Origin of the sequence: Pseudomonas sp. yb_9 (assembly GCF_043103635.1) — a bacterium.
Classification (GTDB): Bacteria; Pseudomonadota; Gammaproteobacteria; order Pseudomonadales; family Pseudomonadaceae; genus Aquipseudomonas; species Aquipseudomonas monteilii.
In genome coordinates, this window is the sequence record NZ_JBICKA010000084.1 from 55,778 (window position 1) to 151,825 (window position 96,048).

87 protein-coding genes and 2 pseudogenes (1 of these 89 running past the window's edge) are annotated in these 96,048 nt (G+C 62.5%); 43 read left to right on the forward strand and 46 right to left on the reverse strand.

Translation table 11 applies throughout. The features are described 5' to 3' along the window. The 3 genes from ACF8MI_RS22200 to ACF8MI_RS22210 form a co-directional block, all read right to left on the reverse strand. Positions 1-294, reverse strand: the 5' portion of a protein-coding gene (locus tag ACF8MI_RS22200) for an AlpA family transcriptional regulator (RefSeq protein ID WP_104835381.1). It extends 213 nt beyond the left edge of the window; the window shows 294 of its 507 coding nt (coding positions 1-294); the start codon lies at positions 292-294; the stop codon falls past the left edge of the window. A 138-nt stretch (positions 295-432) separates the two neighbouring features. Continuing rightward, the gene (locus ACF8MI_RS22205) at positions 433-1,647 is read right to left on the reverse strand and encodes an SAM-dependent methyltransferase (protein WP_104833349.1); all 1,215 of its coding nucleotides are present in this window, start codon (positions 1,645-1,647) and stop codon (positions 433-435) included. 56 nt (positions 1,648-1,703) lie between these two features. Continuing rightward, positions 1,704-2,321 carry a TPM domain-containing protein gene (locus ACF8MI_RS22210; protein ID WP_200929130.1) on the reverse strand — a complete coding sequence of 206 codons (618 nt, stop codon included), beginning with the start codon at positions 2,319-2,321 and terminating at the stop codon, positions 1,704-1,706. A 187-nt stretch (positions 2,322-2,508) separates the two neighbouring features. Between ACF8MI_RS22210 and bglX the strand changes: the two genes are divergently transcribed. The 4 genes from bglX to ACF8MI_RS22230 all read left to right on the forward strand — a co-directional run bounded on the left by bglX (position 2,509) and on the right by ACF8MI_RS22230 (position 9,544). Next, a complete protein-coding gene (gene bglX, locus ACF8MI_RS22215) occupies positions 2,509-4,800 on the forward strand; it encodes a beta-glucosidase BglX (RefSeq protein ID WP_060497952.1) in 2,292 nt (763 codons plus the stop codon). Between the two features lie 83 nt (positions 4,801-4,883). Further along, complete coding sequence (locus ACF8MI_RS22220) at positions 4,884-6,641, forward strand: ATP-binding protein (RefSeq protein ID WP_200929129.1); 1,758 nt, start codon at positions 4,884-4,886, stop codon at positions 6,639-6,641. Further along, positions 6,635-7,969: a sigma-54 dependent transcriptional regulator gene (locus tag ACF8MI_RS22225; protein ID WP_060497954.1), complete on the forward strand. Its 1,335-nt coding sequence runs from the start codon at positions 6,635-6,637 to the stop codon at positions 7,967-7,969. The genes ACF8MI_RS22220 and ACF8MI_RS22225 overlap by 7 nt, the downstream gene beginning before the upstream one ends. Positions 7,970-8,224: 255 nt before the next feature. Further along, positions 8,225-9,544, forward strand: coding sequence for an MFS transporter (locus ACF8MI_RS22230; protein WP_060498004.1), 1,320 nt, complete (start codon positions 8,225-8,227; stop codon positions 9,542-9,544). Positions 9,545-9,708: 164 nt separating this feature from the next. Here ACF8MI_RS22230 and ACF8MI_RS22235 read toward each other — a convergent pair whose 3' ends face one another. Then, positions 9,709-10,461 carry a hypothetical protein gene (locus tag ACF8MI_RS22235; protein WP_060497955.1) on the reverse strand — a complete coding sequence of 251 codons (753 nt, stop codon included), beginning with the start codon at positions 10,459-10,461 and terminating at the stop codon, positions 9,709-9,711. Positions 10,462-10,803: 342 nt separating this feature from the next. Between ACF8MI_RS22235 and ACF8MI_RS22240 the strand changes: the two genes are divergently transcribed. Continuing rightward, complete coding sequence (locus ACF8MI_RS22240; protein ID WP_060497956.1) at positions 10,804-11,169, forward strand: hypothetical protein; 366 nt, start codon at positions 10,804-10,806, stop codon at positions 11,167-11,169. A 117-nt stretch (positions 11,170-11,286) separates the two neighbouring features. After that, positions 11,287-11,892 carry a flavin reductase family protein gene (locus ACF8MI_RS22245; RefSeq protein WP_016713656.1) on the forward strand — a complete coding sequence of 202 codons (606 nt, stop codon included), beginning with the start codon at positions 11,287-11,289 and terminating at the stop codon, positions 11,890-11,892. Here ACF8MI_RS22245 and ACF8MI_RS22250 read toward each other — a convergent pair whose 3' ends face one another. After that, the gene (locus ACF8MI_RS22250) at positions 11,893-12,159 is read right to left on the reverse strand and encodes a hypothetical protein (protein ID WP_016713655.1); all 267 of its coding nucleotides are present in this window, start codon (positions 12,157-12,159) and stop codon (positions 11,893-11,895) included. Between the two features lie 16 nt (positions 12,160-12,175). Beyond that, complete coding sequence (locus tag ACF8MI_RS22255) at positions 12,176-12,469, reverse strand: putative quinol monooxygenase (RefSeq protein ID WP_016713654.1); 294 nt, start codon at positions 12,467-12,469, stop codon at positions 12,176-12,178. A gap of 202 nt (positions 12,470-12,671) precedes the next feature. Between ACF8MI_RS22255 and ACF8MI_RS22260 the strand changes: the two genes are divergently transcribed. Next, positions 12,672-13,592, forward strand: a complete 921-nt coding sequence (locus tag ACF8MI_RS22260) for an AraC family transcriptional regulator (protein WP_060497957.1) — start codon at positions 12,672-12,674, stop codon at positions 13,590-13,592. A gap of 73 nt (positions 13,593-13,665) precedes the next feature. On the opposite strand, the gene ACF8MI_RS22265 is transcribed toward ACF8MI_RS22260, so the two are convergent. Further along, positions 13,666-15,303: a 5-guanidino-2-oxopentanoate decarboxylase gene (locus tag ACF8MI_RS22265; RefSeq protein WP_060497958.1), complete on the reverse strand. Its 1,638-nt coding sequence runs from the start codon at positions 15,301-15,303 to the stop codon at positions 13,666-13,668. A 114-nt stretch (positions 15,304-15,417) separates the two neighbouring features. Between ACF8MI_RS22265 and ACF8MI_RS22270 the strand changes: the two genes are divergently transcribed. Next, positions 15,418-16,293, forward strand: a complete 876-nt coding sequence (locus ACF8MI_RS22270) for a LysR substrate-binding domain-containing protein (RefSeq protein ID WP_060497959.1) — start codon at positions 15,418-15,420, stop codon at positions 16,291-16,293. 35 nt (positions 16,294-16,328) lie between these two features. Here the strand turns inward: ACF8MI_RS22270 and ACF8MI_RS22275 are convergent, their stop codons facing one another. Then, the gene (locus tag ACF8MI_RS22275) at positions 16,329-16,943 is read right to left on the reverse strand and encodes an NAD(P)-dependent oxidoreductase (RefSeq protein ID WP_200929128.1); all 615 of its coding nucleotides are present in this window, start codon (positions 16,941-16,943) and stop codon (positions 16,329-16,331) included. Positions 16,944-16,971: 28 nt separating this feature from the next. Further along, positions 16,972-17,847 (reverse strand): MBL fold metallo-hydrolase, encoded by an 876-nt coding sequence (locus tag ACF8MI_RS22280; protein WP_200929127.1) that lies wholly within the window; start codon positions 17,845-17,847, stop codon positions 16,972-16,974. 102 nt (positions 17,848-17,949) lie between these two features. Between ACF8MI_RS22280 and ACF8MI_RS22285 the strand changes: the two genes are divergently transcribed. Next, entirely contained in the window at positions 17,950-18,855 is a 906-nt protein-coding gene (locus ACF8MI_RS22285; RefSeq protein ID WP_060497962.1) for a LysR family transcriptional regulator, read from the forward strand. A gap of 257 nt (positions 18,856-19,112) precedes the next feature. Here ACF8MI_RS22285 and ACF8MI_RS22290 read toward each other — a convergent pair whose 3' ends face one another. Then, positions 19,113-19,982, reverse strand: coding sequence for an oxaloacetate decarboxylase (locus tag ACF8MI_RS22290; protein ID WP_003259571.1), 870 nt, complete (start codon positions 19,980-19,982; stop codon positions 19,113-19,115). A 363-nt stretch (positions 19,983-20,345) separates the two neighbouring features. Here ACF8MI_RS22290 and ACF8MI_RS22295 point away from each other — a divergent pair, with 363 nt between their 5' ends. After that, entirely contained in the window at positions 20,346-21,797 is a 1,452-nt protein-coding gene (locus ACF8MI_RS22295; RefSeq protein WP_392517828.1) for an MDR family MFS transporter, read from the forward strand. Between the two features lie 83 nt (positions 21,798-21,880). On the opposite strand, the gene ttgR is transcribed toward ACF8MI_RS22295, so the two are convergent. Further along, on the reverse strand, positions 21,881-22,513 hold the full coding sequence (ttgR, locus tag ACF8MI_RS22300) for an efflux transport transcriptional regulator TtgR (protein WP_021785779.1): 633 nt from the start codon (positions 22,511-22,513) through the stop codon (positions 21,881-21,883). A gap of 257 nt (positions 22,514-22,770) precedes the next feature. Between ttgR and ttgA the strand changes: the two genes are divergently transcribed. From ttgA to ACF8MI_RS22330, 6 genes are all read left to right on the forward strand, one after another. Then, on the forward strand, positions 22,771-23,925 hold the full coding sequence (ttgA, locus tag ACF8MI_RS22305) for a toluene efflux RND transporter periplasmic adaptor subunit TtgA (RefSeq protein ID WP_060497964.1): 1,155 nt from the start codon (positions 22,771-22,773) through the stop codon (positions 23,923-23,925). 3 nt (positions 23,926-23,928) lie between these two features. After that, the gene (ttgB, locus tag ACF8MI_RS22310; protein ID WP_060497965.1) at positions 23,929-27,081 is read left to right on the forward strand and encodes a multidrug efflux RND transporter permease subunit TtgB; all 3,153 of its coding nucleotides are present in this window, start codon (positions 23,929-23,931) and stop codon (positions 27,079-27,081) included. After that, positions 27,078-28,532, forward strand: coding sequence for an AdeC/AdeK/OprM family multidrug efflux complex outer membrane factor (locus ACF8MI_RS22315; protein ID WP_016713642.1), 1,455 nt, complete (start codon positions 27,078-27,080; stop codon positions 28,530-28,532). Before ttgB ends, ACF8MI_RS22315 begins: the two co-directional genes overlap by 4 nt. Before the next feature lie 250 nt (positions 28,533-28,782). Then, positions 28,783-30,036, forward strand: coding sequence for an OprD family porin (locus ACF8MI_RS22320; RefSeq protein ID WP_104833355.1), 1,254 nt, complete (start codon positions 28,783-28,785; stop codon positions 30,034-30,036). 201 nt (positions 30,037-30,237) lie between these two features. Further along, positions 30,238-31,161, forward strand: a complete 924-nt coding sequence (locus tag ACF8MI_RS22325; protein WP_164524164.1) for a LysR family transcriptional regulator — start codon at positions 30,238-30,240, stop codon at positions 31,159-31,161. Between the two features lie 74 nt (positions 31,162-31,235). Continuing rightward, a complete protein-coding gene (locus tag ACF8MI_RS22330) occupies positions 31,236-31,745 on the forward strand; it encodes a DUF962 domain-containing protein (protein ID WP_060497969.1) in 510 nt (169 codons plus the stop codon). Positions 31,746-31,748: 3 nt separating this feature from the next. On the opposite strand, the gene pcaC is transcribed toward ACF8MI_RS22330, so the two are convergent. The 7 genes from pcaC to pcaR all read right to left on the reverse strand — a co-directional run bounded on the left by pcaC (position 31,749) and on the right by pcaR (position 39,773). Beyond that, positions 31,749-32,141, reverse strand: a complete 393-nt coding sequence (gene pcaC, locus ACF8MI_RS22335) for a 4-carboxymuconolactone decarboxylase (RefSeq protein WP_010952489.1) — start codon at positions 32,139-32,141, stop codon at positions 31,749-31,751. 10 nt (positions 32,142-32,151) lie between these two features. Beyond that, on the reverse strand, positions 32,152-32,943 hold the full coding sequence (gene pcaD, locus ACF8MI_RS22340; RefSeq protein WP_200929125.1) for a 3-oxoadipate enol-lactonase: 792 nt from the start codon (positions 32,941-32,943) through the stop codon (positions 32,152-32,154). An 11-nt stretch (positions 32,944-32,954) separates the two neighbouring features. Then, the gene (locus ACF8MI_RS22345; RefSeq protein WP_060497970.1) at positions 32,955-34,307 is read right to left on the reverse strand and encodes a 3-carboxy-cis,cis-muconate cycloisomerase; all 1,353 of its coding nucleotides are present in this window, start codon (positions 34,305-34,307) and stop codon (positions 32,955-32,957) included. 9 nt (positions 34,308-34,316) lie between these two features. Then, the gene (locus tag ACF8MI_RS22350; RefSeq protein WP_025753926.1) at positions 34,317-35,606 is read right to left on the reverse strand and encodes an MFS family transporter; all 1,290 of its coding nucleotides are present in this window, start codon (positions 35,604-35,606) and stop codon (positions 34,317-34,319) included. A gap of 201 nt (positions 35,607-35,807) precedes the next feature. Continuing rightward, a complete protein-coding gene (gene pcaF / locus ACF8MI_RS22355; RefSeq protein ID WP_016713635.1) occupies positions 35,808-37,010 on the reverse strand; it encodes a 3-oxoadipyl-CoA thiolase in 1,203 nt (400 codons plus the stop codon). A 219-nt stretch (positions 37,011-37,229) separates the two neighbouring features. Further along, positions 37,230-38,576 (reverse strand): MFS transporter, encoded by a 1,347-nt coding sequence (locus ACF8MI_RS22360; protein ID WP_060497971.1) that lies wholly within the window; start codon positions 38,574-38,576, stop codon positions 37,230-37,232. Positions 38,577-38,897: 321 nt separating this feature from the next. Beyond that, positions 38,898-39,773: a pca regulon transcriptional regulator PcaR gene (gene pcaR, locus ACF8MI_RS22365; RefSeq protein WP_016713633.1), complete on the reverse strand. Its 876-nt coding sequence runs from the start codon at positions 39,771-39,773 to the stop codon at positions 38,898-38,900. 477 nt (positions 39,774-40,250) lie between these two features. On the opposite strand from pcaR, the gene ACF8MI_RS22370 reads away from it, so the two are divergent. Both ACF8MI_RS22370 and ACF8MI_RS22375 read left to right on the forward strand, forming a co-directional pair. After that, positions 40,251-40,451 carry a hypothetical protein gene (locus ACF8MI_RS22370; RefSeq protein WP_003259583.1) on the forward strand — a complete coding sequence of 67 codons (201 nt, stop codon included), beginning with the start codon at positions 40,251-40,253 and terminating at the stop codon, positions 40,449-40,451. A 323-nt stretch (positions 40,452-40,774) separates the two neighbouring features. Continuing rightward, entirely contained in the window at positions 40,775-42,247 is a 1,473-nt protein-coding gene (locus tag ACF8MI_RS22375) for an inorganic phosphate transporter (protein ID WP_060497972.1), read from the forward strand. 109 nt (positions 42,248-42,356) lie between these two features. Here ACF8MI_RS22375 and ACF8MI_RS22380 read toward each other — a convergent pair whose 3' ends face one another. Further along, positions 42,357-42,692, reverse strand: coding sequence for a DUF2834 domain-containing protein (locus tag ACF8MI_RS22380; protein ID WP_060497973.1), 336 nt, complete (start codon positions 42,690-42,692; stop codon positions 42,357-42,359). Positions 42,693-42,807: 115 nt separating this feature from the next. Further along, positions 42,808-44,283: a helicase HerA-like domain-containing protein gene (locus ACF8MI_RS22385; RefSeq protein WP_060497974.1), complete on the reverse strand. Its 1,476-nt coding sequence runs from the start codon at positions 44,281-44,283 to the stop codon at positions 42,808-42,810. 225 nt (positions 44,284-44,508) lie between these two features. Between ACF8MI_RS22385 and ACF8MI_RS22390 the strand changes: the two are divergent. The 5 genes and pseudogenes from ACF8MI_RS22390 to ACF8MI_RS22410 form a co-directional block, all read left to right on the forward strand. After that, positions 44,509-45,468, forward strand: a pseudogene (locus tag ACF8MI_RS22390) (cache domain-containing protein); the annotation flags it as partial. 261 nt (positions 45,469-45,729) lie between these two features. Continuing rightward, positions 45,730-46,326, forward strand: a pseudogene (locus ACF8MI_RS22395) (methyl-accepting chemotaxis protein); the annotation flags it as partial. A 222-nt stretch (positions 46,327-46,548) separates the two neighbouring features. Beyond that, positions 46,549-47,670 (forward strand): glycosyltransferase family 1 protein, encoded by a 1,122-nt coding sequence (locus ACF8MI_RS22400; RefSeq protein ID WP_060497976.1) that lies wholly within the window; start codon positions 46,549-46,551, stop codon positions 47,668-47,670. Further along, positions 47,663-48,427 carry a DUF2334 domain-containing protein gene (locus ACF8MI_RS22405; protein ID WP_104833360.1) on the forward strand — a complete coding sequence of 255 codons (765 nt, stop codon included), beginning with the start codon at positions 47,663-47,665 and terminating at the stop codon, positions 48,425-48,427. Before ACF8MI_RS22400 ends, ACF8MI_RS22405 begins: the two co-directional genes overlap by 8 nt. Next, the gene (locus ACF8MI_RS22410; RefSeq protein ID WP_200929124.1) at positions 48,424-49,416 is read left to right on the forward strand and encodes a lysylphosphatidylglycerol synthase transmembrane domain-containing protein; all 993 of its coding nucleotides are present in this window, start codon (positions 48,424-48,426) and stop codon (positions 49,414-49,416) included. Before ACF8MI_RS22405 ends, ACF8MI_RS22410 begins: the two co-directional genes overlap by 4 nt. 205 nt (positions 49,417-49,621) lie before the next feature. Here the strand turns inward: ACF8MI_RS22410 and purU are convergent, their stop codons facing one another. Further along, on the reverse strand, positions 49,622-50,473 hold the full coding sequence (gene purU, locus ACF8MI_RS22415) for a formyltetrahydrofolate deformylase (RefSeq protein ID WP_016713625.1): 852 nt from the start codon (positions 50,471-50,473) through the stop codon (positions 49,622-49,624). Between the two features lie 285 nt (positions 50,474-50,758). On the opposite strand from purU, the gene mvaT reads away from it, so the two are divergent. Further along, positions 50,759-51,136: a histone-like nucleoid-structuring protein MvaT gene (gene mvaT / locus ACF8MI_RS22420; RefSeq protein ID WP_060497979.1), complete on the forward strand. Its 378-nt coding sequence runs from the start codon at positions 50,759-50,761 to the stop codon at positions 51,134-51,136. Between the two features lie 73 nt (positions 51,137-51,209). Here the strand turns inward: mvaT and sbcB are convergent, their stop codons facing one another. The 3 genes from sbcB to ACF8MI_RS22435 form a co-directional block, all read right to left on the reverse strand. Next, positions 51,210-52,643, reverse strand: coding sequence for an exodeoxyribonuclease I (sbcB, locus tag ACF8MI_RS22425; protein WP_200929123.1), 1,434 nt, complete (start codon positions 52,641-52,643; stop codon positions 51,210-51,212). A gap of 42 nt (positions 52,644-52,685) precedes the next feature. After that, complete coding sequence (locus ACF8MI_RS22430) at positions 52,686-53,045, reverse strand: PilZ domain-containing protein (protein WP_060497981.1); 360 nt, start codon at positions 53,043-53,045, stop codon at positions 52,686-52,688. A gap of 123 nt (positions 53,046-53,168) precedes the next feature. Beyond that, the gene (locus ACF8MI_RS22435; RefSeq protein WP_016713621.1) at positions 53,169-53,555 is read right to left on the reverse strand and encodes a hypothetical protein; all 387 of its coding nucleotides are present in this window, start codon (positions 53,553-53,555) and stop codon (positions 53,169-53,171) included. A 230-nt stretch (positions 53,556-53,785) separates the two neighbouring features. Between ACF8MI_RS22435 and pyk the strand changes: the two genes are divergently transcribed. Further along, a complete protein-coding gene (pyk, locus tag ACF8MI_RS22440; RefSeq protein ID WP_016713620.1) occupies positions 53,786-55,240 on the forward strand; it encodes a pyruvate kinase in 1,455 nt (484 codons plus the stop codon). Between the two features lie 119 nt (positions 55,241-55,359). Here pyk and ACF8MI_RS22445 read toward each other — a convergent pair whose 3' ends face one another. Next, positions 55,360-56,280 carry an iron-sulfur-binding ferredoxin reductase gene (locus tag ACF8MI_RS22445; protein ID WP_156867679.1) on the reverse strand — a complete coding sequence of 307 codons (921 nt, stop codon included), beginning with the start codon at positions 56,278-56,280 and terminating at the stop codon, positions 55,360-55,362. A 248-nt stretch (positions 56,281-56,528) separates the two neighbouring features. Here ACF8MI_RS22445 and ACF8MI_RS22450 point away from each other — a divergent pair, with 248 nt between their 5' ends. After that, positions 56,529-58,052, forward strand: a complete 1,524-nt coding sequence (locus tag ACF8MI_RS22450; RefSeq protein WP_051098439.1) for a fumarate hydratase — start codon at positions 56,529-56,531, stop codon at positions 58,050-58,052. Positions 58,053-58,180: 128 nt separating this feature from the next. Here the strand turns inward: ACF8MI_RS22450 and ACF8MI_RS22455 are convergent, their stop codons facing one another. Then, the gene (locus ACF8MI_RS22455; protein ID WP_060497983.1) at positions 58,181-58,771 is read right to left on the reverse strand and encodes a GNAT family N-acetyltransferase; all 591 of its coding nucleotides are present in this window, start codon (positions 58,769-58,771) and stop codon (positions 58,181-58,183) included. A gap of 115 nt (positions 58,772-58,886) precedes the next feature. Here ACF8MI_RS22455 and ACF8MI_RS22460 point away from each other — a divergent pair, with 115 nt between their 5' ends. Continuing rightward, positions 58,887-59,285 carry a nuclear transport factor 2 family protein gene (locus tag ACF8MI_RS22460; RefSeq protein ID WP_060497984.1) on the forward strand — a complete coding sequence of 133 codons (399 nt, stop codon included), beginning with the start codon at positions 58,887-58,889 and terminating at the stop codon, positions 59,283-59,285. A 44-nt stretch (positions 59,286-59,329) separates the two neighbouring features. Here the strand turns inward: ACF8MI_RS22460 and ACF8MI_RS22465 are convergent, their stop codons facing one another. The 6 genes from ACF8MI_RS22465 to ACF8MI_RS22490 form a co-directional block, all read right to left on the reverse strand. Continuing rightward, positions 59,330-59,908 carry a DJ-1/PfpI family protein gene (locus ACF8MI_RS22465; protein ID WP_060497985.1) on the reverse strand — a complete coding sequence of 193 codons (579 nt, stop codon included), beginning with the start codon at positions 59,906-59,908 and terminating at the stop codon, positions 59,330-59,332. A gap of 44 nt (positions 59,909-59,952) precedes the next feature. Further along, on the reverse strand, positions 59,953-61,110 hold the full coding sequence (locus ACF8MI_RS22470) for a phosphatidylserine/phosphatidylglycerophosphate/cardiolipin synthase family protein (protein ID WP_060497986.1): 1,158 nt from the start codon (positions 61,108-61,110) through the stop codon (positions 59,953-59,955). A 1-nt stretch (position 61,111) separates the two neighbouring features. Next, complete coding sequence (locus ACF8MI_RS22475; protein WP_104833364.1) at positions 61,112-61,693, reverse strand: YceI family protein; 582 nt, start codon at positions 61,691-61,693, stop codon at positions 61,112-61,114. Between the two features lie 44 nt (positions 61,694-61,737). Then, positions 61,738-62,034, reverse strand: coding sequence for a hypothetical protein (locus tag ACF8MI_RS22480; protein ID WP_060497987.1), 297 nt, complete (start codon positions 62,032-62,034; stop codon positions 61,738-61,740). Continuing rightward, positions 62,031-63,107 (reverse strand): serine hydrolase, encoded by a 1,077-nt coding sequence (locus ACF8MI_RS22485; RefSeq protein WP_200929122.1) that lies wholly within the window; start codon positions 63,105-63,107, stop codon positions 62,031-62,033. The genes ACF8MI_RS22480 and ACF8MI_RS22485 overlap by 4 nt, the downstream gene beginning before the upstream one ends. 68 nt (positions 63,108-63,175) lie before the next feature. After that, the gene (locus ACF8MI_RS22490; RefSeq protein ID WP_060497989.1) at positions 63,176-64,063 is read right to left on the reverse strand and encodes a hypothetical protein; all 888 of its coding nucleotides are present in this window, start codon (positions 64,061-64,063) and stop codon (positions 63,176-63,178) included. 159 nt (positions 64,064-64,222) lie between these two features. Here ACF8MI_RS22490 and olsB point away from each other — a divergent pair, with 159 nt between their 5' ends. Both olsB and ACF8MI_RS22500 read left to right on the forward strand, forming a co-directional pair. Continuing rightward, positions 64,223-64,978 carry an L-ornithine N(alpha)-acyltransferase gene (gene olsB / locus ACF8MI_RS22495; protein ID WP_060497990.1) on the forward strand — a complete coding sequence of 252 codons (756 nt, stop codon included), beginning with the start codon at positions 64,223-64,225 and terminating at the stop codon, positions 64,976-64,978. Then, positions 64,978-65,766 carry a lysophospholipid acyltransferase family protein gene (locus ACF8MI_RS22500; protein ID WP_200929121.1) on the forward strand — a complete coding sequence of 263 codons (789 nt, stop codon included), beginning with the start codon at positions 64,978-64,980 and terminating at the stop codon, positions 65,764-65,766. The genes olsB and ACF8MI_RS22500 overlap by 1 nt, the downstream gene beginning before the upstream one ends. Before the next feature lie 70 nt (positions 65,767-65,836). On the opposite strand, the gene ACF8MI_RS22505 is transcribed toward ACF8MI_RS22500, so the two are convergent. Beyond that, a complete protein-coding gene (locus tag ACF8MI_RS22505) occupies positions 65,837-66,421 on the reverse strand; it encodes an ACP phosphodiesterase (RefSeq protein ID WP_060497992.1) in 585 nt (194 codons plus the stop codon). Positions 66,422-66,571: 150 nt separating this feature from the next. Here ACF8MI_RS22505 and ACF8MI_RS22510 point away from each other — a divergent pair, with 150 nt between their 5' ends. After that, positions 66,572-66,874: a helix-turn-helix transcriptional regulator gene (locus ACF8MI_RS22510; protein ID WP_060497993.1), complete on the forward strand. Its 303-nt coding sequence runs from the start codon at positions 66,572-66,574 to the stop codon at positions 66,872-66,874. Positions 66,875-66,891: 17 nt separating this feature from the next. After that, positions 66,892-67,941 (forward strand): alkene reductase, encoded by a 1,050-nt coding sequence (locus ACF8MI_RS22515; RefSeq protein WP_060497994.1) that lies wholly within the window; start codon positions 66,892-66,894, stop codon positions 67,939-67,941. A gap of 67 nt (positions 67,942-68,008) precedes the next feature. Here ACF8MI_RS22515 and ACF8MI_RS22520 read toward each other — a convergent pair whose 3' ends face one another. From ACF8MI_RS22520 to ACF8MI_RS22530, 3 genes are all read right to left on the reverse strand, one after another. Then, on the reverse strand, positions 68,009-68,878 hold the full coding sequence (locus ACF8MI_RS22520; protein WP_060497995.1) for a hypothetical protein: 870 nt from the start codon (positions 68,876-68,878) through the stop codon (positions 68,009-68,011). Positions 68,879-68,965: 87 nt separating this feature from the next. Then, positions 68,966-69,961: an NAD(P)-dependent oxidoreductase gene (locus ACF8MI_RS22525; protein ID WP_060497996.1), complete on the reverse strand. Its 996-nt coding sequence runs from the start codon at positions 69,959-69,961 to the stop codon at positions 68,966-68,968. Positions 69,962-70,010: 49 nt separating this feature from the next. After that, positions 70,011-70,901, reverse strand: a complete 891-nt coding sequence (locus ACF8MI_RS22530) for a LysR family transcriptional regulator ArgP (protein ID WP_025753946.1) — start codon at positions 70,899-70,901, stop codon at positions 70,011-70,013. A gap of 100 nt (positions 70,902-71,001) precedes the next feature. Here ACF8MI_RS22530 and ACF8MI_RS22535 point away from each other — a divergent pair, with 100 nt between their 5' ends. The 9 genes from ACF8MI_RS22535 to ACF8MI_RS22575 all read left to right on the forward strand — a co-directional run bounded on the left by ACF8MI_RS22535 (position 71,002) and on the right by ACF8MI_RS22575 (position 84,510). Continuing rightward, a complete protein-coding gene (locus tag ACF8MI_RS22535) occupies positions 71,002-71,601 on the forward strand; it encodes a LysE/ArgO family amino acid transporter (RefSeq protein ID WP_019099626.1) in 600 nt (199 codons plus the stop codon). Positions 71,602-71,840: 239 nt separating this feature from the next. Continuing rightward, positions 71,841-72,437 carry a superoxide dismutase gene (locus ACF8MI_RS22540; RefSeq protein WP_012274023.1) on the forward strand — a complete coding sequence of 199 codons (597 nt, stop codon included), beginning with the start codon at positions 71,841-71,843 and terminating at the stop codon, positions 72,435-72,437. A 259-nt stretch (positions 72,438-72,696) separates the two neighbouring features. Further along, positions 72,697-74,751 (forward strand): bifunctional diguanylate cyclase/phosphodiesterase, encoded by a 2,055-nt coding sequence (locus tag ACF8MI_RS22545; protein WP_060497997.1) that lies wholly within the window; start codon positions 72,697-72,699, stop codon positions 74,749-74,751. A 157-nt stretch (positions 74,752-74,908) separates the two neighbouring features. Continuing rightward, positions 74,909-76,246: an imelysin family protein gene (locus tag ACF8MI_RS22550; RefSeq protein WP_104833371.1), complete on the forward strand. Its 1,338-nt coding sequence runs from the start codon at positions 74,909-74,911 to the stop codon at positions 76,244-76,246. 277 nt (positions 76,247-76,523) lie between these two features. Continuing rightward, positions 76,524-77,951, forward strand: a complete 1,428-nt coding sequence (locus ACF8MI_RS22555; protein ID WP_060497999.1) for a di-heme oxidoredictase family protein — start codon at positions 76,524-76,526, stop codon at positions 77,949-77,951. A 20-nt stretch (positions 77,952-77,971) separates the two neighbouring features. Further along, complete coding sequence (locus ACF8MI_RS22560) at positions 77,972-79,036, forward strand: imelysin family protein (RefSeq protein WP_060498000.1); 1,065 nt, start codon at positions 77,972-77,974, stop codon at positions 79,034-79,036. Between the two features lie 2 nt (positions 79,037-79,038). Continuing rightward, positions 79,039-80,136 (forward strand): DUF1513 domain-containing protein, encoded by a 1,098-nt coding sequence (locus ACF8MI_RS22565; protein WP_104833372.1) that lies wholly within the window; start codon positions 79,039-79,041, stop codon positions 80,134-80,136. 170 nt (positions 80,137-80,306) lie between these two features. Next, on the forward strand, positions 80,307-81,455 hold the full coding sequence (locus ACF8MI_RS22570) for an efflux RND transporter periplasmic adaptor subunit (RefSeq protein ID WP_060498002.1): 1,149 nt from the start codon (positions 80,307-80,309) through the stop codon (positions 81,453-81,455). Between the two features lie 10 nt (positions 81,456-81,465). Then, positions 81,466-84,510 (forward strand): multidrug efflux RND transporter permease subunit, encoded by a 3,045-nt coding sequence (locus ACF8MI_RS22575; protein ID WP_104833373.1) that lies wholly within the window; start codon positions 81,466-81,468, stop codon positions 84,508-84,510. Between the two features lie 107 nt (positions 84,511-84,617). On the opposite strand, the gene ACF8MI_RS22580 is transcribed toward ACF8MI_RS22575, so the two are convergent. From ACF8MI_RS22580 to colR, 5 genes are all read right to left on the reverse strand, one after another. Further along, a complete protein-coding gene (locus ACF8MI_RS22580) occupies positions 84,618-84,851 on the reverse strand; it encodes a hypothetical protein (protein WP_060498005.1) in 234 nt (77 codons plus the stop codon). After that, positions 84,851-85,549, reverse strand: coding sequence for a lipopolysaccharide kinase InaA family protein (locus tag ACF8MI_RS22585; RefSeq protein WP_016713590.1), 699 nt, complete (start codon positions 85,547-85,549; stop codon positions 84,851-84,853). Before ACF8MI_RS22585 ends, ACF8MI_RS22580 begins: the two co-directional genes overlap by 1 nt. 6 nt (positions 85,550-85,555) lie before the next feature. Then, a complete protein-coding gene (locus ACF8MI_RS22590; RefSeq protein ID WP_019098319.1) occupies positions 85,556-86,236 on the reverse strand; it encodes a class I SAM-dependent methyltransferase in 681 nt (226 codons plus the stop codon). Between the two features lie 108 nt (positions 86,237-86,344). Next, positions 86,345-87,655: a HAMP domain-containing sensor histidine kinase gene (locus ACF8MI_RS22595; protein WP_060498006.1), complete on the reverse strand. Its 1,311-nt coding sequence runs from the start codon at positions 87,653-87,655 to the stop codon at positions 86,345-86,347. Continuing rightward, positions 87,645-88,328 (reverse strand): two-component system response regulator ColR, encoded by a 684-nt coding sequence (gene colR, locus ACF8MI_RS22600; protein WP_003255215.1) that lies wholly within the window; start codon positions 88,326-88,328, stop codon positions 87,645-87,647. The genes ACF8MI_RS22595 and colR overlap by 11 nt, the downstream gene beginning before the upstream one ends. A gap of 183 nt (positions 88,329-88,511) precedes the next feature. Between colR and ACF8MI_RS22605 the strand changes: the two genes are divergently transcribed. Beyond that, a complete protein-coding gene (locus tag ACF8MI_RS22605; RefSeq protein WP_060498007.1) occupies positions 88,512-89,240 on the forward strand; it encodes a phosphatase PAP2 family protein in 729 nt (242 codons plus the stop codon). 102 nt (positions 89,241-89,342) lie between these two features. Here the strand turns inward: ACF8MI_RS22605 and groL are convergent, their stop codons facing one another. The 5 genes from groL to ACF8MI_RS22630 all read right to left on the reverse strand — a co-directional run bounded on the left by groL (position 89,343) and on the right by ACF8MI_RS22630 (position 93,940). Then, on the reverse strand, positions 89,343-90,983 hold the full coding sequence (groL, locus tag ACF8MI_RS22610) for a chaperonin GroEL (protein ID WP_060498008.1): 1,641 nt from the start codon (positions 90,981-90,983) through the stop codon (positions 89,343-89,345). 48 nt (positions 90,984-91,031) lie between these two features. Next, on the reverse strand, positions 91,032-91,325 hold the full coding sequence (locus tag ACF8MI_RS22615; protein WP_003260750.1) for a co-chaperone GroES: 294 nt from the start codon (positions 91,323-91,325) through the stop codon (positions 91,032-91,034). A gap of 243 nt (positions 91,326-91,568) precedes the next feature. Next, positions 91,569-92,030 (reverse strand): FxsA family protein, encoded by a 462-nt coding sequence (locus ACF8MI_RS22620; RefSeq protein WP_060498009.1) that lies wholly within the window; start codon positions 92,028-92,030, stop codon positions 91,569-91,571. A 67-nt stretch (positions 92,031-92,097) separates the two neighbouring features. Then, entirely contained in the window at positions 92,098-92,829 is a 732-nt protein-coding gene (locus ACF8MI_RS22625; RefSeq protein WP_060498010.1) for a HugZ family protein, read from the reverse strand. A gap of 100 nt (positions 92,830-92,929) precedes the next feature. After that, complete coding sequence (locus ACF8MI_RS22630) at positions 92,930-93,940, reverse strand: DUF481 domain-containing protein (RefSeq protein ID WP_060498011.1); 1,011 nt, start codon at positions 93,938-93,940, stop codon at positions 92,930-92,932. Between the two features lie 152 nt (positions 93,941-94,092). On the opposite strand from ACF8MI_RS22630, the gene ACF8MI_RS22635 reads away from it, so the two are divergent. Further along, positions 94,093-94,446 carry an MGMT family protein gene (locus tag ACF8MI_RS22635; protein WP_156868255.1) on the forward strand — a complete coding sequence of 118 codons (354 nt, stop codon included), beginning with the start codon at positions 94,093-94,095 and terminating at the stop codon, positions 94,444-94,446. Positions 94,447-94,489: 43 nt separating this feature from the next. After that, positions 94,490-96,037, forward strand: a complete 1,548-nt coding sequence (locus ACF8MI_RS22640) for an AmpG family muropeptide MFS transporter (protein WP_060498013.1) — start codon at positions 94,490-94,492, stop codon at positions 96,035-96,037. Positions 96,038-96,048 lie beyond the last annotated feature (11 nt).

Sequence of the window (96,048 nt, forward strand, 5' to 3'; positions counted from 1 at the left end):
GCGCATGTTTTGCCGAGATACGCCGATAATCTCCGCCACATCGGTAAGCCCTACCAGGTCAGGCGTCGCTTCAATGAGGCGGGCGCCTGGAACAACCCTGCCAACATCATTCAGTGCGCTCTCGATAGCCTGTTTTGCTGAGGCTGCCTCCCGGATGAATGCAAGTGCCAGTCGCCCCGGCTGGCCTACACCCACCAACGCATCATCACACCCACCTTCGGCCAGACGCTCCAGTAGCGCATCGGTATCTTCGTTTTCACTCAATTGGTACTTGAGGGTGAACTCGTATTCCACTGCCATTACTCCCAGCCAGCGATTGGCGCGCACGATGCCATGATGCTATGCACGAAGTTGTCAAATGACAACCATCAGGAAAGCATGCACGCCACACTACCGGGGCTTAAGCAGGTTCGACACTACAAACGGAGTGCATCAAAGCAACCCATCCGCCCGCAACAACGTCTCCAGGCAATGCTCCTGCACCCCATAAAACGCCTTGAGCTGGCCAATCTTCTCCAGCAACTCGCCGTTAGCCACCGGCTGCCGCCGCTTCACCGCAAGAATCATCTTGTTCTTGTTGGTGTGCTCCAGCGAGATGAACTCGAACACCTTGGTTTCGTAACCGCAGGCTTCCAGGTACAACGCGCGCAGGCTGTCGGTGAGCATTTCGGCCTGCTGGCCCAGGTGCAGGCCGTATTGCAGCATGGGTTGCAGCAACCCCGGGCTGTGCAGTTGCGGGCGGATCTGCTTGTGGCAGCACGGCGAGCACATGATGATCGCGGCGTTGCAGCGGATACCGGTGTGAATGGCGTAGTCGGTGGCGATATCGCACGCATGCAGGGCGATCATCACTTCGATGGCCTCGGGCACCACGCTACGTACATCACCGCACTGGAATTCCAGGCCTGGGTGCTCCAGGCGCGAAGCGGCGGCGTTGCACAAGTCGACCATGTCCTGGCGAAGCTCTACACCGGTGACCTGCGCCTCACGGCCCAGGCTGTTGCTCAGGTAGTCATGCATGGCAAAGGTCAGGTAACCCTTGCCCGAGCCGAAGTCGGCCACCCGCAGCGCCTGCTCCGCAGGTACCGGCGCACTGGCCAGGGCGTGGTCGAAGACCTCGATGAACTTGTTGATCTGCTTCCACTTGCGCGACATGGACGGGATCAATGCACCTTGTGCGTCGGTCACGCCGAGGTCACGCAGGAACGGCCTCGACAAATCCAGGTAGCGCTTCTTCTCGCGGTCATGGCCGCTGCTCGTCGTGGCCTCCCGTGGAGCCTGCGCGCCGTGACGTTGCAACATCGGCTTGCCCTTCTTGCTGAAGGTCAGTTGCACTTCGCCATCTGCGTCGAACAGGTGGGCATTGCGGAAGCTGTCCGGCAGCAGCTCAGCTACCAGCGCCTGCGCCTGTTCCAGCGACAGGTTGCGGGTAATGTCGCGGGTCTGATGGCGGTAGACCAGCGACAGGCATGGCTGGCCCTTGACCTGCAGCGGCTTGGCGATGATCCGTTGCAAGGTCTGGTCGGCACCGACATGGCGCGCCAGCACCAGTTTGACCAAGGTGTTGCCGTGCAAGGCTGCATTCAGAAGGCCGAGAAACCGGGCGCGTGCATCTGACGCAGAGGGGGCGGAAGAACTGGCGGACATGGAAAAACGGTGCCTCGAATAGCGGGAACCGCATTCTACACCCTGCAGGTTCCAAGTCAGTCCAGGATCACCAACCGGTTGGGCAACTCGTTGCGCGCATGAGTAGGCGGCACATGCTCGCTAAGCAACTCGCCGCACGCATCGATGCACTCGACAAACCCCTGCAAGGTCCGCCCCTGACGCACCTGCTCGGCAAAGCGGGCGACAATGGCCGCCCGCGCGTTGGCATCCAGATAATGCTCGATACCGCGGTCGACCAGGATCTCCACATGCCGTTCCGCCTCGCTGACGAAGATCAGCACGCCGGTGGCGCCTGCCGTGCGCTGCAAATTCTGCTCGCGAAACTGCTGCCGAGCCAGCCGTGAGGCGCGCCAACGACGCAAAGCACGAGGAATCAGCCAGCCGGCCAGAAGCGGGTTGCGCAGCAGCAGGCACAAACCGACGAACAGCAACACGTTGGCCACCAGCAAGCCACGCACGCTGGGCCAACCCAGCAGCCCATGCAACAGCCCAGGCACGGCCAGCGCCAGCACGGCGGCCCACAACAGCGGCCAATACGCGTAATCGTCAGCACGGCGGGCCAGTACCGTCACCAGTTCGGCATCGGTTCGCTTTTCAGCACGGGCAATGGCTTCGGCAATCTGCCGTTGATGGTATTCGTCGAAAAGGGTCATGCCGTCGGTCTCTTGAGCGTTCTTATAGTTGTTGTCCCGGCATTCGGGGCTTCGTCCCCAGGCGACATATTCAGGCATAATCCGCCGCTGGAAAATGAGCGTCTCAATCGTACAACAATAGCCGCCTGAAAACTTCGGCCGCGCACGTATCACCGCTGGATACGGCAGAGGCCCCACAACGGAACTGATGATGAAATTGTCTTTGCTGGGCCTGGCCATGGGCCTTGCCAGTCAGGCGGCCCTCGCCGCCCCCACCGCCCCGCCCCTGCAGGACAAGCAGGCGTTCATCGACCATCTGATCAGCCAGATGACCGAAGCCGAGAAAATCGGCCAGTTGCGCCTGATCAGCATCGGCCCGGAAATGCCTCGCGACAAGATTCGTGAGGAAATCGCCGCCGGCCGCATCGGCGGCACCTTCAACTCACGCACCGCGCCCGAAAACCGGCCGATGCAGGACGCGGCCATGCGCAGCCGCCTGAAGATCCCGATGTTCTTCGCCTACGACACCGTCCACGGCGAGCGCACCATCTTCCCGATTGGCCTGGGCATGGCCGCCACCTGGGACATGGACGCCGTGGCCAAGGTTGGCCGCACCGCCGCCATCGAAGCCTCGGCCGACGCCCTGGACATGACCTTCGCACCCATGGTCGATATTGCCCGCGACCCACGTTGGGGCCGCACCAGTGAAGGCTTTGGTGAAGACACCTACCTGACCTCGAAGATTGGCCAGGTGATGGTGCGCTCGTTCCAGGGCAGCAGCCCGGCCAACCCCGACAGCATCATGGCCATCGTCAAGCACTTCGCCCTGTACGGCGCCGTGGAGGGCGGGCGCGACTACAACACGGTCGATATGAGCCTGCCGAAGATGTACAACGACTACCTGCCGCCCTACCGCGCCGCCCTCGACGCCGGTGCTGGCGGGGTGATGGTGGCACTGAACTCGATCAACGGCGTGCCGGCCACCGCCAACACCTGGCTGATGAACGACTTGCTGCGCAAGGAGTGGGGCTTCAAGGGTGTGACCATCAGCGACCATGGCGCCATCCAGGAGCTGATCCGCCACGGTGTCGCCCGCGACGGTCGCGAAGCCGCCAAGCTGGCGATCAAGGCCGGCATCGACATGAGCATGAACGACACCCTGTACGGCGAAGAGCTGCCAGGCCTGCTGAAGTCCGGTGAAGTGACCCAGGTCGAGCTGGACCAGGCGGTGCGCGAAGTACTCGGAGCCAAGTACGACATGGGCCTGTTCAAGGACCCGTACGTGCGCATCGGCAAGGCCGAAACCGACCTGAAAGACTACTACGGCAACGACCGCCTGCACCGCGAAGCCGCGCGTGATGTGGCCCGCCGCAGCCTGGTACTGCTGGAAAACCACAACCAGACCCTGCCGCTGAAAAAAGCCGGCACCATCGCCCTGGTCGGCCCGCTGGCCGATGCACCGATCGACATGATGGGCAGCTGGGCTGCCGACGGCAAACCCGTGCACTCGGTGACAGTGCGTGAAGGCTTGCGTCGCGCCGTAGAAGGCAAAGCCAAGCTGGTCTACGCCAAAGGCTCCAACGTCACCGGCGACAAGGCGATATTCGATTACCTGAACTTCCTCAACTTCGACGCACCGGAAATCGTCGATGACCCGCGCCCGCCTGCGGTGCTGATCGACGAAGCCGTGAAGGCTGCCAGGCAGTCCGACGTGGTCGTAGCGGTTGTCGGCGAGTCGCGTGGCATGTCCCACGAGTCGTCCAGCCGCACCACCCTGGAAATTCCAGCCAGCCAGCGTGAGCTGATCAAGGCCTTGAAGGCGACCGGCAAGCCGCTGGTGTTGGTGCTGATGAACGGCCGGCCGCTGTCGATCGGCTGGGAACGCGAGCAGGCCGACGCCATCCTCGAAACCTGGTTTGCCGGTACCGAGGGCGGCAATGCCATCGCCGACGTGCTGTTTGGCGACTACAACCCATCCGGCAAGCTGGCCATCACCTTCCCGCGTTCGGTCGGGCAGATCCCGATGTATTACAACCACACGCGCATTGGCCGGCCGTTCACGCCGGGTAAGCCGGGTAACTACACGTCGCAGTACTTCGAAGAGCCTAACGGCCCGCTGTACCCGTTCGGCTATGGCCTGAGCTACAGCAGCTTCGAGCTGTCTGGCCTGAAGCTGTCGCACAAGGACCTCAAGCGCGGTGACAACCTGGAGGCCAAGGTGACGGTGAAGAATACCGGCAAGGTCTCCGGCGAGACCGTGGTGCAGCTGTACCTTCAAGATGTGTCGGCATCGATGAGCCGCCCGGTCAAGGAACTGAAAAACTTCCAGAAGCTGATGCTCAAGCCGGGTGAGTCGCGGACCTTGACCTTCCGCATCAACGAGGATGACCTGAAGTTCTACAATGGCCAGCTGCAGCGGGTTGCCGAACCAGGTGAGTTCAATGTCCAGGTAGGGCTGGACTCCCAGGCGGTGCAACAGCAGAGCTTTGAACTGCTGTAACTGAGGTCGCCTGCACCGGCCCATTCGCGGGTTCACCCGCGAAGAGGCCGGCCCTGATATCGCATATATCCGGATCCGCCCCAATGCCCTTTTCCTTTCGCGCCCTGCGTCTGGGGCTGATCACCTTGCTCATCCTGCTGGGCACCGCCCTCAGTGCCGGCTGGGCCATGCACCAGGCCAAGCGCCAGGCCATGGAAGACGACGCCCGGCGTGCCAGTCAGCAACTGGGGCTGTACGCCAATGCCCTGCACACCCTGATCGACCGCTACCGCGCCCTGCCCGCCGTACTGGCGCTGGACCCGGAACTGATCGCCGCCCTGCGCGGCCCGGTCAATGAACAGGTGCAGGACGCCCTGAACCGCAAGCTGGAGCGCATCAATGGCGCGGCCAATTCCTCTACCCTCGAGCTGCTCGACCGCACCGGCTTGGCCATTGCCGCCAGCAACTGGCGGCTGCCCAGTAGTTACGTCGGCTCCAACTACGGTTTCCGCCCCTATTTCAAGCAAACCCGCAGCCAAGGCAGTGGCCGCTTCTACGCCGTGGGCGTAACCAGTGGCGTACCGGGCTACTTCCTCGCCAGCGCGGTAAATGACGAGCATGGCCGCTTTCTCGGTGCTATGGTGGTCAAGCTGGAATTCCCCGAACTGGAACGCGAGTGGCGCCAGGGCAGCGATATCCTGCTGGTCAGCGACGCCCGTGGCATCACCTTCATCGCCAACCAGGATGGCTGGCGCTACCGCGAGCTCCAGCCGCTGAATGGTGCCGACCGTGCCGAGCTGGCTGAAACACGCCAGTACGACAAACAGCCGCTGGTGCCCCTGCAGCACCAGGTGCTGACCCGTTTTGCCGAATACAGCACCCTTAGCCGCGTGCAAGGCCCGCAGGGCAGTGCCGAGTACCTGTGGGAAAGCCTGCCGCTGGAAGATGACCACTGGACCTTGCACCTGTTGCGCAAGCCACAGGTGGCCGCCGATGGCCGCAATGCCGCCCTGGGCGCCGCAGCCGTGTGGCTGAGCCTGGTGTTCGCCGCCCTGTTCGTCAGCCAGCGCCTGCGCCTGGCACGCCTGCGCCAGCGCAGCCGGCAAGAGCTCAAACGCCAGGTCGAAGAACGCACCCGTGAGTTGCGCACCGCCCAGGAGGGCCTGGTACAGTCGGCCAAACTGGCCGCCCTCGGGCAGATGTCGGCCGCCATGGCCCACGAGATCAACCAGCCGCTGACCACCCAGCGCATGCAACTGGAAACCCTGCGGCTGCTGCTGGACCACGGCCGTTACGACGAAGCGCGCCAGGCCCTGGAACCGCTGGAGCAAATGCTCACACGCATGGCCGCACTGACCAGCCACCTGAAAACCTTTGCCCGCAACAGCCCGGTCGGCCTGCGCGAGCGCCTCGATCTGGCCACCGTGGTCGACCAGGCCTTGCACCTGCTGGATACCCGCATCCGTAGTGACGAGGTCGAGGTGGCCTTGTACCTGGCACGCCCGGCCTGGGTACGCGGCGATGCCATTCGCCTGGAGCAAGTGCTGATCAACCTGCTGCGCAATGCCCTCGACGCCATGGCCGACAAGCGCTACAAACGCCTGGAGGTGCGCATCGAGCCAGATGGCGAGCTGTGGCGCCTGAGCGTGCTGGATTCGGGTGGCGGCATCGCCGAGGCCGACCTGGCGAAGGTGTTCGACCCGTTCTTCACCACCAAGCCGGTGGGTGAAGGGCTGGGCCTGGGCCTGGCCATTTCCTACGGCATCGTCCACGAGGCCGGGGGCCAACTGCTGGCCGAAAACGTACCTGGTGGCGCACGCCTGAGCCTTACCCTGCCCCGTGACCTGGAGCCTGTATGTTGAATTCAGTGATCGTCGTCGATGATGAAGCCAGCATCCGTACTGCCGTCGAGCAATGGCTGAGCCTGTCCGGCTTCACTGTGCAGTTGTTCGCTCGCGCTGATGAATGCCTGGCACACCTGCCACGGCACTTTCCGGGGGTGATCATCAGCGATGTGCGCATGCCAGGCATGGACGGCCTGCAATTGCTCGAGCGCCTGCAGACGGACGACCCCGACCTGCCCGTGATCCTGCTGACCGGCCACGGTGATGTGCCCATGGCAGTAGAAGCCATGCGCAACGGGGCCTATGACTTCCTGGAAAAACCCTTCACCCCGCAGCACCTGCTGGGGAGCCTGCGCCGGGCACTGGAAAAGCGCCAGCTGGTCCTTGAAAACCGTCGGCTGCACGAACAGGCTGACCTCAAGTCACGCCTGGAAGGCACACTGCTGGGTATGTCCCAGGGCCTGCAGCAACTGCGCCGGCAGGTGCTGGACCTGGCCAGCCTGCCAGTCAACGTGCTGATTCGTGGTGAAACCGGCAGCGGCAAGGAGCGGGTCGCCCGCTGCCTGCACGATTTTGGCCCGCGCGCCGGCAAACCATTCGTTGCCCTCAACTGCGCGGCCATCCCCGAAGCACTGTTCGAAGCCGAACTGTTCGGCCATGAAAGCGGTGCCTTCACCGGCGCCCAAGGCAAGCGCATCGGCAAACTGGAGTACGCCAACGGTGGCACGGTGTTCCTCGACGAAATCGAGAGCATGCCACTGGCGCAACAGGCCAAGCTGCTAAGGGTGATCCAGGAGCAGAAACTGGAGCGTTTGGGGGCTAACCAGAGCATCAGCATCGACTTGCGAATCATTGCCGCGACCAAGCCCGACCTGCTCGACGAGGCCCGTGCCGGGCGTTTTCGCGAAGACCTGGCCTACCGCCTGAACGTGGCCGAACTGCGCCTGGCGCCGTTGCGTGAGCGGCGCGAGGACATTGCGCTGCTGTTCGAACACTTTGCCCGTGCAGCAGGCGAAAAGCTTGGACGCTGCGCACCGCCGCTGTCGGGGCCACAGCTGGCCCAACTGCTGTCGCATGACTGGCCAGGTAATGTTCGCGAGCTGGCCAATGCGGCGGAGCGGCACGCGTTGGGGCTGGGTTCGCCAAACATCGAGGTAGCGCCTGCCGGGCAATCGCTGGGCGAGCAGATGGAGGCGTTCGAGGCGCAATGCCTGCGCGCAGCGTTGCGACAGCATGGGGGCGAGATCAAGGCGGTAATGGAGACCTTGCAGCTGCCGCGGCGCACGCTTAATGAAAAGATGCAGCGGCACGGGTTGGTGCGCGAGGATTTTGTCGGGCGAGAATGAGCGGAAATCCGCTTATGACCAGGATTTAGTAGGCGAGATTCCGCTTATCAACTCAAGATTTTGGGGCTGCTTTGCAGCCCATCGCGACGCAAGGCCGCTCCTGCAAGGGCCTTGCAAGGCTTGCTATTACGGGGTTCGCGGAGCTCGCAACGCCCCCAAATGAATCACCCCGCACCCATTTGGCACACCTTCTGCAATTGCCTTGGCAAGCTGCGCCACGGCGCGCTCCACAAAAACAACGAGAAGGTATCCCTGATGGATAACGCCACCTCCCTGCCCGCCGGGGCGGCCACTGCGCCCGCCGCGGAAAAAACCACCGCCAGCCGCCTGAAGTCGATCTTCAGCGGGTCCATCGGCAACATGGTCGAATGGTACGACTGGTACGTCTACGCCGCATTCTCGCTGTACTTCGCCAAGGCCTTCTTCCCGGCCGGCGACTCCACCGCACAACTGCTCAACACCGCCGCGATCTTCGCCGTGGGCTTCCTGATGCGCCCGATCGGTGGCTGGTTGATGGGCCTGTACGCCGACCGCAAGGGCCGCAAGGCCGCGCTGATGGCTTCGGTACTGCTGATGTGCGCAGGCTCGCTGGTCATCGCCCTGACCCCGGGCTACGAAACCATCGGTGTCGCCGCACCGATCCTGCTGGTGATTGCGCGCCTGATGCAGGGCCTGTCGGTGGGTGGTGAATACGGCACCTCGGCCACCTACCTCAGCGAAATGGCCAGCAAGGACCGCCGTGGTTTCTTCTCCAGCTTCCAGTACGTGACCCTGATCTCCGGCCAGCTCATCGCCCTGGCAGTACTGATCATCCTGCAGCAGACCCTGACCACCGAGCAGCTGTACGCCTGGGGCTGGCGTGTGCCGTTCGTGATCGGTGCGCTGTGCGCCGTGGTGGCCCTGTACCTGCGTCGCGGCATGGAAGAAACCGCCTCGTTCACCAAGAAGGAAAAGGCCAAGGAAAGCCTGATGCGCACCCTGATGCGCCACCCCAAAGAGCTGATGACCGTGGTCGGCCTGACCATGGGCGGCACCTTAGCCTTCTACACCTACACCACCTACATGCAGAAGTACCTGGTCAACACCGTGGGCATGAGCATCAGCGACTCGACCACCATCTCGGCCGCCACACTGTTCCTGTTCATGTGTCTGCAGCCGGTGATTGGTGGGCTGTCCGACAAGATCGGCCGTCGCCCGATCCTGATCGCCTTCGGTGTGCTCGGCACCCTGTTCACCGTCCCGATCCTCAGCACCTTGCACACCATCCAGACCTGGTGGGGCGCGTTCTTCCTGATCATGGCCGCGCTGATCATCGTCAGCGGCTACACCTCGATCAACGCAGTGGTCAAGGCAGAGCTGTTCCCGACGGAAATTCGCGCCCTGGGCGTGGGCCTGCCGTACGCCCTGACCGTGTCCATCTTCGGCGGCACCGCCGAATACGTGGCCCTGTGGTTCAAGAGCGCTGGCATGGAGAGCGGCTTCTACTGGTACGTCACCGCCTGCATCGCCTGTTCGCTTCTGGTATATGCAACCATGAAGGACACCAAGCAGCACTCGCGGATTACAACTGAGTGAGTTTGAGCCTGCCGCAATGAAGAAGGGCGCACCGTTTCGGGCGCCCTTTTTTCATGCATTGTGAATGCATGATGTGATTCGATGAGCCAATGATTAATCCTATTCGGCTCATCATGTGAGCCGAATAGCTCAATTAATCGGCTCACCAGCTCCTGAAACCTGGCTCAAGACATCTCCAACGCCTGACGCGGCTCACGGCGCTGGTACCAGCTGGCCATCAGCACCAGCACCAGCAACACCCCGCCCAGCACAGCCGAAGAGCCGACCGTGCCAAAGTCCAGGCCACCCTTTTCATGGGGTTTGGTCAGGACATCGCCCAGCGTGGCGCCAAACGGGCGGGTAAGCACGAACGCCACCCAGAACAGCACGACGCCTGGAATACGCGTCCAGTAGCGGGCCACCACTACCAAGGCAATGGCACTGCCGATCAGCAACGCGCCGCCAGCAAAACCGAGCCCCGAATCATCGGCCAGGTAATCGCCCAGGGCGGTACCAAGCGTGTTGGAAAACAGGATCGCCACCCAGTAGAACAGCTCGCCCGTGCGGTTCTTGATTCGGGTGACATCCAGTGGGTTGCCGCTCAGGCGCCACAGCAGGAAGGTCAGCAGCAGGATGCCGATGAGCAAGGCCGACCCCGTGGCATAACCCAGGCCCAGGGTGCGGTCCATGAAGTCGGACATGGTGGTGCCGGCGGTACTGGTGGAGAGGATCACCAGCCAATACAGCATCGGGTGGTAGCGGCGCGAGTAGAGCTGGCCGAGCAAGGTCAGCAGGAACACGCTGATCAACAGCAGCGAGCTGACGGCATAGCCAACGTTCAGCGTCATCGACAGCAAGTCGCCCGCCGTTTCGCCAAGGGTGGTAGCGCAGATCTTCATGACCCAGAAGGCCAAGGTGATTTGCGGGAGTTTGTTCATTGTTGTGCCGCTCCAGTTTGAGGTGCGGCGATGGTGCTGATCGAGGCCTGAAAAATCGGTTGGTGATGCATGAAAAAAGTGTTGATAGATCTTTGAAACAAAATATTTCGTTCTTAACGTCCCATGAATTCCCACCCTTCAAGCTGAAATAGCTGACAGAACGACGACGCGCGGGCATGCGGCTCTTGGGTGATGCCACAGCGTGATTCACGCGAAGCGCTCCCATATAGATCGAATAATTAGATTTTTAATCGCTATTTTTTGCGCTTTTTAATCAAATTAATCGGCGTAGGATTAAACCCATAGAAACAAACAACCCTTGTAGCCCTTGGAGCAACGACCATGAAAAACAAACTGATCCTTACCCTGGCCCTCTCGGTTTTCGCAGCTGCCGCTTACGCCGAAGATGGCTTCGACCGTACCAACGCCCACACGTTTGCAGCGGTACAGAGCCAGTCCGCTACCTACGCTGAAGATGGTTTCGACCGCACTGGTGGCCAACGCTTTGCCGAAGATGGCTTCGACCGCACTGGTGGCCAACGCTTCGCCGAAGACGGCTTCGACCGCACCGGTGGCCAACGCTTCGCCGAAGACGGTTTCGACCGCACCGGTGGCCAACGCTTCGCCGAAGACGGTTTCGACCGCACTGGTGGCCAACGCTTCGCCGAAGACGGCTTCGACCGCACCAACGCCCACCGCATCAGTTGATCCCCGATGCGAGCACCCAGCCCGGCTTTGGCCGGGCTTGATCATTTGCAGACGGGCACAGGCTTGGCACACTAGGCACCTCGCAACCCAGGAGGTGGGCCAGCAAGCCCAGCACAGATGTATTACTACGAACCCGCCAAAGGCCACGGCCTGCCCCACGACCCGTTCAACGCCATCGTCGGCCCCCGCCCCATCGGCTGGATCTCCTCGCAAGACCGTGAAGGCCGCCTGAACCTGGCGCCCTACAGCTTTTTCAACGCGTTCAACTACATCCCGCCAATCATCGGTTTCTGCAGCGTCGGGCGCAAAGACAGCCTGAACAACATCGAACAGACCGGCGAATTTGTCTGGAACCTGGCCACCCGCCCGCTGGCTGAGCAGATGAACCAGAGCTGCGCACCGGTTGCGGCCGAAGTAAACGAATTTGAATTGAGCGGCCTCACTGCCACGCCGTCGAGCATCGTCAACGTACCGCGCGTGGGGGAAACCCCCGTGGCCTTCGAGTGCAAGGTCAGCCAGATCGTGCAGCTCAAGCGGGCAGACCAGGCGCTAGTGCCCAGCTGGCTGATCCTGGGTGAGGTGGTGGCGGTGCACATTGCCGAGCACCTGCTGAAAAACGGCATCTACGACACCGCTGCCGCCGAACCGATCCTGCGTGGCGGTGGCCCGGCGGACTACTTCGAGCTGGGCAACCTGTTCAAGATGGCCCGCCCGCCGGCCTGATCACCAGATCAGCTCGCCCTCTTCGCTGACGCCTTGCAGGCGTTGCAGCTCGGCCGTAGCCGCTTCGTCGGCGGCTACGGCCCCCTTGAACACCTGCCCGTCCAGTACCTTGTGAAAACGCGGCGCGCCGCCCATGCCCAAGGCCTTGACCGCAATGGCCGCGTTGTAGCCGCCCCCCTCGACCGGGACCATTGCCGAAACCGCTTCGAAATGCGGGAATTCCCTACGTGCCATGTTGCTATCCACCTGGTTGAACAAGGCGGTCATTTTACCCCATCACTGATCAATCGAAGGTATGCAGGTCCAAGCTGCTGACCACCTGTGCCTGCACCAACTCGCCAAACACCTCCAACGTTGGCGAGGCGAAGTAGCCACTCATCGCCTGCTGGTCCTGCCAGCTACCGCTGAGCAACCAAAGGTCGGCATCCGCCTGGGAGCGCTGTACCGTGAAACTCAGGCAGCCCGGCGCTCGCAGCGAGGGTTCGAGCAGGTCACGCAGTCGCGCCCCCAACTCGGCCGAGCGCCCGCTGCTGGCACGGATGAAAGCAAGGTGGGTGACCGGTTGTTTTGAGGTCATTGCACAATCTCCTTGAAGCAGGCGGACGGAAAAGCCAGGCTGCCAAGGTTAGGGGCTGCCTCGCGCGGCGCGTTAGGCCATTACTGCATGCCGATTGCCTGATCCTGCAGCGCGGCAGGATCAGGCAATCGACGTGCAGCTTTCGACTAGCGCCCGCCATTGCCCAAACCTATGCTGCGTCGGTCAGCAGAGGAAATCCACCATGACCACACCGACACCCATCGACCCACCCCTGGAATTGCAGCGCCAGGAGCTTGCGGAACTGATCCGCCGCCATGCCGGCGAGCCCCACGGCCCGGCCTCGGCCATCGATGGCTTGTTCCTGGTGCGCTACACCGAGAACGTGCGCTCGGTGCCGACCCTCGCTCAACCCGCGCTGTGCATCCTGGCCCAGGGCAGCAAAAGCCTGTTCCTCGGTGACGAACAATATGCCTACGACCCGCTGCACTACATGGTGGTTTCGGTAACCCTGCCACTGAGCGGCGTAAAGCTCGACGCCAGCCCCGAACACCCCAGCCTTGGATTGCGCATAGACCTGGACCCGGCAGAGATCAGCCAGCTGATTGCCGAGAGCGGGCCGATGCTGGTGCCCAACCGGCCTTCCGGTCGCGGTTTGTATGTGGACAGAACCGATGCGCCATTGCTGGATGCCCTGCTGAGGCTGATCCGACTGCTGGACACACCGCGCGATATCGCGATGTTGGCGCCGTTGTTCCGCCGTGAAATTCTCTACCGTTTGTTGCGCGGGCCGCAGGGTTATCGGCTGTACGAGATTGCCTTGGCCAACAGCCAGACGCACCGGGTTTGCCAGGCCATTACCTGGCTCAACAACAACTATCAACAGCCGCTGCGTATCGAGGACCTGGCCCGGGAGGTCAACCTCAGCACCTCGACCCTGCATCACCGCTTCAAGGCAGTGACGTCGATGAGCCCGTTGCAGTACCAGAAACAGCTGCGCCTGCAGGAGGCGCGGAGGTTGATGCTCAATGACGGGCTGGAGGCGGCGGTGGCGGCTTATCGGGTGGGGTATGAGAGCCCGTCGCAGTTCAGCCGGGAGTACAGCAGGCTGTATGGAGCGCCGCCGATTCGGGATGTGGCCAGATTGAGAGCCACTGCTGTCTAAAACTTTTTGGTGGCTGTACCGGCCTCTTCGCGGGCTCGCCCGCGAAAGGGTCGGTACAGGCAACAGCTTCAGTTCAACCCGAAACTGTCCCTTGCCACTGATTCTGGTCCACCTGAATCAAGGTCGGCCCCTTGCGTTCCACCGCCTGCCCCAGCGCCGCCTGCAACTGCGCCACATCCGCCACATTCTCCGCCGCCGCGCCCAACGCCCGCGCCACGCCGATGAAGTCCGGCGTATGAATATCCACACCAACAGGCTCGATCGCCCGGTTGACCATGTACTTCTTGATTTCCTCGTACCCCTGGTTATTCCACAGCAGCACGATCAGCGGCACCTGCGCCTCCACCGCGCTGGCCAGCTCCGGCAGGGTGAATTGCATACCACCATCGCCAATCAGGCACACCGCAGGCGCACGCTGTCCGGTTTGCTCCGCACTCCCGAGCCAGGCGCCCATGGCCGCAGGTAGCGCATAACCCAGGGTGCCGTAGCCGGTCGAGGCATTGAACCAGCGACGTGGCTGATCCATGTCCAGGGTCAGGTTGCCGGTGTACACCGGCTGGGTCGAATCGCCCACCAGGATGGCATTGGGCAGGCGCTCAAGAATGGCGCTCAGCAAACGCGTCTGGCTCAGTGTCGACTGGTCCCAGCCTGCCGCCAGAGCCTGGCGCAGATTGGCCACCCGGGCCACACCCCAGGTGCTTTCACGCACGGGTTGCAGCTGAGTCTGCAAAGCACCGAGCAGCGCTTCGGCGGCCAATTCGGCATCAGCCACCAGCGCCAGCTCCGGCAGGTAATTGCGCACGGTCTGGTCCGGGTCGATGTCGATGCGCAGCAGGCTTCCCGGGATCTCGAAGCCACCCTTGAACGTCACGTCATAATCGGTTTCAGCCAGTTCGGTACCGATCGCCAGCACCACGTCGGCCTCGGCGACGAGCGCCCGCGTGGCAGGCAACGACTGGGTCGAACCGATTTGCAGCGGGTGGCTGGCCGGCAGCAAACCCTTGGCATTGATGGTGAGCGCCACCGGTGCCTGAAGGTGTTCGGCCAGGCGTGCCAGGGCAGCACCGGCTGCCAACGCGCCCCCCCCAGCCAGAATCAACGGCCGCTTTGCACAGGCCAGGCGCTCAGCCATCTGTGTTACAGCTTGCGGGGCAGCCCCCGCACGGCTACCGCGCACGGGCCGGCCCGGCAGCAGGAAATCAGCCGGTTCGACCAGCACGTCGAGCGGGATTTCGATATGCACCGGGCGTGGTCGGGCACTGTCGAACACGGCAAATGCCCGGGCCAGCACCTGCGGCAGGTCTGCTGCACTCATCAAGGTGTGAGAAAACGCAGCCACACCCGACACCAGCGCCGCCTGGTTGGGCAGCTCGTGCAGCTTGCCACGGCCACCGCCCAACTGGTCACGGGACTGCACGCTGGAAATCACCAGCATCGGGATCGAATCGGCATAGGCCTGGCCCATCGCCGTGGTGATGTTGGTCATGCCCGGGCCAGTGATGATGAAGCACACTCCGGGTTTGCCACGGGTGCGCGCATAGCCGTCAGCCATGAACCCGGCACCCTGCTCGTGGCGCGGGGTGATGTGGCGAATGGACGAACCCGCCAGGCCGCGATAGAGCTCCACGGTATGTACACCGGGAATGCCGAAGACATGGTCCACGCCATAGCCTTCAAGGAGTTTGACCAGTACTTCGCCGCACGTTGCCATCAGGGTTCACCATGAATCTGGTTGGGTTATGTGCTTATTGGACCCAACCCATGACTACCACCACAATGCAAAAAAACACATACTAGCCATGTCCTGTAATCATGGCTTATCGCAATGAAACGCCTACCGCCCTTAGCCGCCCTGCACACCTTTCTGGTGACCGCCCAGCACTGCAATTTCACCCGTGCCGGGCAACAGCTACACATCACGCAAGGCGCCGTCAGCCGCCAGATCGCGGCCCTTGAGGAGCACCTGGGGTATGCGTTGTTCCAGCGCCAGGCCCGTGGGCTGAGCCTGACCCGTGAAGGCCAGGACTGGCTGCCACGGGTGCAGCAGGTGTTCGCACTGATCGAACAAGGCGTGAATGAGGTGGGCGGACGCAGCACGACTTTGCAGCTCAAGGCGCCCACCTGCGTGATGCGTTGGTTACTGCCACGCCTTATGGAGTGGCAAGCACTGCGCCCGGATGTGCCGGTGGAGCTGACGACCACGGTGCAGCACGGGGTGGACTTCCGCCGGGAGGGCTTTGATGCGGCGGTGGTGTATGGCGACACGCCGAACCACGGGTTACAGGTGCGCAAGTTGTTCGATGAACAGCTGACGCCGGTATGTGCGCCCTCGCTATGCGACGGGCCGATACCATTGCGCCAGGTGGAGGACCTGGCGCGGCACATGCTGCTGCATCCATCACGGGATGAACATGACTGGCGGTTGTGGTTGCAGGCGGCCGGGGTGACGTTGGCCGCTCATGGGCCCAAGCAGCATTTCGAGACGCTGGACATGGCGATGGCCATGGCCTCGCAGGGGACCGGGGTGGCAATTGGCGACTGGTCGCTGATTGGGGATGACCTGCGCGGGGGGCGGCTGTGCATGCCGTTTGCGCTGAAGGTGATGACCGGCAAGGGGTATTACCTGGTGAGCCAGGCCAGAAGCTTGCCGCCGGGGTTGGTGGAATTGCTGGACTGGCTGGAGAGCCAGGCCAGCCTATGAAGCCCCTTCGCGGGCATGCCCGCGAAGGGGGCGACTCAATACCCGACGGTAAAACGCTGCCGCGAATGCGCCGGCTTTTCCAGCTCATCGATCATGGCAATCGCATAATCGGCAAAGGTGATCCAACTCTTGCCATCCGCACCAATCAGCAGATGATCCTTGCCCAGCGTGTACCGCCCGCTGCGCTCACCTTCGACAAACTCCGCCGACGGCGACAGGAAGGTCCAGTCCAGGTTCGGCTCCCGTTGCAGCGCCTCCAGAAAACGCACCCCGGCAGTGGCCTCGGCCTTGTAGGCTTCCGGGAAGTCCGGGCTGTCGATCACCCGGTGCCCCGACGGCAACAGCAGGCTGCCCGCACCGCCCACCACCAGCAAGCGCTTGACCCCGGCCCGCTTGACCGACTCGATGATTGCGTGCGGCTCGATGGTCGAGAAATGCGCAGCGCTCAGCACGGCATCCACGCCCGTGACCGCGGCTTGCAGGGCCGCGCTGTCCTTGGCATCCAGCTCCTTGACGGTCACTCCCTCCCGGCCCTGCAGTTTCGAAGGGTCACGGGCGATGGCCAATACACTGTGGCCACGGCGCAGGGCCTCTTCCAGCAACTGGCTGCCAGCACGGCCAGTGGCACCGATGATTGCGATCTTGCTCATGGGATACTCTCCATCAAATTGAACGGAATTACCACTTCATCTCGCCCTTGGCGACCTTGGCACCCAGCTCCAGGGAGCTTTCATCGGCCAGGCCCGGGTAACGTTGCTTCATCGCCTCGATCAAGGCACCCGCGTCTTTTGCCTTGGCCGCTTGGGCATCGAAGTCACGAATGTAGTTCGCCGTGAAACGCACAGCCTCCAGCGAGCGGCTGCTGTTCCCCAGGTAATGGCCCGGGATGACCGTACGCGGCGCCAGCGATTCGATGTGCGCCAGGGTGCTGAGCCAGTCGGTATGCGACTGGGCCGTCTGGGTATCGGCCATCCACACATGAATGTGCTCGGACACCACCACGCCGCCGACCACCGCCTTGATCGACGGGATCCACACAAAGCTGCGGTCTGGTTGCGGACCGTCAAGGCCAACCACCTCAAGGGCCTGCCCTTCCAGCGTCAATCGGTTGCCTTCCAGTACCTGTGGCAGCACCAGCCGTGCCGGTTTGTCTGCCCCCATATGCGGGCCCCAGTACGCCAGCTTGGGGTCCATGGTCTGACGGATATGCGCGACAGTGGCGGCCGAGGCCAGCACCTTGGCGTCGGGGAAAGCATTTGTCAGGGTGTCCAGGCCGAAGTAGTAATCCGGGTCACCGTGGCTGATATAGATGGTAGTCAGGTGCTTGCCACCAGCTCGCAGGCGCTGCACCAGTTGCTGGGCCTGGGCCTTACCGAACTGGGCATCGACCAGCACGGCATCGTGCTCGCCACTGACAATCACCGAACTGACCGGGAAGATGGCCTCATGCCCAGGGTTGTAGACTTCCAGCTTCAAGGGTTCGGCGGCCAGCACCGGGCCGGCCAGGGTAACGCAGGCCAGCAGCAGGCCACGCAAGGGAGTGAACAGGGACATTGGCAACGCCTTCCAGATAACGATGGCCAACAGCTTAGTTGCCCGATCCATGACAAAAAATGCGATGCTCGAACATAGTTTGTTTCTGAAACCGGGCAAATCATGGACCGTCTCAACGCCATGCGCGTTTTCGTCACCGTCGTCGACCTGGGTAGCCAGTCGGCAGCGGCGGATCATTTGCAGCTATCGCGGCCGGTGGTGTCGCGCTATCTGGCAGCGCTGGAAGACTGGGTGGGCGCGCGCCTGATGCAGCGCACCACACGCAAGCTCAGCCTCACCGCCGCCGGCCAGGAAACCCTGCCACGCTGTCGGCAGTTGCTGGAGTTGGCCGGTGACCTGCAGGCTGCCGTGCAACAGCCGGATGACGCGCCCAAGGGCGCATTGCGCATCAGCGTCAGTACGTCCTTTGGCCAGGCGCAGCTGGTGGATGCGGTGGCGGCCTATGTGCGGCGCTATCCAGGTGTGAACGTGGAACTGCAGATGCTCGACCGTACCGTCAACCTGGTGGACGAGCGTATCGACCTGGCCATCCGCACCAGCAACGACCTGGACCCCAACCTGATCGCCCGGCGCCTGAGCATATGCCGCTCGGTGGTGTGTGCGTCCCCCGCCTACCTGCTTGAGCATGGCACCCCACAGCGGGTCGAAGAACTGAGCCGGCATAACTGCCTGACCCATGCCTATTTCGGCCATAGCCTGTGGCATTTCGACGTGGGCGGCCAACAGATCGCCGTGCCGGTGACGGGGAATATCAGTGCAAACGAAGCCATGACATTGCAAAAGGCCGCGCTGGCTGGCGCGGGTATCGCCATGCTGCCAACCTACCAGGCCGCCGACGCCCTGCGCCGGGGCGAACTGGTGCGCCTGCTGCCCGAGGCAAAGCCCCGCGAACTGAACCTGAATGCGGTGTACACGTCACGCAAGCACATGCCGGCAACCTTGCGCAGCATGCTGGATTTTCTGGTGCAGCGGTTCAAGAACGAACCCGAGTGGGACCGGGATCTCTGATGTAACGTGAGAAATGACCTACGCTTAACGGTATCACCTGTCGCTGTAACTGGAGGTGAGTACCATGGGCATCAAATCAAGAAGAGTCGCCCTTGTCATGGCCCTGACTGCTGTCGCAGGGCTGTACGGCTCAGCCTGTTGGCGCGCCGAGCTGTTACGCAGCCAGCCCAGTGCCGCCAACAGCTGCGAGCAGGCACATTGCGTGCCTCACACCGCAACCTTGAGCGCCGTCCGTTGAGTTGACGGCGCGCCGCCGGTCACTCTTCCACGCTCATGTATTCCTTGGCCCAGCGGATGTAGTCCTCGGGTTGGGTGTAGGTGTGCGAGAGTTCGGTCGCGCTGAGGTTTTCCGACTTGTTCTGCTGGCCGCGTTGCAGGCGCAGGCAGTCGTAGGTGGCCTTGATCGCAGCAAAGTAGGCCGCGTGGCCATCGACCACGATACGCACGCCCAGGCGCGCCAGGCGCTCGTCATCGCGCAGGTTCGGGTTGCCATAGGTGACCAGCATCAGCGGCACGGTCAGATGCTCGGCAATTTGCTCAAGCTGCTCGAAGTCCTTTACCCCCACCATGCAGATGCCATCGGCACCGGCTTTCTGGTAGCTCTGGGTGCGCACGATGATTTCTTCGGTGGTCAGCACGCCTGCGTTGGTGCGGGCAATGATCGACAACGACGAATCGACCCGTGCCTCCAGCGCCGCACGAATCTTGCCAACGCCCTCCTCGACCGGAATCAGGTCGGTAGACTTGCGCCCGAACTGGGCAGGCAGCAAGGTGTCCTCGATGGTCAACGCAGCCACGCCGGCGCGCTCCAGTTCGATCACCGTGCGCATCACGTTCAGCGCGTTGCCATAGCCATGGTCGGCGTCAGCCAGCACGGGCAGTTGCGCTACCCGGCCAATACGGGTGGCTTGCTCGACGAACTCGCTGAGGGTAATGAGGGCAAAGTCCGGCGCGGCCAATACCTGCAATGAAGCAACGGAACCACCGAGGATACCGACCTCGAAGCCGAGGTCTGCGGCAATGCGCGCCGACATCGGGTCGAACACCGATGCAGTGTGGTAACAGGAACCTGAAGCGAGCAGCTCGCGGAAGGCAAAACGCAGATCTTGATGGGAAGCCTTGGGCATGATCACTCCGCAATTTAAGTTGAAATTTGAACGGTAACTACCGACCCCTGTAATCGGGTCTACCTGACCTGTTCCAACCGTCGCCATCTGGGCGGTCATGCTCGACATGCAGGCAGAGGAATAAAAGGTGTGGGAGACAGCACACTGAAACACCTGCGGCATAATGTTGCACCAAGCTGGTGCAGGCCGCGAATTTCAGCCTCTGTGGCATACCAACGATATCACGCAGCCATGCAGCACTGGATGAATGCGCCAATGCCGATTCGGCATAGGGGATGCAGATAGTACATAGGAAGCTACCTAACTCAGGTTACAATCCGACGTGCCCACAAAGAGGCCGTAACAGACAGACAAGGTATTCCCGTGACCGCCGCCCTGCCCCCCACCACCCTGCGCAATGTGCTCACCGCTCTCATGCTGGCCATTTTCCTCGGCGCACTGGACCAGACCATCGTCGCCGTCTCGCTGCCGGCGATTTCCGCCCAGTTCAACGATGTCGGCCTGCTGGCCTGGGTGATCTCCGGTTACATGGTGGCGATGACCGTGGCCGTGCCGATCTACGGCAAACTGGGCGATCTGTACGGGCGGCGGCGGATGATCCTGACCGGTATCAGCCTGTTCACCCTGGCCTCCATCGCGTGCGCCATGGCCCAGGACATGCAACAGCTGGTGCTGGCCCGTGTACTGCAGGGCATTGGCGCGGGCGGCATGGTCTCTGTCAGCCAGGCGATCATCGGCGATTTCGTGCCACCGCGTGAGCGCGGCCGCTACCAGGGTTATTTCAGCAGCATGTACGCCGTAGCCAGCGTCGCCGGGCCAGTGCTGGGCGGCTGGCTGACCGAGTACTTGTCGTGGCGCTGGATATTCTGGATCAACCTGCCGCTGGGGCTGGTTGCCTTGTGGGCGATCCGCCGTGCCCTCGGTGGCATGCCGGCGCAGCGACGCGAGGCCCAGGTGGATTACCTCGGCGCCGTGCTGCTGATTCTCGGCCTGGGCAGCTTGTTGCTGGGCATCACCTTGGTCGGTCAGGGCCACGCCTGGATTGATCCTGCCGTACTGGCCCTGTTCGCCTGCGCTGTACTGGGCCTGGCGTTGTTCATCGCCCATGAGCGGCGCTGCCCGGAGCCGCTATTGCCCTTGGGCTTGTTCAGCAATCGGGTGGCGGTGCTGTGCTGGGGGGTGATCTTCTTCGCCAGCTTCCAGTCGATTTCCCTGACGATGCTCATGCCGTTGCGCTACCAGGGCATCACGGGTGCTGGCGCCGACAGCGCCGCGCTGCACCTGTTGCCACTGGCCATGGGCCTGCCCCTTGGCGCCTTCACCGGCGGTCGCATGACCAGCCGCACGGGGCGCTACAAGCCGCAGATTCTGGCCGGTGCGTTGTTGATGCCCGTGGCCATTTTCGCCATGGCGCTAACGCCGCCACAATCGGCTTTGCTCAGCGCGCTGTTCATGCTGCTGACCGGCATCGCCTGCGGGCTGCAGTTCCCGACATCGCTGGTGGGCACGCAAAGCGCGGTGGAAAGCAAAGACATTGGTGTGGCCACCAGCACCACCAACCTGTTCCGTTCGCTGGGCGGGGCCATGGGCGTGGCGTGCATGTCCAGCCTGTTGCTGGCGCTGCTGCATCAGGGCGGATTCGAAATGCTGGGTAACCCGTTGCTGGGGAGCCTGAAGGCCGGTGAAGTGGACCTGGTGACACAGGCGCGCCTGACTGAAACATTCCGTCATTTACTGATGGGGAGTGCCCTGATTGCGGTGCTCGGGCTAGTAGCCGCAGTGGCATTGCCCGACCGGCAACTGCGGGGGCGATGAAGCCCGGGGCCACCCGCCAGCCCCGCCTTTAATCCCCGCTTAATACAAAGGGGAAACACTCCCTCACAATCCTTAACAAAGTGTCATTTGCGCAGCGCCGGGCTCAAGCGCAGCATATCCAACCCGGTGTCGACCCATTTTTCGACATCACCCAACAGATCGACACTGTCAGGCAGCAACAGCCAGCGCCCGATCAGGCCATCGACATAGGCAAACATGGCCACCGCCGCGCGCTCGACATCCAGCTCGCCAGGCAACTGGCCCCGGCGCACGGCATTGGCTAGCGCCAGGGTGATGCCCTTGTGGCAATCCAGCACCGCGCCCTGGCGCTGCTGGCGAATTTCACACATGTCATCGGTGAACTCGCACTTGTGATGCAGGATTTCATTGATACGCCGGGTTCGGGCATCGAGCACCAGCTCGTTGAACACCTGCAACAACAGCTTGCGCATGCAGCCAAGCGGGTCGACTTCATCCTCGCTTTCGCTGGCCCGCGCCAAATGGTCATGGGTCTCGTGCAGGCTGTCGAGCAGCGCCTGCACCAGCTCGGCCTTGTTGTTGAAGTGCCAGTAGATCGCCCCGCGCGTCACACCCGCCAGTTCGGCGATGTCGGCCAGGGTGGTTCGCGCAACCCCGCGCTTGTAGAAGGCCTTTTCCGCCGCCTCGATGATCTGGGCGCGGGTTTCCTGGGCTTCCTCTTTGGTTCGACGGACCATGGCAGTACAACCTCATCTGGCCCGAACGCGCAGCGCGTACGGGAAACGCTCCGGGGGCACCTCTGCAGGGGGCCTCGCGGATGAGCTAATCAAGGGCTGTGGCGGTACCTAAGTACAACTCAGCGGTATTTACAAACAACCATGAATGTAAGTATATTCCTTAGCAAGCTATTTATCTACCGGATAGCATCTTTTCCAGATCAAGACACTTCCACTACTCTTGAGCGTCTCCCTGCTCCAGCGACCCGAGGATCCTCATGCAATTCAAGCCAGCCGTTACCGCTCTGGTTTCCGCCGTCGCCCTGGCAACCCTGCTCAGTGGCTGTAAGAAAGAAGAAGCAGCGCCAGCGGCGCAGGCTCCTCAGGTCGGCGTCGTGACCATCCAGCCCCAAGCCTTCACCCTGACCTCGGAATTGCCGGGGCGTACCAGTGCCTACCGCATCGCCGAAGTGCGCCCGCAGGTCAACGGCATTATCCTCAAGCGCCTGTTCAAGGAAGGCAGTGAGGTCAAGGAAGGCCAGCAGCTCTACCAGATCGACCCAGCCGTGTACGAAGCCACCCTGGCCAATGCCCAGGCCAACCTGCAGGCTACCCGCTCGCTGGCTGAGCGCTACAAGCAACTGATCGACGAGCAAGCCGTTTCCAAACAGGAATACGACGACGCCAATGCCAAACGATTGCAGGCCGAGGCTTCGCTGAAAAGCGCCCAGATCGACCTGCGCTACACCAAGGTGCTGGCACCGATCAGTGGCCGTATCGGCCGTTCTTCGGTCACCGAAGGTGCGCTGGTGAGCAATGGCCAGAGCAACGCCATGGCCACCATCCAGCAGCTCGACCCGATCTACGTCGACGTCACCCAGTCCACCGCCGAGCTGCTCAAGCTGCGCCGTGACCTGGAAAGCGGCCAGTTGCAGAAGGCCGGCGACAACACCGCCTCGGTACAGCTGGTGCTGGAAGACGGCAGCCTGTTCAAGCAGGAAGGTCGCCTGGAGTTCTCCGAAGTCGCGGTCGACGAGACCACCGGCTCGGTCACCCTGCGCGCCATCTTCCCCAACCCCGACCACACCCTGCTGCCTGGCATGTTCGTGCATGCGCGGCTGAAGGCCGGTGTCAACGCCAACGCCATCCTGGCACCGCAACAGGGCGTGACCCGCGACCTCAAAGGCGCGCCGACCGCGCTGGTGGTCAACCAGGAGAACAAGGTCGAGCTGCGCCAGCTCAAAGCCAACCGTACCCTGGGCAGCGACTGGCTGATCGAGGAAGGCCTCAACCCGGGTGACCGCCTGATCACCGAAGGGCTGCAGTACGTGCGCCCGGGCGTCGAAGTGAAGGTCAGCGAAGCCACCAACGTCAAGAAGCCGGCCAGCCCTGATCAGGCCAACGCGGCGAAAGCAGACGCCAAAGCGGAGTAAACCATGTCGAAGTTCTTTATCGATCGCCCGATCTTCGCCTGGGTGATCGCCTTGGTGATCATGCTGGTCGGTGCCTTGTCGATCCTGAAGTTGCCGATCAACCAGTACCCCAGCATCGCGCCGCCGGCCATCGCCATCGCCGTGACCTACCCGGGCGCCTCGGCGCAAACCGTGCAGGACACCGTGGTACAGGTGATCGAGCAGCAGCTCAACGGTATCGACAACCTGCGTTATGTGTCGTCGGAGAGTAACTCCGACGGCAGCATGACCATTACCGCTACCTTCGAGCAAGGCACCAACGCCGACACTGCGCAGGTGCAGGTACAGAACAAGCTGAACCTGGCCACCCCGCTGCTGCCGCAAGAAGTGCAGCAGCAAGGTATCCGCGTTACCAAGGCCGTTAAAAACTTCCTGCTGGTGATCGGCCTGGTGTCCGAAGACGGCAGCATGACCAAGGACGACCTGGCCAACTACATCGTCTCCAACATGCAGGACCCGATCTCGCGTACTGCGGGCGTGGGTGACTTCCAGGTGTTCGGTGCCCAGTACGCCATGCGTATCTGGCTCGATCCGGCCAAGCTGAACAAGTTCCAGCTGACCCCGGTCGACGTCAAGACCGCCGTGGCCGCGCAGAACGTGCAGGTGTCTTCCGGTCAGCTCGGCGGCCTGCCAGCGTTGCCGGGTACCCAGCTGAACGCCACCATCATCGGCAAGACCCGTCTGCAGACTGCCGAGCAGTTCGAAAAGATCCTGCTCAAGGTCAACAGCGACGGTTCGCAGGTACGTCTGGGTGATGTCGCCCAGGTAGGCCTGGGCGGTGAAAACTACGCGGTCAGTGCCCAGTTCAACGGCAAGCCGGCTTCCGGCCTGGCGGTAAAACTGGCAACCGGCGCCAACGCCCTGGACACCGCCAAGGCGCTGCGCCAGACCATCTCCGACCTGGAACCGTTCTTCCCGCCGGGGGTGAAAGCCGTATTCCCGTATGACACCACCCCGGTGGTCACCGAATCGATCAGCGGTGTGATCCACACCCTGATCGAAGCCGTGGTCCTGGTGTTCCTGGTGATGTACCTGTTCCTGCAGAACTTCCGCGCCACCATCATCACCACCATGACCGTTCCGGTGGTGTTGCTGGGTACCTTCGGCATCCTGGCCGCTGCGGGCTTCAGCATCAACACCCTGACCATGTTCGCCATGGTCCTGGCCATCGGCTTGCTGGTGGACGACGCCATCGTCGTGGTGGAGAACGTCGAGCGGGTAATGTCCGAAGAAGGCCTGCCGCCCAAGGAAGCGACCAAGCGCTCGATGGAGCAGATCCAGGGCGCCCTGGTGGGTATTGCCCTGGTGCTGTCGGCGGTACTGCTGCCCATGGCGTTCTTCGGGGGTTCCACGGGTGTGATCTACCGGCAGTTCTCCATCACCATCGTCTCGGCCATGGGCCTGTCGGTGCTGGTGGCGCTTATCTTCACCCCGGCCCTGTGCGCCACCATGCTCAAGCCGCTGAAGAAGGGCGAGCACCATGTGGCCAAGCGTGGCTTCTTTGGCTGGTTCAACCGCAACTTCGACCGCAGCGTAACCGGCTACGAACGCAGCGTTGGTACCATCCTGCGCAACAAGGTGCCGTTCCTGCTGGCCTATGCACTGATCGTCGTTGGCATGATCTGGCTGTTCGCCCGTATTCCTACCGCCTTCCTGCCTGAGGAAGACCAAGGCGTACTGTTCGCCCAGGTACAGACCCCGGCCGGTTCCAGTGCCGAGCGTACCCAGGTGGTGGTCGACCAGATGCGTGAGTATCTGCTGAAGGAAGAAGCCGACACCGTGGCATCCGTGTTCACCGTCAACGGCTTCAACTTCGCCGGTCGCGGCCAGAGCTCGGGTATGGCGTTCATCATGCTCAAGCCTTGGGATGAGCGCTCCAAGGAGAACAGCGTGTTCGCCCTGGCCCAGCGTGCCCAGCAGCACTTCTTCACCTTCCGCGATGCCATGGTGTTCGCCTTCGCCCCGCCAGCAGTGCTCGAACTGGGTAACGCCACCGGCTTCGACGTGTTCCTGCAGGACCGCGGCGGTGTCGGCCATGAGAAGCTGATGGAAGCGCGCAACCAGTTCCTGGCCAAGGCAGCACAAAGCAAGATCCTCAGTGCCGTGCGCCCCAACGGCCTGAACGACGAGCCGCAGTACCAGCTGACCATCGATGACGAACGTGCCAGCGCCCTGGGCGTGACCATCGCCGACATCAACAACACCCTGTCGATTGCCTTGGGTGCCAGCTACGTCAACGACTTCATCGACCGTGGCCGGGTCAAGAAGGTGTACATCCAGGGCGAACCAAACTCCCGGATGAGCCCGGAAGACCTGCAGAAGTGGTATGTGCGCAATGGCGCTGGCGAGATGGTGCCGTTCTCTTCCTTCGCCAAGGGCGAGTGGACCTACGGTTCGCCCAAGCTGTCGCGCTACAACGGTGTCGAGGCAATGGAAATTCTGGGTGCGCCAGCACCGGGCTACAGTACCGGTGAAGCCATGGCCGAGGTCGAGCGCATTGCTGGCGAACTGCCAAGCGGCATTGGCTTCTCCTGGACCGGCATGTCCTACGAGGAAAAACTCTCCGGCTCGCAAATGCCGGCGCTGTTCGCCCTCTCGGTACTGTTCGTGTTCCTGTGCCTGGCAGCCCTGTACGAAAGCTGGTCGATCCCGATCGCCGTGGTGCTGGTAGTACCGCTGGGTATCATCGGTGCCCTGATCGCCACCAGCCTGCGCGGTTTGTCCAACGACGTGTACTTCCTGGTCGGCCTGTTGACCACCATCGGCCTGGCGGCGAAGAACGCCATCCTGATCGTCGAGTTCGCCAAGGAGCTGCACGAGCAAGGCCGCAGCCTGTACGACGCGGCGATCGAAGCGTGCCGCATGCGTCTGCGCCCGATCATCATGACCTCGCTGGCGTTCATCCTCGGCGTGGTACCGTTGACCATCGCCAGTGGCGCCGGCGCCGGCAGCCAGCACGCCATTGGTACCGGCGTGATCGGCGGCATGATCAGTGCGACCGTGCTGGCTATCTTCTGGGTACCGCTATTCTTCGTCGCAGTGTCGTCGCTGTTCGGCAGCAAAGAGCCGGAAAAAGACGTCACCCCTGAAACTCCACGTTATGAGGCTGGGCAATGACCAAGTCTTTGTTGTCCCTGGCGGTAACCGCTTTCATTCTTGGCGGCTGCTCGCTGATTCCCGACTACCAGACCCCGGAATCGCCGGTGGCAGCGCAGTGGCCGCAAGGCCCTGCGTACTCGCCGACCCAGTCGGCAGACGTTGCCGCCGCCGAACAGGGCTGGCGCCAGTTCTTCCACGACCCGGCACTGCAGCAACTGATCCAGACCTCGCTGGTCAACAACCGCGACCTGCGCGTCGCCGCGTTGAACATCGACGCCTACCGCGCGCAATACCGCATCCAGCGTGCCGACCTGTTCCCGGCGGTTTCGGCCACCGGCAGTGGCAGCCGCCAGCGCGTGCCGGCAAACATGTCGCAAACCGGTGAATCGGGTATAACCAGCCAGTACTCGGCCACCCTGGGCGTCAGTGCCTATGAGCTGGACCTGTTTGGCCGTGTGCGCAGCCTGACCGAGCAGGCGTTGGAAACCTACCTGTCCAGCGAGCAGGCGCGCCGCTCCACGCAGATCGCCCTGGTGGCCAGCGTGGCCAACGCCTATTACACCTGGCAGGCCGATCAGGCGCTGTTCAAGCTGACCGAAGAAACGCTGAAGACCTACGAGGAAAGCTACAACCTCACCCGTCGCAGCAACGAAGTCGGCGTGGCTTCGGCACTGGATGTCAGCCAGGCGCGCACCGCCGTGGAAGGCGCCCGGGTCAAGTACTCGCAGTACCAGCGCCTGGTCGCCCAGGACGTCAACAGCCTGACCGTGTTGCTGGGCACCGGTATTCCGGCCGACCTGGCCAAGCCGCTGCAGCTCGATGCCGACCAACTGGCCGAAGTGCCAGCCGGCCTGCCGTCAGACATCCTCCAGCGTCGCCCGGACATCCAGGAAGCCGAACACCTGCTCAAGGCCGCCAACGCCAATATTGGCGCCGCCCGCGCAGCGTTCTTCCCGAGCATCAGCCTGACGGCCAACGCTGGCAGCCTGAGCCCCGACATGGGCCACCTGTTCTCGGGCGGCCAGGGCACCTGGCTGTTCCAGCCGCAGATCAACCTGCCGATCTTCAACGCCGGCAGCCTGAAGGCCAGCCTGGACTACTCGAAGATCCAGAAGGACATCAACGTTGCCAAGTACGAAAAAACCATCCAGACCGCCTTCCAGGAAGTCTCCGATGGCCTGGCGGCGCGGAAAACCTTCGAAGAGCAACTGCAGGCCCAGCGTGACCTGGTGCAGGCGAACCAGGACTACTACCGCCTGGCCGAACGCCGCTACCGCATCGGGATCGACAGCAACCTGACCTTCCTCGATGCCCAGCGCAACCTGTTTAGTGCCCAACAATCGCTGATCACCGATCGCCTGTCGCAGCTGACCAGCGAGGTCAACCTGTACAAAGCACTTGGTGGTGGCTGGTATGAGCAGACCGGGCAGGCCAACCAGCAGGCATCGGTAGATGTACCGAAAAGCTGACTCATGGTGTAACAGCATCAGGCCCACCCTTGCGGTGGGCCTTTTGTTTGCCGGAGGAAATTAATTAACCAACCGGAACATTCCGTTCGATTATCGCCCCATTCCGTTTGCGGCGAATTGCCTCACCCCCGCACAACCCCGCACCATCCCCTCACGCAACGTTGCCCAAGTTCATCCAAAAGACCCGCACCTGCAGGCTCGATCCAGCAGTGCACCGGCTCGCCCCATAAAAACAAGAGATCCACGACAGATGAGCACTTTGCAACCCGCACGCCAGCTGCTGCCCGGCCTGTTGGCCATGTCCTGCGCCTTCCCGCTGTTCGCCGCCGAAGGCGGTTTCATGGAGGACGCCAAGGCCACCCTCAACCTGCGCAACTTCTACATCAACCGCAACTTCGTCGACCCCGCCCACCCGCAGGCCAAGGCCGAAGAATGGACACAAAGCTTCATTCTCGACGCCCGCTCCGGCTTCACCCAGGGCACCGTCGGTTTCGGCGTGGACGTCCTAGGCATGTATTCGGTCAAGCTTGACGGCGGCAAAGGCACCACCAACACGCACCTGCTGCCCGTGCATGATGACGGCCGCCCAGCTGATGACTTCGGCCGACTGGGTGTGGCGCTGAAAGCCAAGCTGTCCGAAACCGAGCTGAAAGTCGGTGAGTGGATGCCGGTACTGCCCATCCTGCGCTCGGACGATGGGCGCTCGCTGCCACAGACCTTCCGCGGCGGCCAGCTGACCTCGAAGGAAATCGCCGGCCTGACCTTGTACGCCGGCCAGTTCCGCGGCAACAGTCCGCGTAACGACGCCAGCATGGAAGACATGTCGATGAACGGCAAAGGCGGGTTCACCTCCGACCGTTTCAACTTCGGCGGCGGTGAGTACACCTTCAACGATAAGCGCACCATGGTTGGCCTGTGGGATGCCCAGCTCAAGGACATCTACCGCCAGCAATACCTCAACCTGACGCACAGCCAACCGCTGGGCGACTGGACCCTGGGTGCCAACCTGGGCTACTTCATCGGCAAGGAAGACGGTGCCGAACGCGCCGGCAAACTGGACAACCGCACCGCCTCGGCCATGCTCTCGGCGCGCTACCAAGGCCACACCTTCTACGTCGGCCTGCAAAAGGTCAGCGGCGACAATGCCTGGATGCGGGTCAACGGCACCAGTGGCGGCACCTTGGCCAACGACAGCTACAACTCCAGCTTCGACAATGCCAAGGAACGCTCCTGGCAGGTTCGCCATGACTTCAACTTCGCCACCGTTGGCGTGCCTGGGTTGACGTTGATGAACCGCTACATCAAGGGTGACAACGTCACCGTGGGCAGCGTGGATGATGGCAAGGAGTGGGCACGGGAGACCGAACTGGCGTACGTGGTGCAGTCGGGCAGCTTCAAGGACCTGTCGGTGAAATGGCGCAACTCCACCATGCGCCGGGACTTCAGCACCAACGCGTTCGATGAGAACCGGTTGATTGTGAGTTACCCGCTGAATCTCCTTTAAGTTCTTCGCGGGCGCGCCCGCTCCCACAGGATCACCACAGCTTTTGAAACTGTGGTGATCCTGTGGGAGCGGGCGCGCCCGCGAAGAGGCCAGATGTTCAATTAAATAACTTTAAGCTATAAACAAATCTAAAAACCTTCTTTGACGACATAAGCTGTAACAGCTTGAATAGGCCCCTGCCCCCCGCCCCAGAGCCGTGACATGGACCTCCGCCAGCTGCGCTACTTCATCGCCCTTACCGAATACCGCAGTTTCGTCCGTGCCGCCGAGGCCATGGGCATCACCCAACCCGCCTTCAGCCGTGCCATCCAAGGTCTGGAACACACCTTCGGCTGCCCGCTGGTCGACCGCGCCAGCAAAGCCCTGCCCCCTACACCCGAAGGTCTGGTGGTACTGCAACATGCCCGTCGGTTGGTTCAAGGCGCCGCGCAGCTGAGCAACGAAGTGCTGCAAATGACCAAGCTCGACGCCGGCGAGTTGCACTTCGGCAGCGGCCCAGCCCTGGCCGTGCGCCTGGTGCCCGACGCTCTGCGCCACTTCATCGAGCGCCATCCCGGTATCCGCACTTCCCTGCTGGTAGACAACAGCGAACGCCTCGGTCAGGCCTTGCGCCGCGAGCAGATCGAGTTTTTCGTGGATGATATCCGCCCGTTCGAAGCCGACCCCAACTTCCACACCGAGCCCCTGTCACCACGCCCAGGGCTGTTCTTTTGCCGCCCGGGCCATCCGCTGCTGGCCAAGGACAGCCTGTCGACCAACGACCTGTTCAGCTACCCGCTGGCCAGCGCCCTGCTCGCCCCCGGTGTGCGCAAGCGCCTGGCCAACCTAAGCGGGCGCAGCGACTTCACCCCGCACTTGCAAACCGAGCACCTGGCGGTACTGCGCAGCGTTGTGCAGGCCAGCGATGCCATCGGTACCGCCAGCGAAGAGGCCGTGGCCGAAGACCTGGCCGCCGGCACACTGGTGCGCCTGCACTGGCGCAACCTGCCACCGGCGCTGGAGGTACTGAGCGTGCGCTGTGGAATAGTCAGTCGCAGTGGCTATCGGCTGTCGCCAGCGGCGCGGGCGATGATCGAGACACTGGTAGGGCTGGATATGCCAGTGCAGGCTGCCGCCATTCGCTGAGCTGATGATGCTGTTAGCTGCGGGCTATCCTGTTCACTATCAGGCAACACAAAGCTGAACAGGGAGGCACAACAATGAAAAACCTCGTCGACCACCTGAGCCAATACGCCAGCTACCACCGGGATCCACGCAACATCGCCACCCACTTCGTCGGCATCCCCATGATCGTGCTGGCCGTCACCATCTTGCTATCGCGCCCTGGCTGGGAGGTGGCCGGCATGTGGCTATCCCCTGCCCTGCTGGCCGCTGCGGCCTCGGTATGGTTCTACCTGCGTCTGGACCTGCGCTTCGGGCTGGTGATGGGCTTGTTGCTGGGGCTGTGCCTGTGGGTAGGCCAGGTGCTGGCAATGCAGACCACAATGCTGTGGCTAAGCGCCGGGCTGGGGGCATTCGTGCTGGGCTGGATCATCCAGTTCGTCGGCCATTACTACGAAGGCCGTAAACCGGCCTTTGTCGACGATGTCAGCGGCCTGATCATCGGGCCGCTGTTCGTGGTGGCAGAAGCTGCGTTCATGCTGGGCCTGTGCCCGGCCTTGAAGTCGGCCGTGGAAACCTCTGCAGGGCCGGTCAGGCTTCAGCAATAACGCTTACTGGCGCGATTCTACGCCCAGCTCGTCCCACACCGACTCCGCCAGGTGGAAGGTGGCGTTTGCCGCCGGGATGCCGCAGTAGATCGCGCTTTGCATCAGCACTTCCTTGATCTCGTCGCGGGTCACGCCGTTGTTGGCTGCCGCGCGCAAGTGCAGTTTCAGCTCGTCGTTGCGGTTCATGCCGATCAGCATGGCGATGGTGATCAGGCTGCGGGTATGGCGCGGCAGGCCCGGGCGGGTCCAGATATCACCCCAGGCATGGCGGGTGATCATCTCCTGGAATTCGCCGTTGAAGTCGTTGAGCTTCTCCAGGCTGCGGTCCACATGGGCATCGCCCAGCACCGCGCGGCGCACTTGCATGCCGGCGTCGTAACGTTGTTTCTCGTCCATGGCGTTGTCCTCAGTGAGCCAGCAGGAAGTCGAGCACGCGGCGGCTGAAGGCCTCACCGATTTCGACGTTCGACAGGTGTGCGGCGGGGAAGTCGACGTACTCGGCACCGTTGATACCGGCCTGCATGAAGCGGCCATGCTCAGGGGTGGTCACCACGTCTTCGGTACCGGCAACGATCAGCGCCGGCACCTGGATGCGGCCCAGTTGCTCACGGTAATCGGCATCACGCACCGCTGCACAGTTGCCGGCATAGCCTTGCGGGCTGGTTTGCGCCAGCATCTGGCAGATGCGCTGGGCCTGCGCGGGCTGGGCCTGGGCGAAGCCTGGGGTGAACCAACGGGCGATGGACGCATCGCGCAGGTCGACCATGGCCTGCTGGCCGCCTTTGAGCACGGTGTCGATACGGGTGTTCCACACCTCGTCGTTGGCAATCTTGGCGGCAGTGTTGCACAGGGTCAGGCTGTGCAGGCGATCACCGGCGTTGATGCCCAGCCACTGGCCGATCAAGCCGCCCATCGACAGGCCGACGAAGTGCGCTTTCTGAATGTCCAGGCCATCGAGCAGGGCCAGCACGTCCCGCCCCAGTTGCTCGATGCTGTAGGGGCCTTCAGTGACCAGCGAGGTACCGTGGCCACGGGTGTCGTAGCGCAGCACCCGGAAGTGCTGGCTCCACAGTGGAATCTGGGTGTCCCACATGCCCAGGTCAGTGCCCAGCGAGTTGGACAGGACGAGTACCGGGGCGTTTTCCGGGCCATCGATCTGGTAGTTCAAAACGCCATCGGCCAGTTGCAAGTGCGCCACAGCGGTCTCCTTCAGGCAGTGAAATGTTGATGTTCGGTCACGGCGCGCGCCACCCAGACGCGCGCCTGGCCCAGGTAATGGGCAGGGTCGAGCAGGCGATCAAGTTCTTCGGCAGACAGCTCGGCACTGACCTGCGGTTCGTCACCCAGCACGGCACGCAAGTGACGCTGTTCGGCCACGGCGCGCTGGCAGCATTGCTCCAGCAGGTGGTGGGCACGGTCGCGGCCCAGACGCTGGGCCAGCACGATGCTCACCGCTTCGGCCAGCACCAGGCCTTGGGTAAGATCGAGGTTACGGCGCATGCGCGCTGCATCCACCTCCATGCCCTCGGCAATGACCTGGGCCTGGCGCAGCGCGCCGGAAACCAGGCAGCAGATATCCGGCAGGGTTTCCCACTCGGCATGCCACAGGCCCAGGCTGCGCTCGTGTTCCTGGGGCATGGCGGCGAACAGCGTCGACACCAGGCCCGGCACACGGGTGGCGGCGCCGATCAGCACGGCAGCGCCCACCGGGTTGCGCTTGTGCGGCATGGTGGACGAACCGCCCTTGCCTGGCGCGGAAGGCTCGAACACCTCCCCCGCCTCGGTCTGCATCAGCAAGCTGACATCGCGGCCGAACTTGCCCAGGCTGCCGGCCACCAGGCCCAGCACCGAGGCAAACTCCACCAGGCGGTCGCGCTGGGTGTGCCAGGGTTGCTCCGGCAGCGTCAGCTTCAACTGTTCCGCCAGGGCCTCGGCCACCGGCATCGCCTTGCTGCCCAAGGCCGCCAGGCTGCCCGAAGCACCGCCGAACTGCAGCACCAGCAGGCGCGGGCGCAGTTCCTGCAGGCGCTGGCGGTGGCGGGTCAAGGCACCCAATACGCCAGCCAGTTTCATGCCCAGGGTCACCGGGGTGGCATGCTGCAACCAAGTGCGGCCTACCAGTGGGGTATCAGCATGCTTCAAGGCTTGCTGCGACAGGGTATCGGCCAGCTTGCCAAGGTCGGCTTCGATCAGGTCGAGGGCATTGCGCAGCTGCAAGATCAGCCCGGTGTCCATCGCATCCTGGCTGGTCGCGCCCAGGTGCACATAGCGCTCGGCCTCGGGCACGCCGCTGGCAATCACCCTGCCCAACGCCTTCACCAGCGGGATTGCCGAGTTACCCGCGGTGGCGATGGCATTGGCCAGCGCGCCAACATCATAGCGCTCGGCCTGGCAAGCGGCCTCGATGGCGGCCACGGCGCTATGCGGCACCAGACCGGCAGCGGCTTCGGCACGGGCCAGCGCAGCTTCGAAATCGAGCATGCCCTGCAAGCGGCCATGGTCGGAGAAGATCTCACGCATGGCCGGCGCGGTGAAATAGGCGTCGAACAGTTGGTTGGTCATGCCACGTCCTTAATCATCGTGGTGCAGGTACGCCGCCTGCTTCGGCAGGCGCAGGCTGAACAGGAAGGCAATCGCCATCATGGCCGTCACGTACCAGTAGAAAGTGTTTTCCATACCCAGGGTCTTCAGGCCCAGGGCGACGTACTCGGCAGAGCCGCCGAATGCCGCGTTGGCCACTGCATAGGCCAGGCCCACACCCAGCGCACGCACCTGCGGCGGGAACATCTCGGCCTTCACCAGGCCGCTGATCGAGGTGTAGAAACTGACGATACACAACGCCAGGCTGATCAGTACAAAGGCCATGAACGGGCTGGTCACCGTTTTCAGCGCCATCAGCAGCGGCACGGTGCACAGGGTACCGAGCGCCCCGAACAGCAGCATCGAATTACGCCGGCCGATGCGATCGGACAGCATGCCGAAGAACGGCTGCAGCACCATGAACAGGAACAACGCACCGGTCATCACGTAGCTGGCGTTTTTTGCCGTCATGCCGGCCGTGTTCACCAGGTATTTCTGCATGTAAGTGGTGAAGGTGTAGAAGATCAGTGAACCACCCGCGGTATAGCCAAGCACGGTCACAAAGGCCGCGGCGTGATTGCGGAACAGGCCCTTGATGGTGCCGGCGTCCTTGTCCTGACGGGTTTCGGCGCTGCTGGTTTCGTGCAGCGAGCGGCGCAGCATCAGCGAGATCAGCGCCGCAATGGCGCCAACCACGAACGGAATACGCCAGCCCCAGGCACGCAGCTCGTCTTCTGTGAGCAACTGTTGCAAGATCACCACCACCAGCACCGCCAGCAACTGGCCGCCGATCAGGGTGACGTACTGGAACGAAGCAAAAAAGCCGCGCTGACCGCGCAACGCCACTTCACTCATGTAGGTGGCAGTGGTGCCGTATTCGCCGCCCACCGACAGCCCCTGGATCAGGCGGGCCAGCAACAACAGCGCTGGCGCCCAGGTACCGATGCTGGCGTAAGTGGGCAGGCAGGCGATCATCAGGGAGCCGAAGCACATCATCAGCACCGAGATCATCAGGGAATTCTTGCGACCATGGCGGTCAGCGAGGCGGCCGAAGATCCAGCCACCGATGGGGCGCATCAAAAAGCCTGCGGCGAAAACACCTGCCGTGTTCAACAGCTGCACGGTAGGGTCGTCAGAAGGGAAGAAGGCCGGGGCAAAGTAGATCGCGCAGAACGCGTAGACGTAGAAGTCGAACCATTCCACCAGGTTGCCTGATGAGGCACCGACAATAGCGAAGATGCGCTTGCTGCGTTCTTCGCCGGTGTAATAGGTTGAGGTCATGACGGTTTTACTCCTAGAGGGTCCCAGGTAAGTCTAGACATACCTGGTAACACACTCGTTCCGCTCTCTGGCTGGCAATTGGCCTTGTGTCTAACAAGACCGGCCTCTTCGCGGGCAAGCCCGCTCCCACGGGTTTTCGTTGTGCAGTGGGCAACAATCATCCTGTGGGAGCGGGCTTGCCCGCGAAGAGGCCGGTACAGGTCAAACCCGCTCGATAGCCAAAGCCAGACCCTGGCCAACCCCTACACACATGGTTGCCAGGCCCTTGCGCCCACCACTCTTCTCCAGCTGGTGCAGTGCCGTCAGCACCAGGCGCGCACCGCTCATGCCCAGCGGGTGGCCCAGGGCGATTGCACCGCCATTAGGGTTCACCTGCGGCGCGTCATCGGCCACACCCAGCTCACGCAGCACCGCCAGGCCTTGGCTGGCAAAGGCTTCGTTCAGTTCGATCACATCGAAATCATTGACTGCCACACCCAGGCGTTCAGTCAGCTTGCGTACCGCCGGCACCGGGCCTATGCCCATTACCCGTGGGGCGACACCGCCACTGGCCATGCCCAGAACGCGGGCGCGTGGGGTCAGGCCGTGCTTCTTCACCGCTTCAGCCGACGCCAGGATCAGCGCCGCAGCACCATCGTTCACGCCCGAGGCATTGCCAGCGGTCACTGTCTTGTCCGGGCCGTTGACCGGCTTGAGCTTGGTCAGGGCTTCCAGTGTGGTGTCCGGGCGCAGGTGTTCGTCACGCTCGACGATGGTTTCGCCTTTCTTGTGCGCAATGCGCACCGGCACGATTTCTTCGGCGAAGAAACCGGCGGCCTGGGCGGCTGCCGCTTTCTGCTGGCTGCGCAGGGCGAACGCATCCTGGTCAGCACGCGAAACCTGATAATCGTCGGCCACGTTGTCGGCGGTTTCCGGCATGGAGTCCACGCCATACTGGCTCTTCATCAGCGGGTTGATGAAACGCCAGCCGATGGTGGTGTCTTCCAGCTTCATGTTGCGCGAATAGCCGCTTTCGGCCTTGCCCATGACGAACGGGGCACGCGACATCGACTCGACGCCACCGGCAATCGCCAGCTCCATTTCGCCGCTGGCGATGGCGCGGAAGGCAGTGCCGATGGCATCCATGCCCGACGCGCACAGGCGGTTCAGGGTAACACCCGGGATGCTATCGGGCAGGCCGGCCAGCAGCAGCGCCATGCGCGCCACGTTACGGTTGTCTTCACCGGCCTGGTTGGCGCAGCCGAAGAACACTTCGTCAACTTGATCCCACTGTACGCTCGGGTTGCGTTCGATCAGCGCCTTCAGCGGCACGGCAGCCAGGTCGTCGGCACGCACGCCGGCCAGGGCGCCGCCGAAGCGGCCGATCGGGGTGCGGATGGCGTCACAGATAAATACGTCGCGCATTAAGCTTCTCCTGCGGTACGGGCTTCGAGGTCACGCAGGGCGGACGGCTCGACTTCAGTGGTTCGGGGGTGGTCTGCTGGAGGCTACTGGTCAGGGTGCTTCAGTGAGCTCAGATTAAGGAGACTGACAGGTTGCTTACAATCCGATAATCGACTATTTGTGCGATTAGCGAACCATTTGTTGCAAACCTACCGATCCCCTTCTTGCCCTTTACCGGCCTCAGGTCGCGTCTGCGTGGCTCACCAGCCCTTTCACGATCACGCCCACGGTCGCCAGCGCCGCCGGCACCAGCAATGCCGTCAGCACCTGCTCGAAGTTCCAGCCCAGGCCCAGCAGCGTTGCGCCACTCCAGGCCCCGAGAATCGCGCCAAAGCGGCCAATGCCCAGCATCCACGATACACCCGTGGCCCGGCCTTGGGTCGGGTAGAAGCGTGCCGCCAGCGAAGGCATTGCCGACTGCGCGCCGTTCACGCACATACCCGCAATCAGTACCAGCGTGGCCAACACGGTAATGTTGCCCAGGCTCTGCCCCACGGCGTAAGCAAACACCCCGGCCAGCAGGTAGAAAATACCGATGACCTTGTGCGGGTTGAAACGGTCCATGGCCCAACCCACGCCGACCGCACTGAGCACACCACCAAACTGGAACAGCGCACCGATGAACGCGGCCTGCTCCATACTCGCACCGCTGTCTCGCATCAGGGTTGGCAGCCAGCTGGTCAGCAGGTAGACGATGACCAGGCCCATGAAGTACGTCAGCCACAGCAGCAGGGTGCCCAGGCCATAAGTGCCGGAGAAGATCACCGCAAACACGTTGCGTGCGGCCACGGCCTTTTGTTCCGGTACGGTGAAGCTGCCGGCCTCGGCCACCACCTGTGGCGCGATGGGCGACAGGGTCTTGCGCACCTTGTCGGTGCCTCGGTTGCGTACCACCAGGAACCGCGCCGACTCCGGCAGCCAGACCATCAGCACCAACGCCAGTAGCAGCGGCAGGACCCCACCGATAACCAGTAGGCTGTGCCAGCCGTAGGCCGGGATCATCTTGGCAGAAATGAAGCCACCACCCGCCATGCCCAGGTTGAAACCACAGAACATGCTGGTGACCAGCAACGACTTGAGGCGCTCAGGGGTGTATTCGGACAGCAGCGTGGTCGCGTTGGGCATACCGGCACCAAGGCCCAGGCCCGTCAGAAAGCGCAGTACCAGCAACTGGTCGACGTTGGTGGCATAGGCCGAAGCCAGGCTGAAACCGCCGAACACCAGCACCGCGCCCACCAGAACACCTTTACGGCCGAAACGGTCAGCCAGCGGCCCGGAACCCAGGGCGCCGAACACCATGCCGATCAATGCGGCACTCATGACCGGGCCAAGACTGGCACGGTCGATCCCCCACTCCTGCGACAGGGCCGGGGCGATGAAGCCCATGGCGGCAGTGTCCAGGCCATCGAGGAAGACGATCAGGAAGCACAACAGCACAACCCGCCACTGATAGCGGGACAGCGGCTGCTGATTGATGAACGACTGAACGTCGAGGCTTTTGCCGACGTTGTTTTGCGCTTGGTTCATTGTTGTTATCCAGAATGTAGGGCACAGCCAGACCACTGCACACGGGCAACCGGCACAGAGGGCGATGAGTGGGGAATATGGCCTGCGTCAGCCTGGATACAACGGTACTGCGCGCGGGTGCGGCCGCGGCAGCGAGGGGACAGTATTCATGTTATGTGCCTCTTATGTTTTTCTTGTTCGGTAGGCAGGGCCGACCGTTGCGAGAAACATTAATCAGCGGGCGCAGGTGAAGCAATTCACCCGTAACGACACTGTGCGTTTATCGCACAGGAAACGGTTTTGCCTGTTCTATTTTGGGGCCGCCTTGCGGCCCCGCCAATTTCAACCAAACAACTGATGGCAAAGGTCGCGGCTGGCAGCGAGCAAAATCGGCAAGAAGCGCTGCTCCAACTCACTGCGCGTTACACGCCCTACGTGGGTACTCACGTTCAACGCCGCCAACACCTGCCCCGAAGCGTCATACACCGGCACCGCAATCGATCGCAGCCCCTGCTCCAGCTCCTGGTCCACCACGCACCATCCCTGGGCGCGCACCTGCTGGATGCAGGCGAACAACGATTCAGGGTCATGCAGGGTACGGCTGGTGCGCGCTTTCAGGTCGGCACGCTCCAGGTACTCGCGCAGGCTGGTGTCGTCCAGGGCCGCCAGCAGAATGCGCCCCATCGACGTGCAGTAGGCCGGCAGGCGCCCTCCCACCGACAGGTCGACCGAAATCAGCCGCTCCACCGTGGCCGAACGGGCTATATAAAGGATGTCGTCACCTTCGAGCGTGGCCATGTTGGCCGCCTCGTGCAACTGGTCGCTGATGCGGTCCAGGTATGGCTGGGCAGAAATCGCCAGCGGTGTCGACGACAGGTAGGCATGCCCCAGGGTCAGCACTTTGGGCAGCAGCGAATAGGTACGCCCGTCGGTGGTGGCGTAACCCAGCTTGATCAACGTATGCAGGCAACGGCGCACCGCTGCACGAGGGATTTCCGTACGGTGGCTGATCTGGGCGATGGTCAGGTGGCGCTTGCGCTCCTGGAACGCCTGGATCACGGCCAGGCCACGTGCCAGGGAGGTCATGAAGTCCGGGTCGCCGGTAAAGGCCTGGATGCGCTTGGCCGGAGAAGCCACGATCGGGGGCGCCATGGCAGCCGAAGCAGGCCGTGCTACCTCCGGATTGCCCGAATCGTTGCCCAGGGTTTCGTCACTCATCGCACACCTCAAAAAAAACGCCGGTTCGTGCGATTATCGAACAAACGGCCGATAATCGCAATTGACCGCCGACACTTTTGCTTATACCTTTCTCATGCCACTTGTGGCTTCTTTGGAGAGACTGGTCAGGTACCCACCGTAGAAGTCCCCAGGCAACGGCCTCGCCTTCTGGCGAGGCCGTTTTTCATTCGGGCCTCATCCCGGCGTTGCAGCGAACTTTTATCCGCCTTGTCTTTCAAACTTGTACGAAAGGTCCAAACTGTTTCCAGGCACATCCCACTACTTACGTCAGATGATGCCAAGACCGGGTAAATAACGATGTTCGGCGAATTACCGGTTGCTATAATCGATTGCGCAGGCCCCGACACCAGCGTGGTCAAGGAACCTTCCGTTGTATCCAGCCGTTGCGGCCCGCATGGCCTGTGCATGCTGCACAGTGCATAACAACAGTCATTACTCTTAATTCAGGTACTGCATGTGACGAAAGATGAACTGCGCGCAGAACTCGAGCGCCAGGCTGAACGTTACAAGGATGTTTACGGCGGCGAAGTCACCACTTATGCCGCACAACCGGATCCGGAACGCAAACCTTGGCGCAAACGTGCCAGTGTGCGGGACCAGGCTTTCAGCCAGGAACTGGAACGCATGGAAAAGGAACTGCGCAGCGACACCCCCTGACCCCAGGACTACGCCAGCGCGTCGTCGCCCGGCCAGCCCGGGCGCGGTCAAAATTGATTCGATCTTTACCGCCTGACCGATGATGAAATGGAATTACACAAATTTCATACGATCGTTTGAATGGTGGCAAGCCAGCATTTTCTTGGCTTTTATGCCTGATTTCGCCAAACTTTACGCTTTTTAGCCGATATTTCCCTGCCTGAAGACCCCACCTTGCACGGCGCACCCACGCCATGAAGATAGCCATCGGTCTGTAGCAGGTGCATCGATTGCCAAGGTTTTCTGGCATAATCCCGCCCCCCTATGACCGCCAGACAACCTTCATGATCGATTTATTCAGCGGACTGGATGCCTGGGTGTTGGTGAGCCTGCTGCTCGCCTTGACCTTCGTACTCGCCTTCGAGTTCATCAATGGCTTTCATGACACCGCCAACGCGGTAGCTACCGTCATCTATACCAAAGCCATGCCGCCGCACCTCGCCGTGTTCTTCTCCGGCGTGTTCAACTTCCTTGGCGTTCTGCTCGGCGGTGTTGGGGTGGCCTATGCCATCGTGCACCTGCTGCCGGTAGAGCTGCTGATCAACGTGAACACCGGACACGGCCTGGCCATGGTCTTCTCGCTGCTGGCTGCGGCCATCACCTGGAACCTGGGCACCTGGTACTTTGGCATCCCCGCTTCCAGCTCGCACACGCTGATCGGCTCCATTCTCGGCGTCGGCCTGGCCAACGCCCTGATCAACGACATTCCGCTGGGTGACGGCGTCAACTGGCAGAAGGCGATCGACATCGCCATGTCGCTGGTGGTCTCGCCAATGGCCGGCTTCGCCGTTGCCGCCCTGGTGCTGATCGGCCTGAAGTGGTGGCGCCCGCTGTCGAAGATGCACAAAACCCCCGACCAGCGCCGCAAGCTCGACGACAAGAAACACCCGCCGTTCTGGAACCGCATGGTGCTGGTGGTTTCCGCCATGGGCGTCAGCTTCGTGCACGGCTCGAACGACGGCCAGAAAGGCATCGGCCTGATCATGCTGGTGCTCATCGGTATCGTCCCGGCCAAGTTCGTCCTCGACCTGAACAGCACCACCTACCAGATCGAGCGTACCCGCGACGCCACGCTGCACATGAGCCAGTTCTATCAGCGCAACGCCGCCACCCTGGGCGAGTTCCTGGCACTGGGCAAAGCCAAGTCCAGCGACCTGCCGGAGCAGTTCAGCTGCAACCCGCAGCAGACCGAGCCGACCATTGCCGCGCTGCAGGCCTCGCTGCAAGGCGTGACCGACTACCACAGCCTGAGTGCCGACAAGCGTGTCGAAGTGCGTCGCTACCTGCTGTGCCTGGATGACACGGCGAAGAAGGTTGGCAAGCTGCCAGGCCTGGAGGCCCGTGAAAAGGCCGACCTGGAAAAACTGCGCAAAGACCTCACTGCCACTACCGAATACGCCCCGTTCTGGGTAATCGTGGCCGTCGCCTTGGCCCTGGGCCTGGGCACCATGGTTGGCTGGAAACGCGTAGTACTGACCGTCGGCGAGAAGATCGGCAAGCAGGGCATGACCTATGCACAGGGTATGTCGGCACAGATCACCGCAGCCTGCGCCATCGGCATGGCCAACGTGTTCGCCCTGCCGGTATCGACCACCCACGTGCTGTCGTCCGGCGTGGCCGGCACCATGGTCGCCAACAAAAGCGGCCTGCAAGGCGGCACCGTGAAGACCATCCTGTTGGCCTGGGTCCTCACCCTGCCGGCCTCGATGGGCCTGGCGGCCGGCCTGTTCTGGCTGGCATCGAAAGCCATTGGCTGAGTGATAACGCTCTGAACGAAGGCGCCCATGGGCGCCTTTTTTTTCATTCCACAATGCGGCCTGGTCCGTCGCACGCTCTCCAGCAACCGCAGTGCAGGGTGATGAAGGGTTAATCCAGAACAGCTGCGTCAAGCCCGGTAGCCGCAAGATGACGCTCCCGGAAGAAAAGAAAAAGTGGCAACGCCAAGGAAGGACCAACAGCAAGGCTACACAGCGGCACCCACAGTCGGCGCATTCCCAGCCGACGACCTTCTACTATCACGAATACAACAACCACTATTCCTGAAATGAGTACATCAGCCCAAGCGAATGCAGCGATATTGTCGGAAGTTGCCTGTTGCACCAGTAGCGGTATGCTGAGGCCGTGAACAGCGAGCCACGGAATAAATTGCGAAAGTGGCAAAGCCGCGCCCGCAAAACACAGAATAATGTAGATGACCTGCATATTGACTCCTGTCGATCCAAACCTTATGTAGAACACGCCGACCGCTGGCCGTATCGGGTGCTTTCCGTATGAAAGAGCGCAAGCCTTTGCCGACTTCTTCGTGGGTACAGGCCAACTACCTTTTCTTACCCCCCAGCAACGACCCCATCAACCCGCGCACCAGTTGCCGCCCCAGCTGATTGGCCGCCTGCCGCACCGCCGATTTGATCGCCTGCCCCGCCGCACTCTGCAAGAAGTCCCCCGCCTTGTCGGCAAAGCTCTCCTCATCCGCCTTTGGCTGCGGCGCCGGTTCCACGGCCTCGCCCTTGCGCTGGGTCAGCATTTCATAAGCCGACTCACGGTCCACCGGCTTGTCATAGCGCCCCGCCAGCGGCGAAGCGGCAATCAGCGCACTGCGCTCAGCCGCAGACAATGGTCCGATGCGCGACTGCGGCGGTGCAACCAGCACCCGCTGCACCATGGCCGGCGTGCCCTTCTCTTCCAGCGTACCCACCAGCGCCTCGCCAATCCCCAGCTCGGTCAACACTGCCAGGGTGTCGAACGCCGGGTTGGGGCGAAAGCCATCGGCCACCGCTCGCAACGACTTCTGCTCCTTGGCGGTAAAGGCCCGCAAGCCATGCTGAATACGCAAACCCAGCTGGGCCAACACCGCATCCGGCAGGTCGCCGGGCGACTGGGTAACGAAGTACACCCCCACACCCTTGGATCGAATGAGCCGCACCACCTGCTCCAGCCGGTCCTGCAACGCCTTGGGCGTGCCGCTGAACAGCAAGTGCGCTTCATCGAAGAACAATGCCAGGACCGGTTTGTCGGCATCCCCACGTTCGGGCAACTGCTCGAACAACTCCGCCAGCAGCCACAGCAGAAAGGTGGCGTAAACCTTGGGCGCTTCGTGCACCAACCGGCTGGCATCGAGCAGGTGGATGCGCCCACGGCCATCCGGGTCCGGCCGTAGCAGGTCTTCAAGCTGTAATGCCGGCTCACCGAACAGTGCCTCGGCGCCCTGCTGCTCCAGGGTCGCCAGCCGCCGCAACAACGCCTGGGTTGAGGCAGTCGTCATCAGGGCGCTGTCTTCGCCCAGCAGTTGCGGGTTGTCCTTGAGGTGCGCGAGCAGCGCCTTGAGGTCTTTCAGGTCCAGCAGCAACAGGCCCTCGCGGTCGGCAACCTTGAAGGCGGCGTACAGCGCGGCTTGCTGGCTGTCGGTCAGCTCCAGCAGGTTGCCCAGCAGCAGCGGCCCCATCTCACTGAGCGTGGTGCGCAAGGGGTGGCCGGACTGCCCCGCTATATCCCACAAGCTCACGGGATAGGCCCGAGGCGTATGCCCCAGCCAGGGCATGCCGGCGATGCGCTCGGCAACCTTGCCCTGTGGCGCACCGGCAGTCCCCAGGCCACAGAGGTCACCTTTGACGTCGGCCGCGAACACGGCCACCCCTGCGTCACTGAACACTTCCGCCAGGTGCTGCAGAGTGACGGTCTTGCCCGTGCCCGTTGCACCTGCCACCAGACCGTGACGGTTGGCCAGCCGCATCGCTTGCCCGACTGGCTGGCCATCCGGGCCAGCGCCTACAACAATGGTCGAAGATTCCGACATCTCATTAATCCTCTGCTCAAGCTTTACCTTAATTCGGCCGATACCTTCGGGTGATATTCGCCTTAATAGAGAGGAACAACCGAAAAGGGAGATTTCGGGATGTTGCACTGCCTTGCGCTCCTCTGGAGCGGACGCCTGATATAACACCTTAGCGGAACCGATTACGCCATGAACAAAAGCCTTCGTTTCAGCCACAAGATTCTTTTGGCCGCATCACTGATCGTGATGCTCGCCTTCAGCCTTTTCACCCTCTACAACGATTACCTCCAGCGTAATGCGATCCGCGAGGACCTGGAAAACTATCTGGCTGAAATGGGCGCCTCCACGTCGACCAACATTCGTAACCTTTTCGAAGGCCGTATCAAACTGGTAGAGAACCTGGCGCAGAACATTGCCCAGGACCCGACCAAGGCCGAAACACTGATGGGCCAGAATGCCCTGATTTCCAGCTTTCTTACCGTTTACCTGGGCAAAACCGACGGCGGCTTCAGCGTACGCCCGGACGCCAAGATGCCCGATGGCTACGACCCGCGCACCCGCCCCTGGTACAAGGACGGCATGAATGCGGCAGGCGCGACCCTGACCGAGCCGTACATCGACATGACCACCAACAAGATGGTCATTGGCATCCTCAGCAAGGTGTCCAGCAGTGTCGGCGTGGTGGGTGGCGACCTGGCCCTGGACGGCCTGGTGCAGATCATCAACTCGCTGAACTTCGGCGGCATGGGCTACGCCTTCCTGGTCAACGATCAAGGCAAGGTCCTGGTGCACCCGGACAAAGACCTGGTGATGAAGTCGCTGTCGGACCTGTTCCCGCAGCACACGCCGAAACTGACCGGCGAACTGACCGAAGTGCAGAGCGATGGTCAGGCCCGCCTGCTGACCTTCACCCCGATTACCGGCCTGCCGTCGGCCAACTGGTACATCGGCCTGTCGGTGGACAAGGACAAGGCTTTCTCGATGCTCAGCACTTTCCGCACCTCGGCGGTGATCGCCACGGTGGTAGCGGTGGTGATCATCATCGGCCTGCTGGGCCTGCTGATCCGCGTGTTGATGCAGCCGCTGCACACCATGACGCGCGCCATGGAAGACATTGCCGAAGGTGAAGGCGACCTGACCAAACGCTTGCGCATTCACAACCACGACGAGTTCGGCATCCTCGGTAACGCCTTCAACCGGTTCGTCGAGCGCATTCACAGCAGCATCCGCGAAGTGTCCTCGGCCACCGAGCAGGTCAACGAAGTGGCCCTGCGTGTGATCAGTGCTTCGAATTCGTCGATGACCAACTCCGACGAGCAGTCCAACCGTACCAACAGCGTGGCAGCCGCCATCAACGAACTGGGTGCCGCCGCCCAGGAAATTGCCGGCAACGCTGCCCAGGCTTCACAGCATGCAAGCTCCGCGCGCCTGTTGGCCGAGGAAGGCCAGCAAGTGGTCGAGCGCAACATTGCCGCGATGAACCGCCTGTCCGACCTGATCGTCACGTCCAGCGAGCATATCGAAACGCTGAACAGCAAGACCGTGAATATTGGCCAGATCCTCGAAGTGATTACCAGCATTTCCCAGCAGACCAACCTGCTGGCGCTGAACGCCGCTATCGAGGCGGCCCGCGCCGGTGAAGCCGGGCGTGGCTTTGCCGTGGTCGCCGATGAAGTACGCAACCTGGCGCACCGCACCCAGGAATCGGCGCAACAAGTGCAGACCATGATCGAAGAGCTGCAGGTCGGCGCCCGTGAGTCGGTCGAGACCATGGACCAGAGCCAGCGTCACAGCCAGGACAGTGTGCAGATCGCCAACCAGGCCGGTGAGCGGCTGGACAGCGTGACGGTGCGCATTGGCGAGATCGACGGCATGAACCAGTCCGTGGCCACGGCTACCGAAGAGCAGACCGCCGTGGTCGAGGCCATCAACATGGACATCAACGAGATCAACATGCTCAACCAGGAAGGCGTGGAGAACCTCCAGGCCACCCTGCGCGCCTGTTCCGACCTAGAGCAGCAGGCTGGTCGCCTTAAACATCTGGTGGGCAGCTTCCGCATCTAAGCACGTACCGCGTCGCCTGCTTCGCGGGCAAGCCCCCACAGAGACAGCGCAGGCCTTGATACTTGCGCGGCCTCCTGTGTGCGGGTTTACCCGCGAAGAAGCCCACGCCGCTCCCCGCCCAACCCCGATCGAACAAACTATCCTTCTGAAAGGTCAACCTTTAGGCGTGTCATCGCCGGCCCGTTACCGCCGGATGACAGACCCGAAGACGATCCCGGAGGGATGCTGATCGTGCACATCGCCGACATCACCATGTTCTACGCCCCAGCCAGCGGTGGCGTACGTACCTATCTTGATGCCAAACACCACCGCCTCGACGCCATCCACGGCGTACGCCATAGCCTGTTGATTCCCGGGGCCAGCGCCCGGCATGCCGATGGCATCTTTCAGGTACCCGCCCCACCCCTGCCGTTTGGCAAGGGCTACCGGTTTCCAGTACGCCTGGCCCCTTGGTGCAAGACACTGCGTACGCTCAAACCCGACCTGATCGAAGTCGGCGACCCCTACCTGACCGCCTGGGCGGCACTGGAGGCAAGGCGCCAACTGGATGTGCCGGTGATCGGCTTCTACCATTCCGACCTGCCGTTGCTGGTCAGCAACCGCATGGGCAACTGGTTCACGCCCAATGTCGAGGCCTACGTGAGCAAGCTGTACGGCAATTTCGACCGGGTGCTGGCGCCCAGCCAGGTCATGGCCGACAAACTGCGCCGCCTGGGCATACGCGACGTGCATGTGCAACGCCTGGGCGTGGACCTGGCCACGTTCAACCCCGACCAGCGCGACCCGCACTTGCGTGCGCAGCTGGGCATTGCCGACACCAGCCGCCTGTTGATTTACGCCGGCCGCGGTTCGCGGGAAAAGAACCTGCCGGTGCTGCTCGACTGCATGCAGCAGCTCGGCGCCCCCTACCACCTGGTGTTGGTAGGTTCGAGCATGCCCGCCAACGTGCCACACAATGTCAGCGTCATCGACCACTTCTGCCCGGCTGCAGAGGTGGCCCGGCTGATGGCGAGCGCCGACCTGCTGGTGCACGCGGGCGACCAGGAAACGTTCGGCCTGGTCCTTCTCGAAGCCATGGCCAGCGCTACGCCGGTGGTGGCCGTGCGCGCGGGTGCCTTTGGTGAAATCATCAATGATCAGTGCGGCCTCCTGTGCCGCGCCAACGATGGCCGCGCCATGGCAACCGCTGTGCGCGAAGCGTTCGAGGCTGGCGTAGGCAAGCTGGGGGCGCAGGCCCGTCGGCATGTAGAACAGCATTACTCGTGGGATAACGTGGTCGCGGGCCTGCTCCAGCACTACCAGGCCGTGCTCGGCTATCAGCCACAGGTGCGTGCCCATGCCTGAGCCCTCCTCCAGCCACCGCAGCCTCATGCTGGTACTGCATGATGTAGCCCCGGAAACCTGGCCGGACTACGAGCCGTTCGTAGAGGCCGTCGATGCGCTGGGCAATGTGCCCATGACATGGCTAGTGGTTCCGGACTTCCATCGGCGCAATCCGCTGCACCTGGCACCCTCGTTCTGCCGTCTGTTGGACAAACGCCTGGCCAACGGGGACGAACTGGCGCTGCACGGCTACGCCCATGCTGACGAAGGGCCGCCACCGCGCCGCCCCATCGACTACTTCATGCGGCGCATTTATACCCATGAGGGCGAGTTCTACAGCCTCGATGAAGCCGAAGCACTTACCCGCCTGCAGGAGGGCCTGGCACTGTTCGAGGGCCAAGGTTGGCCTGTGGCAGGGTTTGTCGCACCGGCCTGGCTCATGAGCCAGGGCACTCGGCAAGCGTTGCGTCGCCTGCCGCTGAAGTACACCAGCACACCGCAGCATCTGTACCGTTTGCCTGACTTCATCCCCATCGATGCACCAGGCCTTGTCTGGAGCGCCCGCAGTGCATGGCGTCGCACGTTGTCCCGCGTGCTGTGCGACTGGCAATGCCGTCGTTGGAAAGGCGCGACCACATTACGCCTGGGGCTGCACCCGGTAGACATGCGCCATCGCTCGTCCCGCGACTATTGGCTGCGAACACTGGAACAACTGCTGAAGGATGGCCGCGAACCGCTGACCAAATCGGCCTGGCTGGAGCGCCAGGTGGCAGCATGAACCGCTGGGCCTTGCTGACGCTGGCATTGTTGGGCGCAGCGCTGGTGCCAGCGCTGTTGGGAGGTAGCCAGCTGCTTCCCAGACTAAGCCGGTTCGACCCGCAACTGCTGCTCATATTGTTTGGCATGATTCTGTCGTGCTGGGTCATCAACACGCTGCGCTTGCGCTTGTTGCTGGGTGAGCAGGCAAAACAGTTAAGCCACGCACGCAGCCTCGGCGTGGTCATGGCCACGGAGTTTGCCATCTGCACGACACCCGGTGGCAGTGGCGGGCCATTGACCCTGATGGCCCTGCTGGCGCGTCACCGCATCGGCCCGGCACGCAGCGGCGCCGTGTTCGCCATGGACCAGCTGAACGATCTGGCGTTCTTCTTCTGCGCAATGCTCGCGATAGCCGGCTACGCCTTGTTCAACAGCCTGGGCCGCAGCCAGGAAAGCATGCTGCTGGGCAGCGCACTGCTGCTCTGCACGGCACTGGCCGGGGTGATCGGGCTGTTGCGCTACCGGCGCATGGTAATGCGCATGAACGGCAGGCTGCTGCAGCACTTGGGCGTAGGCCGGCTGCGCCAGCGCCGCTGGGCGCGCAAACTGCTGCACTTCATCGATGCACTGGCGCAGACCTGGCGCCTGCCCAAACGCACCCTGAGCCTGGTATTCACCCTGACCTGCGCCCACTGGGGCCTGCGCTACAGCGTGCTGTACCTGGTATTGAGAGGGTTGGGTGTGGACCTGGCGTGGATACCCAGCTTTCTGGTGCAGATGCTATCGCTCAGTGCCGGCCAGTTCAGCCTGTTGCCTGGAGGGGCAGGGGCCGCCGAGTTGACGTCGGCCAGCCTGCTGACGCCCTTGGTGGGCAGTTCGACCGCAGCGGCGGCGGTCCTGATATGGCGGGCAGTTACTTACTACTTTTATCTGCTGGCGGGTGGGCCGGTGTTCGTGTGCCTGCTGGCGCGTCCGTTGCTGGAGCGCTGGCGGCGTCAGGCGGGTTGAGCTGCTGCCAGAGTTCGGCGGCGCCAGGGAAGTCGGTGCCGTCAGTGTCATCCAGGGCTTCGGGGTCGTAGCGGGCCAGGCAGCCTTCGCCGAGGGTGGGCGGGGGTGAAGCAGTGGGGGTGTTACGTTGCTTGGCCATGGAAGTTCCTTTCAAGATTCCCGGGGGCGCTTTGCGCCCCAGAGTCTCAGAGCCAACCGGCCAGTATCAGTCAAACACCACGGTCTTGTTGCCATGCACCAGCACCCGGTCTTCCAGGTGATAACGCAGGCCACGGGCCAGCACCATCTTTTCTACATCGCGGCCAAAGCGGACCATGTCTTCGATGCTGTCGGCATGGCTGACGCGTACCACGTCCTGCTCGATGATCGGGCCGGCGTCCAGCTCTTCGGTAACGTAGTGGCAGGTCGCACCGATCAGCTTCACGCCACGCAGAGCGGCCTGATGGTAAGGCTTGGCACCAACGAACGACGGCAGGAAGCTGTGGTGAATGTTGATCACCTTCTCGGCATAGTCCTGGCACAGTTGCGGCGGCAGGATTTGCATATAGCGGGCCAGCACTACCACGTCAGCAGCATGCTCATTGACCAGGCGCGACACTTCGGCAAAGGCCGGGGCCTTGTCCTTGGGATCGACCGGTACATGGAAGAACGGAATACCGTGCCACTCGACCATGCTGCGCAGGTCGTTGTGGTTGGAGATCACGCAGGGGATCTCGCAGTCCAGCTCGTCTGTATGCCAGCGATGCAGCAGGTCGGCCAGGCAGTGCGACTCGCGGCTGGCCATCAGCACCACGCGCTTTTTCTGCGCCGAGTCGGTAATGCGCCAGGTCATGGAGAACTCTTCGGCAATGGGCGCAAACGCCTCGCGGAAGGCTTCGATACCGAACGGCAGCGATTCGGCGCGGATTTCATGGCGCATGAAGAACCAGCCGCTGTGCTCATCAGAGTGGTGGCTGGCCTCGTTGATCCAGCCATTGTACAAGGCCAGGAAATTACTGACTTTCGCCACGATGCCTACGCGGTCGGGGCAGGCGATCACCAGACGATAGGTGCGCATGAATGAGACTCCAGAACTTCGCAAAGGCGCCTATTCTAGCGGCCCGACAGAAAAAACGCAGTATTGATCGCAGCCGCGTGGGTCAATGCTGGCCAGCAAACGCAGCAGCGCGCCTTGTCTGACAGACATGACGAAATAGCGGGCCTTTATGTAAATTTTTGTTCACCTGGAGAAATGTTGTCACAGCTTAATTAACAGTTAACTGCCCAATAGCATGTTTACTTGCGACTATCGCCTGTCTATTATTGCCCCACACATTTCTGAACACGCATTAAGGAACACTCCATGTCCCTGATCAACGAGTACCGCGCCACCGAAGAAGCCATCAAGGAACTTCAGGCCCGCCTGGCCAACCTGTCGCAGGATGACAAGCTGAAGAAAGAACTGGAGTTCGAAGGCAAACTGCGCACGCTGATGGGCGAGTACTCCAAGTCGCTGCGCGACGTGATTGCCCTGCTCGACCCAGAGTCGAAACTGAGCAAGGCACCTCGTGGTGCGGTCAAGGCTGTTGCCACCAAGCGTGCACGCAAGGTCAAGCAATACAAAAACCCGCACAACGGTGAAGTGATCGAAACCAAAGGCGGCAACCACAAAACCCTGAAAGAGTGGAAAGCCACTTGGGGTGGCGATGTGGTTGAAAGCTGGGCGACCCTGCTGGACTGATTGTCCATCTACGCCTTTTGCTTATCGCAACAAAAACGCCGGCACATCGCCGGCGTTTTTGTTTGTCTGGTGATCAGCCAACTGCAAATTGTGCCTGCAATTGCCGGGCATGCACTTGCCAAGCCTCCAGCACACGCCGGCCCGCTTCGTCAGCGCCCTCCCAGGCTTGCTGGCGTGCTTGCTCAAAGTCACCCAGCGTATTCGGTGCCCCCCATCGCGGGTCGCTCAGGCGCTGCTGGCAGAAGCCATGCCAGCGCTGGCGTTCTTCGCTATTCAAGGTATCGGGGAAGTTGCGCGCCCGATAGCGGAACAACAGTTCCGGTAAGCGCGGGTCATCGAACATCCACTGCCCATGGCTCAACTGCGCCGGTTCCAGCGCACGAACTTGTTCGCATAAGCGTCGGTCACGGTCACCAATAAAACCCTCGTACAATTGCTGTTCCGGGTCCTCGCTCGGGGCAAACTCATCCTTGCCATAGATGTGCTCCAGCTTGTCTTGCCATTGCGCCTGTTGATTGGCCAACGCTTCACCGCGCAATTGTAACAACGTCAAGTCCAGGCCCAATCGCTGTTGATCGACCGGGCGCAATACCGACAACGGCGCCAGTACCGGGCAGCGATTGATCTGCACCAGTTTGAGCGGTACCGGTAATTCACCCTCGGCCAATTCATCATGCCGGGTGTACAAACGCTGGCGCAAAACTTCAGCACTTTCCCGTAGTAACGGTAGGGTTTCCTGATACAGGTCGCACACAATCAGTGCATTGCGATTACGCGGGTGCCAGGCCAGTGGCAATACGACACCCAGGTAATTACGCGCCGCCGAAAAGCGCCCGGATATATGCACCAGCGGCTGTAACAAACGGATTTGCTCCATCACTTTATGCTTACTGCGTAACTGGAACAGCCAGTCATACAATTTGGGCTGCTTCTGCCGAATCAGGCGGGCCAGGGCAATGGTTGCCCGTACGTCGGAAAGCGCTTCGTGGGCATGCCCGTGATCAATGCCATTGGCCTTGCTCAGCAGCTCCAGGCGCAGGCTGGTGCGGCCGTCCTGCTGCGGCCATTCAATACCGTCCGGGCGCAGGGCATAGGCAGTACGCACGATATCGATCAGATCCCAGCGGCTGTTGCCGCCCTGCCACTCACGGGCATAAGGGTCGAAAAAGTTGCGGTACAGACTGTAGCGGGTCACTTCATCGTCAAAGCGCAGGGTGTTGTAGCCGGCACCACAGGTGCCCGGTTGAGCCAGCTGTGCATGCACCCGGGTCATGAACTCGGCTTCGCACAGCCCCTGCTCGGCCAGCAGCTGTGGCGTGATGCCGGTCACCAGGCAAGCGGCCGGATGCGGCAGGATATCGTCGGAGGGCCGGCAATAAAGGCTGATCGGCTCGTCAATCTCGTTGAGGTCAAAGTCTGTGCGCACACCGGCCACCTGCAGTGGGCGGTCGCAGCGCGGGTTGATGCCGGTGGTTTCGTAGTCGTGCCAGAAAATGCTGGAGGTCACGGGGTCGTCCTGTATCGAGGTCGACCCGATTCTAGCGCAGCCTCAGACAGAAGCGTTGGCGGGGTGAAAGCTGAAGTAGTCACGCAACGAATGCACGAACTCGTCGTATTCGCGCGGGGCCTGCAGCAGCATGAAGCCCGAATCATAGTGCCCGGGCGTCTGGTCTTCACGGCACCACAGGCAACTGGCGGTGAGGTTGACGAACTGATGCCCTCCGCCGACCAATGGCATGCGCAGTTGCAGCTCGTAATCCGGCCCGACCAGCACGGGCAGCTGGCTGATGACCATCAAGCCATCTTCGGAGGCATTGCCTAGCTGGCCGATTTCCTGATTGGTAAACCGGTTGAACACCTTGAGGACACAAGGCAGCTGATGGCGTTCGATATGGCGCTTGTTGAACATGATCGCGAGTGTATTCCGTACCTGATGCCAGGAATACAAGGAACTGGCGGTTGTTGTAACAGCTGAGTTACAGATTAGCGCAGCAGGCGCTGCAAATCTCGTGAAATAAACCACACCTTGGTGTTAACGCCAAGGTACGGTCGTCACCGGCTTGGCCACCGCCGTTTCACCGCCGCGCAAATGGCCCAGTTTCTCCAGCGTCTGCAGGCGGGCCTGGGCGCGATAGGCATACTCGTTGCCCGGGTACTGCTGGATCAGGTACTGATAGGTCTGCGCGGCATCCACATAAAGCGCCTGGCGCTCCAGGCACTGGCCGCGTAGCAGCGACACCTCGGGGTGGATAAATGGCCGCGCACGGCTGGTGCGGTCGACCTGCGACAGCTCCAGCATGACCCGGGCGCAATCGCCACGGTCGTAGGCACGGTAGGCATTGTTCAGGTGGTGGTCCATCGACCAGCGGGTACAGCCGACGACGCTGGCGGCCAGGGCTAAAACGATCAGGGCTCGCATGGGGATCTCCTTAGATGGGAAGTATATCGGCCGCTATCGGGTTTTCTTCAGCTGCGAGCTGCAAGCTGCAAGAAAAAGCAGCGCCTGCGCCACTCGCGCTTTTACTTGTAGCTTGCCGCTTGTAGCTTGCAGCTGCCCTACCCAGAAGGTCGCAGGTAGTGCAATGGAACAATGACTACAGCGAGATTCAGGAGTAGCCTTTCGCTGCGCTTCACTATAGGAGTCTGTGCATGAGCATCCGCCGTACCAAAATCGTCGCCACCCTTGGCCCCGCCAGCAACTCGCCGGAAGTGATCGAACAGCTGATCCTCGCTGGCCTGGACGTGGCACGTCTGAACTTCTCCCACGGCACTCCGGACGAGCACAAGGCCCGCGCGCGCCTGATCCGTGACATCGCCGCCAAGAACGGCCGCCATGTAGCGTTGCTGGGCGACCTGCAGGGTCCGAAGATCCGCATCGCCAAGTTCGCCAACAAGCGCATCGAATTGAAGATCGGTGACAAGTTCACCTTCTCTACCGCCCACCCGCTGACCGAAGGCAACCAGGACATCGTCGGTATCGACTACCCCGACCTGGTCAAGGACTGCGGCGTCGGTGACGAACTGCTGCTGGACGATGGCCGCGTGGTCATGCGCGTCGAAACCGCCACTGCAGATGCCCTGCACTGCGTGGTGATCATCGGTGGCCCGCTGTCGGACCACAAAGGCATCAACCGCAAAGGTGGCGGCCTGACCGCACCGGCCCTGACCGAAAAAGACAAGGCCGACATCAAGCTGGCGGCGGAAATGGACCTGGACTACCTGGCCGTGTCCTTCCCGCGTGACGCCAGCGACATGGAATACGCGCGCAAGCTGCGTGACGAAGCCGGTGGCAGCGCCTGGCTGGTGGCCAAGATCGAACGCGCCGAAGCAGTTGCCGACGACGAGACCCTCGACAAGCTGATCGCCGCCTCCGACGCGGTGATGGTTGCCCGTGGCGACCTGGGCGTGGAAATCGGCGACGCCGAGCTGATCGCCATCCAGAAGAAGATCATCCAGCACGCCCGCCGCAACAACAAAGCGGTGATCGTGGCGACCCAGATGATGGAGTCGATGATCCAAAACCCGATGCCGACCCGTGCCGAAGTGTCCGACGTGGCCAACGCCGTGCTGGACAATACCGACGCGGTGATGCTGTCGGCTGAAAGTGCTGCAGGTTCGTACCCGATCGAAGCCGTTCAGGCCATGGCCCGCATCTGCCTGGGCGCTGAAAAGCACCCGACCAGCCAGAAGTCCAGCCACCGCCTGCACACCACCTTCGAGCGCTGCGACGAAAGCATCGCCCTGGCGGCCATGTACACCGCCAACCACTTCCCGGGCGTGAAGGCGATCATCGCCCTGACCGAAAGCGGCTACACCCCGCTGATCATGTCGCGCCTGCGTTCGCACGTGCCGATCTTCGCCCTGTCGCCGCACCGCGCCACCCAGGCACGCGCCAATATGTTCCGTGGCGTGTACCCGATTGCCTTCGACCCGGCTTCGCTGCCGGCCGACAAGGTGAGCCAGGCTGCGGTCGACGAACTGCTCAAGCGTGGTTTGGTGGAGCAAGGTGACTGGGTGATCCTGACCAAGGGTGACAGCTACCACACCATCGGTGGCACCAATGGCATGAAGATTCTGCATGTCGGTGATCCGCTGGTCGGCTGATAGCCCTCGGGGTCCGCTTGACGGCCTCATCGCGACCTTCGGTCGCTCCTACAGGGGATCGCAGTTCTCTGTAGGAGCGACCAAAGGTCGCGATGAGGCCGGTACAATCAACACATGCCTCAGGCATGCTCGACAAACACATCAGCAAACACCTGCCCCCGCGGCACCCCGGCAATAAACAGCCGCCGCGCAAACCGCTCAACACTCCCCGGTGCCCCACACACCAGCGCCACCGTCTGCCGTGACGTCAGCCGCAACCCGGCCAGCGCTTCCTCCACATGTTCCGCCATCACCAACTCGGTAGTCACACCTGCCATTCCCTGCAACGGCCCAGCCAGATAATGCCCGGCGCTGTCCTCCGCCACATGCAGCACCCGAATCTCGCCGCGATGCCCCTGCCGCACCGCCTCGCGCAGGATGCCCCACAACGGCGCAAGCCCGGTGCCCGCAGCCAGCAGCCATAGAGGCCGGTCCTGCCAGTCCGGATCGTAATGCAACGCCCCGCCTCTGAACTCGCCCAGGCGCAGCACATCACCCACCTGCAAACCACGGGCCTTGTCGCAGAAAGCGCCAGGGCGCCGGCAATCGATGTGGAACTCCAGAAAGTCCTCTTCCCCCGGCAGGCTGGCCAGCGAATACGGCCGCGCTACCGAACCATTCCACAACACCGCATGCTGCCCCGCCTGGTAACGCACCGCCCGTTCAGGCCGCAGCCGCACGCGCAACACATCACCGAACCAATCCAGCGCACAGACATGGGCCGGCACGCCATCGCGCTGCGGGTCGAACAGCGCCACTTGCAGGTCCTCGACCACCCGGCACTGGCAGGCCAGGCGCCAGCCCAGGGCATGCTTGTCCAGCGCCAGGGCCTCGGGCAGGGCATCCAGCGGTTGCCCGGCCAGGCAATGCACCAGGCAGGCATGGCAACTGCCGGCGCGGCAGCTGTAAGGCACGTTGAGCCCGGCATCGTTCAAGGCATCGAGCAGGTTGCTGCCGGTTGGCACCGCCCAGCGGCGCTCGCCCACGCAAAGTTCGGGCATGGTTGGTCGTTCTCCACAAATCACAGTCCACTGTAAGCCAAGCGCGCAACGGCAGCAAAAAGGATGCCCAACCACTGCCGACCATGGTCCAGACCCACCGCAGGTGTGCCCGGCACGGATGCGCGCTATACTGCCGCGCCTTTTTCCGTCGGCCTGACCTGCCGGCGCCTTGCAAGGCGCTTCGACACGCTGGTCGGCACCGTCGAGCGCCGTAATGAATGTTCCCGTCTTTAAGAGGAGCGCGCTGCATGACCGTGATCAAGCAAGACGACCTGATTCAGAGCGTCGCCGACGCCCTGCAATTCATTTCGTACTACCACCCCGTCGATTTCATCCAGGCCATGCACGAGGCCTACCTGCGTGAAGAGTCGCCCGCTGCGCGCGATTCCATCGCCCAGATCCTGATCAACTCGCGCATGTGCGCCACCGGCCACCGCCCGATCTGCCAGGACACCGGTATCGTCACCGTGTTCGTGCGCGTGGGCATGGACGTGCGCTGGGACGGCGCCACCCTGAGCGTCGACGACATGATCAACGAAGGTGTGCGTCGCGCCTACAACCTGCCGGAAAACGTCCTGCGCGCTTCGATCCTGGCCGACCCGGCCGGTGCCCGCAAGAACACCAAGGACAACACCCCGGCAGTGATCCACTACTCCATCGTCCCCGGCGACAAGGTCGAGGTCGATGTCGCAGCCAAAGGCGGCGGCTCGGAGAACAAGTCGAAGATGGCCATGCTCAACCCGTCCGACTCGATCGTCGACTGGGTACTGAAGACCGTCCCGACCATGGGCGCTGGCTGGTGCCCGCCTGGCATGCTCGGCATCGGCATCGGCGGTACCGCCGAGAAAGCCGCCGTCATGGCCAAGGAAGTGTTGATGGAGTCCATTGACATCCATGAGCTCAAAGCCCGTGGCCCGCAGAACCGCCTGGAAGAAATCCGTCTGGAGCTGTTCGAGAAGGTCAACCAGCTGGGCATCGGCGCCCAGGGCCTGGGTGGCCTGACCACCGTGCTCGACGTCAAGATCATGGACTACCCGACCCACGCCGCGTCGCTGCCGGTGTGCATGATCCCCAACTGCGCCGCTACCCGCCACGCCCATTTCGTGCTCGATGGCTCCGGCCCGGCCGAGCTGGAAGCACCGTCGCTGGACGCCTACCCGGAAATCGTCTGGGAAGCCGGCCCGAGCGCCCGTCGCGTCAACCTCGACGACATCACCCCGGAAGAAGTCGCCAGCTGGAAGCCGGGCGAGACCATCCTGCTCAACGGCAAGATGCTGACCGGCCGCGATGCTGCGCACAAGCGCATGGTCGAGATGCTCAACCGTGGCGAAGAGCTGCCGGTCGACCTGAAAGGCCGCTTCATTTACTACGTAGGCCCGGTCGACCCGGTCGGTGACGAAGTGGTTGGCCCAGCCGGCCCGACCACCGCCACCCGCATGGACAAGTTCACCCGCCAGATCCTTGAGCAAACCGGCCTGCTGGGCATGATCGGCAAGTCCGAGCGTGGCCCGACCGCCATCGAAGCGATCAAGGACAACAAAGCCGTCTACCTGATGGCCGTGGGTGGCGCTGCCTACCTGGTGGCCCAGGCCATCCGCAAGTCGAAGGTCCTGGCCTTCGCCGAGCTGGGCATGGAAGCGATCTACGAGTTCGAAGTCAAGGACATGCCGGTGACCGTTGCCGTAGACAGCAACGGTGAGTCGGTACACATCACAGGCCCTGCCCTGTGGCAGAGCAAGATTGCCGAGAGCCTGGCAGTCGAAGTGAAGTAAGCCTGATGTAAATGCGGTGCGTTTTTCGCGATAAAACAGCGAAGAGCGCACTGCAGCTTTTACCGGAAGCTACCAAACGGCTCCGGCCAATCCCTGCAGGTAAGTACCTGCCCTTGCTACCCCTCTCTTCATATTGGCAGTTCCTTCAGCCAGTAGGACATCAGTTTGTCGGTGCATTCCGTCTCATCCAGGTCTCGCCAGGCAAAGCTTGTGCGCAACGATGGGTCGTGCAGAAAACCCCGGTTACGCCAGAAGCCGTGCAAGGGTTTGTAGTCTGCTGGCCGCCTCGGGTGCACGCCTGGCCGCTCGACCGCACAGAATGCGCAGTAATCAAATTCGGCCAGCTTGTGCGCGTAAGATTCACGTTCGATGAAGAAGCGCACCCCCAAGCCCTGACCCCGGTATTCCGGCAGTACCAGCGACCCACCGAAGTAGTACACGCTGGCCGGGTCACGCCCTTGGGCCAGGAAAGGCTGCTGGAATTCGGGGGCGACATCCACCAGTGGCAGGCCGGTGGAGGCGCCGACCACCTGGCCGTCGTCCAGCGCCAGCACCACCAGGCTGCGTCCGGAGCGGGTATAGGTAGCGAGGTAGTCGGCCTCGTATTCCGGAGTGCCGTCGTAAAGGTAAGGGAACTCGCGAAACACGCTAAGGCGCAGGCGAGCGAGGTCATCGATGTAAGGCGCGATAGCGGCGCCGTGCAACAGGCGTATTTCCATGCTTGGCGGTCGTTTTGTCGATGTGGATGACGCGCTCGGCTAAGCCGGGCTTGAGGGGAAACCCTATCATCCGGGGCAACGACCGGCCTTTTCCCGACACGACAGGTATTGTTCCATGACCGCTACCGAACTGGTAAATGCTTACTACGCCGCCTTCAACGCCGGTGACATGCAAGGGGTTCTGGCGCTACTGAGCGAGGACGTGATCCACGACATCAACCAGGGCGAGCGGGAGATGGGCAAGGCGCGGTTTGCCGCGTTCATGGACAAGATGAACCGCTGCTACCGCGAGCGCCTGGCCGACATCGTGGTGATGCAGAACGGCGATGGCAGCCGTGCGGCGGCAGAGTTCACAGTACACGGTGAATACCTGGCCGATGACGAAGGACTGCCAGCGGCCAACGGGCAGACCTATGTGCTGTCGGCGGGGGCTTTCTTCTATATCCACTGCGGCAAGATTGCCCGGGTGACCAACTACTACAACCTCAATGACTGGGTTGAGCAGGTTGCCTAAGCCTGTACCGGCCTCTTCGCGGGCTTGCCCGCGAAGAGGCCCTGTCAGGCGATACGGGTACCCAGCACTTTCAGGAATGCCGCCAGCCACGCCGGATGCGCTGGCCATGCAGGGGCCGTGACCAGGTTGCCGTCCACATGTGCCTGGTCCACCGCAATATCAATGAATGTCCCACCCGCCAACCGCACTTCCGGCGCACATGCCGGGTACGCGCTGCATTCGCGCCCTTCCAGCACACCCGCCGCCGCCAGTAGCTGGGCACCGTGGCACACGGCAGCAATCGGCTTGCCTGCCTGGTCAAATGCCCGCACCAGCTCCAGCACCTTTTCATCCAGGCGCAGGTACTCCGGCGCACGGCCACCCGGGATCAGCAGCGCGTCGTAACTCTCGGCCCGCACCCGCACGAAGTCATAATTCAGGGCAAAGTTGTGCCCCGGCTTTTCGCTGTAGGTCTGCTCACCCTCAAAATCATGAATGGCGGTGCGTACCGTCTGCCCCGCCAGTTTTTCCGGGCACACCGCGTGCACCGTGTGGCCGACCATGCTCAAGGCCTGGAACGGCACCATCGCCTCGTAATCCTCGACGTAATCGCCCACCAGCATCAGGATCTTCTTCGCCGTCATCGCACCCACTCCTTCGGTTAACAGATACTGCACGATAGCCCCTGTCAGTCACGGCGGTCGAGCAGGTTGACCACCAGCCGGTCGATCCATCCCCAGATCCGCTGCTTCACCCTGCGCCACAGCGGCCGGGCATGCCAGTGGTCGAGGTCGACTTCCTCGCTCAAGGCAAAGTCACGCTCGAAGCTGGCCACCACAGCCGCCGTCAGTGGCGGGTCCAGCGCCTCAATGTTGGCTTCGAGGTTGAAGCGCAGGTTCCAGTGGTCGAAGTTGCACGAACCAACGCTGACCCAGTCATCTACCACGGCCATCTTCAGGTGCAGGAAGCACGGCTGGTATTCGAAAATCCGCACCCCGGCACGCAGCAGCCGTGGGTAGTAGCGGTGCCCGGCGTAGCGTACCGACGGGTGGTCGGTACGAGGGCCGGTCAGCAACAGGCGCACATCAAGCCCTTTGCTGGCAGCACGGCGTAACGAACGGCGCACGCTCCAGGTCGGCAGAAAATACGGTGTGGCCAGCCATACCCGCTGCTTGCCACTGTTCAGCGCCCGCACCAACGAATGCAGGATGTCCTGGTGCTGGCGGGCGTCCGCATAGGCCACCCGCCCCATGCCTTGCCCTTGCGCAGGCAGTTTAGGCAGGCGCGGCAGGCCAAAGCCTTCGGCAGGGCGCCAGGCGGTGCGGCGGTTGTTGGCGGACCACTGGCGGTCAAACAGCAGTTGCCAGTCGGTAACCACCGGCCCCTGAATCTGCACCATCACCTCATGCCATTCGCTGGTCGCATCGCCCGGCGTCCAGAACTCGTCGGTAACACCCGTGCCGCCCACCACTGCCCAGCGTTCATCCACCAGCAGCAGTTTGCGGTGGTCGCGGTAAAGGTTGCGCAGGCCGCGCTTCCAGCGCAGGCGGTTGTACCAACGCAGGTACACGCCGGCCTCCAGCAGGCGCTGGCGCAAGGCGCTGTTGAACGCCAGCGAGCCATAGTCATCGAACAGGCAGCGCACCCGTACACCGCGCCGGGCGGCCTGTTCCAACGCCTCGACCACGGCTTCGGCACACGCGCCAGCCTCGACCAGATACAACTCCAGATCGACCTGGAACTCAGCACGCACGATCGCCGTGAGCATGCGCGGAAAGAACTCGGGGCCGTCGATCAGCAGTTCGAACTGGTTGCCATCCCGCCAGGGGAAGACCGGCCCCGGCATGTCAGCGGGCGGTGAAGATCAGCACCGCGCTAACCGGCACCGACGGGTTGATGGACTTGAGCCCGGCGAGCTTGCGCAGGGTTTGCAGCCCAGGCAGCAGGCCGAAATCCTCGGCACGTAGCACCAGAGGTTCGAGGGTTACCACCTGAAAGCGTCGCTCATCCAGACGCGTGGCCAGAAGCAGGGCGTTGTAGCTGTGCGACTGGCCATGCAGGATAACGGTAAGCGGCAGACGCAGTTCGATCTGGGCACCGTTGGCCAGGTCGTTGATTGGCCGCAGGTCCAGTTGCGCCTGCACCTTGGCTTCGGCAAAACGCTCGACCTCGAACAGGTCGTCACGCATACGCTCGTCACGCAGCGGGATGCCGCTGCTGACCGAATCCATCTCGATACTCAAGCCGGCCGCCCCCTTGCGGTCGACCTTGCCATGCAGCACCAGAAAGCGATGCACCTCGGCCGTGTCACCGTTCTTGCCGGTAATGAACGACAGGCGCGACGATTCGCCATCGAGGTGCCAATTGGCGTGGGCGGGCAGGCACAAAGCCAGCAGCAGGGCAGGCAAAAGACGGGGCAGCTTGAACATGACAGATCTCGTGAAACCAGGCCGCCAACCTTACCCGCCCGCCTTCATGGCAGCAAGCGGCAGCCCTCGCGCGGGCCCAGCCAGGCAGCCTGGTTGCGCCGCCCCAGGCCCTCGGCAGTGATGTGTCGCTGCGAGGTGTTTTCCTCAAGCAGGCTCAGTGGCAGCCACTGTTTTACATAGCCTTGGCAATACGCCTGCTCGAAGCTCATGACGAAGCGGCACGAGCAGTATTCCTTGGCCGAGTAGGCCGAGAGAATGCCAGGGAAGTCTGCCAGGGCCTGACGCTCGTACCAGGCCCAGAACACCAGCCCCGACAGCACCAGCAGCAGTACGCGTTTCATGCCCCCTCCCCGGCCAGTGCCGCCAGCACTCGCTTGAGCAGTTCGTCATGCTGGTAAGCGCCGTCCCGGTCATCGGCATAGCGCACGATCACCAGCTTTTGCCTGGGCAAGATGTACAGCGCCTGGCCCCAATGGCCCAGGGCGGCGAAGGTGTCTGCGGGTGCATTTGGCCAAGGCCGTGTAGCGCCGGCCAGCGGCTGGTTGAGCCACCAGTGGCCGCCTGGGTTGGCCTCTGCGGGGACAGGTTCGGCATGGGCAAACGGCGTACGGTTGAAGGCCACCCAGGCCTTGGGCAACAGTTGCCGGCCTTGCCACCGCCCCTCGCGTTGCATCAGCAAGCCGATACGGGCCAGGTCACGGGCGCTGAGGTAGAGGTAGGAAGAGCCCACATAGGTGCCCGCCTGGTCACGTTCCCACACCGCGCTGTCGATACCCAGCGGGGTGAATAATGCGTACCAGGGGTAATCGGCGTACTGCCCGGCATCGAGCATGCCGCGCAGTGCGGCGGCCAGCAGGTTGCTGTCGCCACTGGAATAGAGGAACCGCTGGCCAGGGCTGGCCGTCGTACCTCGGGCTGCCGTGTAGGCGGCCATGTCTTCGTGGCCACGGGTATACAGCATGGCCACCACCGAGGACTTGAGCGGGGCGTATTCGTAGCCTTCCTGCCAGTCCAGGCCACTGGCCCAGTGCAGCAGGTCGGTCATGCGCACGCCCGGGTGGGTGCGCATGGCGGGATAGAAACGCGCGACCGGATCTTGCAACTGGAAGCGTCCCTCTCCTTGGGCCACGCCCATCAGCGTGGCGAGTACGCTTTTGCTGACCGACCAGGTCAGGTGTGCGGTGGCGGCAGTGGTGGGGTCGGCGTAGCGTTCGTGGAGGATGCGGCCATCGCGGATGATCAGCAGGGCGTCGGTGCGGATGCCGCTGCGGTCTGGGGTACGGGTGGGGAAGGCGTAAGTGTCGACGGCTTGCCAGTTGAGGGTGTCAGGGTCGGTCTGCCATTGCGGATCAGGCCAGTTTTCAGCCCAGGCGCTGCCCGAAACCATCGCAATGATGACCAACAGTACCTTCATTGTGATCGCCTTGATTGGGGCCGCTTTGCGGCCCCAGATTCAGAAAATCATGAAAAACTAGCAGGCATTCATGACAATCCCGCAGCAGCCCAGGCTTTGTTCAGCCGCTTCTCCCGGGCCGCCGCCGCCAGCGCCATCACCCCTTGGTCCCGCTGCCAGATCTGCGCCCAATGCGCCGGCCCCGCTGCCAAGGCCGCATCAATCTCCCCCCGCAACGCCTGGAACTGCGCAAACAACCCACCCAGCAGCAAATGGCACCCCACACTGTCGGCACACTGCCGGCTGCCCTCGGCACACCCGGCCAGCAATCCAAGCAATTGCAGCCGCAACCCCTGCGGCCAGGCGCACGCCTGTCCGACGCCATATAACCAGGCCGTCAACGCCGCCAGCACATACAAGTCTTCCAGCGAGCGGAACGGTTTCACATAGGCATCCCAACCGTCACCGGCCAGCAACTCGCACGCGGCCTGCTCCAGCACCAGCCGGCCATGGCCCACTTCCGGCATCAACGGCAGGGTTGGTAGCGGTTCGAGCGTTACCCCAGGCTCCCCGGGATAGACCACCGCCAGGTTCAACTGTGGCGCCGCACCAGCCGCCTCGCTACGCGCGGCCACCAGTAGCCACTCGGCATCCAGCCCGGCCGTGACGAAATCCTTGCTGCCCGTGAGCCGCAAGTGGTCGAGCCGCGTATGCATGTCCGCTGGCCGCACGCTGCGCCGCTCGGTGGCGCACAGGGCACCGAGGCTTGGCGGGGCACTGGGCCACAGCACACGCAAGGCAGCCTGGTAACCCACCAGGAACGCCAGGCCCGGCGTGGCCATCGCACGCCCGCCCAACACCGCCAGTTCAAAAGGGGCAACCGGGCCGAGGCGCTCAAGCAGCGCGGCGTAGGTTTCGCCAAGGGTGCCCGCCAGCGCTTGGCGAAGCGGGTCGTTCAGTCGTTGCAACCAGGCCATGTGACGGCTCCTTGCTGGGGCTTTCTGGTCAAGGTTCTAGGGGTGTCACGCAAGCATCACCAAAGATTCACAGGGGTGACACCGCGTCTACCTAGGCTGACTTTGCACAACAAAGCCGACCGGCCGCAACCCTTCATGGCTGGCTTATGGAGACTCGCAATGACTCGGATCGCTCTCTCTGGCGACAACAGCACTGAACGCCGTCTGCAAGCCGAACGCCTGGTTGGCGCCACGGCGCTGCAAGAGGCCCAGGCCCTGCGCTACAAAGTGTTCAGCGCAGAATTCAAGGCCAAGCTCAAGGGCGCCGAGCAAGGTCTGGACATGGACGACTACGACGTGCATTGCCGCCACATTGGTGTTCGCGACCTTTGCACCGGCGAGCTGGTCGCCACCACCCGTCTGCTCGACCACCAGGCCGCCAGCAGCCTGGGCCGCTTCTACAGCGAAGAAGAGTTCAGCCTGCACGGTCTGTTGCAGCTGCAAGGGCCCATCCTCGAACTGGGTCGTACCTGCGTCGCCCCCGACTACCGCAACGGCGGCACCATCGCCGTGCTGTGGGGCGAACTGGCCGAAGTGCTCAATGAAGGCCGCTACAGCTACCTGATGGGCTGTGCCAGCATCCCCATGCAAGACGGCGGCGTGCAAGCCCATGCCGTGATGCAGCGCCTGCGTGACCGCTACCTGTGCACCGAGCACCTGCGCGCCGAGCCGAAAAACCCGCTGCCGAACCTGGCCCTTCCGAATAACGTCATCGCCGAAATGCCACCGTTGCTCAAGGCCTACATGCGCCTGGGCGCAAAAATTTGCGGCGAGCCGTGCTGGGACGAAGACTTCCAGGTGGCTGACGTGTTCATCCTGCTCAAGCGCGACGAACTGTGCCCGCGCTACGCGCGCCACTTCAAGGCGGCCGTCTGATGCCGAAGCTGCGGGTAATGACCCGCCTGGCTCGACTGCTGTTGGTACTGTTGCTGGGCATGCTGATGGCGAGCCTGATCGCCCTTGGCGAACGCCTGGGCTACAAGGCCCCCATCGAACGCCGCCAGCGCTGGACCTGCCTGTTCATGAAGCGCCTGGTCGCCGCCCTGCCCTTCGACGTGCGTGTGGTGGGCGAACTGCCGCAGCGGCCGATGCTGTGGTTGAGTAACCATGTTTCCTGGACCGACATCCCCTTGCTGGGCATGCTGCTGCCACTGTCGTTCCTGTCCAAGGCCGAGGTGCGTCACTGGCCAGTAGCCGGCTGGCTGGCGGAAAAAGCCGGAACGCTGTTCATTCGACGTGGCGGTGGCGACAGCCAGCGCCTGCGCGAGCAGATCGCCGGGCAACTGGGCCTGGCCCGGCCGCTGCTGATCTTCCCCGAAGGCACCACCACCAGCGGTCGCACCTTGCGCACCTTCCATGGCCGGCTGCTGGCAGGTGCCATCGACCGGGGTGTGGCGGTGCAGCCGGTGGCTATTCAGTACTTGCGCGATGGCCAGATCGACCCGATTGCACCGTTCATGGGCAATGATGATTTGGTGTCGCACCTGATGCGCCTGTTCGCCCAGCCGCGGGGGGAGGTTTGCATTCACCTGCTGCAGCCGATTGGCAGTGTGGGTAAAGAGCGGGCGGTACTGGCGTTGCAGGCGCAACAGGCGATTCAGCTGGCGTTGTTCGGGGTTGAGGAAGTGGAAGCAGTGCCAAGGCGGCAAGCGCGGGCTGCCTGAGGATTTGCACTGCCAGTGCTGGCCCTTTCGCGGGTAAACCCGCGAAGAGGCCGGCACTACCAATACAAAACTAACTGCCAGACATCCGACCCGCCGCCGCAAACGCCTGCAACTGCGGGTAAAACTCCCGGAAGTCCGCCAGCAGCGGCTCATACAACCGCTCCAGCTCCCCCATCACACCGGCCATCCCCTCCGGCCGGGACAGTCTGCGGGCAATACCGTTGAACACTTGCTCCAGCGTGGCAAACTCGCCATACGCCCCCAGCCAGTCATCCGCTGCCATGAACGGCGCAATCCGCCCCAGCCGCCCCGGCAGCTCGGGCTCCGCCAACAACACCCGATAAAAATCCCCAGTGAACTGCGCCAGCGGCTGCTCGGCATAGTCCTGCCAATGCCGCGCCAGGCAATGATCAAAAAACACGTCCAGGACAATGCCAGCGAAGCGCCGCCGCTCGCGCGGAAAGCGCGCCAGTGCCGCCAGCACCAACGGGTGCTGGTCGGTGTAGCTGTCGATATGCCGGTGCAACCGTATGGCCGCCTCCAGGGCAGGCGGAAAGCGCCCTTCCAGCGAACCTTTGACAAAGTCGCCATACAGGCTGCCAAGCAGTTGTTGCGGCGCCGGGCCGCCCAGGTGCAGGTGCGCAAGGTAGTTCATGCGCGCAGTCTAGCACCGCTCGCTCCTATATCGTTATAACGCGATATAGCGATTCGTGCTCAGCTCAGAACCTCTTCATATTTGTATATCGGTAACTGACGATTTACATTTCGTTCCATCGCGATATACCGCTACAACGAGCCTCACCCCATGCCTCTCGATCTCGACGAAATAATAAAAGCGCTGGCCCACCCGGTCAGGCGAGAAATCCTCAGCTGGCTGAAAGACCCGGCAACGCAGTTCCCCGACCAGTACCACAGCACCGAGAACGGTGTGTGTGCCGGGCAGATCGACCAACGCTGCGGCCTGTCGCAGTCGACCGTCTCTGCCCACCTGGCCACCTTGCAGCGCGCCGGGCTGATCCGCAGCCAGAAGATCGGCCAATGGCACTTCTTCAAACGCGACGAAGCCACCATCGAGGCGTTCCTCGAACAACTGCGCCAAACACTTTGACAAAGCAGGTAACCGCTATGACCACGCTTTTCGATCCGATCACCCTGGGCGACCTGCAACTGCCCAACCGCATCATCATGGCCCCACTCACCCGCTGCCGTGCCGACGAAGGCCGCGTACCCAATGCGCTGATGGCCGAATACTACGTGCAGCGCGCCAGCGCCGGGCTGATCCTCAGCGAAGCGACGTCGGTCAGTGCCATGGGGGTCGGCTACCCGGATACCCCCGGTATCTGGAACGATGAGCAGGTACGTGGCTGGAACAACGTCACCAAGGCTGTGCATGCCGCAGGCGGACGCATCTTCCTGCAACTGTGGCACGTTGGCCGTATCTCCCACCCCAGCTACCTGAACGGCGAGCTGCCGGTGGCCCCCAGCGCGATCCAGCCCAAGGGGCATGTAAGCCTGGTGCGCCCGTTGAGTGACTACCCCACCCCACGCGCGCTGGAAACCGAAGAAATCATCGACATCGTCGAGGCCTACCGCAGCGGTGCCGAGAATGCCAAGGCGGCTGGCTTTGATGGTGTAGAAATCCACGGCGCCAACGGTTACCTGCTCGATCAGTTCCTGCAAAGCAGCACCAACCAGCGCACAGACCGCTACGGCGGCTCGCTGGAAAACCGTGCGCGCCTGCTGCTGGAAGTGACCGATGCGGCCATCGAGGTGTGGGGCGCGAACCGCGTGGGCGTGCACCTGGCACCGCGCGCCGATGCACACGACATGGGCGATGCCGACCGCGTCGAAACCTTTACCTACGTGGCCCGTGAACTGGGCAAGCGTGGCATTGCCTTTATCTGCTCGCGGGAGAAGGAAGCCGATGACAGCATTGGCCCGCTGATCAAGGAAGCGTTTGGCGGCCCGTACATCGTCAACGAGCGGTTTGACAAAGCCAGTGCCAATGCGGCGCTGGCCAGCGGCAAGGCCGATGCTGTAGCGTTTGGCGTGCCGTTCATCGCCAACCCCGACCTGCCGGCGCGGCTGGCGGTGGATGCGCCACTGAACGAAGCGCGACCCGAGACCTTTTATGGCAGGGGGCCGGTGGGGTACATCGATTATCCGCGGTTGTAATCGAGATTGCCGGGGCCGCTTTGCGGCCTTGTGTCGCGATAGGAGGGCAAAGCCCTCCCATGAATTGTCACTGCCGGGTGTTGATCTGCTGTTGCAGGTTCTGAATCTGGCTCTGCAAGGTATTCAGGTTCCGCGTCATCTGTGCCCGGAAAGCATCGAACTCCTGCACCGAAGCACCACCGGGCGCCGCCGCAGCCGGGCGGTTGTCGATCTGGCTCTTGAGCACCAGCATGTCCTGCTCCAGGCCTTGAATGGCAGCGCTCGGGTTTCCCTGCTTCTTCAGCGCCGCGATATCGCTGCCCAGGCTCTTGAGCTGCCCGTCCAGCTTGCCGCCATCCACCTGCGCGGCCTTCAGCGCGGCAACCTGCTCATTCAACCCCTTGAACTGGGCATCCAGCTTGCCCCCATCCACCTGGCCCGAACGCAGCGCGGCCAGTTCGCCATTCACCAGCTTCAACTGCGCCTGCAACTGGCTTTGCAGCTCGGTCACAGCCTTCTGCTGCTCACGGGTATCAGCCAGCACCTGCTCCAGGCGCTTGCCCAGGTCACCGGTCTGCCCGGCCACACCTTTCTGCAACTGGCGCAGTTGAAGCTTCAATGCCTCGCTGCTGGTGGTAGCGCCAGACTCACTGGCATCCACCTTGCCGCTGATCGCCTGCAGACGCCCTGCCGCTTCTTCACTGATGCGGGCAAAACTTTCCTGGGTTGCCACCAGTTGCTGCTCCATCAACGAGATCTGCTGGAAGCTCCACCAACCCAGGCCTGCCAAGGCGATGAACGATGCACCGAGCAACGCCCACAACGGCGCCGTGCTTGGCCCGCGCGCGGCCTTCTGGCGGCTGCGCACGACGTGCGCCGGCATCAGTTCGTCATCATCAACGGTGCCCGCCCGCAAGGTAGGCACGTCATCGTAGTCATCGTGAGCATGGTTACGCATGGATACATTCAACCGCGGTAGTCGCAAAGAGGCACGAGTATAAACCGCCAGCGCGGCGCATTGATGACCATTGTCAGCCCTGCGGCTTCACTGCCCCGGCGGCAGGTGCTTCCACCAGCCACAGAATTCATCCAGCGCTGTCCACAGGCTGACCTTGGGCTGGTAGTCCAGATACTGCCGGGCGCGGCTGATATCCAGGGTGAAATCGCGGCTCATCACCTGCATCCCCAGGCGCGACAAGGTCGGTTGCGGACGCCCTGGCCACAGCATGCAGGCCGCCTCGTTCAGCGCGGCCAGGCTGTAGGCCAGGCCGTAGGAACGGTAGCGGGTAACCTGCGGCAGCTGCATCTGGCGCATCACGTAGTTGACCACATCCCACAGCGGCAGCGGCTGGCCGTTGCTGATGTTATAGGCCTGGCCCAGCGCCCTATCGTCGGCGAACAAGGCGCTGAGCAGCGCCTCGTTAAGGTTGTGCACACTGGTGAAGTCAACTTTGTTCAGGCCATTGCCGATGATTGCCACGCGGCCTTTGCGTTGCATCTGCATCAGCTTCGGGAAAATGCTGGCATCGCCGGCGCCCGTGACGAAGCGCGGGCGCAGCGCCAGCACTTCCAGGCCAAACTCCTGCGCGCCGAATACTTTCTGCTCGGCCAGGTGCTTGGTTTGCCCGTAGTGGTCGTGGAAGCGGCGCGGTACCTGATCTTCACGGACATCCAGGCGCGAACGGCCATTGAAATAGATCGACGGCGACGACAGGTGCACCAGGCGCCGTACATGCTCCTTCAGGCAGCCCTCGACCACGTTCTCGGTTACCACCACGTTACCTTGGTAGAAGTCCTGGTACCGCCCCCAGCTGCCCACCGCGCCCGCGCAGTGCACCACGGCCTCGACGCCCTGGCACAGGCGACGGGCCAGCTCGGCATCGCCCAGGTCGCCAGGGATGAACTGGGCGCCGCGCTTGACCAGGTGCTCGACCCCTTCGGCGCGGCGGCCGCTGACCCGCACGTCCAGGCCCTGCTCCAGGGCAAAGCGCGCAAAGCGCCCGCCGATGAAGCCGCTCGCGCCGGTGACCAGAATTCGCATGTAAGACTCCGTCTTGCCAGATTTCAGATGCAACTGACGCCAGCCGTGGCTACAAGGGCACCAGCCATTGCCGTGCGGTGTACCGCAGGTGATCGGTCAGTTGCGCGAGCAATTGCCCGCCATTGCGCCAATGATGCCAGTACAGCGGCACATCGATAGGGGTATCGCGACAGATTTCCACCAACTGCCCGCTGGCCAGTTGCTCACGGGCCTGCAGTTCGGGCACCAGTCCCCAGCCCAGGCCGGCCTCGGTCATGCGCAGGAAGCCTTCGGAGGACGGGCACAGGTGATGCAGAAAACCGTCCTCGATACCCAGCGATGCCAGGTAGCGATGCTGCAGGAAGTCGTCCGGGCCATACACGATCGCCGGGGTACGGGCCAGGCGGCTGGCGACAAAACCCTGGGGAAAATGCCGCGCCATGAACCCGGGGCTAGCCAATGCCCGGTAGCGCATGGCGCCCAGTGGCTGGCTGCGTGCCCCCGCTACCGGGCGCTCACTGCCACACAGGCAGGCCGCCACTTCGCCGGCACGCATACGTTTGAGGCCCACTTCCTGGTCTTCTACCACCAAGTCGGTCAAAACGTTCTGCTGTGCGCAGAAATCCCCCACCGCGCCGGCCCACCAAGTGGCCAGGCTGTCGGCGTTGAGGGCGATGCGCAGGCGCTCCGGCATACCCTCTTCGTCCAGCGCCGGCACTTGGCGCTGCAAGTCACGTTCAAGCAGGCGCACCTGCTGAACATGGTTGAGCAACTGGCGGCCTACCTCGGTCGGGCCAGGCGGCGTGGCACGCACCAGCACAGGCTGGCCGACCCGCGCCTCCAGCAGCTTGATGCGCTGGGAAATGGCCGACTGCGACAAGCCCAGCACTTGCGCCGCACGCTCGAAACCACCCTGTTCGATCACCGCCGCGAGGGCGGCCAGCAGCTTGTAGTCGAACATCGATTTCTCTAATGCCTTATCAGCTTTATTTGTTTTTCTTATACAGGGCCGGTCATCACAATAGCCAGCATCTTCTACGACCTTTCTGGAGAGCCCCATCATGTGGCAAAGCTATCTCAACGGCATGCTGGTGGCCTTCGGGCTGATCATGGCCATCGGCGCACAGAACGCCTTCGTCCTCGCCCAGAGCCTGCGCCGGGAACATCACTTGCCCGTGGCGGCGCTATGCATCGTCTGTGACGCCATTCTGGTGGCTGCCGGTGTGTTTGGCCTGGCCACGGTACTGGCGCACAACCCGACCTTGCTGGCGGTCGCGCGCTGGGGCGGTGCGGTGTTCCTGATCTGGTACGGCGCCAAGGCACTGCGCAGCGCCTGCTCCAAACAGAGCCTGCAGCACCAGGAAGGCCAAGGCATGCGCTCACGCCGCGCAGTGCTGCTCAGCGCCCTTGCAGTGACGCTGCTGAACCCGCACGTGTACCTCGACACGGTATTGCTGATTGGCTCGCTGGGCGCCCAGCAGACCGCCCCCGGTGCCTACGTGGCGGGCGCGGCCAGTGCTTCGCTGCTGTGGTTCTCCACCCTGGCCATCGGCGCGGCCTGGCTGGCACCGTGGCTGGCACGGCCGGCAACCTGGCGCATGCTCGACCTCATGGTGGCGGTGATGATGTTCGCGGTGGCGGCGCAGTTGATCTTCAACTGATGTCAGGCCTGCAAGGACCGGCGTAACGCGTACCGCCTGAAAGCGACCACCATTGGTCGGCGTCCGCCAAGCCGCTCTGGAACCTCTATTCCCTATGTTTGTTGCGTGGTTATGCGCCGGGGCTGGTGCTATGATCGGGCCCTTGCGTCGCAAAGAGTACAAACTCGCCGACGTACATAGGGCCGCCCGTGATCGGCCCTGCGCAAACCGCGAACTAGACCTGAATCAGGAGATCCACCATGGCTTTTGAATTGCCGCCGCTGCCGTACGCCCACGATGCCCTGCAGCCGCACATCTCCAAGGAAACCCTGGAGTTTCACCACGACAAGCACCACAACACCTATGTCGTGAACCTGAACAACCTGGTCCCAGGCACCGAATTCGAAGGCAAGACCCTGGAAGAGATCGTCAAGACCTCTTCGGGCGGCATCTTCAACAACGCCGCTCAGGTCTGGAACCACACCTTCTACTGGAACTGCCTGGCGCCAAACGCTGGTGGCCAACCGACCGGTGCCCTGGCTGACGCCATCAACGCCGCTTTCGGTTCCTTCGACAAGTTCAAGGAAGAGTTCACCAAGACTTCGGTTGGCACCTTCGGTTCCGGCTGGGGCTGGCTGGTGAAGAAAGCTGACGGTTCCCTGGCCCTGGCCAGCACCATCGGCGCCGGTTGCCCGCTGACCAGCGGCGACACCCCGCTGCTGACCTGCGACGTCTGGGAACACGCCTACTACATCGACTACCGCAACCTGCGTCCGAAGTACGTCGAGGCGTTCTGGAACCTGGTCAACTGGGCCTTCGTTGCCGAACAGTTCGAAGGCAAGACCTTCAAGGCCTGAGTCATTCAGCCCTGAACATGAAGACCCGGCCCTGTGCCGGGTTTTTTTATGCCAGTGCCGGCCTCCCGCGCGCGCGCAAGGCGACACGGTTTTGCTTGCTCAGCCCGCATAGCGCGCTAACATCAAATCTCTGGAAGATTGACACAGCGCATTCAAGTTGCGGGGTCAGGCAACCGATACACTGCTCATGATCGGCCGATAGTGTATCGTCATCGTTGATGGCAAAATGATGCCATGCGCATGGATTAAGGAAACCCCATTGAAGCTGGAATTGCGGAACAGCTTGTCGGTCAAGTTGCTCAGGGTCGTGCTGCTGTCGGCGCTGGCAGTCGGCGTGGTGCTCAGCTGTGCGCAAATCGTCTACGACACCTACAAGACCCGCCAGGCCGTTAACAACGATGCCCAGCGCATCCTCGACATGTTCCGCGACCCGTCCACCCAGGCGGTGTACAGCCTCGACCGCGAAATGGGCATGCAGGTGATGGAAGGCCTGTTCCAGGACGAATCGGTGCGCATGGCCTCCATCGGGCACCCCAACGAAACCATGCTGGCCGAAAAGTCGCGCCCGCTGCAGGACATGCCCATGCGCTGGCTGACCGACCTTATCCTCGGCCAGGAACGCACCTACACCACACAACTGGTCGGCCGAGGCCCTTACAGCGAATACTACGGCGACCTCAGCATCACCCTCGACACGTCGTCCTACGGCGAAGACTTCCTGATCAATGCGGTAATCATCTTCATTTCCGGCGTATTGCGGGCCTTGGCCATGGGCCTGGTGCTGTACCTGGTGTACCACTGGCTGCTAACCAAGCCGCTGTCCAAGATCATCGAGCACCTCACCCAGATCAACCCCGACCGCCCCAGTCAGCACCAGATACCGCTGCTCAAGGGCCACGAGAAGAACGAACTGGGCCTGTGGGTCAACACCGCCAACCAGTTGCTGGCCTCGATCGAGCGCAACACCCACCTACGCCACGAGGCCGAAAACAGCCTGCAACGCATGGCCCAGTACGATTTCCTCACCGGCCTGCCCAACCGCCAGCAACTGCAGCAGCAACTGGACAAGATCCTCGTCGACGGTGGTCGCCTGCAGCACCGTGTGGCGGTGTTGTGCGTGGGCCTTGACGATTTCAAGGGCATCAACGAGCAATTCAGCTACCAGGTGGGCGACCAGCTGCTGCTGGCCCTGGCCGACCGCTTGCGCGCCCACAGTGGCCGGCTGGGGGCCCTGGCGCGACTGGGCGGTGACCAGTTTGCCCTGGTGCAAGCTAATATCGAGCAGCCCTACGAGGCAGCCGAACTGGCGCAGAGCATCCTCGACGACCTGGAAGTGCCGTTCAACCTCGACCACCACCAGCAGATCCGCCTGCGCGCCACCATCGGCATTACCCTGTTCCCCGAAGACGGCGACAGCACCGAGAAACTGCTGCAAAAAGCCGAACAGACCATGACCCTGGCCAAGGCCCGTTCGCGCAACCGCTACCAGTTTTACATTGCCAGCGTCGACAGCGAGATGCGCCGCCGCCGTGAGCTGGAAAAAGACCTGCGCGAAGCCCTGCCCCGCAACCAGTTGTACCTGGTTTACCAGCCACAAATCAGCTACCGCGACCACCGCGTGGTCGGCGTGGAGGCGTTGCTGCGCTGGCAGCACCCGGAGCTGGGCATGGTGCCGCCAGACCAGTTCATCCCGTTGGCTGAGCAAAACGGCAGCATCATCAGCATCGGCGAATGGGTACTGGACCAGGCCTGCCGGCAACTGCGCGAATGGCACGACCAAGGCTTTAGCGAGCTGCGCATGGCGGTCAACCTGTCGACTGTACAACTGCACCACAGCGAGCTGCCACGGGTGGTCAACAACCTGCTGCAGGCCTACCGCCTGCCGCCGCGCAGCCTGGAGCTGGAAGTCACCGAAACCGGCCTGATGGAAGACATCAGCACCGCTGCCCAGCATCTGCTGAGCCTGCGCCGTTCCGGGGCACTGATTGCCATCGACGACTTTGGCACCGGCTATTCGTCGCTCAGTTACCTGAAATCGCTGCCGCTGGACAAGATCAAGATCGACAAGAGCTTCGTCCAGGACCTGCTCGATGACGATGACGACGCCACCATCGTTCGCGCCATCATCCAGCTGGGCAAGAGCCTGGGCATGCAGGTGATCGCCGAAGGCGTGGAAACCGCCGAGCAGGAAACCTACATCGTTGCCCAGGGCTGCCACGAGGGCCAGGGCTACCACTACAGCAAGCCGCTGTCGGCTCGCGAGCTGACCAGTTTCCTGAAGCAGGCGCAGCGTAACCAGGTTTCGATGTTCTGAGGACGCCTGCCCGGTTACATGCCGTGACCGCCATTTACATGAATTGCACGCCCGCCTCTTTACAGCAAATGCAAATCTTTCGCATGATGTTGCGGTTTCGCGTGCCACGGCGCACGGTCCACCCTTGGTCCAACCACACGACGCAGGAAAACCAACAATGATTCGAATGCCTCTGGCCTCCGCCAGTCTGCTGGCCATTGCCATCGCTCTCGCCGGCTGCGGTGAAGGCAAGGACGACAAAGCCGCCGCGCCGCAGGCCCAGGCACCTGCTGCTGCCGCCACCACCGCTGCCGCGCCCGGGGCTGTCGACGAAGCCGCTGGCAAAGCCGTGGTCAAGCATTACGCCGAAATGGTCCATGCGGTGTACAGCGACTCGCTGAGCACCGCCAAAACCCTGCAGACCGCAGTGGACGCGTTCCTGGCCAAGCCCAACGACGAAACCCTGAAGGCCGCCAAGGAAGCCTGGTTCGCCGCGCGCGTTCCGTACCTGCAGTCCGAAGCCTTCCGCTTCGGCAACACCATCATCGACGACTGGGAAGGCCAGGTGAACGCCTGGCCCCTGGACGAAGGCCTGATCGACTATGTCGACAAGAGCTACGAGCATGCCCTGGGCAACCCGGCCGCCGGCGCCAACATCATCGCCAACACCGAGATCCAGGTGGGTGAAGAGAAGGTCGACGTCAAGGACATTACCCCTGAGAAACTGGCCAGCCTGAACGAACTGGCGGGCTCCGAGGCCAACGTTGCCACGGGCTATCACGCCATCGAATTCCTGCTCTGGGGCCAGGACCTGAACGGCACCGGCCCAGGCGCTGGCAACCGCCCGGCATCCGACTACCTGGAAGGCCAGGGCGCCACCGGTGGCCACAACGAGCGCCGCCGTGCCTACCTGAAAGCCGTTACACAGCTGCTGGTTACCGACCTTGAAGAAATGGTCGGCAACTGGGCGCCGAACGTCGCCGACAACTACCGCGCCAAGCTGGAAGCGGAGCCTGTCAACGACGGCCTGCGCAAGATGCTCTTCGGCATGGGCAGCCTGTCGCTGGGCGAACTGGCGGGCGAGCGCATGAAGGTTTCGCTGGAAGCCAACTCGCCGGAAGACGAGCAGGACTGCTTCAGCGACAACACCCACTACTCGCACTTCTACGACGCCAAGGGTATCCGCAACGTCTACCTGGGCGAGTACACCCGCCCGGACGGTACCAAGCTGACCGGCCCAAGCCTGTCGTCGCTGGTCGCCAAGGTCGACCCGGCCGCCGACGCCACCCTCAAGGCCGACCTGGAAGCCACCGAAGCCAAGATCCAGGTAATGGTCGACCACGCCCTCAAAGGCGAGCACTACGACCAGCTGATCGCTGCCGACAACGCTGCCGGCAACCAGATCGTGCGTGACGCCATCGCCGCACTGGTCAAGCAGACCGGTGCGATCGAGCAGGCGGCTGGCAAGCTGGGTATTGCCAACCTGAACCCGGATACTGCGGATCACGAATTCTGATCCTGCTGTAGCAGTGTTGACAGAGGCGGCCTTCGGGTCGCCTTTTTTGCTTATGGCCCTTTCGCGGGCAAGCCCGCGCCCACAGAGACTGCATTGTACTTGAGACCTGCAGATTACCTGTGGGAGCGCGCTTGCCCACGAAGAGGCCGGCACAGACAACAGATAACTATGGCCAACTGACACCGATTTCATCCAGCAATTGCAAATTGCTCTTATTCAAACACCCCCACTTTGCTAAGCTTGCACGCCGGTTTTTCGTCCACGCCCAGGATTTTGCATGTCCTCGTCGCTGTCCCGACTCTCCCCGCTGCTGCTGGTCCTCGCCCTCTCTGCCTGTGACGACGCCCCGCGTTTCACCCAGGCCGAACCCGGCGAAGCATTGTCGGGCGGCAAGGCAACCGTGCAGCGGACTGACCGCAACGCCTATTCCCTGCCCTCGGCCAACCTCGCATCCGAACGTCGCGTGGACTTCGCCGTGGGCAACAGTTTCTTCCGCAACCCCTGGGTGATCGCCCCTTCCACCACCACCGCCCGCGACGGCCTGGGCCCGCTGTTCAACACCAACGCCTGCCAGAACTGCCATGTGCGCGACGGCCGCGGCCACCCGCCAGCGCCGGGCAACAGCAACGCGGTGGGCATGCTGGTACGCCTGTCGATCCCCGACCAGCCCTATCTGGCCAAGGTCATCGAGCGCCTGGGCGTGGTACCTGAGCCGGTGTACGGCACTCAGCTGCAGGACATGGCCATCCCCGGTGTGGCGCCGGAAGGCAAGGTACGGGTGAGTTACACCCGCGAAACCGTGTCGTTCAAGGACGGCCATCAGGTCGAACTGCGCAAGCCGGCCCTGCAGATCAGCCAGCTCGGCTACGGCGTCATGCACCCCGACACGCGCTTTTCGGCGCGGGTGGCACCGCCAATGATCGGGCTGGGCCTGCTCGAAGCCATCCCCGAAGCCGACGTGTTGGCCAACGAAGACCCCGATGACCGCAACCGCGACGGCATCCGCGGGCGGGCCAACCGCGTGTGGGACGACGCCCTGGGCAAGACCGTGGTCGGCCGCTTCGGCTGGAAAGCCGGGCAGCCCAACGTCAACCAGCAGAACGTGCACGCCTTCGCCGGCGACATGGGCCTGACCAGCACCCTGCAGCCCAAAGACGATTGCACCCCGGCACAAACCGACTGCCTCGCCGCGCCCAATGGCGACGGCGCCAATGGCGAAAAGGAAGTCAGCGACAACATCCTGCGCCTGGTCACCTTCTACACCCGCAACCTGGCCGTGCCGGCCCGCCGCGACGTCGGCTCGCCGCAGGTGCTGGCAGGCAAGAACCTGTTCTACCAGGCCGGCTGCCAGGGTTGCCACACACCGCAGTTCACCACCGCCGCCGATGCTGCCGAGCCAGAGTTGGCCAACCAGGTCATCCGCCCCTACAGCGACCTGCTGCTACACGACATGGGCCCAGGCCTGGCCGATGAGCGCACCGAGTTCGCCGCCAACGGCCAGGACTGGCGTACCCCGCCACTGTGGGGCATCGGCCTGAGCGAAACGGTGAGCGGCCACAGCCAGTTCCTGCACGACGGCCGCGCCCGTAACCTGCTGGAAGCCGTGCTCTGGCACGGGGGCGAAGCCGAGGCGGCACGCAACTTTGTACTCACGTTCAATGCCGAGCAACGCACTGCGCTGCTGGCGTTCCTGAATTCACTTTAAAACGCGCAAAGGAGCCGGGCATGTTCCGACCCAAACTGTTGTTCACCAGCCTCGCTGCACTCGCCCTCGGCGCCTGCTCGCCGCAGGACCCGCAAGCCGTCACCTCCGCTGCCATCGCCAAGCAGGTCATCCTGCCCACTTACAGCCGTTGGGTCGAAGCCGACCGCATGCTGGCCGCCAGCGCCCTGGCCTACTGCGAAGGCAAGGAAGACCTGGAAAAGGCCCGTGCCGACTTCCTCAATGCGCAAAAGGCCTGGGCCGAGCTGCAACCGCTGCTGGTCGGCCCGCTGGCCGAAGGCAACCGCGCCTGGCAGGTACAGTTCTGGCCCGACAAGAAGAACCTGGTCGGCCGCCAGGTCGAGCAACTGGTCAACGGCGACAAGCCGGTAGACGTCGCGTCCCTGGGCAAGGCCAGCGTGGTGGTACGTGGCCTGTCGGCCTACGAGTACATCCTGTTCGACAGCAAGCCGGACGTCGCCACTGCCGAGCAGAAAGCCCGCTACTGCCCGCTGCTGGTGGCCATTGGTGAACACCAGAAGGTCCTGGCCGAGGATATCCTCAAGAGCTGGAACAGCACCGACGGCATGCTGTCGCAAATGACCAAGTTCCCCAACCAGCGTTACGCCGACTCCCACGAGGCCATCGCCGACCTGCTGCGCTCTCAGGTCACCGCCCTGGATACCCTGAAGAAGAAGCTGGGTGCGCCGATGGGCCGCCAGAGCAAGGGCATCCCGCAGCCGTTGCAGGCCGAAGCCTGGCGCAGCCACTCCTCGCTGAAGAGCCTGGAAGCCACCCTCAAGGCGGCCGAAACCGTCTGGGTCGGGGTCGACAACCAAGGCCTGCGCGGCTTGCTGTCCAGCGATCAGAAAGCGCTGGCGGACAAGATCGACGCCGCCTACGCTACCTCGCTCAAACTGCTGGCCGACAATCAGAAGTCGCTGGGCGAGCTGCTGGCCGACGACGCTGGCCAGCAAACCCTGAACCAGATCTACGACAGCCTCAACGCTGTCCATCGCCTGCACGAAGGCGACCTGGCCAAGGCGTTGAACATTCAGCTGGGCTTCAATGCCAACGACGGTGACTGATCATGCTGCGACGCCAGGCCCTCAAACTCGGTAGCGTTTTGCTCAGTGCCCTGACCTTGGGCGGCTGGAGCCTGTTCCGCAACAAAGGCAGCGAACCTCTCCTGCTTTCGGCGCGTGACGATGGCGACGGCAAGCACTATGCCGTGGGTTTCCGCCTGGACGGCACCCAGGTGTTCAGCACCCAGGTCGCCCAGCGCTGCCACGCCATCATCCACCACCCCGAGCAGCCAATCGCCCTGTTCGTCGCCCGCCGCCCCGGTACCGAAAGCTACCTGGTCGATTTGCGCGACGGGCGCCTGCTGCAAACCGTGACCTCGCAGCCGAACCGGCACTTCTATGGCCATGCGGTGGTGCACAAGGGTGGCGAATGGCTGTATGCCACCGAGAACGACACGACCGACCCTGGGCGTGGCGTGCTGGGCGTGTACCGTTTTGAAGGCGAACGCCTGGTACACACCGGCGAAATCCCGACCCACGGCATTGGCCCGCACGAGGTTGCCTGGCTGCCCGACGGCGAGACGCTGATCGTGGCCAACGGCGGCATTCGTACCGAAGCCGAAAGCCGGGTAGAGATGAACCTCAATGCCATGGAACCGAGCCTGGTGCTGATGCAGCGTGACGGCACCTTGCTGAGCAAGGAAACCCTGGCCCAGCAGATGAACAGCGTGCGTCATCTGGCAGTGGGCAGCGATGGCACCATCGCCGCCTGCCAGCAGTTCATGGGTGATGCCGATGAAACGGCCGAGTTGTTGGCGATCAAGCGCCCGGGCGAGCCGTTCAAGGCCTTCCCGGTGCCGGAGCGGCAGTTGCAGGCCATGGCCCAGTACACCGCCAGCGTCGCGATCCACAGCGACCTGCGGCTGGTGGCGCTGACTGCGCCACGGGCCAACCGGTTGTTTGTCTGGGACCTGGACACGGGTGCGGTGCGGCTGGATGCACCGATGCCCGATTGCGCGGGGGTTGGCGCGGTGAAGGATGGTTTCGTCGTTACTTCCGGGCAGGGCCGTTGCCGGTTCTACGATTGCCGCAAGGCCGAGCTGGTCGGACAGCCGATGAACCTGCCGTCCGGTTTCTGGGACAACCACCTGCATCTCGTCTGATTCTTCTGCAGCCTTCACTGGCCTCTTCGCGGGCTTGCCCGCGAAGAGGCCGGCACAGGCATTTCACCCCCTCCCCTGAAAAACAGTCAATACTTCCCCCATCCACACGTGGGCAGGATCGCCCGTTGTCGTGTCTAACCGAATAACAACCAATCCAAGGAACCGGACTTATGCTGCGCCGCCGCATGCTCATCATGTTAGCCATGGTTCTGCTGATCGTGCTGGCCCTGGGGGGCTACAAGGCGTTCTCGATCTACCAGCAGATCCAGGTGTTCACTGCCCCCAAGCCGCCCATCACCGTTGCGGCAGCCTTGGCCGAACAGCGCCAGTGGCAAGCGCGCCTGCCCGCCGTCGGCAGCCTCAAGGCACTGCAGGGTGTGGAGCTGAGCCTGGAGGTGGAAGGCATCGTCAAAGCCCTGCACTTCGACTCGGGCCAGCAGGTCAAAGCCGGCCAGTTACTGCTGCAACTCAACGATGACCAGGAAACCGCCCTGCTTGGCACCGCCCAGGCCGACTTGGGCCTGGCCAAGGTCGATTTCGGCCGCGGCAGCCAGCTGGTCGGCGACTCGGCCATCTCGCGCGGCGAGTTCGACCGCCTCACCACTCAGTACCGCCGCAACCAGGCGGTGGTCGAGCAACTCAAGGCGCAGAAGATCAAAAAAAGCATCAACGCCCCGTTCAGCGGCACCATCGGCATCCGCCAGGTGGACATCGGCCAGTACCTGGCCGCCGGCACGGTGATTGCCACCCTGCAGGACACATCCAGCCTGTACGTCGACTTCAACGTACCGGAACAGGCCCTGCCGCAATTGAGCCTGGGCCAGCAGGTGTTGGTGCAGGTAGCCGCCTACCCAGGCCAGACCTTCCCCGCCAGCCTCAGCGCCATCAACCCCAAGGTCGAGGAAACCACGCGCAACCTGCTGGTGCGCGCCACCCTGGCCAACCCCGACGGCAAACTGCTGCCAGGCATGTTCGCCAGCCTGCTGGTGCTGCTGCCTAACCCACAGCCACAAGTGGTGGTGCCGGAAAGCGCCATTACCTACACCCTGTATGGCAACTCGGTGTACGTCGCCACGCCGAAGAAAGACAAGGACGGCAAGCCGGAAAACGACGATAAGGGCCAGCCGCAGCTGATTGCCGAACAACGCACCGTACAGACCGGCGAGCGCCGCGACGGCGTAGTGGTCGTCAGCAAGGGCCTGCAAGCCGGGGAACAGGTGGTTACCGCCGGGCAACTCAAGCTCACCCCGGGCGCTGCGATCCGCATCGGCCAGGACAAAGCCCTCAAGCCCGAACAGGGCGTGCCGGGCAAGGACTGAGGAGGCTGACATGGCGTTCACCGACCCGTTCATCCGTCGCCCGGTGCTGGCCAGTGTGGTCAGCCTGCTGATCCTGCTGCTGGGTTTCCAGGCCTGGAACAAACTGCAGATCCGCCAGTACCCACAAATGGAAAATGCCCTGATCACGGTGACTACCGCCTACCCCGGGGCCAACGCCGAAACCATCCAGGGCTACATCACCCAGCCGTTGCAGCAGAGCCTGGCCAGTGCCGAAGGCATCGACTACATGACCTCGGTGAGCCGGCAGAACTTCTCGATCATTTCCATCTACGCGCGCATCGGCGCCGACAGCGACCGGTTGTTCACCGAGCTGCTGGCCAAGGCCAACGAAGTGCGCAACAAACTGCCGCAGGACTCCGAAGACCCGGTGCTCAGCAAGGAAGCCGCCGACGCCTCGGCGCTGATGTATGTCAGTTTCTACAGCAAGGAGATGAGCAACCCGCAGATCACCGACTACCTGTCGCGGGTCATCCAGCCCAAGCTGGCCACCCTGCCGGGCATGGCCGAAGCGGAGATCCTCGGCAACCAGGTGTTTGCCATGCGCCTGTGGCTAGACCCGGTGAAACTGGCCGGTTTCGGCCTGTCGGCCACCGACGTGACCAACGCCGTGCGCCGCTACAACTTCCTCTCCGCTGCCGGCGAGGTAAAGGGCGAATACGTGGTCACCAGCATCAACGCCAGCACCGAGTTGAAGTCGGCCGAGGCGTTCGCCGCCCTGCCGGTAAAGACCAGCGGCGACAGCCGCGTGCTGCTGGGCGATGTGGCGCGGGTCGAGATGGGTGCGGAAAACTACGACACGGTCAGCTCGTTCGACGGCACCCCCTCGGTGTACATCGGCATCAAGGCCACCCCCGCTGCCAACCCCCTGGACGTGATCAAGGAAGTGCGCCGCATCATGCCCGAGCTGGAGAGCCAGCTACCTTCGGCGTTGAAAGTGTCGATTGCCTACGACGCCACGCTGTTCATCCAGGCCTCGATCGACGAAGTGATCAAGACCCTTGGCGAGGCGGTGCTGATCGTCATCGTGGTGGTGTTCCTGTTCCTCGGTGCCTTGCGCTCGGTGCTGATCCCGGTGGTGACCATTCCCCTGTCGATGATCGGCGTGCTGTTCTTCATGCAGATGATGGGTTACTCGCTTAACCTGCTGACCCTGCTGGCCATGGTGCTGGCCATCGGCCTGGTGGTGGACGACGCCATTGTGGTGGTGGAAAACATCCACCGGCACATGGAAGAAGGCAAATCGCCGTTCGATGCGGCCCTTGAGGGCGCCCGCGAAATCGCCCTGCCGGTGGTCTCGATGACCATCACCCTGGCTGCCGTGTATGCACCGATCGGCTTCCTCACCGGGCTCACCGGGGCCTTGTTCAAGGAGTTCGCCCTGACCTTGGCCGGGGCGGTCATCATCTCTGGCATCGTCGCCCTCACCCTGTCGCCGATGATGTGCGCCCTGCTGCTTCGCCAGGAGCAGAACCCCAGTGGCCTGGCCCACCGCCTGGACGTGCTGTTCGAACGCCTGAAGGTGCGCTACCAGCGCCTGCTGCATGCCACCCTCGACAGCCGCCCGGTGGTGCTGGTGTTTGCCGTGATCATCCTGTGCCTGATCCCGGTGCTGCTCACGTTTACCCAGAACGAACTCGCCCCCAACGAGGACCAGGGGGTGATTTTCATGATGAGCAGCTCGCCGCAGCCGGCCAACCTCGATTACCTCAACGCCTACACCGACGAATTCACACCACTGTTCAAGGCCTTCCCCGAGTACTACTCATCGTTCCAGATCAACGGATTCAACGGCGTGCAGACCGGCATCGGCGGCTTCCTGCTCAAACCCTGGAACGAACGCGAGCGCACACAGATGGAGCTGTTGCCGCTGGTGCAGGCCAAACTTGAGGAAATCGGAGGCTTGCAGATCTTCGGTTTCAACCTGCCCTCCCTGCCCGGCACCGGCGAGGGCCTGCCGTTCCAGTTCGTGATCAATACAGCGGGCGACTACCCGGCACTGCTGGATGTAGCACAGCGCATCAAGGCCCGCGCGCAGGCATCCGGCAAGTTCGCCTTCCTCGACATCGACCTGGCCTTCGACAAGCCCGAAGTGGTGGTGGACATCGACCGGGCCAAGGCCGCGCAGATGGGGGTATCGATGGACACTCTCGGCGGCACCCTGGCCACCCTGCTGGGCGAGGCGGAAATCAACCGTTTCACCCTCGAAGGCCGCAGCTACAAGGTGATTGCCCAGGTCGAACGGCCGTACCGCGACAACCCCGGCTGGCTGAACAACTACTACGTGAAGAATGACCAGGGTCAGATGCTGCCGCTGTCGACCCTGATCACCCTCACCGACCGCGCCCGCCCACGCCAGCTCAACCAGTTCCAGCAGCTGAACTCGGCGATCATCCAGGGCGTGCCCATGGTCAGCCTGGGCGAAGCGCTGAAAACCGTTCAGGACATCGCCCGCGAAGAGGCCCCGGAAGGCTTCGCCTTCGACTATGCCGGCGTAGCACGCCAGTACGTGCAGGAAGGCAGCGCACTGTGGGTCACCTTTGGCCTGGCGCTGGCAATCATCTTTCTGGTGCTGGCGGCGCAGTTCGAAAGCTTCCGCGACCCGCTGGTGATCCTGGTGACGGTGCCATTATCGATCTGTGGGGCGCTGCTGCCGCTGTTCCTGGGTATTTCGAGCATGAACATCTACACCCAGGTCGGGCTTGTGACCTTGATCGGGCTGATCAGCAAACACGGCATCCTGATCGTCGAATTCGCCAATCAGTTGCGTGAGGAACGCGGCTTGAGCGTGCGTGAGGCGATCGAGGAAGCGGCGGCGATTCGCCTGCGGCCGGTGCTGATGACAACGGCGGCGATGGTATTCGGCATGGTGCCGCTGATTCTAGCGACTGGCGCCGGGGCGGTCAGCCGCTTTGACATCGGAACGGTGATTGCCACCGGGATGTCGATAGGCACGCTGTTTACCTTGTTCGTGCTGCCCTGTATCTACACCTTGTTGGCGCACAAGACCAAAGCCAAGGAACCTGCCATAGCCTGATCCGGCCTCTTCGCGGGCTTGCCCGCGAAGAGGCCGGTGAAGCAGACGCAAAAATGCCAGAGGCCCCGCGATTGCGGAGCCTCTGGCATTTCTAGCTCACACCGGGTTCAACCAAATGGCCGCAACCCTTGACGCAGACCAAACAGGAACAGCAAAAGGTCCTGGTCCGGCGTGACCTGTGCCTGCTGCTGCGGTTTCGCTTCCCGCGGCAACGCGCACTGGTCGGCCATCTCAGCCTTGCTGAACACAGTCGGCCTCGGCTCTTCCCAGGCAGCCACCGCCACGGTGGTCACCGCCAGGCCAGCTACCAGGAACAAAGCTCGAGCTATTTCTAGTTTCATTACTCTAACCCTTTGACAGCGCTGCCAAACGCCATCTTGTAAAAGTAGAGCAGCGTCTGCCATTCGGCGTCATTGATCGACGAATGGCGGCGCAGCTGGCGCAGGTCGTTGCCTGCCGCACGCTGGCAGCTGATGCGCCGCCGGCACTTTTCCAGGTCCAGCAGTGCGACTTCGACCCGCGCCTGCTCGCCTTCGCCGATCACCTTGATGAATACGTGCTTGCCGTACAGGCAGCCGTGCTGCCAGTGCCCCAGGTGCATGCGCGCCAGGTTGTCCGCCAGGTCCTTGAGCATGCGCTCATGCACCACCTGCGGGTAGCGCTCACGGGCACCTTCGGCATGCCAGGTGTCGAGTTCGACAAAGCCGTCCAGCGCCTCGCTCACCAGCAGCGCACGCCATTGGTGGTCGGCATCGCGCTCGGCACCACAAAAGACGATGCGGGGGACGCGAACGCCCAGTTGCTCGAAGCTGTTCAGTGCATCGAGTTCACGCAATACGGTTGGTCGCCCAAAAGGGTGCATAAGGCTGCGATAGATATGCCCGACCTGGCGCTTGGCATACAGCAGCTTGCCATTGGCATCGTTGAGGCGTTGCACGCCACTTTCGCCGCCGCGGCGCTGGTTAGGCTCCTCGACCCACTCGCCCTGCTGGCGCCAGTAAAAATCGAACCGCGACTCCCCTTTCTGGGCTACAGCCATCAAACACTACCCCTTACGCAATACGTAGACCCGCCACATGGCATAGAACGGCAGGAAGTCGAGGCGTTCCTGGATTCTGAAGCCGGCGGCCCTGAATTCTTCTTCGACCGTTTCGGCTGGTAACACGAAACGGTTCTGGTAATTGTCCTGCTCGGCCTTGGCACTGCGGCGTTGCTCCAGTTTTTTCCGGCGCCAAGCCTTGAAGTTGCCATCGACCCACAAAGACAAAATCACACTATCACGGCTAACACGTTGAAATTCCGAAAGTATGGTCTTTCTGTGCGCCGATTCGCCAATGTGGTGGAACAAGCGCATGCAGAAGATGCTGTCCACCGAATTATCCGGCAAGTCAATGGCGAACGCTGAAGTTTGCAAAGGGCGTACCCGCGCCACCACTTCTGGCGGTTGCGCGGCACAGGCTGTCTCGATCATCGCCTCGGAGTTGTCGGCACCGATGATCACCCGGTTGGGCTTTTCTGCCAGCAGTGGCCAGAAACGGCCGGCACCGCACGGCAGGTCCAGTACCAGGCCGGGCTCGCCGGCCAATGCCAGGGCGCGACGCGCCAGCTGCTCATCTCGCTTGTGGGAAAGACGTCGCGCCAGGCCATCTTGGTGCTTGAGAAAGTACTCGCGGGCGTGGTCTTTGTCGTACTTCTCGGAAAATTCAAGCTTGATGGGGCTACGCATTGGGCATCTCCTGACTCCAGTGCCGCTCACCTTAGGTAAGCAAGCGTTGGAATCAGGTCATGCCAATGTGAAAAAAATGTCGCGCGCCCTTTAACCTGTTACAACGGATTACTCGGCCATGGCGTCCGGGCCGCCTTGGGCTTTGGTGTTGCTCAGGTCCACCTGGAAGCGGCAACCATGCGGCAGGGTCGATGTGAGGGTGACATGCCAGCCTTGGTCGTCGCAAATGCGTTGCACCAGCGATAGACCCAGGCCCAAGCCTTCGCCACGCCGCTCGTCACCGCGCACGAACGGTTTGAACATCGCCTCGCGCTGCTCTTCGGGGATGCCCACGCCACTGTCCTCCACACTGAAACCGTTGGCCTCCAGGCTCAGCCGGATGTAGCCGCTGTCGGTGTAGTGGGCAGCATTGCGCAACAGGTTACCCATTACCGACTGCAGGAAGGTAGCGTTGTACAGCACCGGGCTGGCGCTGATGCGGCCATCGAAATAGAGGGTCAGGCCCTTCTGCTCGATGGTATCGCGCCACACACCGATGAGTTCGTCGGCCACTTCGCGCAAGGTTGCCCGCGATGCCACCGCGCCTTCGTCACGTTGGGCACGGGCCAGCATGAGGAAGGTCTTGACCAGTTCGCGCATCTCTTCCGTGGCACGCGCCACCCGCTCTACCTGGCTACGCGCGCGGGCGTCGAGGTTGGGGTTCTCCATCAGCAGCTCGCAGGAAGTGGCCAGCACCATCAACGGTGTGCGCAACTCATGGCTGACGTCACTGGTGAACAGCCGTTCACGGGTCAGCGCATCGCGTAAACGGCCCAGGGTATCGTCGAAGGCCACTGCCAACTGGCCGACTTCGTCCGCCGCATAGTCCGGTGCCAGTGGCGGGGCCAGGCCCAGCAGTTGATCGCGATGGCGCACCTGGCGCGCCAGACGGATCACCGGTGCCATTACCCGGCGCGCCACCAGCCAGCCGAGGATGACTGCCAGCACCAGGCTGAGTAAGAAGCCCACCACCACCACCGCGAACAACACGCGCTCGCGTTCTTCGAAGTCGCTCTGGTCCTGCAGCAGCACGTAACGGCGGCCATCGACGATCTCGACCATGGCGTGGTATGACAGCTGGTCGCGGAATACTTCGTGGAAACCCCGGTCAAGGTGGCGCAAGTCCTTGGGCAGTTCGAAGTCGTCACGCCCGCCACTGAAGTAGAACAGCTGGTCGGGGCGCGGCCGGTGGCTCCAGTCGCTGACGCTGTCCATGCGCAGCAGGCGCTGCAGGTCGCCACCCAGCACAGAGGAAATCAGCCGCTCTTCAACCAGGTGCACGGTGGCGACGATGCCGAAGGCGAACGCCCCGGCCACCAGCGCGCTCATCAGGGCAAAGGCGATGATGATGCGCTGGGCAAGGCTTTGCTTAAACTCCATCGCGGCCCTCGGCGAGGCGATAGCCGACGCCATGGACGGTATGCAGCAAGGGTTTTTCGAACGGCTTGTCGATCACCTGGCGCAGCTGGTGTACATGGCTGCGCAGGCTGTCGCTGTCGGGGCAATCGTCGCCCCACAGGGCTTCTTCCAGTACTTCGCGGCGCAGTACGTGCGGGCTTTTCTGCATCAGCACGGCCAACAGCTTGAGGCCCACCGGGTTGAGCTTGAGCAGGCGGCCCTGGCGAGTAACTTCCAGGGTGTCGAGGTCGTAACTGAGGTCGGCCACCTGCAGGGTCCGGCGCCCTCCGCCTTGAGCGCGGCGCAGCACTGCTTCGATGCGCGCCGCCAGCTCAGACAGGGCGAACGGTTTGAGCAGGTAGTCGTCGGCCCCCGAGCGGAAGCCTTGCAAGCGATCATCCAGCTGGTCGCGGGCAGTGAGCATGATCACCGGTGTGTCGCGGCGGGCGTCTTCGCGCAGGCGCTTGCACAGGGTGTAGCCATCGATGCCGGGCAGCATGATGTCGAGCACGATGAGGTCGTAGTGTTCGGTGGCGGCCAGGTGCAGGCCGGACAGGCCATCCTGGGCGCAGTCGACGGTGTAGCCCTTCATGCCCAGGTAGTCGGCCAGGTTGGCCAGAATATCGCGGTTGTCTTCAACCAAAAGAATGCGCATCGGTTTCTCCTGTGCGGCGCTTCTCGCAGTGGTGCGCGGCAGGCGCAGCTTAAGGCCTATGCTTGCACGGTGCCAGCCCCCCGGAAAATTCACCCCACTTGACGGTTTTTTCACTGATCCTTCACGGACACAGGATAGCGGGCAGCCGACAATGCCCGATCTTTTTCGTGCCCTGGAGCCACCATGCAGCAACGAACCCGCCCTCGCCCTATCAATTTCTGGCTGTATCTGGGCGTCCCCTTGGCGACCGCGCTGGTCTTGATTCTGCTGGAGCTGACGTCAGTCGACATGGACGTGGCCAACCTGTTTTTCGACCCCGCTGCCGGGCAGTTCATCGGCCGCCACAGCTATTGGCTGGAAAACATCCTGCACGACCGGGTCAAGCAGGTGGTGATCTTGCTGGGGGTGATCTCGCTGCTCACCTTTGCTGGCAGTTTCTTCTGGAAGCGCCTGTTCGGCTGGCGCCGCGAGCTGGGCTGCCTGGTGCTGGCACTGGGCCTGTCAACGGCGTTTGTCACGCCGTTGAAGAAGGTGACCCAGGTACAGTGCCCGTGGAGCCTGACCCAGTTTGGCGGCACGGAAACCTACAGCAAGTTGCTGGAACCGCGGCCTGCTACCGACAAGCCTGGCCTGTGCTGGCCGGGTGGGCATGCGGCGACCGGGTTCTGCCTGTTCGGCCTGTTCTTCATGCTGCGTGATCGCAAGCCGCGGTTGGCGCGGGCAGCATTTGTGGTGGCTTTGCTGGCCGGTTCGGTACTCGGCGTAGGGAGGATGATGCAGGGGGCGCACTTCCTGTCGCATAACGTGTGGACGGCGGTGTTCTGCTGGTTGATCGGGTTGGGGTCGTATTACCTGGTTCTGTATCGGCGTGGAGTGGTGGAAGCGCCAGCTGTCGAACGTAGCGTCGCCTGACACTGGGGCCGCTTTGCGGCCCCAATGGCCCCAACAGGAAAAAGAAAAGCCCCGGTTCTCACGAACCGGGGCCTTTTTGATGGTGCAGGGGGTAAGGCTGGCTTACATCATGCCGCCCATGCCACCCATGCCGCCCATGTCAGGCATGCCAGCAGCTGGCTTGTCTTCTGGCAGGTCAGCAACCATGGCTTCGGTGGTGATCATCAGACCGCCAATCGAAGCAGCAGCTTGCAGGGCCGAACGGGTGACCTTGGCTGGGTCCAGGATGCCCATCTCGATCATGTCGCCGTATTCGCCGGTAGCAGCGTTGTAACCGAAGTTACCCGAACCTTGCTTGACCTTGTCGGCCACAACGCTTGGCTCGTCGCCGGCGTTGGCAGTGATCTGACGCAGCGGGGCTTCAACAGCGCGACGCAGCAGGGCGATACCGACGTTCTGGTCTTCGTTGTCGCCTTTCAGGTCGGCAATGGCCGCCAGGGCGCGAACCAGGGCAACACCACCGCCAGGCACCACGCCTTCTTCAACGGCTGCACGGGTAGCGTGCAGGGCGTCTTCAACGCGGGCTTTCTTCTCTTTCATTTCAACTTCGGTGCCAGCACCGACCTTGATCACGGCAACACCGCCAGCCAGCTTGGCCAGACGCTCTTGCAGCTTCTCACGGTCGTAGTCCGACGAGGTTTCTTCGATCTGGGCACGGATCTGCTTGACGCGTGCTTCGATCTCGGTGTCGGCGCCAGCGCCGTCGATGATGGTGGTGTTTTCCTTGGACAGGATCACGCGCTTGGCGTTACCCAGGTGCTCCAGGGTAGCGGTTTCCAGGGACAGGCCGATTTCTTCGGAGATGACCTGGCCGCCAGTCAGGACAGCGATGTCCTGCAGCATGGCCTTGCGACGGTCACCAAAGCCTGGGGCCTTGACCGCAGCAACCTTGACGATGCCGCGCATGTTGTTGACTACCAGGGTAGCCAGCGCTTCGCCTTCAACGTCCTCGGCAACGATCAGCAGTGGGCGACCGGCCTTGGCAACGGCTTCCAGCACTGGCAGCAGCTCACGGATGTTGGAGATCTTCTTGTCGACCAGCAGCAGCAGCGGGCCTTCCAGCTCGGCAACCATGGTGTCCGGCTTGTTGACGAAGTATGGCGACAGGTAGCCACGGTCGAACTGCATGCCTTCTACGACGGACAGTTCGTTTTCCAGGCCCGAGCCTTCTTCAACGGTGATCACACCTTCTTTACCGACTTTTTCCATGGCTTCGGCGATGATTTCACCGATGGAGTTGTCGGAGTTGGCGGAGATGGTACCCACCTGGGCGATGGCCTTGGAGTCGGCGCATGGCTTGGACAGGTTCTTCAGCTCGGCAACAACGGCAGCAGTGGCCTTGTCGATACCGCGCTTCAGGTCCATCGGGTTCATGCCGGCAGCGACGGCTTTCAGGCCTTCGTTGACGATGGCCTGAGCCAGAACGGTAGCGGTGGTGGTGCCGTCACCGGCAGCATCGTTGGCCTTGGAAGCAACTTCCTTGACCAGCTGGGCGCCCATGTTTTCGAAGGCGTCTTTCAGCTCGATTTCTTTGGCGACGGAAACGCCGTCCTTGGTGATGGTTGGCGCGCCGAAGCTCTTGGCCAATACCACGTTACGGCCTTTCGGGCCCAGGGTCGCTTTTACCGCGTCAGCCAGAACGTTGACACCAACCAGCATTTTCTTACGAGCGGAATCGCCGAATTTTACGTCTTTAGCAGCCATGATCGTTTAATCCTTGGAATTCTTTGGAGTAACGGGAAGTCGGGGAAATCAGCCTTCGATAACGGCGAGGATTTCGTTCTCGGCCATGACCAGCAGGTCTTCGCCATCGACTTTCACGGTGTTGCTGCCCGAGTAAGGGCCGAAAACCACTTTGTCACCCACTTTCACGGCCAGCGCGCGAACTTCGCCGTTGTCCAGGATGCGACCAGTGCCGACGGCAACGACTTCGCCGCGGTTTGGTTTTTCAGCGGCCGAACCCGGCAGGACGATACCGCCAGCGGTTTTCGATTCTTCTTCGCTGCGACGGATAACGACGCGGTCATGCAGAGGACGAAGCTTCATTGTCGATCTCTCCCAAATTGTGGTTTTCATCGGCCGGTGTCGACACCGGCGGGTTGATGCTGTCCGGCGTTGCCGGGAGGTGGCCCGCATTGGGCGAACCACCTGAGTCATGTCTGGCGTTGCCACCAGAAACCTTGCGGTGACCACATACATGAGGCCGCCATATTCAATTACAAGGCTTGATATACAAAATTTTTCTTGAGGCTGAAAAACACCGGGGCCGCGTGTGCGGCCCCGGGGGTATCACTTGTCGCGGCGCTCGTACTCGCCTTCGATCACGTTCGGCCGGTGGCCACCGTCACGCGGCTGCGCCTGGAACGGGTCGTCCTGAAACGCACGCTGGCGCATGGCCTGGGCCTCGGCACGCTCGCGCATCTTGCGCGCAGCCAGATGGCGGGTGAACGGCAGCAGGCACAGCAGGCCCAGCACGTCGCTGATGAAACCCGGCAGCAGCAGCAGGCCACCACCCACGGCCAACATCATGCCCTGGAACATGTCCTCGGCAGGCAGCTCGCCGCGTTGCAGGCTTTCACGGGCACGCAGTGCGGTGGCCAGGCCGGCCACGCGCATCACCAGCACACCCAGGGCGGAGCCGGCGATGATCAGCAGCAGCGCCGGGAAGAACCCGATGGCCGCGCTGACCTTCACGAAGACGAACAGCTCCAGCACGGGAAACAGCAGAAGCAACAGTAGAAAAGCACGCATCAAAGCATTCCTCGTCGGAAGAGAACCTTCCTGTAGGACCTACAGATGGATGCGGGTGCTCGCTTTTTCAACCCTCTGCCTGCTCCACAGCCGGCCACTGGTCCGCGCGCGCCAGCAGCACCAAGGCTTCGCGGACTTGTGTCGGCGTGTTGCAAGTACTTGGGAACGGCAACCAGTGCACCGCCTGGCCGATGCGCAAGTGCATGCCTTCGCTGTCTACCCCCACCATCTGCGCCGGGGTATGGCGTGGCAGGTCGGTCAGCTCCACGTAGTGGGCGATGGCATTGGCGTGGTCACTGTTCATGTGCTCGACCATGCTCGACTCGGCCTTGCCGGCGAACGGGTTGGCCAAGGTTACCTGGTCGAGCCAGTGGATCGCGCCGAAGCCGCCAATGTAGCGATGGCGCACCGGCTGCAGGACCCAGAAGTCGAAATCGTGAGCCTTGTGATAGTTGGCAGCGTTCGGGAAATAGCGGTAATAGCGTTCGGCAGCCGCCTCGACAGCCGCTTCGTCGACCAACTTGTGCGCCTCGGCCATCACGGTCAGACGCCCCACAGCCTGCACATCTTCGGCCTCGCGCTCACCTACCAGCAGCGAGCACTTGGGGTCTTTCTGTAGGTTGTGGGTGTGCTGGGCGATGCGGCTGATGAGAATCAATGGATTGCCGTGGGCGTCCAGGCAGTACGGCACGACCGAACCAAAGGGGAAACCGGGCATCGACTTGGAATGGGTCGAGAGCACGCCACGGTACTCTTTGAGGAGCAGTTCCCGGGCGGGGCGGAGGGCGTTGGTACTCACTTGGGGATGGCTCCTGGCAACGGACTGGATGGGGACAAGATAAGCATTATCAGTTTCAGTGCCAATGGGGCTGCTGCGCAGCCCAATCGCCCCCGAAGATTTACCAGGTCACGCCGAAGCCTGCGGTATAGCGGGTCTTGTCCAGATCACTGTCGCGGGTGCCGGTGATGATGTCCTTCTCCGCCTTGAGGTTGAGCGAGGCCCATTCGGTAACTTTGTAGCGCAAGCCAACTTCGGCATCCAGCGAGTAATCGGCCACGCCCCCCAGCGGCTTGGCAAATTCGCCGTTGGTGAACAGTTGCACGTTCTTGCCGATCAGGTAGCGGGTGTAGTCCCACTTCACCGCCGCAGAGTAGAAGTTGTCCTTGGCGCCGTCCTGGTATTCGAAGTCGGTGCGGTTGATCAACGAACCCAGCGAGAATGCGCCCAGCTCGTTGTCCCAGAACTGATAACCCGGGCCGGTACCGACCGTGCGCTGGCGGGCCAGGTCTTCGATACGGTCTCGCTTGTACTCCGCTCGGCCCTGCCAGAACCACTTCTCGGTCATGAAGCGGTCCAGCGCGTACTCGGCGCTCCAGTTATCGGTGGTGGTGACGTCGTCCTTGCTCTCGCGGTTGTATTCGCCTTCGGCGTTGTGCCGCCAGCGGCCGTGGCGGGCGGTGGTCTTGAAGCCGACATCGTAATCGTCGGTGTCGTTCTCGGCGCGCTTGTAATCCAGGGCAACGTCCACGTTGCCCTTCCACACGAAGTCTTCGACCAGCGGCCTGGGCTTCATGATCTGCTCGATGCTGGCCAGTTCCACGGTCTTGGGCGCTTCGCCATTGGCCAAGGTGACTTTGCCAGGCTCGGCCGCTTTCAGCGACTTGGCCTTTTCCCCGGTGTAGGCGTCCTGCTTGACCAGCATCTCCTGGTCACTCTCCAGGGTCTGGACCTCTTTCCAGTCCAGCGCGATGGACCCGCCATAAGGGGTTTCCAGCAGCAGCTTGCCGCCGTCGAACACTTTGATCTTGCCGCTGAGGCGGTCACCGTTCTTCATCCACACGGTGTCGGCGAACACCGGGGCGGCGCACACGGAAGCAGCTAGCAAGCACAACAGGGATCTAGAATACATAAGCGGACTACGGGTTCGATTTGACGAAAAAAGCCGGGCATTATCCAGATACCGACGACCAGAGCAAGGACAGACCAAGCGTATGCCGTTGAGTTCAACTCTCATTTGCCGGACCACCTGTCCGGTTTCATCTGCAGCCCAACGGGGGCGTGATGTCTGATGTAGATCAGCCTGCGCTCGAATCCGCCGAGGGCCGACGAACGGCGCTATATTCAGTGCTGGGCCAGGTGCCTTCCGGCAAGGTGGTGAGCTATGGCCAACTGGCCGAGCTGGCGGGCCTTGGCCGTGCAGCACGGTGGGTCGGGCGCACCCTCGGGCAGTTGCCTGCGGACACCCGCCTGCCCTGGCACCGGGTGCTCGGCGCAGGCGGCCGGCTGAGCCTGGCATTGGGTACCCCGTCAGGGGATGAACAACGGGCGCGATTACGCGCGGAAGGTGTGAATGTAACCAACAATCGTGTGGATATGACGCGCCATGGCTGGCGCCCAATGGAGCACAGCGGTTAGAGTGCGCGCTTTGTTTTCGCAAACTTGAGGCAGATGTTGGCCCATGCCCCGTAAAACCTGGCGCGCTGCGCTTGCTGCCTATGCCAGCCCGTCAACCTTGGTACTTTTGCTGCTTGGCTTTGCCGCCGGCCTGCCCTACATGCTGGTGTTCTCCACCCTGTCCGTGTGGTTGCGCGAAGCCGGTGTTGCCCGCGAGACCATCGGCTACGCCAGCCTGATCGGCCTGGCCTACGCCTTCAAGTGGGTGTGGTCACCGCTGCTCGACCAATGGCGCCTGCCCCTGTTGGGTGGCCTGGGTCGACGTCGTTCGTGGCTGCTGTTGTCGCAAGCGCTGGTGGTCATCGGCCTGGTCGGCATGAGCCTGTGCGACCCGCAACAGCACCTGTCGTGGCTGATCGCCATGGCCGTGCTGGTGGCCTTCGCATCGGCTACCCAGGACATTGCTGTCGACGCCTACCGCCTGGAAATCGCTGACGATCAACGCCAGGCAGCGCTAGCTGCCAGTTACATGGCTGGCTACCGGGTGGCCGCCCTGCTCGCCACGGCCGGCGCCCTGTTCTTCGCCGAGTGGTTCGGCTCCACCGGTTTCAGCTACCTGCACAAGGCCTGGGCCGGCACCTATGTGATGTTCGGGGTCATGATGCTGCCCGCCCTGTTCACGACCCTGGTCATGCGCGAACCGCCGGTGCCCTTGCGCACCCAGCTGTCGGCAGCGCGCTACGGTTTGGTGCACCAGATGGCCTCAGTGTTCGTGCTGATCATCCTGCTGGTGTCGGTACCGGCCAGCTTTACCCAGATGTTCAATACCGGCTGGTCCAGCGTCATTTCCGGTGATGCCACGCCGCTTGACCTGTTACTGGAAGACCGTGCGTTCCTGCGCCTGATCCTTTATGTACTGCTGACCTGGGCGTGCTTGTCGAGCCTTGGCCGTCGCGGCTTGGCCCCGGTGCTGACGCCAGTCAACGACTTCATCACCCGCTACCGCTGGCAGGCGCTGCTGCTGCTCGGCCTGATCGCCACCTATCGCATGTCGGACACGGTGATGGGTGTGATGGCCAACGTGTTTTACATCGACATGGGCTTCACCAAGGACCAGATCGCCAGCGTCAGCAAGATCTTCGGCCTGATCATGACCCTGGTCGGCGCCGGGGTCGGCGGGCTGCTGATCGTGCGCTTCGGCATCATGCCGATCCTGTTCATCGGCGGCGTAGCTTCGGCCGGCACCAACATCCTGTTCCTGATGCTGGCCGACATGGGCCCGAACCTGGAAATGCTGGTGGTGACCATCTCGCTGGACAACTTCAGCTCCGGCATGGCCACGTCGGCCTTCGTCGCCTACCTGTCGAGCCTGACCAACCTGAAGTTCTCGGCGACCCAGTACGCGCTGCTCAGTTCGATCATGCTGTTGTTGCCAAGGTTGATCGGCGGGTATTCGGGGGTCATGGTCGAGAAGTTTGGTTACCACGACTTCTTCCTGATTACCGCATTGCTGGGTGTGCCTACGCTGATCCTGATTGCCCTGCAGTGGCGCCAGGAGGCTGGGCGGGGGACGCCGGTGGCAGAGGAAAACTCGGCGGCCGAGCGGCCCTGAAAGAACTCTAT

Excerpts from the sequence above, each read along its gene's own strand:
- ACF8MI_RS22245 (WP_016713656.1), top strand. The coding sequence starts at position 11,287 with ATGTATTACTACGAACCCGCCAAAGGCCACGGCCTGCCCCACGACCCG.
- ACF8MI_RS22360 (WP_060497971.1), bottom strand. The coding sequence starts at position 38,576 with ATGAACCAAGCGCAAAACAACGTCGGCAAAAGCCTCGACGTTCAGTCG.
- ACF8MI_RS22620 (WP_060498009.1), bottom strand. The coding sequence starts at position 92,030 with ATGCGTGCTTTTCTACTGTTGCTTCTGCTGTTTCCCGTGCTGGAGCTG.
- ACF8MI_RS22460 (WP_060497984.1), top strand. The coding sequence starts at position 58,887 with ATGACCGCTACCGAACTGGTAAATGCTTACTACGCCGCCTTCAACGCC.
- ACF8MI_RS22250 (WP_016713655.1), bottom strand. The coding sequence starts at position 12,159 with ATGACCGCCTTGTTCAACCAGGTGGATAGCAACATGGCACGTAGGGAA.
- ACF8MI_RS22435 (WP_016713621.1), bottom strand. The coding sequence starts at position 53,555 with ATGCGAGCCCTGATCGTTTTAGCCCTGGCCGCCAGCGTCGTCGGCTGT.
- ACF8MI_RS22500 (WP_200929121.1), top strand. The coding sequence starts at position 64,978 with ATGCCGAAGCTGCGGGTAATGACCCGCCTGGCTCGACTGCTGTTGGTA.
- pcaR (WP_016713633.1), bottom strand. The coding sequence starts at position 39,773 with ATGAGTGACGAAACCCTGGGCAACGATTCGGGCAATCCGGAGGTAGCA.
- ACF8MI_RS22565 (WP_104833372.1), top strand. The coding sequence starts at position 79,039 with ATGCTGCGACGCCAGGCCCTCAAACTCGGTAGCGTTTTGCTCAGTGCC.
- ACF8MI_RS22240 (WP_060497956.1), top strand. The coding sequence starts at position 10,804 with ATGAAAAACAAACTGATCCTTACCCTGGCCCTCTCGGTTTTCGCAGCT.
- ACF8MI_RS22635 (WP_156868255.1), top strand. The coding sequence starts at position 94,093 with ATGTCTGATGTAGATCAGCCTGCGCTCGAATCCGCCGAGGGCCGACGA.
- ACF8MI_RS22405 (WP_104833360.1), top strand. The coding sequence starts at position 47,663 with ATGCCTGAGCCCTCCTCCAGCCACCGCAGCCTCATGCTGGTACTGCAT.
- ACF8MI_RS22400 (WP_060497976.1), top strand. The coding sequence starts at position 46,549 with ATGCTGATCGTGCACATCGCCGACATCACCATGTTCTACGCCCCAGCC.
- ttgA (WP_060497964.1), top strand. The coding sequence starts at position 22,771 with ATGCAATTCAAGCCAGCCGTTACCGCTCTGGTTTCCGCCGTCGCCCTG.
- ACF8MI_RS22575 (WP_104833373.1), top strand. The coding sequence starts at position 81,466 with ATGGCGTTCACCGACCCGTTCATCCGTCGCCCGGTGCTGGCCAGTGTG.
- ACF8MI_RS22515 (WP_060497994.1), top strand. The coding sequence starts at position 66,892 with ATGACCACGCTTTTCGATCCGATCACCCTGGGCGACCTGCAACTGCCC.
- pcaC (WP_010952489.1), bottom strand. The coding sequence starts at position 32,141 with ATGGACGAGAAACAACGTTACGACGCCGGCATGCAAGTGCGCCGCGCG.
- groL (WP_060498008.1), bottom strand. The coding sequence starts at position 90,983 with ATGGCTGCTAAAGACGTAAAATTCGGCGATTCCGCTCGTAAGAAAATG.
- ACF8MI_RS22350 (WP_025753926.1), bottom strand. The coding sequence starts at position 35,606 with ATGACCTCAACCTATTACACCGGCGAAGAACGCAGCAAGCGCATCTTC.
- ACF8MI_RS22530 (WP_025753946.1), bottom strand. The coding sequence starts at position 70,901 with ATGTTCGACTACAAGCTGCTGGCCGCCCTCGCGGCGGTGATCGAACAG.
- bglX (WP_060497952.1), top strand. The coding sequence starts at position 2,509 with ATGATGAAATTGTCTTTGCTGGGCCTGGCCATGGGCCTTGCCAGTCAG.
- ACF8MI_RS22540 (WP_012274023.1), top strand. The coding sequence starts at position 71,841 with ATGGCTTTTGAATTGCCGCCGCTGCCGTACGCCCACGATGCCCTGCAG.
- ACF8MI_RS22455 (WP_060497983.1), bottom strand. The coding sequence starts at position 58,771 with ATGGAAATACGCCTGTTGCACGGCGCCGCTATCGCGCCTTACATCGAT.
- ACF8MI_RS22585 (WP_016713590.1), bottom strand. The coding sequence starts at position 85,549 with ATGGCTGTAGCCCAGAAAGGGGAGTCGCGGTTCGATTTTTACTGGCGC.
- pcaF (WP_016713635.1), bottom strand. The coding sequence starts at position 37,010 with ATGCGCGACGTATTTATCTGTGACGCCATCCGCACCCCGATCGGCCGC.
- ACF8MI_RS22560 (WP_060498000.1), top strand. The coding sequence starts at position 77,972 with ATGTTCCGACCCAAACTGTTGTTCACCAGCCTCGCTGCACTCGCCCTC.
- ACF8MI_RS22480 (WP_060497987.1), bottom strand. The coding sequence starts at position 62,034 with ATGAAACGCGTACTGCTGCTGGTGCTGTCGGGGCTGGTGTTCTGGGCC.
- ACF8MI_RS22550 (WP_104833371.1), top strand. The coding sequence starts at position 74,909 with ATGATTCGAATGCCTCTGGCCTCCGCCAGTCTGCTGGCCATTGCCATC.
- ACF8MI_RS22260 (WP_060497957.1), top strand. The coding sequence starts at position 12,672 with ATGACCACACCGACACCCATCGACCCACCCCTGGAATTGCAGCGCCAG.
- ACF8MI_RS22330 (WP_060497969.1), top strand. The coding sequence starts at position 31,236 with ATGAAAAACCTCGTCGACCACCTGAGCCAATACGCCAGCTACCACCGG.
- ACF8MI_RS22205 (WP_104833349.1), bottom strand. The coding sequence starts at position 1,647 with ATGTCCGCCAGTTCTTCCGCCCCCTCTGCGTCAGATGCACGCGCCCGG.
- ACF8MI_RS22265 (WP_060497958.1), bottom strand. The coding sequence starts at position 15,303 with ATGGCAACGTGCGGCGAAGTACTGGTCAAACTCCTTGAAGGCTATGGC.
- ttgB (WP_060497965.1), top strand. The coding sequence starts at position 23,929 with ATGTCGAAGTTCTTTATCGATCGCCCGATCTTCGCCTGGGTGATCGCC.
- ACF8MI_RS22290 (WP_003259571.1), bottom strand. The coding sequence starts at position 19,982 with ATGCCCAAGGCTTCCCATCAAGATCTGCGTTTTGCCTTCCGCGAGCTG.
- ACF8MI_RS22210 (WP_200929130.1), bottom strand. The coding sequence starts at position 2,321 with ATGACCCTTTTCGACGAATACCATCAACGGCAGATTGCCGAAGCCATT.
- pyk (WP_016713620.1), top strand. The coding sequence starts at position 53,786 with ATGAGCATCCGCCGTACCAAAATCGTCGCCACCCTTGGCCCCGCCAGC.
- ACF8MI_RS22285 (WP_060497962.1), top strand. The coding sequence starts at position 17,950 with ATGGACCGTCTCAACGCCATGCGCGTTTTCGTCACCGTCGTCGACCTG.
- mvaT (WP_060497979.1), top strand. The coding sequence starts at position 50,759 with ATGTCCCTGATCAACGAGTACCGCGCCACCGAAGAAGCCATCAAGGAA.
- ACF8MI_RS22445 (WP_156867679.1), bottom strand. The coding sequence starts at position 56,280 with ATGCCCGAACTTTGCGTGGGCGAGCGCCGCTGGGCGGTGCCAACCGGC.
- ACF8MI_RS22385 (WP_060497974.1), bottom strand. The coding sequence starts at position 44,283 with ATGTCGGAATCTTCGACCATTGTTGTAGGCGCTGGCCCGGATGGCCAG.
- ACF8MI_RS22535 (WP_019099626.1), top strand. The coding sequence starts at position 71,002 with ATGTGGCAAAGCTATCTCAACGGCATGCTGGTGGCCTTCGGGCTGATC.
- ACF8MI_RS22220 (WP_200929129.1), top strand. The coding sequence starts at position 4,884 with ATGCCCTTTTCCTTTCGCGCCCTGCGTCTGGGGCTGATCACCTTGCTC.
- ACF8MI_RS22555 (WP_060497999.1), top strand. The coding sequence starts at position 76,524 with ATGTCCTCGTCGCTGTCCCGACTCTCCCCGCTGCTGCTGGTCCTCGCC.
- ACF8MI_RS22615 (WP_003260750.1), bottom strand. The coding sequence starts at position 91,325 with ATGAAGCTTCGTCCTCTGCATGACCGCGTCGTTATCCGTCGCAGCGAA.
- ACF8MI_RS22280 (WP_200929127.1), bottom strand. The coding sequence starts at position 17,847 with ATGTCCCTGTTCACTCCCTTGCGTGGCCTGCTGCTGGCCTGCGTTACC.
- ACF8MI_RS22510 (WP_060497993.1), top strand. The coding sequence starts at position 66,572 with ATGCCTCTCGATCTCGACGAAATAATAAAAGCGCTGGCCCACCCGGTC.
- ACF8MI_RS22275 (WP_200929128.1), bottom strand. The coding sequence starts at position 16,943 with ATGAGCAAGATCGCAATCATCGGTGCCACTGGCCGTGCTGGCAGCCAG.
- ACF8MI_RS22595 (WP_060498006.1), bottom strand. The coding sequence starts at position 87,655 with ATGGAGTTTAAGCAAAGCCTTGCCCAGCGCATCATCATCGCCTTTGCC.
- colR (WP_003255215.1), bottom strand. The coding sequence starts at position 88,328 with ATGCGCATTCTTTTGGTTGAAGACAACCGCGATATTCTGGCCAACCTG.
- ACF8MI_RS22375 (WP_060497972.1), top strand. The coding sequence starts at position 40,775 with ATGATCGATTTATTCAGCGGACTGGATGCCTGGGTGTTGGTGAGCCTG.
- ACF8MI_RS22505 (WP_060497992.1), bottom strand. The coding sequence starts at position 66,421 with ATGAACTACCTTGCGCACCTGCACCTGGGCGGCCCGGCGCCGCAACAA.
- ACF8MI_RS22430 (WP_060497981.1), bottom strand. The coding sequence starts at position 53,045 with ATGTTCAACAAGCGCCATATCGAACGCCATCAGCTGCCTTGTGTCCTC.
- ACF8MI_RS22235 (WP_060497955.1), bottom strand. The coding sequence starts at position 10,461 with ATGAACAAACTCCCGCAAATCACCTTGGCCTTCTGGGTCATGAAGATC.
- ACF8MI_RS22315 (WP_016713642.1), top strand. The coding sequence starts at position 27,078 with ATGACCAAGTCTTTGTTGTCCCTGGCGGTAACCGCTTTCATTCTTGGC.
- ACF8MI_RS22490 (WP_060497989.1), bottom strand. The coding sequence starts at position 64,063 with ATGGCCTGGTTGCAACGACTGAACGACCCGCTTCGCCAAGCGCTGGCG.
- ACF8MI_RS22640 (WP_060498013.1), top strand. The coding sequence starts at position 94,490 with ATGCCCCGTAAAACCTGGCGCGCTGCGCTTGCTGCCTATGCCAGCCCG.
- ACF8MI_RS22270 (WP_060497959.1), top strand. The coding sequence starts at position 15,418 with ATGAAACGCCTACCGCCCTTAGCCGCCCTGCACACCTTTCTGGTGACC.
- ACF8MI_RS22450 (WP_051098439.1), top strand. The coding sequence starts at position 56,529 with ATGACCGTGATCAAGCAAGACGACCTGATTCAGAGCGTCGCCGACGCC.
- ACF8MI_RS22225 (WP_060497954.1), top strand. The coding sequence starts at position 6,635 with ATGTTGAATTCAGTGATCGTCGTCGATGATGAAGCCAGCATCCGTACT.
- purU (WP_016713625.1), bottom strand. The coding sequence starts at position 50,473 with ATGCGCACCTATCGTCTGGTGATCGCCTGCCCCGACCGCGTAGGCATC.
- ACF8MI_RS22525 (WP_060497996.1), bottom strand. The coding sequence starts at position 69,961 with ATGCGAATTCTGGTCACCGGCGCGAGCGGCTTCATCGGCGGGCGCTTT.
- ACF8MI_RS22630 (WP_060498011.1), bottom strand. The coding sequence starts at position 93,940 with ATGTATTCTAGATCCCTGTTGTGCTTGCTAGCTGCTTCCGTGTGCGCC.
- ACF8MI_RS22470 (WP_060497986.1), bottom strand. The coding sequence starts at position 61,110 with ATGCCGGGGCCGGTCTTCCCCTGGCGGGATGGCAACCAGTTCGAACTG.
- ACF8MI_RS22605 (WP_060498007.1), top strand. The coding sequence starts at position 88,512 with ATGCAGCAACGAACCCGCCCTCGCCCTATCAATTTCTGGCTGTATCTG.
- ACF8MI_RS22475 (WP_104833364.1), bottom strand. The coding sequence starts at position 61,693 with ATGTTCAAGCTGCCCCGTCTTTTGCCTGCCCTGCTGCTGGCTTTGTGC.
- ACF8MI_RS22465 (WP_060497985.1), bottom strand. The coding sequence starts at position 59,908 with ATGACGGCGAAGAAGATCCTGATGCTGGTGGGCGATTACGTCGAGGAT.
- ACF8MI_RS22485 (WP_200929122.1), bottom strand. The coding sequence starts at position 63,107 with ATGAAGGTACTGTTGGTCATCATTGCGATGGTTTCGGGCAGCGCCTGG.
- ACF8MI_RS22325 (WP_164524164.1), top strand. The coding sequence starts at position 30,238 with ATGGACCTCCGCCAGCTGCGCTACTTCATCGCCCTTACCGAATACCGC.
- ACF8MI_RS22230 (WP_060498004.1), top strand. The coding sequence starts at position 8,225 with ATGGATAACGCCACCTCCCTGCCCGCCGGGGCGGCCACTGCGCCCGCC.
- ACF8MI_RS22520 (WP_060497995.1), bottom strand. The coding sequence starts at position 68,878 with ATGCGTAACCATGCTCACGATGACTACGATGACGTGCCTACCTTGCGG.
- ACF8MI_RS22410 (WP_200929124.1), top strand. The coding sequence starts at position 48,424 with ATGAACCGCTGGGCCTTGCTGACGCTGGCATTGTTGGGCGCAGCGCTG.
- ACF8MI_RS22580 (WP_060498005.1), bottom strand. The coding sequence starts at position 84,851 with ATGAAACTAGAAATAGCTCGAGCTTTGTTCCTGGTAGCTGGCCTGGCG.
- ACF8MI_RS22380 (WP_060497973.1), bottom strand. The coding sequence starts at position 42,692 with ATGCAGGTCATCTACATTATTCTGTGTTTTGCGGGCGCGGCTTTGCCA.
- ACF8MI_RS22255 (WP_016713654.1), bottom strand. The coding sequence starts at position 12,469 with ATGACCTCAAAACAACCGGTCACCCACCTTGCTTTCATCCGTGCCAGC.
- olsB (WP_060497990.1), top strand. The coding sequence starts at position 64,223 with ATGACTCGGATCGCTCTCTCTGGCGACAACAGCACTGAACGCCGTCTG.
- ttgR (WP_021785779.1), bottom strand. The coding sequence starts at position 22,513 with ATGGTCCGTCGAACCAAAGAGGAAGCCCAGGAAACCCGCGCCCAGATC.
- ACF8MI_RS22590 (WP_019098319.1), bottom strand. The coding sequence starts at position 86,236 with ATGCGTAGCCCCATCAAGCTTGAATTTTCCGAGAAGTACGACAAAGAC.
- ACF8MI_RS22320 (WP_104833355.1), top strand. The coding sequence starts at position 28,783 with ATGAGCACTTTGCAACCCGCACGCCAGCTGCTGCCCGGCCTGTTGGCC.
- ACF8MI_RS22570 (WP_060498002.1), top strand. The coding sequence starts at position 80,307 with ATGCTGCGCCGCCGCATGCTCATCATGTTAGCCATGGTTCTGCTGATC.
- ACF8MI_RS22345 (WP_060497970.1), bottom strand. The coding sequence starts at position 34,307 with ATGACCAACCAACTGTTCGACGCCTATTTCACCGCGCCGGCCATGCGT.